This window comes from Kushneria sinocarnis (assembly GCF_003633775.1).
GTDB lineage: Bacteria > Pseudomonadota > Gammaproteobacteria > Pseudomonadales > Halomonadaceae > Kushneria > Kushneria sinocarnis.
Window position 1 is genome coordinate 57487 of record NZ_RBIN01000003.1, and the last position, 113159, is coordinate 170645.

111 protein-coding genes (1 of these 111 running past the window's edge) are annotated in these 113159 nt (G+C 60.8%); 64 read left to right on the forward strand and 47 right to left on the reverse strand.

All coding sequences use genetic code 11. The features are described 5' to 3' along the window. Positions 1 to 124: 124 nt before the first annotated feature. From C7446_RS05055 to flgA, 3 genes are all read right to left on the reverse strand, one after another. Complete coding sequence (locus C7446_RS05055) at positions 125 to 583, reverse strand: flagella synthesis protein FlgN (RefSeq protein ID WP_121171949.1); 459 nt, start codon at positions 581 to 583, stop codon at positions 125 to 127. Between the two features lie 25 nt (positions 584 to 608). After that, positions 609 to 884 carry a flagellar biosynthesis anti-sigma factor FlgM gene (gene flgM, locus C7446_RS05060; protein WP_245977705.1) on the reverse strand — a complete coding sequence of 92 codons (276 nt, stop codon included), beginning with the start codon at positions 882 to 884 and terminating at the stop codon, positions 609 to 611. 173 nt (positions 885 to 1057) lie between these two features. Beyond that, positions 1058 to 1744, reverse strand: coding sequence for a flagellar basal body P-ring formation chaperone FlgA (flgA, locus tag C7446_RS05065; RefSeq protein ID WP_170150008.1), 687 nt, complete (start codon positions 1742 to 1744; stop codon positions 1058 to 1060). 261 nt (positions 1745 to 2005) lie between these two features. Here flgA and flgB point away from each other — a divergent pair, with 261 nt between their 5' ends. The 11 genes from flgB to flgL all read left to right on the forward strand — a co-directional run bounded on the left by flgB (position 2006) and on the right by flgL (position 12667). Then, complete coding sequence (gene flgB / locus C7446_RS05070) at positions 2006 to 2428, forward strand: flagellar basal body rod protein FlgB (RefSeq protein ID WP_121171955.1); 423 nt, start codon at positions 2006 to 2008, stop codon at positions 2426 to 2428. Positions 2429 to 2438: 10 nt separating this feature from the next. After that, the gene (gene flgC / locus C7446_RS05075) at positions 2439 to 2837 is read left to right on the forward strand and encodes a flagellar basal body rod protein FlgC (RefSeq protein WP_121171957.1); all 399 of its coding nucleotides are present in this window, start codon (positions 2439 to 2441) and stop codon (positions 2835 to 2837) included. A gap of 29 nt (positions 2838 to 2866) precedes the next feature. After that, complete coding sequence (locus C7446_RS05080; protein ID WP_121171959.1) at positions 2867 to 3577, forward strand: flagellar hook assembly protein FlgD; 711 nt, start codon at positions 2867 to 2869, stop codon at positions 3575 to 3577. 96 nt (positions 3578 to 3673) lie between these two features. Beyond that, entirely contained in the window at positions 3674 to 5098 is a 1425-nt protein-coding gene (locus tag C7446_RS05085) for a flagellar hook protein FlgE (protein WP_121171961.1), read from the forward strand. A gap of 173 nt (positions 5099 to 5271) precedes the next feature. After that, complete coding sequence (gene flgF, locus C7446_RS05090; RefSeq protein WP_121171963.1) at positions 5272 to 6027, forward strand: flagellar basal-body rod protein FlgF; 756 nt, start codon at positions 5272 to 5274, stop codon at positions 6025 to 6027. 57 nt (positions 6028 to 6084) lie between these two features. Continuing rightward, on the forward strand, positions 6085 to 6867 hold the full coding sequence (gene flgG, locus C7446_RS05095; RefSeq protein ID WP_121171965.1) for a flagellar basal-body rod protein FlgG: 783 nt from the start codon (positions 6085 to 6087) through the stop codon (positions 6865 to 6867). A 2-nt stretch (positions 6868 to 6869) separates the two neighbouring features. Further along, positions 6870 to 7592: a flagellar basal body L-ring protein FlgH gene (locus C7446_RS05100; protein ID WP_425454105.1), complete on the forward strand. Its 723-nt coding sequence runs from the start codon at positions 6870 to 6872 to the stop codon at positions 7590 to 7592. Between the two features lie 10 nt (positions 7593 to 7602). Beyond that, complete coding sequence (locus C7446_RS05105) at positions 7603 to 8736, forward strand: flagellar basal body P-ring protein FlgI (protein WP_342768346.1); 1134 nt, start codon at positions 7603 to 7605, stop codon at positions 8734 to 8736. Then, complete coding sequence (gene flgJ / locus C7446_RS05110; RefSeq protein WP_121171967.1) at positions 8736 to 9935, forward strand: flagellar assembly peptidoglycan hydrolase FlgJ; 1200 nt, start codon at positions 8736 to 8738, stop codon at positions 9933 to 9935. The genes C7446_RS05105 and flgJ overlap by 1 nt, the downstream gene beginning before the upstream one ends. Positions 9936 to 10057: 122 nt before the next feature. Next, positions 10058 to 11710: a flagellar hook-associated protein FlgK gene (flgK, locus tag C7446_RS05115; protein WP_121171969.1), complete on the forward strand. Its 1653-nt coding sequence runs from the start codon at positions 10058 to 10060 to the stop codon at positions 11708 to 11710. Positions 11711 to 11722: 12 nt separating this feature from the next. Continuing rightward, complete coding sequence (gene flgL, locus C7446_RS05120; RefSeq protein WP_121171971.1) at positions 11723 to 12667, forward strand: flagellar hook-associated protein FlgL; 945 nt, start codon at positions 11723 to 11725, stop codon at positions 12665 to 12667. A 103-nt stretch (positions 12668 to 12770) separates the two neighbouring features. On the opposite strand, the gene fliR is transcribed toward flgL, so the two are convergent. From fliR to fliF, 13 genes are all read right to left on the reverse strand, one after another. Further along, positions 12771 to 13565 carry a flagellar biosynthetic protein FliR gene (gene fliR / locus C7446_RS05125; protein WP_121171973.1) on the reverse strand — a complete coding sequence of 265 codons (795 nt, stop codon included), beginning with the start codon at positions 13563 to 13565 and terminating at the stop codon, positions 12771 to 12773. Between the two features lie 19 nt (positions 13566 to 13584). Next, positions 13585 to 13857, reverse strand: a complete 273-nt coding sequence (gene fliQ / locus C7446_RS05130; protein ID WP_121171975.1) for a flagellar biosynthesis protein FliQ — start codon at positions 13855 to 13857, stop codon at positions 13585 to 13587. Between the two features lie 58 nt (positions 13858 to 13915). Further along, a complete protein-coding gene (fliP, locus tag C7446_RS05135) occupies positions 13916 to 14641 on the reverse strand; it encodes a flagellar type III secretion system pore protein FliP (RefSeq protein WP_121172342.1) in 726 nt (241 codons plus the stop codon). Between the two features lie 50 nt (positions 14642 to 14691). Next, positions 14692 to 15180, reverse strand: a complete 489-nt coding sequence (gene fliO / locus C7446_RS05140) for a flagellar biosynthetic protein FliO (RefSeq protein WP_121171977.1) — start codon at positions 15178 to 15180, stop codon at positions 14692 to 14694. After that, complete coding sequence (gene fliN / locus C7446_RS05145) at positions 15177 to 15692, reverse strand: flagellar motor switch protein FliN (RefSeq protein ID WP_121171979.1); 516 nt, start codon at positions 15690 to 15692, stop codon at positions 15177 to 15179. Before fliN ends, fliO begins: the two co-directional genes overlap by 4 nt. After that, positions 15685 to 16692 carry a flagellar motor switch protein FliM gene (gene fliM / locus C7446_RS05150; protein ID WP_211327863.1) on the reverse strand — a complete coding sequence of 336 codons (1008 nt, stop codon included), beginning with the start codon at positions 16690 to 16692 and terminating at the stop codon, positions 15685 to 15687. Before fliM ends, fliN begins: the two co-directional genes overlap by 8 nt. 10 nt (positions 16693 to 16702) lie before the next feature. Further along, positions 16703 to 17191, reverse strand: a complete 489-nt coding sequence (fliL, locus tag C7446_RS05155) for a flagellar basal body-associated protein FliL (RefSeq protein WP_121171981.1) — start codon at positions 17189 to 17191, stop codon at positions 16703 to 16705. A gap of 179 nt (positions 17192 to 17370) precedes the next feature. Beyond that, positions 17371 to 18831: a flagellar hook-length control protein FliK gene (locus tag C7446_RS05160; protein WP_121171983.1), complete on the reverse strand. Its 1461-nt coding sequence runs from the start codon at positions 18829 to 18831 to the stop codon at positions 17371 to 17373. An 18-nt stretch (positions 18832 to 18849) separates the two neighbouring features. Continuing rightward, positions 18850 to 19299: a flagellar export protein FliJ gene (fliJ, locus tag C7446_RS05165; RefSeq protein WP_121171985.1), complete on the reverse strand. Its 450-nt coding sequence runs from the start codon at positions 19297 to 19299 to the stop codon at positions 18850 to 18852. Positions 19300 to 19335: 36 nt separating this feature from the next. Beyond that, a complete protein-coding gene (fliI, locus tag C7446_RS05170; protein ID WP_121171987.1) occupies positions 19336 to 20715 on the reverse strand; it encodes a flagellar protein export ATPase FliI in 1380 nt (459 codons plus the stop codon). Between the two features lie 69 nt (positions 20716 to 20784). Next, positions 20785 to 21501, reverse strand: coding sequence for a flagellar assembly protein FliH (locus tag C7446_RS05175; RefSeq protein WP_121171989.1), 717 nt, complete (start codon positions 21499 to 21501; stop codon positions 20785 to 20787). Next, positions 21494 to 22498 carry a flagellar motor switch protein FliG gene (fliG, locus tag C7446_RS05180; protein WP_121171991.1) on the reverse strand — a complete coding sequence of 335 codons (1005 nt, stop codon included), beginning with the start codon at positions 22496 to 22498 and terminating at the stop codon, positions 21494 to 21496. Before fliG ends, C7446_RS05175 begins: the two co-directional genes overlap by 8 nt. Beyond that, positions 22485 to 24242: a flagellar basal-body MS-ring/collar protein FliF gene (gene fliF / locus C7446_RS05185; protein ID WP_121171993.1), complete on the reverse strand. Its 1758-nt coding sequence runs from the start codon at positions 24240 to 24242 to the stop codon at positions 22485 to 22487. The genes fliG and fliF overlap by 14 nt, the downstream gene beginning before the upstream one ends. Positions 24243 to 24583: 341 nt before the next feature. On the opposite strand from fliF, the gene fliE reads away from it, so the two are divergent. Beyond that, positions 24584 to 24901 carry a flagellar hook-basal body complex protein FliE gene (fliE, locus tag C7446_RS05190; RefSeq protein WP_121172344.1) on the forward strand — a complete coding sequence of 106 codons (318 nt, stop codon included), beginning with the start codon at positions 24584 to 24586 and terminating at the stop codon, positions 24899 to 24901. Between the two features lie 592 nt (positions 24902 to 25493). Here the strand turns inward: fliE and C7446_RS05195 are convergent. After that, on the reverse strand, positions 25494 to 25697 hold the full coding sequence (locus C7446_RS05195) for a cold-shock protein (RefSeq protein ID WP_121171995.1): 204 nt from the start codon (positions 25695 to 25697) through the stop codon (positions 25494 to 25496). Positions 25698 to 26072: 375 nt separating this feature from the next. Further along, on the reverse strand, positions 26073 to 26450 hold the full coding sequence (locus tag C7446_RS05200; protein WP_121171997.1) for a flagellar protein FlaG: 378 nt from the start codon (positions 26448 to 26450) through the stop codon (positions 26073 to 26075). 438 nt (positions 26451 to 26888) lie between these two features. On the opposite strand from C7446_RS05200, the gene C7446_RS05205 reads away from it, so the two are divergent. Further along, positions 26889 to 27374: a phosphate-starvation-inducible protein PsiE gene (locus C7446_RS05205; RefSeq protein ID WP_121171999.1), complete on the forward strand. Its 486-nt coding sequence runs from the start codon at positions 26889 to 26891 to the stop codon at positions 27372 to 27374. A 297-nt stretch (positions 27375 to 27671) separates the two neighbouring features. Here the strand turns inward: C7446_RS05205 and C7446_RS16755 are convergent, their stop codons facing one another. After that, positions 27672 to 29573 carry a flagellin N-terminal helical domain-containing protein gene (locus tag C7446_RS16755; RefSeq protein ID WP_121172001.1) on the reverse strand — a complete coding sequence of 634 codons (1902 nt, stop codon included), beginning with the start codon at positions 29571 to 29573 and terminating at the stop codon, positions 27672 to 27674. A 193-nt stretch (positions 29574 to 29766) separates the two neighbouring features. Between C7446_RS16755 and C7446_RS05215 the strand changes: the two genes are divergently transcribed. Continuing rightward, positions 29767 to 30342 carry an acyltransferase gene (locus tag C7446_RS05215; RefSeq protein WP_121172003.1) on the forward strand — a complete coding sequence of 192 codons (576 nt, stop codon included), beginning with the start codon at positions 29767 to 29769 and terminating at the stop codon, positions 30340 to 30342. After that, positions 30339 to 31151, forward strand: a complete 813-nt coding sequence (locus C7446_RS16265) for a hypothetical protein (RefSeq protein WP_147408725.1) — start codon at positions 30339 to 30341, stop codon at positions 31149 to 31151. The genes C7446_RS05215 and C7446_RS16265 overlap by 4 nt, the downstream gene beginning before the upstream one ends. A 36-nt stretch (positions 31152 to 31187) precedes the next feature. Here C7446_RS16265 and C7446_RS05220 read toward each other — a convergent pair whose 3' ends face one another. After that, positions 31188 to 33272 (reverse strand): O-linked N-acetylglucosamine transferase, SPINDLY family protein, encoded by a 2085-nt coding sequence (locus tag C7446_RS05220; protein WP_121172005.1) that lies wholly within the window; start codon positions 33270 to 33272, stop codon positions 31188 to 31190. Positions 33273 to 33452: 180 nt separating this feature from the next. Beyond that, positions 33453 to 34334 carry a flagellin N-terminal helical domain-containing protein gene (locus C7446_RS05225; RefSeq protein WP_147408726.1) on the reverse strand — a complete coding sequence of 294 codons (882 nt, stop codon included), beginning with the start codon at positions 34332 to 34334 and terminating at the stop codon, positions 33453 to 33455. A gap of 676 nt (positions 34335 to 35010) precedes the next feature. On the opposite strand from C7446_RS05225, the gene C7446_RS05230 reads away from it, so the two are divergent. The 4 genes from C7446_RS05230 to C7446_RS05245 all read left to right on the forward strand — a co-directional run bounded on the left by C7446_RS05230 (position 35011) and on the right by C7446_RS05245 (position 42220). Further along, on the forward strand, positions 35011 to 35730 hold the full coding sequence (locus C7446_RS05230; RefSeq protein WP_121172007.1) for an RNA polymerase sigma factor FliA: 720 nt from the start codon (positions 35011 to 35013) through the stop codon (positions 35728 to 35730). An 867-nt stretch (positions 35731 to 36597) separates the two neighbouring features. Continuing rightward, complete coding sequence (locus C7446_RS05235) at positions 36598 to 37422, forward strand: AraC family transcriptional regulator (RefSeq protein ID WP_170150009.1); 825 nt, start codon at positions 36598 to 36600, stop codon at positions 37420 to 37422. 247 nt (positions 37423 to 37669) lie between these two features. Beyond that, positions 37670 to 39010, forward strand: coding sequence for an efflux RND transporter periplasmic adaptor subunit (locus C7446_RS05240; RefSeq protein ID WP_245977707.1), 1341 nt, complete (start codon positions 37670 to 37672; stop codon positions 39008 to 39010). Between the two features lie 18 nt (positions 39011 to 39028). After that, positions 39029 to 42220, forward strand: coding sequence for an efflux RND transporter permease subunit (locus C7446_RS05245; RefSeq protein WP_121172013.1), 3192 nt, complete (start codon positions 39029 to 39031; stop codon positions 42218 to 42220). Between the two features lie 97 nt (positions 42221 to 42317). On the opposite strand, the gene C7446_RS05250 is transcribed toward C7446_RS05245, so the two are convergent. Then, entirely contained in the window at positions 42318 to 43790 is a 1473-nt protein-coding gene (locus tag C7446_RS05250; RefSeq protein ID WP_121172015.1) for an SLC13 family permease, read from the reverse strand. Between the two features lie 213 nt (positions 43791 to 44003). On the opposite strand from C7446_RS05250, the gene galE reads away from it, so the two are divergent. From galE to C7446_RS05265, 3 genes are all read left to right on the forward strand, one after another. Next, entirely contained in the window at positions 44004 to 45017 is a 1014-nt protein-coding gene (gene galE, locus C7446_RS05255; protein ID WP_121172017.1) for a UDP-glucose 4-epimerase GalE, read from the forward strand. A 116-nt stretch (positions 45018 to 45133) separates the two neighbouring features. Continuing rightward, a complete protein-coding gene (locus C7446_RS05260; RefSeq protein ID WP_121172019.1) occupies positions 45134 to 46495 on the forward strand; it encodes a UDP-glucose dehydrogenase family protein in 1362 nt (453 codons plus the stop codon). A 5-nt stretch (positions 46496 to 46500) separates the two neighbouring features. Next, positions 46501 to 47643 carry a glycosyltransferase family 4 protein gene (locus tag C7446_RS05265; RefSeq protein ID WP_121172346.1) on the forward strand — a complete coding sequence of 381 codons (1143 nt, stop codon included), beginning with the start codon at positions 46501 to 46503 and terminating at the stop codon, positions 47641 to 47643. A gap of 32 nt (positions 47644 to 47675) precedes the next feature. Here C7446_RS05265 and C7446_RS05270 read toward each other — a convergent pair whose 3' ends face one another. After that, entirely contained in the window at positions 47676 to 48788 is a 1113-nt protein-coding gene (locus C7446_RS05270) for an O-antigen ligase family protein (protein ID WP_245977709.1), read from the reverse strand. 323 nt (positions 48789 to 49111) lie between these two features. Between C7446_RS05270 and C7446_RS05275 the strand changes: the two genes are divergently transcribed. From C7446_RS05275 to C7446_RS05330, 12 genes are all read left to right on the forward strand, one after another. Next, positions 49112 to 49732 (forward strand): DUF2489 domain-containing protein, encoded by a 621-nt coding sequence (locus C7446_RS05275; protein WP_147408727.1) that lies wholly within the window; start codon positions 49112 to 49114, stop codon positions 49730 to 49732. Positions 49733 to 49750: 18 nt separating this feature from the next. Next, positions 49751 to 50782: a zinc-binding metallopeptidase family protein gene (locus C7446_RS16270; protein ID WP_147408728.1), complete on the forward strand. Its 1032-nt coding sequence runs from the start codon at positions 49751 to 49753 to the stop codon at positions 50780 to 50782. A gap of 255 nt (positions 50783 to 51037) precedes the next feature. Continuing rightward, a complete protein-coding gene (locus C7446_RS05285) occupies positions 51038 to 51970 on the forward strand; it encodes an OmpA family protein (RefSeq protein WP_121172027.1) in 933 nt (310 codons plus the stop codon). A gap of 292 nt (positions 51971 to 52262) precedes the next feature. After that, the gene (thrS, locus tag C7446_RS05290; protein WP_121172029.1) at positions 52263 to 54161 is read left to right on the forward strand and encodes a threonine--tRNA ligase; all 1899 of its coding nucleotides are present in this window, start codon (positions 52263 to 52265) and stop codon (positions 54159 to 54161) included. Between the two features lie 33 nt (positions 54162 to 54194). Continuing rightward, positions 54195 to 54734 (forward strand): translation initiation factor IF-3, encoded by a 540-nt coding sequence (infC, locus tag C7446_RS05295; protein WP_121172031.1) that lies wholly within the window; start codon positions 54195 to 54197, stop codon positions 54732 to 54734. A gap of 73 nt (positions 54735 to 54807) precedes the next feature. Next, positions 54808 to 55002 (forward strand): 50S ribosomal protein L35, encoded by a 195-nt coding sequence (gene rpmI / locus C7446_RS05300; RefSeq protein ID WP_121172033.1) that lies wholly within the window; start codon positions 54808 to 54810, stop codon positions 55000 to 55002. Positions 55003 to 55037: 35 nt separating this feature from the next. Beyond that, positions 55038 to 55388, forward strand: coding sequence for a 50S ribosomal protein L20 (gene rplT, locus C7446_RS05305; RefSeq protein ID WP_121172035.1), 351 nt, complete (start codon positions 55038 to 55040; stop codon positions 55386 to 55388). A gap of 184 nt (positions 55389 to 55572) precedes the next feature. Then, positions 55573 to 56592, forward strand: coding sequence for a phenylalanine--tRNA ligase subunit alpha (gene pheS / locus C7446_RS05310; RefSeq protein ID WP_121172038.1), 1020 nt, complete (start codon positions 55573 to 55575; stop codon positions 56590 to 56592). Between the two features lie 45 nt (positions 56593 to 56637). Continuing rightward, positions 56638 to 59037 (forward strand): phenylalanine--tRNA ligase subunit beta, encoded by a 2400-nt coding sequence (gene pheT / locus C7446_RS05315; protein ID WP_121172040.1) that lies wholly within the window; start codon positions 56638 to 56640, stop codon positions 59035 to 59037. A 14-nt stretch (positions 59038 to 59051) separates the two neighbouring features. Further along, positions 59052 to 59381, forward strand: coding sequence for an integration host factor subunit alpha (locus C7446_RS05320; RefSeq protein WP_121172042.1), 330 nt, complete (start codon positions 59052 to 59054; stop codon positions 59379 to 59381). Positions 59382 to 59523: 142 nt separating this feature from the next. After that, entirely contained in the window at positions 59524 to 59976 is a 453-nt protein-coding gene (locus C7446_RS05325) for a flavodoxin domain-containing protein (RefSeq protein ID WP_425454106.1), read from the forward strand. Then, on the forward strand, positions 59973 to 60371 hold the full coding sequence (locus tag C7446_RS05330; RefSeq protein WP_121172046.1) for a hypothetical protein: 399 nt from the start codon (positions 59973 to 59975) through the stop codon (positions 60369 to 60371). The genes C7446_RS05325 and C7446_RS05330 overlap by 4 nt, the downstream gene beginning before the upstream one ends. 20 nt (positions 60372 to 60391) lie before the next feature. Here the strand turns inward: C7446_RS05330 and ppnN are convergent, their stop codons facing one another. Together ppnN and C7446_RS05340 are read right to left on the reverse strand one after the other, a co-directional pair. Next, positions 60392 to 61768, reverse strand: coding sequence for a nucleotide 5'-monophosphate nucleosidase PpnN (gene ppnN, locus C7446_RS05335; RefSeq protein ID WP_121172048.1), 1377 nt, complete (start codon positions 61766 to 61768; stop codon positions 60392 to 60394). Between the two features lie 88 nt (positions 61769 to 61856). Next, positions 61857 to 62144: a YfcL family protein gene (locus C7446_RS05340; protein WP_121172050.1), complete on the reverse strand. Its 288-nt coding sequence runs from the start codon at positions 62142 to 62144 to the stop codon at positions 61857 to 61859. A gap of 176 nt (positions 62145 to 62320) precedes the next feature. Between C7446_RS05340 and C7446_RS05345 the strand changes: the two genes are divergently transcribed. Beyond that, positions 62321 to 63241 (forward strand): LysR family transcriptional regulator, encoded by a 921-nt coding sequence (locus C7446_RS05345; protein ID WP_121172052.1) that lies wholly within the window; start codon positions 62321 to 62323, stop codon positions 63239 to 63241. On the opposite strand, the gene thpR is transcribed toward C7446_RS05345, so the two are convergent. The 3 genes from thpR to gcvH form a co-directional block, all read right to left on the reverse strand. Then, positions 63208 to 63807, reverse strand: coding sequence for an RNA 2',3'-cyclic phosphodiesterase (gene thpR / locus C7446_RS05350; protein ID WP_121172054.1), 600 nt, complete (start codon positions 63805 to 63807; stop codon positions 63208 to 63210). The two genes, C7446_RS05345 and thpR, sit on opposite strands and share 34 nt — an antisense overlap. Beyond that, complete coding sequence (gene gcvP / locus C7446_RS05355) at positions 63791 to 66682, reverse strand: aminomethyl-transferring glycine dehydrogenase (protein WP_121172056.1); 2892 nt, start codon at positions 66680 to 66682, stop codon at positions 63791 to 63793. Before gcvP ends, thpR begins: the two co-directional genes overlap by 17 nt. A gap of 137 nt (positions 66683 to 66819) precedes the next feature. Beyond that, complete coding sequence (gene gcvH / locus C7446_RS05360) at positions 66820 to 67215, reverse strand: glycine cleavage system protein GcvH (RefSeq protein WP_121172058.1); 396 nt, start codon at positions 67213 to 67215, stop codon at positions 66820 to 66822. A gap of 378 nt (positions 67216 to 67593) precedes the next feature. On the opposite strand from gcvH, the gene gcvT reads away from it, so the two are divergent. Continuing rightward, a complete protein-coding gene (gene gcvT, locus C7446_RS05365) occupies positions 67594 to 68712 on the forward strand; it encodes a glycine cleavage system aminomethyltransferase GcvT (protein ID WP_121172060.1) in 1119 nt (372 codons plus the stop codon). Between the two features lie 81 nt (positions 68713 to 68793). Here the strand turns inward: gcvT and C7446_RS05370 are convergent, their stop codons facing one another. From C7446_RS05370 to C7446_RS05385, 4 genes are all read right to left on the reverse strand, one after another. Further along, positions 68794 to 69372, reverse strand: a complete 579-nt coding sequence (locus C7446_RS05370; protein WP_121172062.1) for a phosphatase PAP2 family protein — start codon at positions 69370 to 69372, stop codon at positions 68794 to 68796. Then, complete coding sequence (locus C7446_RS05375; protein WP_245977710.1) at positions 69341 to 70600, reverse strand: glycosyltransferase family 4 protein; 1260 nt, start codon at positions 70598 to 70600, stop codon at positions 69341 to 69343. Before C7446_RS05375 ends, C7446_RS05370 begins: the two co-directional genes overlap by 32 nt. A gap of 77 nt (positions 70601 to 70677) precedes the next feature. Further along, positions 70678 to 71574, reverse strand: coding sequence for a murein hydrolase activator EnvC family protein (locus tag C7446_RS05380; RefSeq protein ID WP_121172066.1), 897 nt, complete (start codon positions 71572 to 71574; stop codon positions 70678 to 70680). Next, on the reverse strand, positions 71517 to 72389 hold the full coding sequence (locus C7446_RS05385) for an acyltransferase (RefSeq protein WP_121172068.1): 873 nt from the start codon (positions 72387 to 72389) through the stop codon (positions 71517 to 71519). Before C7446_RS05385 ends, C7446_RS05380 begins: the two co-directional genes overlap by 58 nt. Positions 72390 to 72605: 216 nt before the next feature. Here C7446_RS05385 and C7446_RS05390 point away from each other — a divergent pair, with 216 nt between their 5' ends. Then, the gene (locus tag C7446_RS05390) at positions 72606 to 73877 is read left to right on the forward strand and encodes an MFS transporter (RefSeq protein ID WP_121172070.1); all 1272 of its coding nucleotides are present in this window, start codon (positions 72606 to 72608) and stop codon (positions 73875 to 73877) included. Positions 73878 to 73893: 16 nt separating this feature from the next. Here C7446_RS05390 and C7446_RS05395 read toward each other — a convergent pair whose 3' ends face one another. The 6 genes from C7446_RS05395 to C7446_RS05420 all read right to left on the reverse strand — a co-directional run bounded on the left by C7446_RS05395 (position 73894) and on the right by C7446_RS05420 (position 79791). Next, positions 73894 to 74736 (reverse strand): fructosamine kinase family protein, encoded by an 843-nt coding sequence (locus tag C7446_RS05395; protein ID WP_121172072.1) that lies wholly within the window; start codon positions 74734 to 74736, stop codon positions 73894 to 73896. Between the two features lie 38 nt (positions 74737 to 74774). Continuing rightward, positions 74775 to 76598: a monovalent cation:proton antiporter-2 (CPA2) family protein gene (locus C7446_RS05400; protein ID WP_121172074.1), complete on the reverse strand. Its 1824-nt coding sequence runs from the start codon at positions 76596 to 76598 to the stop codon at positions 74775 to 74777. A 105-nt stretch (positions 76599 to 76703) separates the two neighbouring features. Continuing rightward, positions 76704 to 77522 carry an inositol monophosphatase family protein gene (locus C7446_RS05405; RefSeq protein ID WP_121172076.1) on the reverse strand — a complete coding sequence of 273 codons (819 nt, stop codon included), beginning with the start codon at positions 77520 to 77522 and terminating at the stop codon, positions 76704 to 76706. A 39-nt stretch (positions 77523 to 77561) separates the two neighbouring features. Then, the gene (locus C7446_RS05410) at positions 77562 to 78101 is read right to left on the reverse strand and encodes a response regulator transcription factor (RefSeq protein WP_121172078.1); all 540 of its coding nucleotides are present in this window, start codon (positions 78099 to 78101) and stop codon (positions 77562 to 77564) included. Between the two features lie 22 nt (positions 78102 to 78123). Continuing rightward, on the reverse strand, positions 78124 to 79407 hold the full coding sequence (locus tag C7446_RS05415; protein WP_121172080.1) for an ATP-binding protein: 1284 nt from the start codon (positions 79405 to 79407) through the stop codon (positions 78124 to 78126). Positions 79408 to 79599: 192 nt separating this feature from the next. Next, complete coding sequence (locus C7446_RS05420; RefSeq protein WP_121172082.1) at positions 79600 to 79791, reverse strand: hypothetical protein; 192 nt, start codon at positions 79789 to 79791, stop codon at positions 79600 to 79602. Positions 79792 to 80026: 235 nt separating this feature from the next. Here C7446_RS05420 and C7446_RS05425 point away from each other — a divergent pair, with 235 nt between their 5' ends. The 3 genes from C7446_RS05425 to C7446_RS05435 all read left to right on the forward strand — a co-directional run bounded on the left by C7446_RS05425 (position 80027) and on the right by C7446_RS05435 (position 82974). Then, positions 80027 to 81613, forward strand: coding sequence for a peptide chain release factor 3 (locus tag C7446_RS05425; RefSeq protein ID WP_121172084.1), 1587 nt, complete (start codon positions 80027 to 80029; stop codon positions 81611 to 81613). A gap of 91 nt (positions 81614 to 81704) precedes the next feature. Then, a complete protein-coding gene (gene mscL / locus C7446_RS05430) occupies positions 81705 to 82199 on the forward strand; it encodes a large conductance mechanosensitive channel protein MscL (RefSeq protein WP_121172347.1) in 495 nt (164 codons plus the stop codon). A gap of 10 nt (positions 82200 to 82209) precedes the next feature. Beyond that, positions 82210 to 82974: a TatD family hydrolase gene (locus tag C7446_RS05435; protein ID WP_121172086.1), complete on the forward strand. Its 765-nt coding sequence runs from the start codon at positions 82210 to 82212 to the stop codon at positions 82972 to 82974. A gap of 1 nt (position 82975) precedes the next feature. On the opposite strand, the gene ygfZ is transcribed toward C7446_RS05435, so the two are convergent. Next, entirely contained in the window at positions 82976 to 84019 is a 1044-nt protein-coding gene (ygfZ, locus tag C7446_RS05440; RefSeq protein ID WP_121172087.1) for a CAF17-like 4Fe-4S cluster assembly/insertion protein YgfZ, read from the reverse strand. Between the two features lie 169 nt (positions 84020 to 84188). Here ygfZ and C7446_RS05445 point away from each other — a divergent pair, with 169 nt between their 5' ends. From C7446_RS05445 to yccX, 7 genes are all read left to right on the forward strand, one after another. Continuing rightward, positions 84189 to 84389, forward strand: a complete 201-nt coding sequence (locus C7446_RS05445; protein ID WP_121172088.1) for a cation transporter — start codon at positions 84189 to 84191, stop codon at positions 84387 to 84389. Positions 84390 to 84461: 72 nt separating this feature from the next. Then, positions 84462 to 84869 (forward strand): OsmC family protein, encoded by a 408-nt coding sequence (locus C7446_RS05450; RefSeq protein WP_121172089.1) that lies wholly within the window; start codon positions 84462 to 84464, stop codon positions 84867 to 84869. 135 nt (positions 84870 to 85004) lie between these two features. Beyond that, a complete protein-coding gene (gene uvrB / locus C7446_RS05455) occupies positions 85005 to 87035 on the forward strand; it encodes an excinuclease ABC subunit UvrB (protein WP_121172090.1) in 2031 nt (676 codons plus the stop codon). A gap of 39 nt (positions 87036 to 87074) precedes the next feature. Continuing rightward, positions 87075 to 87902, forward strand: a complete 828-nt coding sequence (gene nei, locus C7446_RS05460; RefSeq protein WP_121172091.1) for an endonuclease VIII — start codon at positions 87075 to 87077, stop codon at positions 87900 to 87902. Between the two features lie 99 nt (positions 87903 to 88001). After that, on the forward strand, positions 88002 to 89423 hold the full coding sequence (cls, locus tag C7446_RS05465; protein ID WP_121172092.1) for a cardiolipin synthase: 1422 nt from the start codon (positions 88002 to 88004) through the stop codon (positions 89421 to 89423). A gap of 37 nt (positions 89424 to 89460) precedes the next feature. Then, complete coding sequence (locus C7446_RS05470; RefSeq protein WP_121172093.1) at positions 89461 to 90378, forward strand: LysR substrate-binding domain-containing protein; 918 nt, start codon at positions 89461 to 89463, stop codon at positions 90376 to 90378. A gap of 38 nt (positions 90379 to 90416) precedes the next feature. After that, entirely contained in the window at positions 90417 to 90692 is a 276-nt protein-coding gene (gene yccX / locus C7446_RS05475) for an acylphosphatase (protein WP_121172094.1), read from the forward strand. 27 nt (positions 90693 to 90719) lie between these two features. On the opposite strand, the gene C7446_RS05480 is transcribed toward yccX, so the two are convergent. The 4 genes from C7446_RS05480 to C7446_RS05495 all read right to left on the reverse strand — a co-directional run bounded on the left by C7446_RS05480 (position 90720) and on the right by C7446_RS05495 (position 95010). Further along, positions 90720 to 92123 (reverse strand): alpha,alpha-trehalose-phosphate synthase (UDP-forming), encoded by a 1404-nt coding sequence (locus C7446_RS05480; RefSeq protein WP_245977711.1) that lies wholly within the window; start codon positions 92121 to 92123, stop codon positions 90720 to 90722. 73 nt (positions 92124 to 92196) lie between these two features. Beyond that, a complete protein-coding gene (gene otsB, locus C7446_RS05485) occupies positions 92197 to 92955 on the reverse strand; it encodes a trehalose-phosphatase (RefSeq protein WP_121172095.1) in 759 nt (252 codons plus the stop codon). Between the two features lie 91 nt (positions 92956 to 93046). Then, positions 93047 to 93997: a nucleoside hydrolase gene (locus tag C7446_RS05490; protein WP_121172096.1), complete on the reverse strand. Its 951-nt coding sequence runs from the start codon at positions 93995 to 93997 to the stop codon at positions 93047 to 93049. 71 nt (positions 93998 to 94068) lie between these two features. Then, positions 94069 to 95010, reverse strand: coding sequence for a D-2-hydroxyacid dehydrogenase (locus tag C7446_RS05495; protein WP_121172097.1), 942 nt, complete (start codon positions 95008 to 95010; stop codon positions 94069 to 94071). A gap of 244 nt (positions 95011 to 95254) precedes the next feature. Between C7446_RS05495 and C7446_RS05500 the strand changes: the two genes are divergently transcribed. The 13 genes from C7446_RS05500 (at position 95255) to ybgF (ending at position 106095) form a co-directional block, all read left to right on the forward strand. Beyond that, the gene (locus C7446_RS05500; protein WP_121172098.1) at positions 95255 to 95506 is read left to right on the forward strand and encodes an FmdB family zinc ribbon protein; all 252 of its coding nucleotides are present in this window, start codon (positions 95255 to 95257) and stop codon (positions 95504 to 95506) included. A 113-nt stretch (positions 95507 to 95619) separates the two neighbouring features. Then, on the forward strand, positions 95620 to 97392 hold the full coding sequence (gene aspS / locus C7446_RS05505; RefSeq protein ID WP_121172099.1) for an aspartate--tRNA ligase: 1773 nt from the start codon (positions 95620 to 95622) through the stop codon (positions 97390 to 97392). Positions 97393 to 97483: 91 nt separating this feature from the next. Continuing rightward, positions 97484 to 98239 carry a YebC/PmpR family DNA-binding transcriptional regulator gene (locus C7446_RS05510; RefSeq protein ID WP_121172100.1) on the forward strand — a complete coding sequence of 252 codons (756 nt, stop codon included), beginning with the start codon at positions 97484 to 97486 and terminating at the stop codon, positions 98237 to 98239. A gap of 34 nt (positions 98240 to 98273) precedes the next feature. Next, positions 98274 to 98810, forward strand: a complete 537-nt coding sequence (gene ruvC, locus C7446_RS05515; RefSeq protein WP_121172101.1) for a crossover junction endodeoxyribonuclease RuvC — start codon at positions 98274 to 98276, stop codon at positions 98808 to 98810. A gap of 120 nt (positions 98811 to 98930) precedes the next feature. Next, positions 98931 to 99557 carry a Holliday junction branch migration protein RuvA gene (ruvA, locus tag C7446_RS05520; RefSeq protein WP_121172102.1) on the forward strand — a complete coding sequence of 209 codons (627 nt, stop codon included), beginning with the start codon at positions 98931 to 98933 and terminating at the stop codon, positions 99555 to 99557. Then, complete coding sequence (gene ruvB / locus C7446_RS05525) at positions 99557 to 100597, forward strand: Holliday junction branch migration DNA helicase RuvB (RefSeq protein ID WP_121172103.1); 1041 nt, start codon at positions 99557 to 99559, stop codon at positions 100595 to 100597. The genes ruvA and ruvB overlap by 1 nt, the downstream gene beginning before the upstream one ends. After that, positions 100594 to 101013: a tol-pal system-associated acyl-CoA thioesterase gene (gene ybgC, locus C7446_RS05530; protein WP_121172104.1), complete on the forward strand. Its 420-nt coding sequence runs from the start codon at positions 100594 to 100596 to the stop codon at positions 101011 to 101013. The genes ruvB and ybgC overlap by 4 nt, the downstream gene beginning before the upstream one ends. 24 nt (positions 101014 to 101037) lie before the next feature. After that, positions 101038 to 101712, forward strand: coding sequence for a protein TolQ (gene tolQ, locus C7446_RS05535; RefSeq protein ID WP_211327865.1), 675 nt, complete (start codon positions 101038 to 101040; stop codon positions 101710 to 101712). Between the two features lie 11 nt (positions 101713 to 101723). Beyond that, positions 101724 to 102167: a protein TolR gene (gene tolR, locus C7446_RS05540; protein WP_121172106.1), complete on the forward strand. Its 444-nt coding sequence runs from the start codon at positions 101724 to 101726 to the stop codon at positions 102165 to 102167. Between the two features lie 3 nt (positions 102168 to 102170). Beyond that, positions 102171 to 103352 carry a cell envelope integrity protein TolA gene (gene tolA / locus C7446_RS05545; RefSeq protein WP_121172107.1) on the forward strand — a complete coding sequence of 394 codons (1182 nt, stop codon included), beginning with the start codon at positions 102171 to 102173 and terminating at the stop codon, positions 103350 to 103352. Beyond that, on the forward strand, positions 103352 to 104647 hold the full coding sequence (tolB, locus tag C7446_RS05550) for a Tol-Pal system beta propeller repeat protein TolB (RefSeq protein ID WP_121172108.1): 1296 nt from the start codon (positions 103352 to 103354) through the stop codon (positions 104645 to 104647). Before tolA ends, tolB begins: the two co-directional genes overlap by 1 nt. 47 nt (positions 104648 to 104694) lie before the next feature. Further along, positions 104695 to 105219, forward strand: a complete 525-nt coding sequence (gene pal / locus C7446_RS05555) for a peptidoglycan-associated lipoprotein Pal (protein ID WP_121172349.1) — start codon at positions 104695 to 104697, stop codon at positions 105217 to 105219. 18 nt (positions 105220 to 105237) lie between these two features. After that, complete coding sequence (ybgF, locus tag C7446_RS05560; RefSeq protein WP_121172109.1) at positions 105238 to 106095, forward strand: tol-pal system protein YbgF; 858 nt, start codon at positions 105238 to 105240, stop codon at positions 106093 to 106095. Positions 106096 to 106100: 5 nt separating this feature from the next. Here the strand turns inward: ybgF and C7446_RS05565 are convergent, their stop codons facing one another. Genes C7446_RS05565 through C7446_RS05575 form a run of 3 tightly spaced genes read right to left on the reverse strand, consistent with a single transcriptional unit; the run spans position 106101 to position 108888 of the window. Beyond that, positions 106101 to 106838, reverse strand: coding sequence for an HAD-IA family hydrolase (locus C7446_RS05565; RefSeq protein ID WP_121172110.1), 738 nt, complete (start codon positions 106836 to 106838; stop codon positions 106101 to 106103). After that, positions 106835 to 107539 (reverse strand): bifunctional 2-polyprenyl-6-hydroxyphenol methylase/3-demethylubiquinol 3-O-methyltransferase UbiG, encoded by a 705-nt coding sequence (ubiG, locus tag C7446_RS05570; protein WP_121172111.1) that lies wholly within the window; start codon positions 107537 to 107539, stop codon positions 106835 to 106837. Before ubiG ends, C7446_RS05565 begins: the two co-directional genes overlap by 4 nt. 11 nt (positions 107540 to 107550) lie before the next feature. Then, positions 107551 to 108888 carry a TRZ/ATZ family hydrolase gene (locus C7446_RS05575; RefSeq protein WP_121172112.1) on the reverse strand — a complete coding sequence of 446 codons (1338 nt, stop codon included), beginning with the start codon at positions 108886 to 108888 and terminating at the stop codon, positions 107551 to 107553. A gap of 244 nt (positions 108889 to 109132) precedes the next feature. On the opposite strand from C7446_RS05575, the gene galU reads away from it, so the two are divergent. Further along, positions 109133 to 110023, forward strand: a complete 891-nt coding sequence (gene galU / locus C7446_RS05580) for a UTP--glucose-1-phosphate uridylyltransferase GalU (protein ID WP_121172113.1) — start codon at positions 109133 to 109135, stop codon at positions 110021 to 110023. 2 nt (positions 110024 to 110025) lie between these two features. After that, positions 110026 to 111330: a nucleotide sugar dehydrogenase gene (locus C7446_RS05585; RefSeq protein WP_121172114.1), complete on the forward strand. Its 1305-nt coding sequence runs from the start codon at positions 110026 to 110028 to the stop codon at positions 111328 to 111330. 75 nt (positions 111331 to 111405) lie between these two features. Here the strand turns inward: C7446_RS05585 and C7446_RS05590 are convergent, their stop codons facing one another. Continuing rightward, positions 111406 to 111987 (reverse strand): superoxide dismutase, encoded by a 582-nt coding sequence (locus C7446_RS05590; protein ID WP_121172115.1) that lies wholly within the window; start codon positions 111985 to 111987, stop codon positions 111406 to 111408. A gap of 256 nt (positions 111988 to 112243) precedes the next feature. On the opposite strand from C7446_RS05590, the gene C7446_RS05595 reads away from it, so the two are divergent. Beyond that, on the forward strand, positions 112244 to 113026 hold the full coding sequence (locus C7446_RS05595) for an SH3 domain-containing protein (protein WP_147408729.1): 783 nt from the start codon (positions 112244 to 112246) through the stop codon (positions 113024 to 113026). 107 nt (positions 113027 to 113133) lie between these two features. Beyond that, positions 113134 to 113159 carry the 5' end (the start) of an autotransporter assembly complex protein TamA gene (gene tamA / locus C7446_RS05600; RefSeq protein WP_245977712.1) on the forward strand. 1873 nt of this gene lie beyond the right edge of the window, so the window shows 26 of its 1899 coding nt (coding positions 1–26); the start codon lies at positions 113134 to 113136; its stop codon lies off the right edge, out of view.

The following is a 113159-nucleotide window of genomic DNA, read 5'->3' on the forward strand; positions in this document are numbered from 1 at the left end:
GGGCCCGCCGGTCGGTAACAGGCGCTGCCGGCATGCAAATACCGTTGGCATGCAAAAGGCCCCGGCGATCGCTCACCGGGGCCCTTCATTGACATGCCGTAACGCCGGAGCCGGAGGCGCGGGGTCAGCACTGGCCGTAGGTATTGCCCTGACTGACCGGACTGGAGCGGCCATTGCGACCATAGAGACTGGTACTGCTGGCGGTTTTGAAGAACCGCAGTGCCCGTTCGTGCATGTCCAGGCGCAGATGGATGGCAAGTCCATTGAGCCGATTGCGGGTGCGTGCCTGCTCGCCCGCCGCGACGATCTGCTGCCAGAGCTCGTCCAGCTCGTGCTGGTGCGCTGCTGCCCGGCTGCCACTGCGATCCACGCTGAAACCCTGTTGCTGCAGCCACTGACAGCGCCTGCCTTCCAGACGCTCGAGCGTGGCCGTGACCACGCTCTTGCGCTCGGTCACGTCGGCCAGGGCGCCAGCTGCCACCGGCGTATCGGCCAGCAGGGCAGACTCCTCGTCGAGCAGCGCATTGAATCGCTCGAGAGCCTCGAGCAGCTGGGTCAGCAGAACCGCTGGATCATGGGACATGCAGTTATCTCACTGGGTCATGAGCTCAGGACTGATCGTCGACCAGCTCCCGGGCGCTCTGGATCAGACCGTCGGCAATCCGGTCGGAACGGATCTCGAAGCTGCCGTCGCGGATGGCCTGACGAATTTCATCGACCTTGGCGGTGTCGATATCCCTTGACGCATCACTGGCGCTGGAAGGTGTCCAGCTGGACGACACGGCGTCTGCGCGGGTGGCGTTCTGAGGACCGCCGGTGCGCTGAGCATCGCGGGTCGCCCCGGGCTGCAGATGCGTGATGTTGGTGCTGGAATCGATTTTCACTTTGACTGTCCTCTCGGGCACTCGACCGGATGCCATTCGGGTGCGGATGGATGCGTGGCTGCACTGTAGACTTTATCGACGCCATGATGGGGATCTTTAGGCGCCGGTGTCCACGGTTTCGTATCCGTATGTGTCAAAGCGTAACGCCAGTGCTGATACCTGTCGGACGCGGACTAACGCAGCTCGACGGTATCGTGGCTGATGGCGGTTCCCGTCAGGATCCTGCCTTCACTGGTGCGGACACGCAGCCTTTCATCCCGTCCCGCCCCGGACAGCGCAGTGCCCTCGGTGCGAATCGCGAACCCCCGGCCCTGCGCCACCACCCTGACCTGCTGACCGCTTTTGATCAGCAGGGGAGCGCGCAGCATGTTGCCCTGCAGGGGCAGCCCCTCGCCGATGCGACGTGTCGCGACCTGACCGGTCGGGTCGTGATCACCCGTCAACAGCTGCTGCGACAGCCGGGTCAGGTCACCATTGCGCAGGTTGACATCGCCCGGACCGATGACGCTGCCCGGGGCAATATCATGGGCCGCCACGTAATAGTCGCCTTTCACCCGCACGTAGGCCTGGAAATAGCGGGTCGAGGGCCGATCGTCGGGACAGCGCACGCCCACCGTGGTCCTGCCCCACAGACGCTGACCATTGCCGGGCAGGAACGGCTCCGGATTGTGGCAGCTGATCCGTTGAACGTTGGGGATATCCAGCTCGACGCTGACATCGCCCGACAGCGAGGTGGACTGATCGAGCAAAAAACCCTGCAGCGTGGTTTCCAGCACGCTGTCGGCTGCCATCACCGGCAGTGCGAAGCAGCCCCCCAGTGCCAGTGTCGCCAGTGTTCGCTTCGGAATCGAAAACTTCATGCCACGCCTCGCTAGCGATAGAACCGGGTCACGCGGGCTGACTGCGCCCCGAGCGTGCCCGATCACCATGTTCGGCGCAGTGTAATCGCAGGCAGGCAATTCCAGCGCAGGAATTGGCACGCAAAAGTCACGCTATTTGTTCGATTGTATGGTTTTGTAAATCCCTATTCTTCACCCTGCATCGAGGGGGCTCGCCAATGGTGAAGATGATCGCCGTTCAACGCGCCTCGTCATTCGTCAACCTGTTCAGGGGATGAGGCAATGATCGATCGCCTCAACGCATCACTGAATTTCCAGCAGCAGGCGCTGAACCTGCGGGCTGAGCGTCAGAAGGTTCTGTCGGCCAATATCGCCAATGCCGATACCCCCGGTTATCAGGCCCGGGATTTCGATTTTCGCGGCGAGCTGGAGCAGGCGGTAAAGCGCGGAAGCGGGGGAGAAGGCAGCGGCGGTCTGGCCATGACCACTACCTCGTCGCGGCACATTCACGGCCAGGCCCCCGGTGGTGGTGGCGTCACCGATCTCATGTACCGGGTGCCGACCCAGCCGGCGCTGGATGGCAATACCGTCGACATGGATCAGGAGCGGGTCAACTTTGCCGATAACTCCGTTCATTATCAGGCAGACCTTCAGTTCATTACCAGCAGGTTGCAGGGGCTGAAACAGGCCATGCAGCCGGAGTAACGGGAAAGCCATGCTCAACGTCTTCAACATTTCCGGTTCGGCGCTTTCTGCCCAGTCGCAGCGCATGAACGTGACGGCCAGCAACATGGCCAATGCCGATAGCGTGGCAGGGCCGGATGGTCAGCCCTATCGTGCCAAACACGTCACGTTCGAGCTGGATGCGGCGCCGGGGCAGTCGGTCGGCGGGGTACGCGTCTCGGATGTGGGCGAAAGCCAGAGTCCCTTTCGTCGCCAGTATGATCCGGGCAATCCGGCCGCGGATGACGAGGGCTATGTCAGTCTGCCCAACGTCGATCCCACCGAAGAGATGGTGAACATGATCTCGGCGGCGCGCTCCTACCAGGCCAACGTCGAAGTACTCAATACCAACAAGTCGCTGATGCTCAAGACGCTTACTCTCGGTGAGTGAGCGGCGAGCGATGCCACAGGAGTGCCGCCATGAGTTTTGACACTTCCATCATGAGCCAGCTCAACGGGACGGTGTCGACCCCGAAGAGCCAGACGACCGGCCAGGGGAATATCAATACCGATCCCACCCAGCTCAGCGATCAGTTCCTGACGCTGCTGGTGGCCCAGATGAAGAATCAGGACCCGCTCAATCCGACCGAGAACTCCGAGTTCACCTCGCAGATCGCGCAGATCAATACCGTCAGCGGCATCAACGATCTCAACGATACGCTGAATTCGATCACCGGTCAGATCAACACCACCCAGCAGCTGCAGGCCAGTGCGCTGGTCGACAAGGGGGTGCTGGTCAATGGTAACCAGGTCGCGGTCGGTAAGGATGGCGAGACCGTAACGCCGTTCGGGGTCGATCTTGCCTCCGATGCGGATAACGTCAGGGTAACCATCACCGATCCCGGTACCGGCAAGGTGATCGATCAGTATGACCTGACCGAAAGCGGGCCCATGCAGGCCGGCATCCAGTCCTTCTACTGGGACGGCACCAACAGTGCCGGCGAGAAGGTCGGCCAGGGGAACTACACCGTTTCCGTTGAAGCCACCAGTAACGGTGAAGAGGTCAGCGCCGCGCCCCTGCGCTATGCGCTGGTGAATGGCGTGGCCCGCTCCGAGGAGGGGGGCGCCATGCTGGATCTCGGTCCGATACTGGGTCAGGCCTCGCTGTCCGATATCAAACAGATCCTGTAATTCGATTATCGTTCAGGGCCCCGGGCCTGGAATCGATCAAATGGCGGCCGTGTGCCGCACCCGGGCAACCTCAACACATGCATCAGAGGACGTCACATGGCTTTTTCGCAGGGTGTCAGCGGTCTTAATGCGGCCGCCAGCCAGCTCGATACCATCGGCAACAACATCGCCAACTCCCAGACGGTCGGCTACAAGAGCAGCCGTACCGAGTTTGCCGACATCTATGCCGGCGCCAAGGCCGGACTGGGCACCAAGGTTGCCGCGGTTACCCAGAACTTCAACAGCGGCTCGCTGGAAACCACCAACCGGGATCTGGATCTGGCGATCGACGGCGGCGGTTTCTTCCGGCTGACCGATGGCAACCAGATCAGCTATTCGCGCAACGGCCAGTTCCAGATGGACAGCGAAGGCTACCTGGTCAGCAATACCGGCCAGCAGCTGACCGGCTACAACGTGCAGAACTTCAACAGCCTGACCACCGACCCCAGCGTGGCCACCGGTGGTACCCCCGAAGCCATCCAGGTGCCCAGCACCTCGATGATCGCCAAGGGCACCTCGGAAGCCCGGGGCAAGGTGGCACTGGATGCCGGCAGCGACATCAAGGATCCGGCCAATTTCAACTCGAGCGATATCAACACCTACAGCTGGAGCACCACCAATACGGTGTACGACTCGCTGGGAAATGCCCAGTCGCTGAACCTCTATTTCGTCAAGGATGGTTCCAACAGCTGGCAGGTCAATGCCGAAATGCCGCTGGGCAGTGAAGCCAACTGGTCCGGTACCGTTTCCGATGGTGGTACATATCCGGGAGAGTTTGACCCTGCGACCAGTGGCAATGGCACGTCCACGTTTACAACGGAAAGTGGACATGAATACCGCGCTGTCGTTACCGGTGCCAGTCAGGATGCCGATGGTGCCTGGAGCGGTGGGGAGATCAGCTATACCGAGATTCAGCCTTCCATCCAGCTCTCGTTCAACGGCAACGGGGTGCTGACCCAGGCCGATCAGACGGACAAGCCCGGCAATCTGAGCACCAACCAGGTGCAGTGGGCGTTCGACTCCCAGAACGGCTCGGCCGAGACCGACTTCAGCTTCGACTTCAGCGGCGCGACCCAGACCGCCAAGTCGTTCTCGATTGCCGATGTCACCCAGAACGGCAATGCCCCGGGGGATCTGACCGGCATCTCGATCGGCGACGATGGCACGATCAGCGGCAGCTACTCCAATGGTCGGACGGTCGGCCTCGGTCGTGTGGCGCTGGCGGATTTTGCCAATGAGCAGGGCCTGAGCCCGATCGGCAACAACCAGTGGGTGGCGACGACCAGCTCCGGTCAGGAGCTGCTCGGCACGGCCGGGACCGGTCAGCTGGGCAGCCTGATTTCCGGCACGCTCGAGCAGTCCAATGTCGATCTCTCCCAGGAACTGGTCAACATGATCGTCTCGCAGCGCAACTACCAGGCCAATGCGCAGACCATCAAGACCCAGGATCAGATTCTGCAGACGGCCGTTTCGCTGCGCTGATCCTTCACGGCGCGCCCGCCCGGGCGCGCCGTTCCTGCAGGGGCCTTTTGGGCAGGAATCCCGGATCGTCTCCCGAATTGGCTCCTTTCGAGCGTGTTTCTCTTTCCTTTATCACCGTGCGCTTCAGTGTTTACTACGCGCATGACGATCACGCTCGCTGACTGGAGAGCCGCATGGATCACATGATTTATACCGCCCTGTCCGGGGCCAAACAGACCCTTGAACGCCAGTCGGTGGTGGCCAACAACATGGCCAATGCGTCGACGCCCGGCTTTCGCGCCGAGCTCTCCGCCTACCGGGCAGTGCCGGTCAACGGGGTGGGGCTTGCCACCCGCGCCATCGTCGCCGACAGCACACCCGGCTCCGATTTCCAGACCGGCACCATTCAGGCCACCGGGCGGGCGCTGGATGTCGCCATAGATGGCCAGGGCTGGCTGGCGGTGCAGTCGCCGGATGGCAGTGAAGGCTATACCCGCGGCGGTGGGCTGCAGGTCGATTCGACCGGCATCCTGCGCTCCAACGGCCACGCCGTGCTCGGTGAGGATGGCCCGATCGTGATGCCGCTGGGAGCCGAGGATGTCTCGGTCGCCGGTGATGGCACCATCTCCGCCGTCGCGGCCGGTGGTCAGCCCAACACGCGCGCCGAAATCGGTCGTCTCAAGCTGGTCAACCCGGCCGAAGACGGACTGATGCGTGGCGAGGACGGGCTCTTCCATATCCGCACCGGGGATGGCCAGCCGGCTGCGGCCCAGCCGCTGGATGAGGGTGTCCGGTTGGTCAGTGGGGCCATTGAATCGAGCAATGTCAATCCGACCGAAGCGATGGTGGCCATGATCGATAACGCGCGGCGTTTCGAAATGCAGATGAAGATGCTGCAGAGCGCCGACGAGAACGCCCAGAGAGCCAATTCGCTGCTCTCGCTGAGCTGACAAACACGCTGATTTGCTGAATGCATGCTCCCCGCGGGAGCACATGGAGAACCCCTGATGATTCGTTCACTCTGGATTGCCAAGACCGGTCTTGACGCCCAGCAGACCAACATGGACGTCATTTCCAACAACCTGGCCAACGTCTCGACCAACGGCTTCAAGAAATCGCGTGCGGTGTTCGAGGATCTGCTCTATCAGAACATGCGCCAGCCGGGTTCGATGTCATCGGTGCAGACCAACCTGCCCTCGGGGTTGCAGGTCGGTACCGGGGTGCGGCCGGTCGCCACCGAGCGGCTGCACACCCAGGGCAACCTCGAGCAGACCGGCAATTCCAAGGATGTGGCGATCAACGGTCGCGGCTTCTTTGCCGTGCAGATGCCGGACGGGACCTCCTCGTATACCCGCGATGGCTCCTTCCAGCTCAATGAAAACGGTCAGCTGGTGACGGCCAACGGCTTCCCGATCGAGCCCGGCATCGTGGTGCCGCAGAATGCGCTGTCACTCTCGATTGCCCAGGACGGTACCGTCTCCGTGACCCAGCCCGGCGTGACCGGCAGCAGCCAGATCGGCCAGCTGCAGCTGTCGACCTTCATCAACCCGACCGGGCTGGAGAGCATCGGGGACAATCTCTATCGCGAGACCAACGCCTCCGGGCCGCGCAATGACAACGTGCCGGGCAACAATGGCGCCGGCCTGCTGCAGCAGAATTTCGTCGAGACCTCCAACGTCAACGTGGTCGAGGAGATGGTCAACATGATCGAGACACAGCGCTCCTACGAGATCAACTCGAAGGCAGTCTCGACCGTTGACCAGATGCTCGGTCGCCTGACCCAGCTGTAATCATGACGGCCCTGATGACTGCCGACGTGCGTCGGCTCGTGCCTGAACGATCGCGTCTGCGTGCGCTGGCGCTGATCGTACTGCTGACCCTGATGGCCGGCCTGGGCGGGTGTGCCCAGATTCCGCGCCAGAATGTCGTGCAGGGGCCGACCACGGCGCCGCCCCAGCCGGTGCCGGTGCCGGATGCCAATGGCTCGCTCTTCCAGGCGCGCTACTCCAAGCCGCTGTTCGAGGACCGCAGGCCGCGAGCCATCGGCGATATCCTGACCATCGTGCTGAACGAGAATGTCAGTGCCACCAAGAGCTCGGCCGCCAATGCCAGTCGCAACGGCTCCGCCAGCCTGGGGCTTGATACCGTACCGCAGGGGATTCGGGGCCTGCTGGATGAGCGGGCGTTCGATCTGGAAGGTGAAAACCAGTTCTCGGGTCAGGGCGGGGCCAATGCCTCCAATACCTTCACCGGTACGATTACCGTGACCGTCATGGATGTGCTGCCCAATGGCAATCTGGCCGTGGCAGGCGAAAAGCGGATCGGCATCAATCAGGGCACCGAATACATCCGCTTTTCGGGGACGGTCAATCCGCGCACGGTCAGCGCCAATTCGAGCGTGGTGTCGAATCAGGTGGCTGATGCTCGCCTGGAATACTACGGCGATGGCTATATCAATGAGGCCCAGACCATGGGCTGGTTGCAGCGCTTTTTCCTGAACATTTCACCGTTCTGAGTATGCCGCGATGATGTCACTGTCTGCTGTCCGTCTGTTGCGTCGCCATCCCTGCAAGGCCCTGATGCTGGTGCTGGGCATGCTGCTGGCGGCACCGGCTCGTGCCGAGCGCCTCGGCGACATCGCGAGCTTCCAGGGGGTGCGCGCCAACCCGGTGGTGGGTTACGGGCTGGTGGTCGGTCTGAACAATACCGGTGACCAGACCATGCAGACGCCGTTTACCGGCCAGTCGGTCACCAACATGCTCTCCGAGCTTGGAGTCACGGTGGATGGCTCGACCAACATGCAGCTCAAGAACGTGGCTGCGGTGATGGTGACAGCGGATCTGCCGCCCTTTACCAGCCCCGGCCAGGAGATCGACGTGACGGTCTCCTCGATCGGCAACGCCAAGAGCCTGCGCGGCGGCACGCTGCTGATGACTCCGCTCAAGGGAGCGGACGGGGAGATCTATGCGCTGGCCCAGGGCAATGTACTGATTCCGGGTATCAGTGCGGAGGCTGCGGGCAGCAGCGTACAGGTCGGTCAGACCTCGGCAGGGCGCATTCCCGACGGGGCGATCGTGGAGCGCAAGGTGCCGGTGGATCTGGCCAAAAACGGCAGCATCGATCTCGAGCTCAAGAATGGCGATTTCAATACGGCGCTGCGGGCCATGAATGCGATCAACCAGGTCTTCGGCAGCGGGGTGGCCACGGCGAAGAACTCACGCACCATCTCTTTGCAGGCGCCGATCGATGATGCTTCCAAGATCTCCTTTCTGGCCCGCGTACAGAACATCGATATCAATCCGGCCGCGCCGAAGCCGAAGGTGGTGATCAACTCGCGTACCGGCTCGGTGGTCATGAATACCAATGTCACGCTGGGGCGGGCTGCGGTCGCGCATGGCAACCTGTCGGTCGTGATCGACAACAATCCCATCGTGAGCCAGCCCAATGCACTGTCCGGTGGTCAGACAGCGGTCGTGCCCAATGCCGATGTCAATGTGCAGGAGGAGAGCGGGGCGCTGCAGGTCGTGCCGAACTCGACGGATCTGGTCGATGTGGTGGATGCGCTCAATCGCATGGGCGCCACGCCGAGCGATCTGATGGCGATCCTCGAAGCGCTCAAGCGTGCCGGCGCCCTGAATGCCGATCTGGAGGTGATCTGATGGCACTCGATTCGGGCAGTCCCCGGTTCGCGCTGGATGTTCAGGGGCTTTCGAAGCTCAGGTACAACGCCCGTCAGGCGCCTGACCAGGGGCTGAAGGAGGTCTCGCAACAGTTCGAATCCGTGCTCTTGACGATGATGCTCAAGAGCATGCGGGCGGCTTCGCCGAAAAGCGAGCTGCTGGATAACTCCAGCATGGATACCTACAAGTCGATGATGGACCGGCAGTGGGCGCAGACGCTCTCCCAGCGGGGGATCGGACTGGCTGACATGCTGGTCAGCCAGCTGGGCGGGCAGAAGGCCGGCAAGCCCGATGCCGTGGAGGGCGCAGCGCCCGGTGAGCGCACCGGGCTGCCTGCCCCCGAGGCTCCCCGCACGCTCTCCCGGGCCATGTCGGTCGGCGAGGAGCAGGTGGCGGCGCTCAATGCCGGGCGGCTGGAGGCACTGCGGGCGATTGATGAGCAGAGCAATCGGCCGGTGGTGGCCGGCGCCGGCAGTGAGCCGGAGCGGGCCAGCGGTTCACTGTTTAATCAGAGCAATACCGGGGCGGGCGTGAACCGTGCCGGTGGCAGTGCCGTGGCGCTCGAGGACCTGCCGGCCCATGTCAGTGCCTTCATTGCCAAGGTGGGGGATGCGGCCCGTGATGTCAGCCGTGCCACGGGCCTTTCCAGCCGGCTGATCATGGCTCAGGCCGCACTGGAAACCGGCTGGGGCAGAAGCGAGATCCGCGATGGCGAGAGTGCCAGCCACAACCTGTTCAACATCAAGGCGACCGGCGGCTGGCAGGGCAGGAGTACCAGCGTGGCGACCACCGAATACGAGCACGGCCGCGCGGTGAATGTTCGTGACGACTTTCGCGTCTACGACTCCTATGATCAGGCGTTTGCCGATTATGCCCGGCTGATTACCGACAACCCGCGCTATGCCGGGGTCGTCCAGGCCGGGTCGCCGGAAGAGGCGGCCCGCCAGCTTCAGCAGGGCGGTTATGCCACCGACCCCAACTATGCCAGCAAGCTGATCGCGATAATGTCGCAGATCCCGGATCAGCTGGGCGAGATGGCCGATCGCATGGGCGATCGGCTGTTCGGTGATGGCGGCCGCTCAGCCGGATGGCTGGCCGATAATGCCCGGGGTGCTACCGATACCCCGGCTGATCGGGATGAGTGGTCACTGGCGCGCCAGCCGACCCGGCTGTTCTGAGTGACCGGCTGCATCCGGATGACAACAGGCGCAAAACCGGGCGTGGGTACTCAATCTTCCGATCTGCCTGCCGTTAAATACACCATGACTTCAACTGCCATACGATACGTCGAGGAACCGACATGAGCAGCTCGCTTTTCGGCATCGGTCTCAGTGGCCTGAGGGCATCCCAGATTGCCCTCAACACCACCAGCAACAACATCAGCAATGTCGATACCGAAGGGTATAACCGTCAGATCACCCAGCTTTCCCAGAATACCGGCAGCTCCAGCGGGGGCGGTTTTTCGGGCAATGGCGTGACGGTGACCGGCGTCGAGCGGCAGTATCAGCAGTATCTGAACAATCAGCTCAACTCGGCGCAGTCCACTCAGAGTGCCCTGAGTACCAGCCTGAGTCAGGCCTCCCAGATCGACAGCCTGCTGGCCGACAGCGATGCCGGCATCAATACGCAGATGCAGCAGTTCTTTGCCGGCCTGCAGACCGTGGCGGACAACCCTTCCGATACGGCGGCACGCCAGTCGCTGCTGGGCAATGCCGAGAGCATGACCGCCCAGTTCAACTCGATCGGCCAGTATTTCGACAATCTGGACAGCAGTACCGAATCGCAGATGAGCACTGCGGTGGACGAGATCAATGGCTATGCCAGTCAGCTGGCCGAGCTCAACAACCAGATCAGTCAGACCACCGCCAAGACCGGCACGCCGCCCAACGGGCTGATGGATCAGCGTGACGCGCTGGTGACCCGGCTGAACAAGCTGACCGATATCACGGTGGTCGATCAGCAGGGTCAGTTCAATGTCTCATTGCCCGGCGGTCAGCCGCTGGTCATCGGCGATTCGGCCAACAGCCTCTCGATGGTGTCGGCGAAGGATGACCCGGATCGCATGACGGTCGGTTTCAATACCGCGACCGGGCAGACCCTGGAACTGAATGAACAGCAGCTCAGTGGCGGCACCCTCGGCGGTCTGATCGGCTTTCGCAATGATGTGCTCGAGCCCGCTTCCCAGCGCCTTGATCAGCTGGCACAGACCCTGAGTTCGCGAATCAATGCCCTCAACAAGCAGGGGGAAACCCTCAACGAGGGAGAGGCCGGCGAGGCACTGTTCTCGACGGCCGAGCCGGTGGTGCGTACCAGTACCGATAATGCGGGCAGCGCCACGCTGACCGCTGAATTTGCCCGCGATGGCCAGGACAACCTCAATGCCGGGGCCATGCGTGCCAGCAATTATCAGGTCGAAGCGGATGGCAGTGGCGGTTTTACCGTCACTCGCCTGAGTGACGGCAAGGCCGTCAGCCCCGATGCCGAGGGGGCCTATGATGGTCTTGCCATCACGCTCTCGGCCGGCGCGGCGGCGGGTGACACCTTCACCGTCAAGCCGCTGGAAGGCGCTGCCAGCAACATGCAGCTGCTGGCCTCCGATCCGGCCGCCATTGCGGCGCGCAGCCCGGGAGAAGGGGTCGGCGGCAACAGCAACGCCCTGAAGATGGCAGCGCTGCAGGATGAGAAGGTGGTCAACGGCAACGCCAGCTTCAACAGTGCCTATGCCCAGATTGTCAGCAGTGTCGGCAACCAGGTGGCAACGCTTTCCAGCAAGAGCGATGCCCAGAATCAGGTGGTGCAGGAGCTGCAGGGCGCCCAGCAGTCGGTATCCGGCGTCAATCTCGACGAGGAGGCGGCCAACCTGGTGCGCTATCAGCAGCTCTATACCGCCAATGCACAGGTCATCAAGACCGCTTCCGGTCTGTTCGATACCCTGCTGGGTATCATGGCATAAGGTCCGATAATCATGCGTATCAGTACTTCCATGATGTTCGAGCTGAGCAGAAACGCGATGCAGGATCGCCAGAGCGACCTCTCCGAAATCGGGCTTCAGCTCTCTACCGGCAAACGAATTGCTACCCCGTCCAGCGACCCGCGGGCGGCGGGCCAGGTGCTGCTGACCCAGCAGGCGAATGCCCAGAACAGTCAGTTCGAAAACTCGCGCATTACCGCCCAGCAGCAGCTGGCCACCCAGGACAGCGTGCTGGACAGCGTGACCAACCTGATTACCCGGGCCAAGTCGCTGATCGTGCAGGCGGGCAACGGCACGATGTCCGATGTTGACCGTCAGTCGAACGCCACCGAGCTGGAAGGTCTCTATCAGGAAGCGCTCGGTCTGGCCAACAGCCAGGATGGCAACGGCAATTATGTCTTTGCCGGCTCGCAGACCGACCAGCCTGCCTTTGTCGAAGAGGCCGGCGGTGTGACGTACAACGGGGACGATGTGGTGCAGTCCATGCGGGTTGATGCTTCGCGCAACATGAAGATCAACCGGATCGGCAGCGAGGTCTTCGACATCGGGGCGAGTGGGGATGATCCGGCCAGCAGCCTGTTCAACAGCCTGAAGTCGGCCATCGATGTCCTGAATCAGCCGCTGGGCGATGGCGCCGATGGTACGGTCACTTCCGAGCAGTACCGCGCCACCATCGACCGCACCAACCGTCAGCTCGATCAGTCACTGGACAACGTCCTGACCGTGCGCTCCAGCATCGGCTCCAATCTCAACGAGATCGATGCGCTCGACGAGATCGGCAACACCCGCTCGCTCAATTACGAGACCCAGATCTCCTCGCTGCAGGATCTGGACTATTCCGAAGCCATTTCACGCTACTCGGTCAGCCAGGTGGGCCTGCAGGCCTCGCAGCAGCTGTTTACCCGGGTACAGGAGCTCTCGCTGTTCAAGATGCTCTGACAGCCGACCCATCCCGTGACGCCACTTCTCATGAAGTGGCGTTTTGCTTTCCGGGGGGCAGCGGATCAAGGCGCCGGCATGCGAGCCCGAGCCGGGGGAGCCACTACGAGGAGCTGTCGGCCAGCGTCATTACCACCTCGACCATCTGCTGCAGGCCCTGCTCGAACATGCGCTGAAAGACTGTCCCCAGTTCCGGGGTCATGAAGGTCAGCAGCACCACGCCGGTCAGCAGCGTAATGGGGAAGCCGACCGAGAATACGGAAAACTGGGGGGAGGCCCGATTGAGGATGCCCATCGACAGGTTGATGATCAGCAGGGCGGTCAGCAGCGGAATGGCCAGCAGCATGCCGGCACTGAAGATGATGCTGCCGTAATGCGCCACATCCCGGAAGCCTTCGGTATTCAGGGTGCCGGTCCCCACGGGCAGGCGCTGGAAGGTTTCGATCAGCAGCTGGAGCATGATCAGATGCCCGTCGAAGGCCAGAAACATCAGCACCGCAAACAGGTTGAGCAGTCGCGCCAGCACCATGGTATTGCCCTGGGATTCGGCCGAATAGAAGGAGGCGAAGGAGAGCCCCATCTGCAGACCGATGAAGTCGCCGGCCGCCATGATGGCGGCAAATACCACGCGCATGACCAGCCCCAGGGCAAGACCGATCAGCAGCTGTTGTGCGATCAGCCAGAAGCCGGCATAGGAAATGGGTGCGATGTCCGGCATCGGTGGCAGGGTAGGGGCAATCAGTACGGTCAGGGTGGCGGCCATGCCGATCTTGGCCAGCCGGGGAATGGCGGTTTCGCCGAAAATGGGGGCGGCAGCCACGAAGGCCAGCAGCCGGAAGAAGGGCCACAGGAAGAGCGTGACCCAGTGCATCAGCTGCGCTTCGGTAACCTCGAGCATGACGGTGGCCGGTGCGGGGTCAGCTGCCGATGATCATCGGCAGGTTGCGAAACAGCTCCCGCGTGAAATCCGTCAGGGTGCCGAGCATCCACTGTCCCGCCAGGATGATGGTAATGAAGACCGCCAGGATCTTGGGAATGAAGGAGAGTGTCATTTCGTTGATCTGGGTGGCCGCCTGAAACAGGCTGACCAGCAGACCCACCACAAGCGCCACCAGCAGCAGGGGCGCGGCGATCATCAGTACCAGCTTCATGCCCTGATAGGCCAGGCTCATTACCATTTCGGGTGACATGCGAACTCCTTGAGCGAGCGTGATGCCGGGAGATGAAGATTCGGACGCCGCGTCCGACTCAGGTCATGAAACTCTGGGCCAGCGAGCCCATCAGCAGCCCCCAGCCATCCACCAGCACGAACAGCATCAGCTTGAACGGCAGCGACACGATCGCCGGCGGCACCATCATCATGCCCAGCGCCATCAGCACGCTGGCCACCACCAGGTCGATGATCAGAAACGGTATGAAGATGGTAAATCCGATCTGAAAGGCGGTTTTCAGCTCGCTGGTCACGTAGGCCGGCAGCAGCAGCCGCATCGGGACATCCTCGGGGCCCTGCAGCGGGCCGATATCGGCAATGTCGGCGAACATCGCGATGTCCCGCTCACGGGTCTGATGCAGCATGAACTCCCGCATCGGCTGGGCACCGCGGGCAATCGCCTGCTGAAAGCTGATCTCGCCGCTGGAGAGCGGCTGGTAGGCGGTGTCGTAGATCCGCTCGAAAACCGGCGACATGATGAAGAACGTCAGAAACAGCGCCAGTCCGATCAGGACCTGGTTGGGCGGAGCGGTCTGGGTACCGAGCGCGCTGCGCAGCAGGCCCAGCACGATGATGATGCGCGTAAAGCTGGTCATCATTAGCAGCACGGCCGGCAGGAAGGCCAGCGACGTCAGCAGCACCAAAAGCTCGATCGACAGCGACCAGGACTCGTTGTCGCCGCTGCCGCTCTGGGTGATCAGACCGGGCAGGGCAGCCGCATGCGCCGGGGAGGACGATAGCAGTGCCAGCAGTACCAGCGGCATCACGGGGCCGAGGCGCAGCAGACAGCGTGACAGCAGCGAACGTGATGACATCATGAATTGCGATCCCGACGATCGAAGCGCTGCGCCAGCACGCGCCTGAAGCTTTCTCCCAGTCCCGGCGCAGCGCTGTCCTCGCCGGGGGTTTCGGCACTGCGTGCCGGCAGCGTGTGCAGGGTGCGCACACTGCCCGGGGCGACGCCCAGCACCAGCCAGGTATCCTCGACCTCGACCATCACCACCCGTTCACGCTGGCCGAGATTCTGGCTGGCGATGACCCGCAGCTGACGCTGGCTGCCCATCAGCCGGCCCCGGCCGAGCCGACGGATCGCCCAGGCACACAGCCCGATGATGGCCAGCACGACCACCAGGCCGATCATCGTCTTGCCCATGCCCGCCGCGGCCATGTCGGCATCGCTGCCCTGCAGGTAGCCGCTGCCGCCCGCCGGCGCCTGCGTGGTCTGCAGGGTGGCGGCGGTGTGCAGCGCCTCTGAGTTCAGCGACGCTTCCGGCAGGAGCGTGTCGGGGTGCTGGGTGCTCATCGATTGAGTTTGTGGATCCGTTCCGAGGGGGTAATGATGTCGGTGACACGAATACCGTACTTGTCATCGACCACCACGACTTCGCCCTGAGCAATCAGATAGCCGTTGATCAGGATGTTCATCGGCTCACCGGCCAGCCCCTCGAGCTCCACGACCGAGCCCTTGGCCAGATCGAGCAGTTCGCGAATGGTCAGCCTGGTGCGGCCCAGCTCGACCGAGAGCGTGACCGGAATCTCCATGATCATGTCGAGATCACGGCGCTCACCGCCAGTCGCTTCCTCGGTCAGCGGTTGAAAGACGCTTTCGCTGGCAGCCTGTTGATCGCTGTCGCTCTCCTCGGCCGCACCCTGTTCGGCCATGGCGGCCGCCCAGGGGTCGTCTTCCGGCGCTGCGCTGTCTTCGGCCTGCTGTTCGGCAAAGGCATCCGCCCAGTCATCCGCGGCGCTCCCGCCTTGTTCGGTGGCGTCGGAGTGGCGGGTGTTCTCGTCTTCGGGCTTGTTGGTATCACTCATCGTGCGAATCCCAGTAGGTATCGGGGGAGCGGTGATCGACCAGCTGTTTGACGCGCAGCGCCTTCTGGCCATTCAGGCTGCCATAGTTGCAGGTCATGACCGGCACGCCATCCACCCGGGCGCTGATCTCGCCGGGCAGATCGATGGGCAGCACATCACCCACCTGCAGGTGCGCCACCTGCGCCATCGTGGTTTCGATCGTGGTGAAGTCCGCGATCAGCTCGACGCTGGAACGCTTGACCTCACCGGCCAGCCGCTGCATGCGGCTCTTGTCCTCATCGGGATCGTTCTTCTGCAGGGGGCCGGTCAGCACCTCGCGGATGGGCTCGATCATCGAGTAGGGCATGCAGATGTGAAAGTCGCTGCCGAACGAGCCGACCTCCACGTGGAAGCTGGTATTCACCACCAGCTCATTGGCGGTGCTGGTAATGTTGGTAAACTTCACCTGCATCTCGCTGCGGTGATACTCCAGCTCGACCGGGTAGACCGTCTGCCAGCCTTCGGCATAGCTCTCCAGCGCGAGATCCAGCAGGCGACGGATGATGCGCTGTTCGGTATGGGTAAACTCGCGGCCTTCCGACTTGGTCAGGAAGCGCCCGTCACCGCCGAACAGGTTATCGACGATCAGAAAGACCAGGTTGGGCGGAAATACCAGCAGCGCATTGCCCCGCAGCGGCTTCATCGAAATCAGGTTGATGTTGGCCGGCACCGGCAGATTGCGCGTGAAATCGCTGTACTTCTGAATCCGTACCGGACCGACGGTGATGTCGGCGCTGCGGCGGATCAGGTTGAACAGCGACATGCGAAAGCGTCGGGCAAAGCGCTCGTTGATGATGTCGAGCGCATGCAGCCGCCCCCGTACCACCCGCTGCTGGGAAGCCGGATCGAAGGGCCGGATCTTCCTGCCATCGGCCGTCTCGCGGGTGCCGGATTCCTCCTGATCACCGCTGACACCCTTGAGCAGGGCGTCGATTTCTTCCTGCGAAAGCATGTCATCCATGGGCGTCACTTCACTGCACAATGAAATCGGTGAACAGGGCCTGGGTCACGTCGGCCCGGGTCTGGCCGTCATCGAACGGCTGATCGAATGCCGCCACGATCTCCTTCGCCAGCGCCTGCTTGCCGGCAGCACTGGTCAGGCTGGCAGCGTCGTGGCTGGTCAGTACCATCAGGATGCGATTGCGGACTTCCGGCATGTGGTCCCTGAGCAGGGCGGCGGCCTCGTCGCTGCCGGTCTGCAGGGTGATGCCGGTATACAGCACCCGACCGTTGTCATCACCGACATTGACGGTGAACGGCTTGAGCTCGACAAAGACAGGTGCTGCCGGCGGCGCGGGTTCGGCCTCCTCGGTGCTGGCAACGGCCTCATCGCTGCTGCCGAGAAAATACCAGCCACCGGCGGCACCCGCGCCGAGGGCCGCGATCAGCAGCAGGGCGATCAGCCACCAGGCAGGGCGTTTACGGACAGGAGTTGCCGAAGCATCGGTCATTGTGGCCATCACCAGGATTCCGAAAAGAGTGAACGGGGCGGTGGGGAGTGCCAGGGGCCCGAGAGGGCCCGCAGCACCGGTTACCGTCGGAGGCCATGTTACGATGCGTAGCCGGCGACGATGGATCAAATAGCGCCATTCAGGTGGGCCAACTCAATGCTTTGGCTGGCCCGGGGTGTGGAAGGCGATCAGGCGAACAGATCGATGCCGCTGAGAGGGCGCGGGCCCGAGCTGTCGATGACAATGGCGTCATCGCTGTCGGGGAACAGGCCATCGCTGCCTGTCATGCCGGCACGGGAGAACTGGCCGGAGCCCGGAGTCGACTGCTGCTGCTGTTGGGCGCCCTGGTCGCTCACCGAGGTCTGGCCGAGTTCGATGCCGCTGGCCGAGAAGGCATCACGCAGCTGGGGCATGGCGGCTTCCACGGCCGCCCGCACGTGGGCGTGGGGCGACATCACGTGCAGCTGTGCCTGCTGGTCGCCCAGCTTGAGACTCAGCTGCAGCTGACCCAGATCCGGGGGGTTGAGATGCAGTTCGGCGCTGCCACCGCCCTGATGGCTGAGCCGCATTACCTGCTGATTGAAGGCCTGATCCCAGCCCTCCGCCTGCAGCTGGGGCGTCAGGGTGGCGGTCATCATCGGCTGCGGGGTGGCACCCGCGCTCGGCATCACGGGGCTCGTGCCCTGGGGCATGAACGCGGCATTCGAACCGTCGGCTGCCTGCAGGCCGGTTGCATGCAGGGTGAGGCGCCCGGAGGCTGAGCTCTCGCTGCCTTCCAGTGCGCTCAACCAGGCCGTACGCTGATCGCTGGCATTCGAGGAAGAGGTGTCGATGGCATTGAGCAGCCGACCATCGGCCTTGAGTTCGCTCTGGGCCCCCTTGCCCTGATCGTCGGCGCCCTGCAGGCTGGCGGTTACCGCCTGGCGGGAGAGTGCATCGTTCCGCCGGGCGCCGCCGCTGCTGTCATGTGTGACACCCGTCGAGTGTCGGGCCGCCGGCTGCTGCTGTGCCCCCAGCAGCGAGGCGAGGGCAGCGGAACCATCGATGGAAGGCTCGTCATCGTGCGTTCGGCGATCCTCACCCTTGTCATTCATTACACGGCCAGCGTGCTGTAGCCGATTCTCGGGTTTGCCCGGCATGTCCGCCGCTGCACGAGCGTCGTCCGGCACGCTTTTGATGTGCTCGACCAGTGCCGCCTTGTCGCTGGCATCCGGGCGGGAATGATCACGGGACTGAGCCTCAGTATCGGCGGCCGCCTCGTTGCGCGCAGGTCCCTTGCCTTCATGCCTGGCGGCCAGCTGCTGCAGCGTGCCGGCCGGGTCATGCGCATGGCTGCTTGCCTCCTTGCCGGGCGAACCGTGCCGCTTCGCCGTGAGGTCAGGCGCCGACGGTTGCGCTGGTTCGCCGCCGCTCTCGTTTTTGCCGGTTGTCTGCCGGTCATGAGAAGCGGTGTGCTCGGAAGCGGAGCGGGATGCGTGCCTGTCGGAAGCCCGGGGCGTTTCGGCCGTTTTCGCGTCGCTCCTGCTGCCGGACTGCTGCTGGGTGAGCATCGCCTTGAAATCGCTTCCGCCTCCCTGCTGACCGGCGACGGTCGGGGAGGAGGCGCTGGTGGTTTGGGTCGGGCTGAGTGAAGAAATCGATGTGGTCACACCGGCATTCCCTTGGATTCAGAAACCACCCATCGCGGCACTGGCGCGACTGGCGAATTCATCGGTTTGGCGCTGCTCACGCCGATTGCTGGCCAGCCGCTCTTCCTCGAGCCGGCGGGTGGCCAGAACGTCATAGGCGTTGACGCGCTGCTGCTGTCGCTGCCAGTCCGTCACGCCCTTCTCGACGCGACCTTCACTGCGGGTCACCTGCTGGTGCTGATGGTCGATCGCCTGATCCAGCGAGCGCATGAACCGCTGATAGTTCTGCAGGGCTGCCATGCTGATGCCGTTGGCCATGGCGGCCTCGAACTGACGGCGATACTCGTCGCGATAGTGCAGCAGCGAATCGAGCTGCTGATGGCTGCGCTGATGCGAGCTGCGCAGCTCGCCCAGCAACTTCGCGGCGCCATCGCGATGTTCGCGGGCCAGTTCGACCAGGGTGTCCAGTGAAGAGTTGCGATTCGACATGTCGGTGGGAACTCATGAAATTGCGCTGCATGACACTCAGCCGGCAAGCGGTATCAGCTGCCTGAGCTGTTCGAGTGACCCGTTGAAATCGGCGCGCTCGGACATGCGTTGCTGCAGAAACCTTTCCAGCTCCGGATAGAGGCGAATCGCCTGATCGAGCAGGGGATCGCTGCCGGCGGCATAGGCCCCGACACTGATCAGGTCCCGGTTGCGCTGATAGCGGGACATCATTTGCTTAAAGTACTTGATGCGTTCGAAATGTGTTTCATCGATAAGCGCGGTCATCGCCCGGCTAATCGAGGCTTCGATATCGATGGCCGGATAGTGGCCGGCCTCCGCCAGTCGCCGCGAGAGCACAAAGTGGCCGTCCAGGATGGCGCGGGCGGCATCGGCAATCGGGTCCTGCTGATCATCGCCTTCGGTCAGTACGGTGTAGAAGGCGGTGATCGAGCCACCGCCGGCCTCGGCATTGCCGGCCCGCTCGACCAGCGTGGGCAGCCGGGCGAATACCGACGGCGGATAGCCCTTGGTGGCCGGCGGCTCACCGATCGCCAGGGCGATTTCACGCTGGGCCATGGCATAGCGGGTCAGCGAATCCATGATCAGCAGGACGTTCTTGCCCTGGTCCCGGAAATTCTCCGCCAGACGCGTGGCATAGGCGGCGCCCTGCAGGCGCAGCAGCGGTGAATTGTCCGCCGGCGCGGCAACCACCACGGAGCGACGCAGCCCTTCCTCGCCGAGAATGTTGTCGATGAAGTCCTTCACCTCGCGACCACGCTCACCGATCAGCCCCACCACGATGACATCGGCCCGGGTGTAACGGGCCATCATGCCCAGCAGCACACTCTTGCCGACTCCGGAGCCGGCAAACAGCCCGAGCCGCTGACCACGTCCCACGGTCAGCAGGGCATTGATGGCACGCACGCCGACATCCAGTACCTCTTCTATCGGCGCCCGCTGCAACGGGTTGAGGATGGGCGCGTTGAGCGAAGCGTGCTCGGGCTCTTCCAGCGGGCCACGGCCATCGAGAATCCGGCCGCGGGCATCCACCACCCGGCCCAGTAGGCTGTCACCGACCGGCAGCCGCTGGCTGGCGGCTGCGTTATCGCCCGGTCGTGGATTGGCCGGCCAGACCCGCGCCCCGGGGACCAGCCCGGCGGTTTCCACCAGCGGCATCAGGAAGAGCTTGTCGCCGGTAAATCCGACCACCTCGGCCTCCGCTTCGCCCTGGCCATCGGCGAGCTCGACGACCACGCTGCTGCCCAGCGGCAGTTTCAGCCCGATGGCCTCGAGCACCAGCCCGGTGGCCCGGGTCAGTCGGCCGCGCTCACGATAGGGGGAAACCCACGCCGCGCGGCCGGCGGCCACGTTGAGCGTGCGTCGCCAGCGATTGAGCAGGATGGCATCGGTGGTCATGTCATCTCCCTTGCCGCCAGGGCGGGGTTGCCGAGCGGATGATGAAAAAAAGGCCGGCGCCGGGTGGCATCAGTGCTTGCCGTGGCCGACGGCATGGCGCAGCCGCTCCCAGCGATCGTTGCGGCTGGCATCGATCTCGCGCTGCTCGGTTTCGACCCGGCAGTCGCCCGGCGTCAGCGACTGGTCGGCGCGCAGCTGCCAGCCGATGTCGTTCAGCATGCCGCCCAGTTCGCGTTGTACCAGCACCAGATCATCGGGGTGCACGCACAGTGTGGGAGAGCCGCTCAGCGTCGGTTCGGCCGCGATCAGCGCCTCGATGTCATCCAGGATATGCTCCGGTGCCAGCTCCAGCTGGCGGCCGGCGAGCTGGCGGCCGGTCTCCAGCGCCAGTTCGACCAGCGCGTAGGCCACATCGTCATCCAGCTGGGAGATGGCCCGCTCGAAGTGATGCACCAGGCGGCTCATCGGCTCGAGGGTGGTCGCCAGCTCGGCGTCAAGCCGTGCCTGGTGATCGGCCAGTGCCTGGTCGAGCCCGGCCTGATAGCCCGCCGCATAGCCCTCGCCGTGGCCGGCTTCGTAGCCGCTGGCACGGCCTTCCTCGAAGCCGCGCTCCGCGCCCTGGCGCCTGAGTTCGTCCTCCTGGCGGCGCTGCTGCTCCTCGCTGGCGGCCACATTCTGACGTCCGGCATCGACATCCCCCTGACGCCGCGACTGCCGCCGCTCCAGCTGGCCCATCTCCCAGCGCTGCCAGTGAGGGTTGCGATCGCCGTGGGCTCGATCAGACATAGGCGTCGTCGCCTCCTCCCAGGGTCACTTCGCCGGCATCGGCCAGACGCTTGACCAGGGTCAGGATGTTCTTCTGCTCGGCCTCGACCTGCGACAGCCGGATCGGACCGCGCATCTGCATGTCCTCGAGCAGCATCTCGGCTGCACGGCCGGACATGTTGGCGGTGAAGCGATCGCGAACCTCTTCCGGGGCGCCCTTGAGGGCGATGACCAGCGAATTGGTGTCGATGTCCTGCAGGATGCGCTTGATGCTGCGATCGTCGACATCGGCCAGATTGTCGAACACGAACATCTCGTCGATGATCTGCTGGGCGATGTTCTCGTCGTAGCTGCGCACGCTGTCGAGCACGCTCTCTTCCTGAGTGGAGTTCATCAGGTTGAGGATCTCCGCTGCAGTACGAATGCCACCCATCTTGGCGCGCTTGAGGTTCTGGCCGTCCAGCAGCCCGCCCAGCACCTCGGTCAGTTCCTGCAGGGCCGCCGGCTGGACGCCGCTGAAGGTGGCGATACGCATGACCACATCGTTGCGCTGTCCGTCATCGAACAGTGCCAGCACATCGGAGGCCTGACTGCGCTCCAGATGGACCATGATGGTGGCGATGATCTGCGGATGTTCATCGCGGATCATTTCGGCCACCACGCTGGGCTCCATCAGGTTGAGGGCATCGATGCCGTTGTCCTGATTGGACTCGAAGATGTCCTCCAGCAGACTGGAGGCGCGCTCTTCGCCCATCGCCTTGACCAGTACGGCACGAATGTGGTCGCTGGAGTGCATGCTGATGGCGTCGTACTGGCTCAGTTCCTCGTTGAACTGCTTGATGACCTCGCTCATGCGCTCCATCGACACCTGACCGAGCCCTGCCATGGCCATGCCGATCTGTTGAACCTCGCGGGGCGAGAGGCTCTTGAAGACTTCGGCCGCGGTATCTTCATCAAGTGCCATCAGCAGCAGGGCACTGTGCTCGACGCCGGCTTCGTTGAGTTTAGTCTTTGCCATTCATCCAGCCTCTGAGAATCATCGCCACCATTCGGGGATCGTCCTTGGCACGCTCCTGTGCCTCTGCCAGCTGGTTGTCATAGACCTTGCGCTGACGCTTGCGGGCCTGTTCCGCCATGTTGCGATTGAATTCGGCCTCTTCCTCTTCCGCGCTCCCCTCGAACTCCTCGTCATCACCGGCCACCGCGGCGAAGCTGCCAGTGCTGCTGGTGCCGGTGGCAGCGGGGGCCGGGGCGGCTTCACGCTGGCGATCCAGCAGCGGCTTGATCAGCTTGCGCCAGAGAATGAAGGCCACCAGAGCGATCAGCAGGTAGCGTCCCACGGTCATGGCCAGCGAGATCAGCTGCGGATTCTGCCACCAGGCCGGGGCCGGCGGTTCGGAGAGCATCTGCTCGCTGAATTCGGCATTGACCACTTCCACCGAGTCGCCACGCTGCTGCGAATACCCCACGGCTTCGCGCACCAGACGCTGGATCTGCGCCATCTGCTCGTCGCTCAGCGGTACCCGGCTGATTTCACCGTCGTCACCCACCTGGTTGCGGTAGTCGACCACCACGCCTACCGAGAGCCGCTGAACCCGGCCGGACTCCTCCTGGACATGGCGAATGGTACGGTCGAGCTCATAATTGATGGTGGAGCTGTGGTTGCTCGAGCGCGGGGTGCCGCGCTGGCCGGCAGTCCCGTTGGCGTCGCCGCCATTGTTATCATTCTGGTTGTTGCCCTGGTCATCATCGCCCTGGTTGTTCCCGTTATCCGGGTTCTGGATCGGGGAAGGCGCCTGCGGGGTGGGCTGATTGCTTAGCGCACCCGGTACGCCCCCGATGCCGCTGCCACCCAGCTGGTTGCTTTCACTGACCTGCTTGCTGCGAATGGCGGCCTGAGCGGGGTCCTGATTCGGGGTGTACTGCTCCCGGGTGTGTTCGGCCCTGGAGAAGTCAAGGCTGGCGGTGACCTGGGCACGCACGTTCTCGCGGCCGACCACCGGCGCCAGAATGGTTTCGATCCGGTTGCGCAGGTTCTGCTCGATCCGGGCGGTATACTCGAGCTGGGTGTCATCCAGGCCGCGTCCGTCGCCGGCACCCGCCCGAGAGAGCAGCCGGCCGTTCTGATCGACCACCGTCACGGCGTCGACCGGCAGGTTGCTGACACTCGAAGAGACCAGATGCGCAATCGCACTGACCTGGCCATCGGCCATGGCCCGGCCCTGGTAGAGGGGCAGGATGACCGAGGCGGTCGGCTGCTTGCGATCGCGAACGAAGACCGACTCCTGGGGCATCGCCAGATGCACCCGGGCGCTGCTGACGGCATCGATCGATTCGATCGAGCGGGCCAGCTCGCCCTCCAGCGCACGCTGATAGTTGACGTGCTCGACGAACTGACTCACCCCGAAGGACTGGTTGTCCATCAGTTCGAAACCGACGCCGCCGCCCTTGGGCAGCCCCTCGCTGGCCAGTGACAGGCGGACCTGATCCACCCGGTCGGCCGGCACCATGATGGCCTGACCCCCCGAGGTGAGCCGGTAGGGGACCTGCATCTGTTCGAGCCGGCTGACAATGGTGCCGCCGTCGGCATTGCTCAGATTGGAGAACAGCACCCGGTAGTCGGGCGAGCGGGCCCACAGCAGCAGGGCCACCAGAATGGCAGCCACCGCCGCGACCGCAATGATCAGCGGCAGGCGCGGATTGGCCTTCAACCGCTCGAGCATGGCCCGGGGCGAGGTGGCTGTGGCATTGGCGTCGCTCATTGGTGGCGACCTTCCCTTGAATCAATAAAGCCACCGGACGCTGAGAAGCGCCGGGGAGCCTGCCTGCAACCAGTCATAAGGGGAGCGATCGGTTTCACGAAATGCCTTCCTTGTAGTACCCGCCCTGTGGCCAGCCGCGCCCGGCGGGGCGCGAAGTGCTGCCGGCGAAATGGCGCCATTATTCCGGGTACAGTTTTTTTTGAAGGATTGAAAAGCCGACCTTTTCCGTACTATTTGGCGGGATCACAGCAACAGCACACGCTATAACATCCGTGACACTTGGTTACATTGGGAATCGTTTGGGCGCTTCCCGTAACAATTTCGTGGAGTGAATCATGGCAGTGACCGGTGGCGGCCTGGAGGCCCTTGTTCAACAGATGCAGCAGGTGGCGCAGCAGGCCGGTGGTCAGCAGGCCGCGCCTGTGCAGTCCGAGGGTGCGAGTTTTGCCGGTGAGCTCAAGAGTGCCATCGACCGGGTGGATGGGCTGAAGAAGAATGCCGCTGAAAAGAGCATGGCCTTTACCCGCGGCGATCCCGGCGTGGAGCTCAACGACGTCATGGTGGACATGCAGAAGGCCAGCGTTTCCTTTCAGATGGGGCTTCAGGTCCGTAACCGGCTGATGACCGCCTACAAGGACATCATGAACATGCAGGTGTGAGGGCAGGGCGTGCGAAGCAGGGCCTGCATGTTGCGATAAAAAGGGCAATCGCGACTGAAGTCGCTCCTACACTCTGGGTCTGCGGGGCGATTACGAACGAAGGCGGAAAGATCACTGACCATGGAGTTTTGCAGGAGCGACTTCAGTCGCGATGAAATGCCGGCTGGCAACGCATCTCCTGCGGACACGACTTCGGCCGCGGCTGGCTTGCCTTCCGTGTTCCGGCTGACCATGGGTTTTGTAGGAGCGAATTCAGTCGCGATGAAGCGCCCGCTGGCAGCGCATCTCCTGCGGACACGACTTCAACCGCGGCTGGCTTGCCTTCCGTGTTCCGGCTGGCCACGGCTTTTGTAGGAGCGACTTCAGTCGCGATGAAGCGCCGGTTGGCAGCGTATCTCCTGCGGACACGACTTCAACCGCGGCTGGCTTGCCTTCCGTATTCCGGCTGACCCCGAGTTTCGTAGGAGCGACTTCAGTCGCGAAGGTGCTGATACTCATGGCCGGCACCCGTCTGCCAGACACAAAAAAACAGGGCCCGCCGTAGCGGACCCTGCATGCCTGCCCAAATATGCCGGACAATCAGTCCAGGCAGTTATTCAGGCTGGATATTGGAGGCCTGCAGCCCCTTTTTGCCCTGAGTAATCTCGAAGGAAACCTTCTGACCTTCCTGCAGAGACTTGAAGCCGTCCTGCTGGACTTCAGAGAAATGGGCAAAAACGTCATCACCGCCGTCGCTGGGAGCGATGAAGCCATAACCCTTGGCGTCGTTGAACCACTTAACCGTGCCAGTTGCCATATTCGATCTTCCTGCGCGCATAAAGCGCTATTCGTACATAGAGTGCCGGTTCTACCCGGTCGTGCGAGGGTAGGGCAAGACTACTATACAGCGGCACATCGATGACTCGATGACAACTGACAATAGGCCTCTTGCGCCCATCCACGTGTACAGTGGCATTTTCACTTCGCGCCGTCAAATACGATCTGCGGGAAGCGACCAATGGATCAGACGCCATTGCGCTCGAAGGCTCCGTACCATTCATGGTCAGTGGCATGAAGCCGGGAATAACCTGTACGCATGTGCCGCCGGGCAAGCTGTATCGCTGGCGCGGTCAGCCCGGCGGCTCGGGCTCGCAGCATCGGCTTCGAAGCGAAAGGCCGGCTGATCGAACGCTCACACCAGTTCGCTGAACAGCAACCCGGCCTCCGCAGCGGCCGGCTGGCCAGCCAGCCGATGCAGAATGCGCACCACCTCTTCTGTGGGAATCTGGCGAATCTGCTCCCCGCTCTGCCGATCGACCACCCGGGTGATCACCCGGTCGATGGCACTGTCGATCTCGAACTCCACGCCGAAACGGCGCAGGGTCTGATTGAGCTCGCTGACCAACTCTTCCAGCTCCAGCGTGGCTTCGCCCGGGGAGCGGGCAAGGGCGGTCTCCCGGGCTTCGGCTGAAGCGGTAACGGGAACAGTGCCGGCTGAGAGATCAGCAGTGGCTGCCAGACCTGGCGAGATGGAAAAGGCAGGCGAGGATGCCTGAGTGACTGTAGTCATTGCCGAACCCCCTGAAGACCCGGGTAACACTTGTAATCATATGAGTACCTGCTTTTTAACAGGGTGGTCAGAAGGGAGCTACTGCCCGAAAGGCTGGTTTGAGGTATGAATTGCATGAATGAGCCAGCATTGGCCATGACATGAGCCGCATGGCAGTGCTGATGAGAGCAGGGTGATCGGTTTCCTGCGAAGCACCGGCATGTATGGGGCGGGCAGGGCGGCAACCGAGGCGGGCCGGTCTGGATGAAGGGATCATGATCAGGCGAGTCTGCCGAGGCGATTTTCAATACAGCATGAGCAGATCCGGGGACATCGCACTCAAGAACTGATCAAAAGAAAAAAGCCACTACGATTGCCATATGTTGTGTGCCAGGGTGGATAGCCTGATAGTCTTCATGATCTTTCAATTTTTTTTATCTTCGTAGAGTTCGGGTCACCATGCCGAAGAAGAATGACTGGAGTCAGCGCCTGCATCAGCGCACCGATCGCATCGGCAAACTGCTGGTAGGAGGCTTTCACTTCATGGCCCTGTTTGCCATAGGTGGCGCCATCGCCTGGGGGGCGCTGTTTACCTTTCTGGACATGCTGGCCGATGGCGTACCGGGGGTCGATGATATTCTGCTGCTGTTCATCTATCTGGAACTGGGCGCGATGGTCGGCATCTACTTTCGCACCAATCACATGCCGGTGCGGTTTCTGATCTATGTGGCCATTACGGCCCTGACACGGATGATGATCGGCGATATTCAGCACAATCACCACGACCCGGACATGGGCATCATCTATATCGCCGTCTCCGTACTGCTGCTTTCCATCTCCATTCTGATCGTACGCTACGGTTCCGCGCGCTTTCCCTCTCAGCCGGAGCGCCCGCCCTACACCACGGACAGCGGTGAAAAGGACGACAAGGTGGATGAACGCTAGGTGCTGGCATGGATGCTGGGGTAGATGATCATGCTGGTGTTGCAGGAAAGAGTTCAGTCGCGATGCTGCAGGTACCTTTTAACCCGGCCTCCGAGCCCTGCCTTTTTACCACGGTCTCTTGCAGGAGCGACTTCAGTCGCGATGCTGTAGAGGCCTTTTATCCCGCTCTCCGAGCCTGCCTCTTTACCACGGTCTCTTGTAGGAGCGACTTCAGTCGCGATTTTCACTTGTTGGCGCGATCCTGAAAATCTGAGTTCCGAACGGACCATGTACCATGTATATGCAACGCTACGGAATTTATTGCAGCAGCGACAACACATTCTGATTGCTCTGGTTGGCCTGGGCCAGCACTGCCGTACCAGCCTGCTGCAGAATCTGTTCACGGGTCATGTTGGAGACTTCAACGGCATAATCGGCATCCATGATGCGTGAGCGCGCCTGGGAGAGCAGGGTAGTATCCCTTGCCTGCTGATCCAGAATTGAACTCATCCGGTTCTGAGTGGCGCCGAGCTGGCTACGTTTGTCGTCGACTCGTGCAATGGCGCGATCAAGCGCTGCAAGCGGGTGATCAGGCGTTTTCAGACGAATTTCTCCCCCCACTTCCCTCAGGCCAACGGTGCTGTGCTCTGCAGGCACATCCGTATTGGCGTTCTGCGCAAATTGATAATAGAGGATGACATCGCCGGTACCGTTACGGGTCTTGAGCAGCGTCCCCATGTTCTCGCTTTCAACCAGCGTTGCAGTCTTGTAGCTGGGAGTATTGGCATCTCCTCCCGCGACGCGCAGATAATACTGCCCCTCTTCATCCGTTCTCAGGGCATCCGCGAAATAATTGCCGTCGCGGTCGGTGTAGTCGACCGTGACATTGGCTGGGTCAAGCGTGATGGTTGAAACCCCTTCCACTGTTTCCGATTCGGTAAATACCGGCGCATCCAGCGCCGTTGCGGTCGTGGCTCGAGCGGTTACCTGGGCAGACCGGGCGGAAGGAGCGGAAACGGCGTAGTAGTTACCGTCGTCTTCAAGATAATAATGGCCGCTATCATCTACTGTAAGCACTGCATCGGCATCGAGTGGGTTACCCTCTGCATCCAGATATCGAAGCTCTGTATCGGCATCCGCGAGCGACTGACCATCGAGTTCCGTCACCGGCTGCAAGCCGGTTAGCATAGCAGGATCCATGGTGGATGAGCTGTCTGCCCGAGCTGTCACAATGGGGTTGTCGGTGGTAACCGCTGCGCTGTAAAACTGGGCAGTACTTCCTGTGCCCTGTTGAATGAAGTACTGGTTGCCGGTGGCTACCAGTCGAGCATTTTCGATGCTGTTACCGCTTTGATCTTCAAACACAACGGTGGCGCTATCAAGCTGTACGCTGTTGACGTCTTCCACGGGGGCGTACAGTTGCTCGCCTACATCGACTGCAATGCTGTTCCGGCCACTGGCAGTCTCATGGCTGGGCTGCGCCGCAAGCGTGGAAACGTAATAAACGGTCTCGCCGTTTTCCTGAGAGCGGGTATAGCGAGCGCCATAGCCCGGGGTGCTGCTTTCCATCAGCACCGGATTACTGGTACTGCTGCCGTTGAAGCTCAGATTGGTGGTCGGATCCACGACCGGAATCTGATGTGCTGCACCTGCCACCATGTTCAGAGGAGTGACATGACCGCTGACACCGGCAATGGTGAAATCCTTCAACCCCAGCTCCTCGACGCTGAAACCGGGCGGATTGAGATCGACGCCGAGCGTCTCCCCATCATTGGCCCCGATCTGCACATCGATTGTGCCGGCGGTTCCATCCAATAGATTGAGCCCATTGAACCGGGATTGTGATGTCAGGCGGTCGATCTCCTTGAGATTGAGATTGATCTCCTGCTGGATTGTATCCTGATCTGTCAGGTTCAGCGCACCGTTGATGCCCTGTACTGTCAGTTCGCGTATTCGCTGTAGCCGCTGATTGATCTGCGAGAGGGCGCCTTCAGCCGTGCCGGAAACGGAAATGCCATCATTGGTATTGGCTGCCGCCTGTTGCTGACCACGGATCTGACTGGTCATCCGATTGCTGATGGCCGATCCGGCAGCATCATCCCTGGCCGAGTTGATTCGCAGCCCGGTGGAAAGCCGTTCGATCGAGCGCTTCAGCGAGCGCTGGGTCTTGTCCAGCTGCTGCTGGGTGTTCAGTGAGCTGAGAAAGGATAGGGTGGACATGAGCTTTCCATGGCTGGTAGCGACCTAACTAAAATCAGTACTCGGCTCGCACTGACAAAACTTTAGAGGAAAATGGAAGAAAGAGGCGAAAAATGAAAGGAATAGGAAAGGTCATTTTTTATCTTTTTTAGAAAGTTGCGGCAGAGCAGCGGAGAGTATGCTGACAGGTACTTGTCAGTGATTGGAGAATGCTATGATTAAAATTTTGGATGAAAAACCTTTGGGTTCGGCAGAATCCAAGAAGATTGATGGTATTAGCGATCAGGTGAAAGATGAAAAGGAAAGTGATTTTTTATCTCTTTTGAGAACTGCTGAAAAAAAAGATTTGGATGTGCTTTCTAGGCTCTTAATGCCGTATATAGCAGAATACGAAATGAGGCAACCTAGAATATGGGGAGATAAAAATCGCGTACATATTGAAAGAGCTACTATTTCTATTAACGATTTAGTTTTAAACACGCGCTCTGGGCATATAACTATCGAAGCGGACTGCTTTTTTGGTCATCGATGCATGCTGCTAACGGGTACTCATGACTATACGAGAGTTGGCATGGAAAGGTTGAAAGCAGTCCCTGATGAAGGTCGCGATATTTGTGTGAAAGAAGGAGTCTGGATGGGCTCTGGAGTTACTGTGCTGGGACCCTCTGTAATAGGAAAAAATGCAGTAATCGCCGCCGGCAGCTTGGTTGTGGGAGATGTACCTGACAATACTGTTGTTGCAGGGAGGCCAGCTAAACCTGTTAAAAATATAAATGGTGATTTCTTATGAAAAACATGATTTTTACTATCACACATGGAAGAACGGGGACAACTTTTTTAACAGAGTTGTTTGGCCTTTTTCATGACACGTTGGCACTACATGAACCAGAGCCAAACTATGCTGACATCTTTCCTTTGGTTAAAGAAGATCCGCGCCATGCGTTGGGCTTCCTTAAAAGGAGAATTGAAAATATTAATAAGATCAAGCAAAAAAATTATATAGAAACTAGTAATGTTTTTGGTAAAAGCTTTTTTATACCCTTGTTGAGACTTGGCGTGCAGCCAAAAATTGTCCTGCTCAATCGAAACTTTAGAGAAGTTGCTAAAAGTCTTTATGTTCGTGGGAGTTACCCCATGCGCACAGAAAGAGGCCGTCAATACTCTTCTGACCCATCGTTCCCCGGTAATTTACCGATATACTTGCCAGAGTCTTTGAGCAACTATCAGCTTTGCTATTGGGGGGTTTTAGATTCATTTTTCCGACAAATTCAGGCAGCAAATATATATGAATCTATGGGTTTGTCATCAAAAATTTTTAATGTTCAAGCTGATGATCTTCATGATTTTAAGTGCTTTGAAAGTATGGGGGAGAGATTTGGTCTTTATTTTTCTGATCGTGACGAGGCATTAAAGCAGCATGGCGTGATTAAGAAGAAAAGGTTTAACCCTAACCTTGGGGTAAAAAAGACCGGTGACATAAATTTTGATAATGAAGAATCCTTGGTTTTAGACCGGATTGCTTATTTTGACCCTATCTTTGTAGAAAAAGTTTTAAGCGAAAAAATGACTGAGAATGGAGTCAAAGAAAATTTCAAATAAAAGATGGGCAGGATGGCAGCATCCTGCCCGCCTTTTTTATTTAATATTTTTCAGTATATGATCGATTTCTAAGCTGATATTTGATTTTTTAGATCTTTCTGTGGAGTCGTAATTTTTCTGCAGCCCATAAAATTTTTCACCTTTTTCTTCAAAGACTCCTCCTTCCTCAGTTATCTTCAGGGCTGTAGCTTTATTTCCTTCACAATATCGCTGCCAGATAGCACGCATGGCCGTTGAAAAATGCTTGCCGAATTTCTCTGCGTCGCAGACCGGCGATTGTATCAGGAACTGACGCAGGCAAGCACGGATCACACTCAGGTTGGGGATGTCGGAGGCCAGTTCAACAACGCGCTGACGGTACTCTTCCCAGCTACTGGTAACCAGCTCAGGCATGCCCGCGTTGATAAGATGTGTTGCCGAGTGGCGGCCGGCAAAGGTTGGGCCTGGCAGGGTAACGACTGGCACCCCCATCATGAAGGCTTCGCAGGTCGTGAGCCCACCTGAATAAGGCCAAGTGTCTAGGGCAATATCAACTCGGTTATAAGAGTCAAGCAATTCACGGTGTTTGGAAGGGCCTTCTAGTATGAGTCGGTCGGCTGAAATACCGTATTCATACATAACATCGCGAATAAAGTCACAATACTCACTGCTGCTGTATTGTATGCTTTTTAACAAAAGCCGACTCTCCGGAAGATCTTGCATTATCTTAGCCCATTCACCTAATAGAACACGATTTATCTTGGCAGGATTGTTAAAGCAACCCAAAGTAATAAAGCTATTATAAAGTGCTGGCAACGCCTTGATAGAAGGTGCGTAATTAGGTGGGGTATAGCAAATGTAGTCGTTGGGCAAGCGAATCAATTTTTCCGTATAAAAGTTATCGCTACTTTCCGGGGTTTCGAATCGATCGCTAAGAAGATAATCGAAAGCTGGCAAACCCATAGTGTTAATAAGCCCACCAACCCACTTGACGATAATAGGGGCTGGTTTGTAAGACATGGTTTTCAGGCGGCTACCGTCACCATAGCCAGACAGATCAAAAAGAATATCAATTTCATCTTTCTGAATTTTTTCAGCCAGTTCTTCCTGATTGAGATGGCGTACTAGATGCCAAGATTTAGTACATTTCTTGAGCCTTTCCGTAATATGATCATTGGTATTGTTAGTGCTGTAGGCATGGAATTCCATGCCACCGAGATGTTGTTCAAGAGCGGCACATATCATCTGACCTACCGGATGTAACCTGAGCCCCGAAGACACTAGGCCAATTCGGATTATTTTGTCGGAAGAATTATTTGCTGGTATGTGTTGAAAGGGTGTTCGGTTAAGTGAGAAGCGACTTTCCCATTGCCGAATAGCGTGATAAATTTCATTTCCTGAACATTCAGGGTTATAGTGCTTGCAAATTAGATAGTTAGAAAATGCAGCCTGATAGTCAGGATCTATTTCACATGCGCGATGGTAGTATTTTTCTGCAAATGAAAATTGCCCGAGGTCTTTGTAAAGATTGGCAATGTCATTCAGGAAGTGAATGTTTTCAGGGATTTCTGAAATCAGCATTTCGTACGTTTGTTTAGCTTCATTATAACGCCCCAGCTTTATAAATAAATGACCTTTTGTCAATAAGCAGGAAGTGCGTTCGTAGCCTAGCTCTTCAGCTTTGCAAGCGTGATCGAATGCGTTTTGATAATTGCCGCTTTCAGTTAAAACCTCTGCGAGTGTGTGATGGCCTTGAGAAAAGCTTGGTTCTAGTGTTAAAGCTTTGTTTGCATAAGCCATTGCTTGAGTGGGATCCCCTAGATCATACCAAGTGCGTGCCATCAGATGCTGTGCCTGTGCATCGTTAGTATTGATTTGCAATGATTGGCTTAGTGCATCCTTGGCTTTCATAATTTGGCCATTTTTGTGCAAACAACTACCCAGTACTTTCCAGCCGAAAGCATCTTTTGGATAGCGCTGGGTCAGCTTTTCTGCATAGTGCTCTGCTTCTATAAAACTTCTGGCATTGTAGAGTTCCAAAAATTTTTTCTGTTCCTGCGGTGGAGCAATAGCTGCACTCTTGGCTGAGGAGCGATGCGGCTTGGCGCGGTCTGAGGATTTCTTTTGCTTGCGAGCGCTCATGGATACACCTGCTGATTCTGAAGATGGGGCCTGAAGCCATTCTAGAGGCACGCAATAGAGCGAAGGACTTGAATAGAAGTCGTTAGCTGGTCCAATCCGGCATTTTGAGACACACCATGCAGGCAATAAAAAAGGCCGGCATAAGCCGGCCTTGAGTAGCTTCAGGTGCAACTGAAGTGCTTACTGGAGCAGCGAGAGCACGCTCTGGGTCGTCTGGTTGGCCTGAGCCAGTACCGAGGTGCCGGCCTGCTGCAGGATCTGCGCCTTGGACATGTTCGAGACTTCGGTAGCGTAATCCGCGTCCTCGATTCGCGAGCGGGCAGAGCTCAGGTTGGTCGAGGTGGTGTTGATGTTCTCGATGGCCGATTCGAAGCGGTTCTGCACGGCACCCAGATCGCTGCGATTGTCGTCGACCGATTTCAGCTTATCGTCCAGATCAGCCAGAGCGGTGGAGCTCATGACGTCAAAACCCTGGGCACCGACGGTACGATCACCACCAGTAAAGTTGACGCCGGTACCGCCACCCAGAGCGCCGGTCGCGCTAGCAGAATAAGCATTCCAGCCCGAAGCTGAACCGATATTGATGGAGATATTTTCACCATCGTTGGCGCCAACCTGAATGCTGAATTCAGTACCGGTGCTCTGTGCGAACAGATCAGTACCATTGAAAGAGGTACTTTCAGTAACGCGATTGATCTCTTCCAGACGCTGATTGACTTCCTTCTGGATGGAGTCGATGTCGCTGGCGGAGTTGGTGCCGTTCTGGGCCTGCACGGTCAGCTCACGGATGCGCTGCAGGTTGTCGTTGACCTGATCCAGCGCGCCTTCGGCGGTCTGGGCCAGCGAGATGCCGTCGTTGGCGTTGCGGCTGGCCTGGTTGAGACCGGTGATCTGCGAGCTCATGCGGTTGGCGATGGCCTGACCGGCGGCATCGTCCTTGGCGCTGTTGATGCGCGAACCGGAGGAGAGGCGCTCGATTGCGGTGTTGAGCGAGCTCTGGGACTTGTTCAGGTTCTGCTGAGCCATCAGCGACAGCGAGTTGGTATTGACGACCATTGCCATGGTTGCGATTCCCTATTGCGTTTCAAAAGGAAGCGGCGTGTTTCGCCGGTATTCGCGGCACTGCCTGCCGCCTGATTCAATTATCGGGTTGTTCCGATTTTTCTTTAGCGCCACCGGGCATTTTTTGTTTCCGGTGTGGAGCTTAGCGCCTGCTCCGCGTTGGCAAGGGGATTAACGTCACCTGTGGGCGCGGCTTTAGGGAAGGCGATGGATTTCCCTGAATCGTCATATGGCAGGAGGGTGATCGAGGTGGGGTGGTCATTGAGGCTATTGTAGGAGCGACTTCAGTCGCGATTGATCTGTCACCCAGGCAACCCCATCGCGACTGAAGTCGTTCCTGCATCAGGCGGGGAGGCTGGGTGGTTGGGTGATCGCGACTGAAGTCGCTCCTACATCAAGCGGGGAAGCCGGGTGGTCGGATAATCGCGCTGAAGTCGCTCCTACCACGATCAGGGAGGTTGGGCGACCGGACGATCGTGGCTGAGGCCGCTCCTGCAAAGAGTGTGATAGCAGGGCGGTGAGGAGTGCCGCGCGGCTATTGGCAAAGAAGGCCGCGCATTCATGGCCTGTTTATTGTTTCGAAGTGTAAGGCGAGGCGCATAATGCTCTCCATCCGCGCTGCGCGCATCAGGCGCATGGGCGCACCACCGTGTAGAGACCAGGGGATGCCACGCGCATGTATACGGCTCAGGGTAGAATCGATCATACGCAGCTGATGGATCAGTATATGCCGATGGTGCGCCGTCAGGCGTTGTCCATGCAGGTCCGGTTGCCGGCCTGTGTGGATCTCGATGATCTGATTCAGGCCGGGCTGGTGGGTCTGCTGGATGCCTTCAACCGCTTTGATGCAGGGCAGGGGGCGACCTTTACCACCTACGCTTCGCAGCGGGTTCGGGGCGCCATGATCGATGAGTTGCGTTCGCGGGACTGGCTGCCGCGCAGTGTGCGGCGGGTGTCGCGTGATATCGATCGGGCCGTCTGGAAACTCGAGCAGCAGAATGGCCGATCGCCCAGCGAGCGCGAAATCGCGGCCGAACTGGATATCTCGCTGGATGACTATCACCAGACGCTGACGGACGTGAACAACGGCTTTCTGATGCCCTATGAGGACGTCAGCACGGATGAATCCGAGGCGTCGCATGTCGATCACAGCGTCCCCCGGCCGGATACGCCGCACGATCAGTGGCTTGCCCACGCACAGCGGGAGCAGCTCGCGGCCGCGATCGATCGCCTGCCCGAGCGGGAGCGTCTGCTGCTGGCGCTCTACTATCAGGAGGAGCTCAATCTCAAGGAGATCGGCGCCGTGATGGGGGTCAGCGAATCCCGGGTCTGCCAGCTGCACGGCCAGGCCGTAGCCCGGCTGCGGGTGGCACTGGCCAATGAAGATGACGAGTAGACCGCCACGCTCGCGGTCCGGCGCCATGGCGTGATACGCCCGGCGCCGCTTCATGCGTGTCATGCCCCCCCTTTGAAGTTTTCCTGCCCATCAGCCCGGTTCTTTCGAACCGGGTTTTTTTGTATCCGCAATAGCAACCCTGTTATCAGGCTGAATTGATGTGAGGTTGTTACGTGGACTTGCCGAAACGTTTCAGCAGGTCGTGAAGCAACAGGTTTAAATGTCGCCGAATGGCGACGCCCGATAAAAAACAGCCCTTCAACGCTGGGCGGGAAGCCGCTGGTGCCCGAAAAAAGAAGGACTGATGTCAGTACACCAGGCTACGGATTGTGACTGAACGTTTTTGTAATGAAACCATGAATTTCCAAATGAAAAGCCTTAGGAAACAGGAAGAAACAGCACAGGAACCAGTTTCCTGGTACTTTTTATAAAAAATATTCTAGTTCTTTAGTCGCCGGAAAAGGCTTGCAGGATTAGTTAGCTCTATTTTCAGGGATTATTGCAGCATGGGTGGGCGATTATCATAAAGGGTCAATTTTGTAGTCTTCGCAATTTTCATACTTTACTTGTTGCTGGCATAAATTAATCTGCAACCTGTTCCGGCGATCATTTCCGCAAGCGCAATAAAAAAGGTTGCCCGGACAGGTGATTCAATCACCACTGGATCAGTCACGGGATGACAGTAGCGGGAATATAAAAAAACTTCCTGCGCTCATGTTTCGTACTGATTCAACCGGCACTCATCAAAGACGGCCTGATGGAACATGGCGTTTGCCCGCCTGATCGGCTGGCAGTGAGTGCGGTTCGCAGAGAGGCGTACAAAAGCGCCAGCAAGTGACTTATATCGCCTATGGGATGGGATACGATATGGATTGCAGAGAATTCGACGTTGCCGCGACAGAAGTCATTCTGCACGAGCACACCAATGAACTGATGCCCATGACCATGGTGGCTCGCCAGGTAGGGCTGTCCACCTCGCATCTGCGGCGCAAGTTCAAGCAGTCCTTTGGCGTTACGCCGACGGACTATCACGCGACCATCCGTCTGGATCGCGCGGCGATGCTGCTGATCTATACGCGCAAGTCGATCATGGAGGTCGCGCTGGAGTGCGGCTATCAGGATCATGCCGCCTTCAGCCGGGTCTTTCGCCGTCACTTCGATCTGTCGCCGCGGGCCTATCGCGAGCAGATGCGCAATACGCTCAGTGCCCTGCCGCGTGTACCGGATGCCACGCCGCACGTGGAGGTCCGCGAGAACGAGGAAGAGTACTACTTGGTGATCCGCGACTTCGGTGATAGCGGCCTCAGTGAAGAGAGCCTGCGTCAGCACCTGCTGACCCTGTGCCCGCAGCGCGCCAAGGAGTCGATTCTGGAATCGGTCTGCTTTCTTTATGACGACCCGCGGGTCACGCCGGCGCATCGGGTACGCAAGGATATCGGCTACCGCATGGCGCGTCGCGAGACCTGGCATCCGCCGCTGCCGCTGCGCTGGGTTACCGTGCCGGCCGGCCGCTGCATGAGCACCCGGTTGAACAGCTGGAAGGATTACGAAGCGGCCTTTCAGCACATGGCCCTGAACTGGGCAATGATGAACGATGAGCAGGTCCGGGTGGATCACAGCCGCGTCCTTTACAGGGAAGGGCGCCGCGATGCCGGCCTGAGCAGCATGGAACTGCTGGTTCCCGTCGAATAGATCAGCCGGATCATCTCCGCTCCGCGCTATCCCGCAGGCTCCCGCGCCCGGTCGTTTCTCGACCGGGCGTTGCCTTTTATCGGCAGCAATTTCGTGTGGCCGATGCCCTTTACGTCGGTCTGAAGGCGTTCGCCCGCGTGATTTTCCGGGATGGGCTATGCTGCTCCTCTCGAGTACTCGGTCAGGGCTCATTTACATACATACAGGAATGCATCTAAAATTCAATGCATCGAAAATCAGGATAATCGTGGATATTCCAATGATCCGGATGCTTGCCAATCGGGCCCCGCAATGGGGGCTCATCGGAGTCGTGACGTTGCTGCTTGCCGCCTGTGGCGGTGGTGATGAAAGTCAGCAGCAGAGTCAGGGAGGAGGCTCCCAGCAGCCACCACGCAAGGTGGCGGTAATGAAGGTGCAGCCGCACGATCTGGAACTCGATATGGAATATCCGGCGATGATCCGCAGTGATCTCTCTGCGGATATCGTTGCGCGGGTTTCCGGCGTGCTCGAGGAGAAGCACTATCAGCCAGGCGAAATGGTCGAGAAGGGGCAGACCCTGTTTACCATCGAGCCGCCGCCCTATCAGGCCACCGTGGATCAGCGCGAAGCCGATCTGCAGAGCGCACGGGCGGATCTGGAGGAGGCACAGCGCAACTGGGCGCGCTACAAGCGGCTCTATTCGCGGGGTGCCATCAGTCAGCAGCAGCGCGATACGGCGCTGAATACCCTGCAGACGGCGCAGGCGTCAGTGGCCCAGGCGAAGGCCTCGCTTGAAAGCGCCCGCATCGATCTGGACTACACCACGGTGAAGGCGCCGGTGGATGGCATGGTCAGCCTCAATGAGGTCAACGTCGGCAACTTCGTGGCGGAAAATACCGAGCTGGCGACCGTGACGCCGCTGAATCCACTCGAGGTGCGCTTCTCGCTGCCGCAGGAAGATGCCTTTGCCCTGCGCCGGCAGCGGCAGATGGAGGATGCCCCGGAGGTGACGGCTCGGCTCCGCTTCCCCTATGCCAACCAGCAGGACACCACCGCCAATACCCTGACCGGGCAGATCGACTTTCTGGGGTCGCGGGTGGATGAATCCACCAGTACCGTCCAGGGTCGGGCGATCTTCCAGAATCCCGATTATCTCTACCTGCCGGGGCAGTTCGTGCGCATCGGCCTTGAGAACCTCAAGCGATTCAATGTGCTGTCGGTGCCCAACGAGGCCGTGACGGAAGGGCTCAAGGGGCCGCAGCTGTATGTGCTCAACGATGACAATGTCATTCAGAGCCGCTTCGTGTCGCTGGGTGAACAGGCCGGTGAGCAGACCATCATTACCGAAGGTCTCAAGGCGGGCGAACGGATCGTGGCCGGCAGCATCGGCAGCGTCAGCGTGGGTGAGAAGATCGATCCGCAACCCTGGCAGGGCGGCTCCCAGCAGCCCACCGATCCTTCCGGTCAGCCGCTGCGCTCCGAAAAGGAGCCGAATCAGGGCACCGGTAATACGGGTGTGACCGAACAGCGCGAGTCGGATCAGTCACAGCAGGCGACACAGCGTGGTAATGGTGCCGAACCCGAGGACAACGACGGTGGCGGTGAATAACCACAACGGGGCAGCCGAATGAATTTTGCAAGCTTCTTTATCCATCGGCCGATATTCGCCACGGTCGTTTCGATCATCATTACCCTGATGGGTTTGATGTCCGTGCGTGCGCTGCCGATCCAGCAGTACCCGAACGTGGTACCGCCCACGGTCAGCGTGAGCGCGAATTTTCCGGGTGCCGATGCCACCACGGTTTCCAATACCGTGGCCTCGCCACTGGCGCAGGAGATCAACGGCACCCAGAACATGATCTATCAGACCTCATCGAGTTCCGACAGCGGTCGGCTGCAGATGCAGGTCTATTTCGATATCGGCACCGATCCGGATCAGGCGACCATCAACGTCAACAACCGGGTCCAGCGGGCGCTCTCCCAGCTGCCCCAGTCCGTGCAGAACCAGGGCGTGACGGTTCAGAAGCAGTCCAGCAGCGTACTGCTGTTCGTGGGGATGTATTCGCCCAACAACCAGTACGACTCGCTCTATCTGAACAACTACGCCAACCTCAATATCATCGATGAGCTCAACATGCTCCCCGGTGTGGGGCAGTCCGAGGTCCTGGGGAACCAGGAGTTCGCCATGCGGGTCTGGCTCAACCCGGACAAGATGTCCCAGTACGACATCACCCCGGCCGAGGTCTCCAGTGCCATTGAGGCTCAGAATACGGTGGTGCCAGCCGGCAAGCTGGGCGGCGCTCCGCAGCGGGATCCGACTTCCTACACCTATACTGTCAGCTCCAAGGGGCGCTTTACCAACGTCGATCAGTTCCGCGATATCGTACTGCGCACCCAGCAGGACGGCGGCTCGCTGCGTCTGAGCGATGTGGCGCGGGTCGAGCTGGGGGCCTCCAGCTATGCCGTTCGCGGGCGGGTCAACAACAGCCCGATGGCGCCGATCGCCATCTATGCCCAGCCTGATGCCAATGCGCTGCAGGTGGCCAGTGAAGTCAAGAACAAGATGGAGGAGCTCAAGGAGCGCTTCCCGGCGGGTATCGATTATTCGATTCCCTACGATACGACCCTGTTCATCAATGCCTCGATCGAATCCGTGGAGCATACCTTCCTCGAGGCGCTGATTCTGGTCGCGGCGATCATCTTCATATTCCTGCAGAACTGGCGCTCGACGCTGGTGGCGATGTCGGTGGTGCCGGTCTCGGTGGTGGGCACCTTCGCCGGGATGTACCTGATGGGCTTCTCGATCAACCTGCTGTCACTGTTCGGCATGATACTGGCCATCGGTATCGTGGTGGATGACGCCATCGTGGTGATCGAGAACGTCGAGCGCATACTCGAGCACGATCCCGAAGCAACGCCCATGTCGGCGTCGCTTGAGGCCATGCGGGAAGTCTCCGGACCGGTCATTGCCACGGCCCTGATCATGGCCTCGGTGTTCGTGCCGGTCGGCTTCCTCTCCGGGCTGACCGGGGAGATGTACCGGCAGTTCGCGATTACCATTGCAGTGTCGGTGGCGATCTCGGCGCTGGTCGCACTCTCGTTCACACCGGCGATGTGCGCGATCTTCATCAAGCACAAGGAAAATCTGAGCGAGTCGAAATTCATCCGCATGATCAGAAAGCCCTTTGACTGGTTCAATCGGGGCTTTTCACGGATTACCCGGGTCTTCCTGAGCTGTGTGGCCTTTCTGCTGCGTCACCTGCTGATCTCGCTGGCCGGGGTGGTGGCCGTCTGCGTGATTTCGGTGATGGTCTACTCCCGCTTGCCGGGCAGCCTGCTGCCCTCGAGTGACCAGGGCGTGGTGCTCGGGATCGCTTCGCTGCCGGCCGGCTCATCGATGGATCGTACCGATGAGTACCTGCAGAAGGTGTCGAAGCAGATGATGGATAATCCGGCCGTGGAGTACGCGACCGCGGTTTCCGGCTATGACTTCCTGTCGAACGGCGCCAACCCGGCCAAGGGGGTCATCTTCGTCTCGCTCAAGCCGTGGGGCGAGCGCCAGGCGTCTGCCGAGGACATGATCAAGAACCTGCAGCAGGTGGGCGGTCAGGTCGATGGCGGCAATATCATGGCGTTCAACCTGCCTCCCATCCAGGGGCTCTCGACCACCGGCGGCTTCACCGGCTATCTGCAGTCCTTCGGAGGGGATTCGCCCACCCAGGTCTATCAGAACGCCATGAAGGTGGTGCAGGCGGCCAACCAGCGGCCCGAGCTGGCCCAGGTCTTTACCACCCTGGATGCCACGGTGCCCAGTTACAGGGCGAACGTGGACGAGCAGAAGGCCCAGAGCTACGGGGTGAATCTGTCGGATCTGAACACGACGCTGTCGAGTACCCTGGGTAATTCATTCGTGAACTACTTCCAGAAGAACAGCCGTAACTTCCAGGTCTATCTGCAGGCCGAGGACACCTTCCGACGCAAGCCGGAGAACCTTTCCAGCATTTATGTACGCGGTGGCGACGGCGAGCGGACCCCGCTCTCCAACTTCGTCACCATGGAGCGCACCCAGGCGCCGCCGATCGTGGATCGTTACAACGTCTATCCGGCGGCACGCTTCCAGGGGGGCGCAGCGCCCGGCTACAGTTCGAGCCAGGCGATCCAGGCCATGCAGGAGGTCATCTCCAAGCAGCTGGGCTCGCAGTACAGCATGGGCTGGACCGGGGTCGCCTATCAGCAGCTCAACCAGGGCAATGCGGCGATGCTGGCGATCATCTTCGGTATCGTCATGGTCTTCCTGATCCTGGCGGCCCAGTACGAGCGCTGGACCCTGCCGCTGGCGGTGATCACGGCAGTACCGTTTGCGTTCATCGGCGCCATCCTGGCGGTCTGGCTGCGCGGCATGGGCACCAGCATCTACCTGCAGATCGGGCTGTTGACCGTAGTCGGGCTGGCGGCCAAGAACGCCATCCTGATCGTGGAGTTCGCCCAGCAGCAGCGCGAGCACGAGGGGCTGTCGATTCATGATGCCGCCATGCGTGCCGCCGAAATGCGTTTCCGGCCGATCGTGATGACCTCGCTGGCCTTCATCGGCGGTACCCTGCCGCTGGCGCTGGCGGAAGGGGCCGGTGCGGCCAACCGCCACCAGATCGGCACGCCGGTGGTCGGCGGCATGATTACCATCACGATCCTGGCGAGCCTGTTCGTGCCGGCTACCTACGTGATGATCATGCAGAGCTCGGAATGGCTCGGACGCAAGCTGCGGCGTGGTTCGAATCAGCAGGGTGATACAGCCGTCGAGAGCAGTCACGACCAGCACTGACGGCTCTGTCATGCCCGCAAACGAAAAGGCCGTGGTCCCTGGACCACGGCCTTTTTTCATGGCGCTTGCAGGCCTGGCATGCGCGAGTTGCGCGCTTTCACCAGAGCCAGCTGACCAGGAAGGTCACCAGGAAGGTGATCAGCAGGGTACTGACCACATTGAGCATCAGCCCGGCGCGAATCATCGACTGGATACGCATTTCGCCGGTGGCGAACACGATGGCATTGGGCGGCGTGGCGACCGGCATCATGAAGGCGTAGCTGGCAGCGATGGCCGCCGGTACCGTGATCAGCAGTGGTGACAGGTTCAGGGACATGGCCAGGGCGCCCATCAGTGGCAGGAAGGCGGCTGCCGTGGCCGTGTTCGAGGTGATTTCGGTCAGCAGGATGATGACCATGACCACCACGGCCACCAGGCCGAGCAGCGGCAGGACACTGAACAGCTCCAGCTGCTGGGCGATCCAGTCCGCCAGACCCGAGCCCTGGATCAGCTTGGCCAGTGCCAGGCCGCCGCCGAACAGCAGCAGCACGCCCCAGGGCAGTTCGGAGGCCTTCTCCCAGGTCATCAGGCGATCCTTGCCGGAGGTGCCGGCGGGTAGCAGAAACAGTGCAATGCCTGCGATCATGGCAATGCCGGTATCCGACAGCCATGCCAGACCCAGATCAGTCAGCAGCGGACGGGTCATCCAGGCCAGCGCGGTCAGCAGAAAGACCACGCCGACCCGCTTTTCGGCCGTGGACATGCGCCCCATGCGCTGAAGCTCTTCCTGCAGCAGCTGCTGCCCCCGGTCCTGCTGGCCGAGCTGAAAGCCCTTGTGGGTCAGCCACCACCAGGTGATCAGCAGCATGATGATGGAGAGCGGCAGGCCGACCATCATCCACTGGGCAAACCCCAGTTCGATCTGGCTGTTGTCTGATACATAGCCGGCCAGCAGGGCATTGGGAGGCGTGCCGATCAGGGTGGCGACGCCGCCGATACTGGCCGAATAGGCAATCGCCAGCAGCAGGGCCGTGGCATAACGCTGCCGTTCGTGATGCTGCTCCTCGGACTCCTCGCTGTCGTTCTGCCATAGCGCCAGTACCGAAGTGCCGATGGGCAGCATCATGATGGCGGTGGCCGTGTTGGAGACCCACATGCTGAGAAAGCCGGTGGCCAGCATGAAGCCGCCGATCTGGCGGCGGGGGTTGGTGCCGACTAGCGTCAGGATGCGCAGTGCGATGCGCCGGTGAAGATCCCAGCGCTGCATGGCCAGTCCAAGCAAGAAGCCGCCCAGAAACAGAAAGATAATGGGATTGGCATAGGCTGCCGTGACATCATCCATGCTGCCGATGCCGGCAGCCGGCCCCAGGATGATGGGAAGCAGGGAGGTGGCCGGAATGGGGATCGCTTCGGTCGACCACCAGCAGGCCATCAGCAGGGCGAGGCCCAGACAGTGCCAGGCCGGTTCGGCAAGACTGCCCGGGGCGGGGAGGATGAGTGTGACGGCCAGCAGCAGCAGACCGAGCCAGAGCCCCACGAGCGGGGCCCGGGCGCTGCTGTGTTGCGTGTTTCCGGTTGAGGTTTCCGACATGAAAGAGCCTGCTTTTCGGTCAGGTGAATGCATCAGGGCCTTGCAGGATCATGGCAGTCTGGCCCCGGCCCATGGGAAGGGACCCTGCTTCAGGCCCCTTTAACGGGAATCAGCCCGGGCGCCGCTGGTCATGGCTGATGACAGGGCTATGCTGTGTGAGCCTGGCGGTGCCCATCGGGCGACTGATTACATATGGATGATAGGAGAAACAACATGATTCTGGTGACTGGGGGGGCCGGTTACATCGGTTCCCACACGGTACTGGCCCTGCTGCAGGCCGGGCATGAAGTCGTGGTGCTGGATAGCCTGACCAATTCCAGTCCCCTGGCCATTGAACGGGTAGCTACCCTGGCCGGTCGGGAAGTACCGCTGGTCGAGGGGGATATTCGCAACGAGGCCCTGCTGGACAGCCTGTTCGAGCGCTACGACATTTCGGCCGTGGTACATTTCGCCGGTCTCAAGGCGGTGGGCGAGAGTGTCGAGAAGCCGATCGCCTATTTCGACAACAACGTCAACGGCACCCTGGTGCTGTGTCGCGCGATGGCGCGTGCCGGCGTCAAGAGCATCGTCTTCAGCTCCTCGGCAACCGTCTATGGTGATCCGGAAACGGTCCCCATCCAGGAGGATTTCCCGACCTCGGCCACCAACCCCTATGGCCGCTCCAAGCTGATGGTGGAAGAGATCCTGCGTGATCTGTGCCAGTCCGATGAAGAGTGGCGGGTGGCCCTGCTGCGCTATTTCAATCCCGTGGGGGCGCACGAGAGCGGCATGATCGGCGAGGATCCGAACGGGATTCCCAACAACCTGGTGCCCTTCATCAGTCAGGTGGCCATCGGCCGGCGCGAGGCGCTGTCCGTATTCGGGGATGATTACGATACGCCCGATGGCACCGGGGTACGTGATTACATTCATGTCGTGGATCTGGCCGATGGCCACCTGAAGGCGCTGGACTTCCTCGAGCAGCACCAGGGTGTGCACACCTTCAATCTGGGGACCGGCAAGGGCTACAGCGTGCTGGAAGTGGCCGATGCCTTTGCCCGGGTCAGTGAACGCGAGATTCCCCGTGCCATCAAGCCGCGCCGCCCCGGCGATATCGCCTGCTGCTACGCTGATCCGGCTCATGCCGAGCGCGTGCTGGGCTGGCGGGCACAGTTCGGCATCGAGCGCATGATGGCGGATACCTGGCGCTGGCAGCAGCAGAATCCCCAGGGGTACGAGCAGCAGTAGATTCAACAGGTTGCAGCTCTCATTGGCATGGCGGGAGCAGGATTCGTTCGCTGTGCAAGGCGTGGTAGGATTCGATGTCCTACCACCCCAATGCGGCAGTCACACAGGGATAAGCAATGAAGATTACGGTTTTCGGCACCGGTTACGTGGGTCTGGTTACCGGGAGTTGTCTTGCCGACGTCGGCCACAATGTCATCTGCATGGATGTGGACGCCGACAGGATTGCTCGTCTGGAAGCCGGCGAGATGCCGATCTTCGAGCCGGGGCTGGCTGCCATGGTGGAGCGCAACGTCGAGGCCGGGCGACTCTCCTTTACCACCGATGCCCGGAGCGCGGTGGCGTTCGGCGTGCTGCAGTTCATCGCCGTGGGGACGCCGCCCGACGAGGATGGCGGTGCCGATCTGCAGTACGTGCTGGCGGTGGCCGACACCATCGGCCGCTACATGAATGACTACCGCGTCATCGTGGACAAGTCCACGGTGCCGGTGGGCACGGCCGATCGGGTCCATCAGCGGGTGGCGGGGGCGCTCGAGTCGCGCGGCGTCGCGCTGGAGTACGATGTCTGCTCCAATCCCGAATTCCTCAAGGAAGGGGCGGCCATCGAGGACTTTACCCGGGGCGCCCGGATCATTGTCGGCACCGACAGCGATCGCGTGCAGGAGCTGATGCGCGACTGCTATGCCCCCTATAACCGCAATCATGACAAGCTGATGTTCATGGACGTGCGGGCGGCCGAACTGACCAAGTATGCCGCCAACGCCATGCTGGCGACCAAGATCAGCTTCATGAACGAGATCGCCAACCTGGCCGAGCGGCTGGGGGCCGATATCGAGGCCGTGCGCCGCGGTATCGGCAGTGATCCGCGCATCGGCTATCACTTCATCTATCCGGGCTGCGGTTACGGTGGTTCCTGTTTTCCCAAGGATGTCCAGGCGCTGGCGCGCACGGCGCATCAGAACGACTATCACGCCGAGCTGCTGGATGCGGTGGAGCATGTCAACGATCGCCAGAAACGCACCCTGTTCCAGAAGCTGTCGCGTGCCTTTGACGGCGAGCTGGCGGGGCGCACGATTGCGCTCTGGGGGCTGGCCTTCAAGCCCAACACCGATGACATGCGCGAGGCGCCCAGCCGTACCCTGATGGAGGCGCTCTGGGCCGCCGGTGCCCGGGTACAGGCCTATGATCCGGAAGCGATGCAGGAGTGTCGTCGCATCTATGGCGAGCGGGACGATCTGACGCTGGTGGCCGATCGGGTGCAGGCCGTGCAGGGCGCGGATGCGCTGGTCATCGTGACCGAGTGGAAGGAGTTCCGGACGCTGGATTTCGAGTGGCTGAAATCCCAGTTGTCGCTGCCGGTGCTGATCGACGGTCGCAACCTCTATGATCCCGAGACGGTACGGGAAGCGGGCCTGATGTATTACGCAGTGGGCCGCGGGAAGTCACTGCAGACGGCGCCCCAGGTCGCCATGACCGACTGATGGCCATGACCGAGCGTCCTCTCGCCGCCATTGCCATTCGTCAGGTGGAGAAAAGAACCGGTGCCAGTCGCAATGCGCTCGAGCAGACAGCGGCGCTGCGTGAACTGGGCTACCGGGTCGTGATTCTGGCCGAGCGTGGCGCGGTCGATATCGTGCAGGCGGCCGGCGCCGAGCTGGTACGGCTCAGGCGCTGGCCCTTCAAGGGGTCGTTCAGACGGTTCTGGTTCAACCGTCGGGTTCAGGCCTGGTGCCGTCGTCACCGGCCCGCGATGCTGGTCAGTCATGGCGATGTCGTCACCGATGACGTGGTCTATATGCACAACTGCGTGCATCTGGCGAGTCAGCGCATTCATGGCCGTGAGCTGCCCGCGGGACATGAGGTCGCGGCCATTCACGATCATGTGCTGGGTGGCGGGCGTTACCGGCGCGTGGCAGTGAACTCGCGGCTCATGGCGGAGGACTTCCAGACCCGCTATGGCATCCCCGCCGAGCGCATCGAGATCAGCTATCCCGGCTATGATCCCGGGCAGTTCTCGCCCTCGACAGCCCGGCAGCGGCGCGACGAGGTGCGCCGATCGCTCGGTATCGACCCGGGCAGGCTGCTGGTCGGACTGGTCACTTCCGGCAACTTCGTCAAGCGCAACGTGCGCGGTTTCATCGACATGGCGGCGTTGCTGGAAGGGCGTGCGCCGGGCCGGTATCGCTTTCTGGTGGTCGGCAAGGATGACATGTCCTCGCTTAAGCGGTACGCCCGGGAGCAGGGGGTCGAAAGCGCCTTTATCTGGCGCAGTACCGTGCCCGAGGTGGAAGAACTCTACGGTGCGCTGGATCTGTTCGTGCTGCCGGCGCACATCGAGGAGTTCGGCCGCGTGGTACTGGAGGCCATGGCCTGCGCAACACCGGTGCTGGTGTCCTGTCATGTCGGCAGTGCCGAGCTGCTCCGGGAGGGCTTTGAAAGGCTGATCATGACAGAGCAGGGGGCTGAGGCCTGGGCGGAGCGCATTGCCGAACTGCTGGACGCTCCCGATCTGCAGCAGACGCTGGGTACCCGGCTGGCCGAGCGGGCGACCGGCTATTCCCATCAGCGCCAGTATGAAAAGCTGCGTGCCTCGTTCGAGGCCCTGACCACGCCGGGCGATGACACATGATGGCCAGCGCCCGGGTGGTCCTGCTCCCGGTCTCAGGCAGTCGGGGCAGCGTCGAGGTGCCTTTCCCGACTGCGCACGCTGGCCCATAGCACGACCAGCCAGAACGAGTACATCATGACCCCGCTGTTATGGGCCATGAACACCTGCGAGAGCCCGAAGTCCATGTAGTTGATGGGCAGCAGTACGCCTGCCAGGGCGAGCGCGCGCAGCTTCAGATCCTCCCTGGCCAGCCGTTTCGTGAACAGTTTCAGGGGCACGAGATACAGCGCCAGCAGCAGCACCAGCCCCGGTATGCCCCGTTTCAGCCAGGCATCCAGATATTCGTTATGCACATGGCTGTAATTGCCGATGACCGGACTGGCTACGCCCTCGTCAATCAGTCGGTCACGCGCCTGCTCGTAGCCGTGCAGGCCGTATCCAGCAAGGGGCTTTTGCGGGATCAGCCGGATGGCGGTCTCCCACATCGCAAAGCGCGCTCCCAGCGAGGTATGCGTATCTCCCTGCTCATGGAAGGCCGTCACGTTGCTGAACGCGGCATTGACGCGGTGCTGAATGCCCAGGGAGGGAACGGCGTAGGCCGTGATCATGGCGGTCAGCAGTGTCACCCCCATGGTGAGGGCCCATCGGCGCGGGATGTGCTGTCGGTAGGTTCGGTAAATGACCCACAGGATGATCGGAAACCCGATCCATCCTCCGCGGCTGCCGGACATGAGCGAGCCGAAGATGCCCATGCAGGCGCCCACGGCGAGAAACGCCATCCAGCAACGCGCGCGGGTTCTGGTGCAGGCCCATCCCAGGCCGGCAAGGCACATGACCCCCATCAGCATGTTGAGATCGCCATACTGGATCACGTGCGTGAACCCTCGGGCGCGCTCATTCTCCTCGACCAGCTTCTGCCAGCCGGCCCAGCTTCCGGAGGCCATGGCCCCCAGCGCCAGCCCTGACCACAGCCAGCCATGGCGGGGCGGGTATTTCATGAGAAACATCAGGGCGGGGATGGCCAGCACGAAGCGAATGGGCAGATCCAGTCCGCTGACCCCCTGGCCGTCCCAGCCGGCTTCGAGGGCATTGATGGCGAAAAAGGCCACGAGTACGCCAATGATCAGCCGGTCTTCCCGGTCGGTTTGCGGCCTGTTGCCGGTCACCAGGATTGCCAGCCCGCCCAGTAACAGCAGCGCAGCGCCAAGTGAATAACCGGAAGAAATGATCAGGGCAACGGCGCCCAGCAGAAAAACCGATAGGCTGGAATAAATACTGGTGGCTTTTTTTCCAATTGATATATCGTGATGCAAAATGGCGTCCTTTGATCCATCGACGGCGTACCCACCGACTGCTTTCGCCCCGGTCAGGAGTACAAAATGGTTTTCGGGTACGAATACGGGCCCGGTGACAGGGTCGGCAAACTTGTTATTGACCGCTTCCATGCCTGTCCCGGGGTGGCAGACGCGCACCTGCATGCGGCCAGAGCGTGTGCAGTCCGGTCGCGATTTTAACCACGGGCAAATCGGATATCCAGACTCTTTTCAATGGCCGAAGGGGCAAGAATGTACCGAATACCGGCCGTATTTTTTCCTTTGAAGCAAGGATTTCCATGATGCCGATGAGCTGGAGTTTATTGCTGCTGATTCTTGCAGTGGTCATCGTGTTTGCCCTGGCAGCTTATGCCTGGTCGCTGCATCGTGAGCTGGCAAGAAGGCGGCAGGCCTGGTTAAGCGAACGTGACAGGGCGCGTGATTATTGTTTCGAAAGCCTGGATGTGATCGGTCGGGCAGTGCTGGCGGATCAGGTCGATCTGGTCGAGGGCTGCATTCGCATCAGTGTCATGCTGGATATTCTGGGGCAGGAGTTTGACCCACAGGGTGAGTTCGCCATCTTTGATCGTATAAGACAGCGTACCGAACATCTGCATACCCATGAGGCGAGGGCGCAGCTGACGCCCGGCGAGCGCCTGCGGGAGGACCGCGATCGCTTGCACATTGCCGCTGACGAGCGCGACGCTGTGCATCGGCAGCTCGGGGAGTTGCTCGCATGGATCAGGCAAGCCGATGAAACCGGCACATCGAGCAGGGACAGGAGAGCCTCTTCATGAGCATCGAAAGGGTCATTCATGCTGACGCTTGAGCAGTTGCGGGCGGTCGCTCCCGGTCGTCGTCTCGACCGGTGTCGGCAGCAGCTTGCGGCACGTGTGGAGCAGGTGCCCGGCCACCCCTGTATCGGCTATCGCGCCGGTCGGAGCGGGCCCTGCGTCAGCTGGGAGATTCTGCTCGATCCCGAGGCCGACGCCCTCGATGAGGGCGAGGCAGGACTGCTGCTGACCTTGTTCGAAGCCCTGCAGCATCTGGGGGAAGAGTTGCAGTGCGGAGCCGTCATGCTGCATTTCGGTCCGCTGAACAGGCCGTTGCATGAACTGCGCGCGGCGCTGGGCTGGACGGATATGCACCCCGGTCAGGCTTATCGGGTCATCGTCGGCGAGCCACGCGAGACAGCTGCTACGCTGCTGCCGGAAGCTGCCGGCCCCGGGGTGGCGAGATGGCTGGGCATTACGCTCAGTGGCGTCCGACCCGCTCGCGAAGGCCGGACTGCCGGACGCAGTCCGATCCCGGCAGCCTGTCGCATGGTTCAGGCTCTGCAGCGGTTGCCACTTCAGCTGCCCGAAGAGGAAGGTGCGGCCGAAATCAGCGTGACCCATCTGCGCGGTGGGGAGAGCGGTCATCTGCAAAGTCCCGACTCGGCCCATCTCGAGCTCGTGCTCAGGGCGCGTGACGAGTCGGCGCTTCAGGCGCTGGCGGAAGCGGCGGTTTCACTGGTCAGGGCCGAGGCAGCGGACGAGCTGCTGGGCGTCAACCTGGACTGGCATGAGCTGCCCGGACGCGATCGTTCCGCGGATTACCGGTTGATCGAACGTCTGACCCGGGCGCATGAGCTTGTCCTGAGCTATGGTGATGCCCCCTTTGAATACCAATCGACGTCGAAAGGCTTCGAAGATGATACAGTACCGGTCGTGCTCGGGTTATGCCCGGGGCGACCCCGGCGATGGCGGGCTGGTAGAAGCCGATCTCCTGCCGTGTCCACGGAGCGAACACCGGCTGAATTGGTGATTTCCCTGACCAGATACTATTGTGAGAAAAACAGTGTTTGACAATCATGCCCACATGCTGCAAAACACTGTTCTATCATTGCATCGTCCTCATGTATGGGGCACGTTGTTAATGCTGTCAGGGCACGGAATTGCCTTGATGAAAGAAGGCGTGCCGACTGGCTGAAAGAGTGCAAATGTGCTTTCTTTTGCCAGGCAGGAAGAGTGATTTCTTCTTGTAACGGCCTGAGCGCCTGAACCAGGAGCCGCTGAGTGATCCATGATCACCCGGCGCTTTATATAAAGAAGGAGTCTTGCATGAATAAATCTGCAACTGGCTTACTGCTGGGATCTGCGCTGGTACTGGGCCTCTCCGGCTGTGCCAGTTCCGGTTCGCAGTCCTCCATGTCGAGCAGCAGTGGCAACGACGCATGGTATTCGTCGCCGTTCGTCTGCGGCCTGGCCGGTGGTCTGATCGGTGGTGGCATCGGTTATGGTGTCAGCGGCGATGATGATGAAGAAACCGGTAGTGCCGTGGGTGGCGTTGCTGGCGCAACAGCAGGCGCCCTGTTGTGCTCCAGCAACGAACCTGAAGTGCTGGATTCCGACAATGATGGCGTCCCGGATGATCGCGATCAGTGTCCGGGTACTCCGGCCGGCGTTGCCGTTGATGCCCAGGGCTGCCCGCTGGACAGCGACGGTGATGGCGTTCCGGACTACCAGGATCAGTGCCCGGGTACCCCGGCCGGCGTTGAAGTGAACGCCCAGGGCTGCCCGCTGGACAGCGACGGTGATGGCGTTCCGGATTATCAGGACCAGTGCCCGGATACTCCTGCCGGCGCCAAGGTCAACGCGCTGGGTTGCGTGGCCAACCTCGTGCTGCAGGATGTCAACTTCAAGTTCGACTCTGCCGAACTGACCTCCAACGCTCAGCAGATCCTGGGTGGCGTGGCCGAGAAGCTGAATGCCAACAGCTCCGTGCGTGTCAAGCTGAAGGGCTATACCGATTCCATCGGTACCGAGGCTTACAACAAGGATCTGTCGCAGCGTCGTGCCGATTCGGTCAAGCAGTACCTGGTCAGCGAGGGCGTCAGCGCCGATCGTATCGAAACCCAGGGTTATGGCGAGTCCAACCCGGTTGCGACCAACAGCACCGCCGAAGGCCGTGCCCAGAACCGTCGCACCGAAGTCGAGCCGCTGGGTGATGCCGGTCAGACCATGAACCGTTCGCAGGACAGCGGTTCCATGTAAGACGGTGGACCGACCGGACGGAGATTTTGTCGTAAAGTCTTCCGTCGATCAGAGAGCGCCTTCGGGCGCTCTCTTTTTTTGTCCGACACCTGCGCCTTGCCAGGGTATCGGTCATCAGGGTCGGGGCAATGGTTCCGCTGGACGCCGCCCCGTGTCGCTGGTAACGTTTTCGGCCACTTATTGTCCGGAGCTTGCATGTTGCCGGGCAGTGCGTCCGCGTTACCAGCCTTTTTGAAAAGTCCTTCAAGTGGCCCTTGGTAGGTGGTCACCACTGAACAGTCGAGGAAGATTCATGCCCGTCATTTCACTGCCGGACGGCAGTCAGCGTCAGTTCGATCATCCCGTCTCCATCATGGAAATCGCCCAGTCCATCGGTACCGGTCTTGCCAAAGCTGCCGTGGCCGGTCGGATCAACGGTGTGCTGGTGGATACCGCTGATACCGTGGATCAGGATGCCTCGGTTGAAATCGTGACCGTCCGCGATAATGACGGGCTGGAGATCGTGCGCCACTCCTGTGCCCACCTGCTGGGCCATGCCGTCAAGCAGTTGTATCCCGATGCCAGAATGGCCATCGGCCCGGTCATCGAAGAGGGGTTCTACTACGACATTGACTTCGGGCGCTCGATTACGCCCGAGGATCTCGAAACGATCGAAGCTCGCATGAAGGAGCTGATCGAGCAGGACTACGAGGTCCGCCGCGAGTATGTCGATCGGGACCAGGCGCTGGCCACCTTCGTGGAGCGTGACGAGCCCTACAAGCAGGAGATCGTGCGCGAAATACCTCCCGGCGAAACCATCCGGCTCTACCATCATCAGGAATATGTCGACATGTGCCGCGGGCCTCACGTGCCCAATACCCGGCACCTCAGGGTATTCCGCCTGATGAAGCTGGCCGGTGCCTACTGGCGGGGGGATGCCGAAAGGCCCATGCTGACGCGCATCTACGGTACCGCCTGGGCCGACAGGAAGCAGCTCAATGCCTATATCCAGCGAATCGAAGAGGCCGAAAAGCGGGATCATCGCAAGCTGGCGCGCAAGCTTGATTTGTTTCATACCCAGGAAGAAGCGCCCGGCATGGTGTTCTGGCATCCGCTGGGCTGGACGCTGTGGCAGGTGATCGAGCAGTACATGCGGGGGGTCTACAGGGCAGGTGGCTACCAGGAAATCCGCTGCCCCCAGGTCATGGATGTCTCGCTCTGGAAGAAATCCGGGCACTGGGACAACTATGCCGACAACATGTTCTTCACCGAGTCGGAAAAGCGTGAGTATGCGCTCAAGCCGATGAACTGCCCGGGGCATGTGCAGGTGTTCAACTCCGGGCTGCGCAGCTACCGCGAGCTGCCGGTCCGCTATGGCGAATTCGGTGGTTGTCACCGCAATGAGCCTTCGGGTGCGCTCCATGGCATCATGCGGGTCAGGGCCTTTACCCAGGATGACGGGCACGTGTTCTGCACCGAGTCCCAGGTCGAATCGGAGGTCACGGCCTTTCATCAGCAGGCCCTGCAGGTCTATCGCGACTTCGGGTTCCAGGATATCGCGGTCAAGATCGCACTGCGCCCCGACAAGCGTCTGGGCGAGGATGCCGAGTGGGATCGTGCCGAACAGGCCCTGAGAGGCGCGCTGAGCAGTCATGATGTACAGTGGGAGGAGCTGCCCGGCGAGGGCGCCTTCTACGGCCCCAAGATCGAATATCACATGAAGGACTGCCTGGGCCGGGAGTGGCAGGTCGGCACCATGCAGGTGGATTTCATGATGCCTTCCCGGCTGGGCGCCCAGTACGTGGCAGAGGATGGCAGCCGGCATACCCCGGTGATGCTGCATCGTGCCATTGTCGGCTCGATGGAGCGCTTCATCGGTATCCTGATCGAGCACTACGCGGGGGCCATGCCCCTGTGGCTGGCGCCCGTCCAGGCCATGGTGATGACCATTACCGATGCCCAGGCACAGTATGCCGCCGGTCTGACCGAGCAGCTGCAACAGGCAGGGCTGCGTGTCAAGTCGGACTTGAGGAACGAGAAGATCGGTTTTAAAATTCGTGAGCATACACTGCAGAAGGTTCCTTATCTGCTGGTGGTCGGTGATAAGGAAATCGAAAACGGCAGCGTTGCCGTCCGGACGCGGTCGGGTGAGGATCTGGGATCGATGCCTGTCCCCGAACTGATCGAGCGGCTGACCGCGGAGACCGGGTGAACGCAGTTTCATCTCAACGACGGAGACCTAACGATCAAGCGTAATAATCAGCGTGGACGGCCCCAGGACAAACGGGCCCCGATCAACGACCGTATTCGCGCCGACGAGGTCCGGCTCATCGACAATGACGGTGAGCAGCAGGGTGTCGTATCCCTTGAAGAGGCCCTGGACCGGGCAGCGGAGGCTGAACTGGATCTCGTTCAGATCTCCAATGCCGATCCTATCGTCTGCAAGATCATGGATTACGGCAAGTATCTCTTCGAGCAGAAGAAGCAGAAGGCTGCTCAGAAGAAGAAGCAGAAACAGATCCAGGTCAAGGAAGTCAAGTTCCGGCCTGGCACCGACGAGGGCGACTATCAGGTCAAGATGAAAAACCTGATTCGCTTTCTCGAGGACGGCGACAAGGGCAAGGTCACGCTGCGTTTCCGCGGGCGTGAAATGGCCCATCAGGAGATCGGTCGCCGGCTCATGGAGCGCATTGAAAATGACCTTCAGGAGCTGGCTACCGTGGAGTCCCGTCCGAAAATGGAAGGCCGGCAGATGATCATGATGCTGGCCCCCAGGAAAAAGTGATCCGCTGGCAGTCAAACGGGTACCCTGAGTACCGGCCTCGGGTTTTCTAAAGAAGATCGTGTGGAGTTATCCCATGCCGAAAATCAAGAGCAACAGCGGGGCGGCCAAGCGCTTCCGGCGTACCGCTCACGGCTTCAAGCACAAGCAGTCGTATCGAAGCCACATCCTGACCAAGAAATCCACCAAGCGTAAGCGCCATCTGCGCGGCATGAAGCAGATTCATGACGCCGATCGGCAGCTGATCAATCGGATGCTTCCCTACATCTGAGTCTTACCGGATTTTCTTTCGTCAGGAGTTGAATTATGCCTCGCGTTAAACGTGGTGTCGTCGCACGCCGTCGTCACAAGAAGGTACTCAAGCAGGCCCGCGGTTACTATGGTGCCCGTTCGCGCACCTTCCGTGTTGCCAAGCAGGCGGTCATCAAGGCCGGTCAGTATGCCTACCGCGATCGTCGCCAGCGCAAGCGTCAGTTCCGGGCGCTCTGGATTGCACGCATCAATGCGGCTGCCCGCGCCAACGGCATGTCCTACAGCCGTTTCGTGGCAGGTCTGAAGAAGGCCGGCATCGAGATCGACCGCAAGGTGCTGGCTGACCTGGCGGTACACGAAAAGGCGGCCTTCACTGCCATCGTCGACAAGGCGAAGGCAGCCTGACAGTCGCCGCAGACGGATCTTCATGATCCGGTGGCCCCGGTAACGGGGTGCAGGGGAAGAGTCGAGGCTCTTCCCTTGTTTTTTATGGATGGTCCGAAGATCGTCGGGCAGGTTGCCGCACGCCGGGATCAGAGCCGGAGCGCAGGCATCCGCCGGACCCGAGCGGAAAACATGGAGCAAAGGGATGGAGCATCTATCCTCACTGGTGGCAGAGGCACGAGCGGCGATCGAATCTGCCGAGGATCTGACGACGCTTGATGACATTCGGGTGCGCTATCTGGGCAAGAAGGGGGAGTTGACGGCACTGCTCAAGGGCCTGGGCCAGCTGCCTGCCGAGGAGCGCCCGCGCGCCGGGGAAGCCATCAATCAGGCCAAGCAGACCCTGTCAGGTGAACTGGAAGCGCGCCGGGAGCGGCTCAATACCGCAGCCATGGAAGCGCGTCTGGAAGCCGAGCGCCTGGATGTAACGCTGCCCGGGCGAGGCAGTGCTCCGGGCGGGTTGCACCCCGTGACCCGTACCCTGCAGCGTATCGAAAGGCTGTTTGCCGAAATCGGTTTCGATGTGGCCGAGGGCCCGGAAATCGAGGATGACTATCACAACTTCGAAGCGCTCAACATCCCGGCGCATCATCCCGCCCGGGCAATGCATGACACCTTCTACTTCGACGCCCGCCATCTGCTGCGTACCCATACCTCTCCCGTGCAGATCCGGACCATGAATGAACAGGCGCCGCCGGTGCGGATCGTCTGTCCGGGTCGGGTCTATCGACACGATTCCGATCTCACGCACAGCCCGATGTTCCATCAGGTAGAGGGGCTGGTGGTCGACGAGGGCATCAGTTTCGGTGATCTCAAGGGCACGATCGAGGCCTTCCTCAAGGCGTTTTTCGAGCGCGATCGTCTGGATGTCCGATTCCGGCCTTCCTACTTTCCCTTTACCGAACCCTCGGCTGAGGTGGATATCCAGTGCGTGATGTGCAGCGGCCACGGATGCCGGGTGTGCTCCCATACCGGCTGGCTGGAGGTCATGGGCTGCGGCATGGTGCATCCCAATGTATTCGGCCACGTGAATATCGATGCTGCCCGCTACAGTGGCTTCGCCTTCGGCATGGGGGTCGAACGGCTGGCGATGCTGCGCTATGCCGTCAATGATCTGCGCCTGTTCTTCGACAATGATCTGCGTTTTCTGCGCCAGTTCGGCTGATTCATGCAGCTGTCAGCGTCATAGTTACCGGTTTAGCGAGGCAAGATGAAAGTTTCACAGCAGTGGCTGCGTCAGTGGGTGCCCCTGACGCTGGATGCCCAGACAATGGCCGATCAGCTCACCATGGCCGGTCTGGAGGTGGACAGTGTCGAACGGGTGGCAGGATCGTTCAGCGGTGTGATCGTGGCGCGTGTGGTGTCGGTCGAACCTCATCCCGATGCCGGTCGGTTGAGCGTCTGCGAAGTGGATATCGGGACTTCGGCCGGCCTGCAGGTGGTCTGTGGTGCGCCCAATGTGGCAGTCGACCAGAAGGTGGCCTTCGCCAGGGTCGGTGCCGTGCTGCCGGGTGATTTCCGCATCAGTCAGACCGAGCTGCGTGGCGTGGCATCGAATGGCATGATCTGTGCCGAATCCGAACTGGGGCTGGTGGAAGAGAAATCCCCCGGTATCTGGGTGCTGCCAGCGGATGCTCCGGTTGGTGAGGACCTGCGCGACTGGCTTCAGCTCGATGATGCCACGCTGGATATCGATCTGACCCCCAACCGGGGTGACTGCCTGAGTGTGGCCGGACTGGCCCGCGAGCTGGGCGTGCTCAACCGCCATCCCGTCAGTGTACCCGAGATAGCGGATGTGCCGGCCGTGACGTCCACGGCCTTTGATGTCAGCGTTTCCGCGTCCCGGGGGTGCCCGCGCTATGCGGCGCGGGTCATCGAAGACATCGATATCTCGGTCGACACGCCGCTGTGGATGGTGGAGCGTCTGCGCCGCAGTGGCATACGCTCGATCGACCCCGTGGTTGATGTGACCAACCATGTGATGCTCGAGCTCGGTCAGCCGATGCATGCCTTCGATCTCGAACAGCTGGATCAGCATATCGATGTACGCATGGCCGAGCCCGGAGAGGAGCTGATCCTGCTCGATGGTCAGACAGTCGAGCTGCGCGAGGACACTCTGCTGATTACCGATGCCAGTGGCCCGATTGCCATTGCCGGGGTCATGGGTGGGCAGCGCTCTGCCGTCGGTCGGCAGACCCGTCATGTGGTGCTGGAATCGGCCTTCTTTGCGCCGCTCGGCGCCGCCGGGCAGGCGCGCTCCTATGGACTTCACACGGATGCCTCGCACCGTTTCGAGCGAGGTGTCGATCCGGCCCTGCAGCTGCAGGCGATCGAGCGTGCCACGCGCCTGCTGATCGATATCTGCGGCGGCCAACCCGGCCCGGTGGTTGAAATTGCCAGTCCCGATCACCTCCCGGCCACCCGACAGGTGACCCTCGACAGCACGCGGGCTTCCCGGCTGCTGGGCAGTGCGCTGGGGCATGATGAAATCGTTGATATCCTGACCCGGCTGGGCATGTCGCTGAACGAGCTGATGAGCGGGCACTGGGAGGTCGAAATCCCCAGCTGGCGTTTCGATATCGGTCTGGATGTGGATCTGATCGAAGAGCTGGCACGCATTCACGGCTACAATCGCTTTCCTTCGCGCGCGCCGCAGGCACGCATGGCCCCGAAGGCCATCCCGGAGCAGCGGCTGTCACTGGACCGGCTGCGCGATCAGCTGGTGGCGGCAGGCTACCAGGAAGCCATCACCTACAGTTTCATCTCCCGTGAACAGCAGGCGCTGCTGACGCCTGAAAGCCAGGCCCCCGAGCTGGCGAATCCGATCTCCTCGGACATGGCCGTGATGCGTTCCAGCCTCTGGCCCGGGCTGATCCGTGCGCTGCAGCACAACCTCAATCGCCAGCAGACCCGCATCAGGCTGTTCGAGATGGGGCAGGTGTTCCAGGGTGATCTCGATTCGCTGCAGCAGTATTCCACGCTTGCCGGCGTCATCTGTGGTCCACGGGAGCCCGAAGGCTGGCTTTCGCACCGTGAGCATGTCGATTTCTTCGATCTCAAGGGGGACGTTGAATCGCTGATCGCACTGGGCGGCGATCCTGCTGCATGGCGTTTCGAGGCGGCCGAACATCCGGTATTGCATCCGGGCCAGTCGGCGCGACTGCTTCACCATGAGCGTCCGGTGGGCTGGCTGGGGGCGCTGCATCCCCGGGTGCGCGAAAGGCTGGATATCCGGGTCGGCGTGCTGGTTTTCGAGATCGAGCTCGAGGCGATTCAACAGGCGGCGCTGCCGGTGTTTACCCCGCTGTCACGCTATCCCGAAGTGCGGCGCGATCTGGCACTGATCGTCAACGAGCAGCTGCCGGTCGATGAGCTGCTGACACTCATACGCCGGCATGGCGGCGAGCATCTCAGGGAGTTGCGTCTGTTTGATGTCTATCAGGGCTCGGGGGTCGAGTCCGGCTACAAGAGTATTGCCCTGGGGTTGACCTGGCAGCATGCTTCGCGCACGCTCACCGATGAAGAAATCAACCACCTGGTTGATGCCATCGTCAACGAGGCATCGAATCGCTTCGGAGCCACCCTGCGCGGTCAGGGGGGAAGCGCCTGACAGGGAAAACGGACATGAGCGCGTTGACCAAGGCGGAACTCGCCGAACATCTGCACGCCGAACTTGGCTTCTCGAAACGGGAAGCCAAGCTGATGGTGGAGCGTTTCTTTGACGAGATTCGCAGTTGCCTGCGCGAAAACGAGCAGGTCAAGCTTTCGGGATTCGGCAATTTTGACCTGCGTGACAAGCGCGAAAGGCCCGGTCGCAATCCCAAGACCGGTGAGGAGATTCCCATCTCCGCTCGCCGGGTGGTGACGTTTCGGCCCGGTCAGAAGCTCAAGAGCCGTATCGAGCATCACGACGATCAGCTCTCCGATTCGGCCACCGATACGGCCTCGAACTGAGCCGGCGACTTCCGAAAGACCGAGACCCCGCCGGGTGCCATGACTTCCCTTCTGCCATGTTCGCCGCTGCAACCCACGCATGCAGCGAGCATGGTAGGATGGGGGCTGGCATTCAATGAGGAGTCGAGCAGTCGTGCCCAGCATGCGTATTTTCGTGGCGACCGTTTACGGTGGCGCACTTGATGTGGCCGAACTGTCGCAACCGCAATGTGAAGAGGCCGGATTCCAGGTCGAAATTCTCGAGGAGCCCGAGCTCGGGCATCTGCTGGATACTCCGCCGGATATTGCACTGTTCTGCATTTCCACTACCGGCTCGGGAGATTTTCCGGGCAACTTCATGCGTTTTGCCGATCATCTCGCGGAGCAGCAGCCGGATCTGACCGGCCAGCGTTATGGACTGATCGCCATGGGCGACAGCAGCTACGATACCTTTTGTGGTGCAGGCCGAAAGCTGGATGGCATTCTGCAGCAGTGTGGAGCACAGCGTGTCGGTAAGCGGCTGGAAGTCGACGCCTCGCGCACCCCGATGGCAGATGACGAAGCCCTGCCATGGATCGAGTCCTGGCTGCCCGCTGCCCGGGAAAGCCTGCAGTGAGCCAGTCGGGAACGCGCGAGCGGCTTTCGGCCGAGCGTGCCTCCGCGCTGATCGGCCTGCTGCTGGTCATGCTTTCGGCGATGCCCGGCTACTGGTTGCTGGGGGATCATCAGCGATTGATGCTGGCTGTCAGTGTCTTCGTGGCTGCAGCCATGCTGACGCTGCTGCTGTTATGGCGCATGAGCGGCAGCCAGCGCCGGCGGTTATGGCGCATGGGATCGCAGCTGCTGCTCTGCTTCGTGATCGGCTGTGCGATCATGAGTATCTGGAGCGAGCTGAGCGCCGACATGCGCCATCTGCCGCGCTGGGCCACCATGCTGCCTGCGGGCACGACCACCGGGCTGCTGCTGCACGTGGTGGTGTGCTGGTGGCGGCTGCCCCGGGATGAATCCTGAGGCAGCCCCGTGGCTCGTTGTCAGTGCGAAGCCAGGGTGTAACAGGGTTCGTACTCGCTGCCCGGCAGCTTCATTCTCTTCTGTGCCACGAAGGATTTCAGCAGCTCGTCCAGATGGTGCATCAGACCGGGTTCGGCATTGAGCTGGAAGGGGCCGTGCTGCTCGATGGAGCGGATGCCGAACTCCTTGACGTTGCCGGCCACGATGCCCGAAAAGGCCCGGCGCAGGTTGGCGGCCAGGTCGTGAATGCCCTGGTCGGGGTGCAGATGCAGGCCGGCCATGCTCTCGTGGGTCGGCGTGAATGGAAGCTGAAAATCCGCAGGTATGGTCAGGCGCCAGTTGAAGTAAAAGGCGTCCTGATGATCCCGCCTGAACTCGGAAACCTCATTCACGCCCTGAAGCATGGCGCGTGCCACTTCGACCGGATCATCAATGATGATCCGGTAGCGATTGCGCGCGTCCTCTCCCAGCGTATAGGCAATGAACTCGTCGATGCGCCGGAAATAATCGGCACTGGAAGCCGGGCCGGTCAGGATGACCGGAAAGGGGATGTCGGCGTTGGCCGGGTGGAGCAGTACCCCCAGCAGATAAAGGATCTCTTCGGCAGTGCCGGCGCCGCCGGGAAAGATGACGATGCCGTGGCCCAGGCGGATGAAGGCCTCGAGCCGTTTTTCAATATCCGGCATGATGACCAGTTCATTGACGATCGGGTTGGGTGATTCGGCGGCAATGATGCCGGGTTCCGAAATGCCCAGATAGCGACTGTCGCGCCGGCGCTGCTTGGCATGTGCCACGTTGGCGCCCTTCATCGGACCCTTCATGGCGCCGGGACCACAGCCGGTGCAGATGTCGAGATCGCGCAACCCCAGGTGATAGCCGACATACTTGCTGTAATCGTACTCCTCGCGGGAGATGGAGTGCCCACCCCAGCAGACCACCAGACTGGGCTCGCGGGAAGGTTTCATGACACCTGCGTTGCGCAGGATATGAAAGACCGCATTGGTGATGCCTTCCTGGGAGTGCAGGTCGAAGCGATGCTGCTGCTCGATCTCATTGGAGACATAGACGATGTCGCGCAGCACCGAGGAGAGCAGCTCACGAATGCCGCGGATCATGCGGCCATCCACGAAGGCCTGAGCGGGCGCATTGGTCAGCTTGAGCCGGACGCCGCGATCCTGCTGAACGATCTCGATATCGAAATCGTGATAGGTCTCCAGCACGCTGCGACTGTCATCGGTACTGCCGCCGTAGTTGAGGATGGCCAGTGCGCACTGGCGCAGGACGTCATGGATGCCCTGTTGCGAGGTGTCACGCAGCCGGTTGACTTCCAGCTGGGAGAGCACTTCAAGACTGCCTTCCGGGGCTATGGTGGTCGATATCTTGTCGGGGTAGCTCATGCTCGGTCTCTATCCTGTGTGCTCGGCCGATGTATCGTCGCAGGCGGGTGCGTGCATGCCATGTCATGGCGTACTCGCTGGCGTGGTCTCATGTTTCGGTACGCTTGAGTGCCTGATGCCAGAGCTCCCTGATGCGATACCGATCGGGATCTTCCATGCCGTCCTGGTCAAAGGCCATTTCCAGCCAATCCTGATAGGTGTGATCAAACTCCTCAGCACTGACTTCGGCAGGGTCGTATTCGGCCATTTCCAGTACCAGCTCGAGCTGGGGAATCATGTAACCGATCGAGAACAGGTCCTCGTCGCCGGCTTCCTGCTCCATGGCCAGCAGTGTGCTTTTCAACTGATAGGCTCGTGCGACGAAGGGATCCTGCATGATCGGGCACCTCACGTGGTTTGATGACCAATGATGCTAACATGTGTCTTGATGGAGCTCATGCGGTGTGGTGCGGACTCTGTTATGATGTGCATTCCAACTCCCTGATCCAGGACGATTCGCATCGTGCGGTTGCCGCCAGGGGACGCAACCTGTCGAGTGATACTTGAGCGCCGATGTTCAACGCCCAGTACTTCCGAACCTTCATTACACTGGTGGAAACCGGCAGCTTTACGCATACCGCGCGTAAGCTGGAAATGACCCAGCCCGGTGTCAGTCAGCATATCCGCAAGCTCGAGCAATATCTGGGGCGGACCCTGCTGCGTCGTCATGGACGGCGTTTTACCCTGACCGAAGCCGGCAGGCGCAGTTACGATTATGCCATTCGGCTGTTCGCCGAGCATGAACAGTTTCGTCATTCGCTTGACGATGAGTCGCTTGATACCGGGGATTGCCGGATCGCCAGTCCGGCCAGTGTCGGGTTGATCTTCTATCCGTTTGCACTGGGGTATCAGCAGATTCATGCCGGGCTGACCATCAGTTACAACTTTGCCTTCAATGACGAGATCGTGCAGGACGTGCTGGCGGGGCGATGTGATGTCGGTATCGTGACATCGCTATCGCGTCATCCGGATCTCTCTTTCGAGCTCTGGCATCACGAACCGCTCTGTCTGGTCGTGCCCGCCGATTTCCGGGGCAATTCGCTCAATGAGCTGATGGCACTGGGTTTCGTCAATTACGCCGATGGCGTACATAATGCCAGTCAGCTGCTGCGGGAAAACTATGCCGGTGAATTCCGGTCGATCAGTCATTTCCCGCAGAAGGGCTACACCAATGATGTCAGTGTGGTATTGGATGCAGTCGCCCGCGGGCTCGGTTTTACCGTGGTTCCCCGCTCGGTGCTGGAAACCTCTCCCTGGCAGCGTCAGGTGAGAGAGCTGTCCCTGACCACATCGGTCTATGAGGCGCTCTATCTGGTGACCCGGCAGGGCAGCGAACTGCCGCGTCGCTACGGGCAGTTGCTGGCCGATTTCCGTCAGGAGCGGCGTAATACGCTTTACGGCTACAGTGAAGCCCCGGCAACCGACAGTGGCTGATAGGTGCTGCCTCCCTCCGGGGCGATGATGCTTTCCAGCAGGGCAATGCGATCGAAGTGGCACTGCATGGAGACGTCGCGCCGGGGCCAGGGTTCGGGATTGCGACTGCGGGCCAGGGTAATATGGGGCCTGAAGTCGTGACGATCGTTCGCCAGTCCGGCAATCTCCGGGAATTCCAGCAGATGCCGGTGCCACGATTGTGGCGTGGCAGCTTCATCGGACGGCATTGCGGTGGTTGTGAATGTCAGCGTCCAGGTGCGTCCGGGGCGATCCGGATCCGGAAAGCCCTGCAGTTCCCGGGCCGTGGCCCGGGCTCCCCTGAAACCTTCGAACATTTGCTGACCGAGCGCACTCAGCTGCTGACGTGTGTCGGGGCTGCATGAACCGAGAAAGGCAAGCGTGACATGCCAGTTCCGGGGAGGCACCCAGCGTATTGCCCGTGAGCTCTCCGGGAAGTCGAAGGCAAGGGCCCGACTGCGGAGACGCAGCATGGCCCGGCGGGTAGCTTCATCGGGCATCAGGGCCAGAAACAGTCGGTGTTGCCCGGTATCAGTCACGGTACTCATCAATGCTCGGACAGCTGCAGATCAGGTTGCGGTCACCGTGAACATTATCCACCCGGCTGACCGATGGCCAGAACTTGGCCTGTTTGACGGCCTCGCTGGGGAAGGCGGCCAGTTCACGACTGTAGGGGTAGGGCCACTCTTCGGCATAGAGATCGCGCTGGGTATGAGGTGCATTCACCAGTGGATTGTTGTCGCCGCTCCATTCCCCGTGTTCGATCCGACGAATCTCGTGGCGAATGGCAATCATGGCATCACAGAAGCGATCCAGCTCGAGCAGTGATTCCGATTCGGTGGGCTCCACCATCAGGGTGCCGGCCACCGGGAAGGACATGGTAGGGGCGTGGAACCCGTAGTCCATCAGACGCTTGGCAATATCTTCCTCATCGATGCCGCAGCCATTCTTGATCGAGCGGATATCGATGATGCACTCGTGCGCCACCGTACCCTTGTCGCCTCGGTAGAGGATCGGGTAGTGACTTTCCAGCCGGCTGGCAATGTAGTTGGCACCGAGGATGGCGATTTCACTGGCTTCACGCAGTCCGCGTGCGCCCATCATGGTGATGTAGGCCCAGGAGATCGGCAGTATCAGTGCGCTGCCGTAGGCGGCAGCCGACACGGCTGTCCCCGGGGTGAACCGTCGGTGTCCGCCGAAAACATGGTCAGGCAGATGGGGGGCCAGATGTGCCTTCACCCCGATCGGGCCCATGCCCGGTCCGCCACCGCCATGGGGAATGCAGAAGGTCTTGTGCAGATTGAGGTGTGAGACATCACCGCCGTAGTCGCCTGGCCGGCAGAGGCCGGTCTGGGCATTCATGTTGGCGCCATCGATGTAGACCTGACCGCCGTGTTCATGAACGATGCGGCAGGCTTCCTGGATATCGGCCTCGAAAACGCCATGCGTGGATGGGTAGGTCAGCATGATCGCCGAGAGCTGGGCGGCGTGCTCGGCAGCCTTCCGGCGCAGGTCATCCATGTCGATGTTACCGCGCACATCGCACTCCACCACGACCACCTTCATCCGCGCCATGGCGGCCGAGGCCGGATTGGTACCATGGGCCGAGCTCGGGATCAGGCAGATATGGCGATGCCCTTCGCCCTGTTCCTGCTGATAGCGACGAATTGCCACCAGGCCGGCATATTCGCCCTGGGCGCCGGAGTTGGGCTGCATGGAAACGGTATCGTAGCCGGTGATATCGGCCAGCTGCCTGATGAGATCCTCGATCAGACGGTGATAGCCCTCGACCTGATCGCGCGGAGCAAAGGGGTGAATGCGAGTGCACTCCGGCCATGACAGCGGTGCCATTTCGGTGGTGGCATTGAGCTTCATGGTACATGAGCCCAGCGGAATCATGGCATGGGTCAGTGACAGATCCCGGTTTTCCAGCCGCTTCAGGTAACGCAGCATTTCCGTTTCACTGCGGTATCGCTGAAAAACCGGATGGGTCAGGTAGGTACTCTGACGCTGACAGCGGTCCGGTATATGTGTTTCGCCGGCTTCGATGACCCGGCGATCCAGAGTCTCGATATCGCTTTCGCTCTCCTTGCCGGAAAGGATGCGAATCAGGGCGAGCACATCCTCGGCAGTGGTGGTCTCATCGAAACTCACGCCGATGCGGCCATCCGCGTGATAGCGCAGGTTGCGATTATCGGCCAGGGCCCGGGTCTCGATGGCTTCACGATCCAGATCGCTGAAGGTCAGGGTATCGAAGAAGCCGTGATTGTCCGGTCGAATGCCCCGTGGCGCCAGGCCCTCGGTGAGCAGGGCGGTCAGACGGTGGATGCGGCTGGCGATGGTATGCAGGCCATCGGCACCGTGATAGACCGCATAAAAGCCGGCCAGATTGGCCAGCAGGGCCTGGGCGGTACAGATGTTCGAGGTCGCCTTTTCCCGGCGAATATGCTGCTCGCGGGTCTGCATCGCCATGCGCAGGGCAACTCCGCCATGGCGATCGCGCGAGACGCCGATGACCCGCCCGGGAATGGAGCGCTTGAGGCGGTTGGTTACCGCAAGATAGGCGGCATGCGGGCCACCGAATCCCATCGGAATGCCGAAGCGCTGGGCGGAACCGAGCACGATATCGGCGCCCATCTCGCCGGGTGGGGTCAGCAGGGTCAGCGCCAGCAGGTCGGCGGCCACGGCCACCATGGCGCCATTGTGCCGGGCAGTATCGATCAAGGGCTGCAGATCAATGACGCGCCCGTCATCGCCGGGATATTGCAGCAGGGCACCGAACACCTGATAGTCGCCCACACGCTCGGCATCATCGACAATCAGCTCGATATCCTGCCACTCGGCGCGGGTGCGCAGTACATCAAGGGTCTGGGGAAACACGTCCCGTGCCACGAAAAAGCACTGGCTACCGGCCTTGCGATTGGCGCGATGGCAGAGCGTCATCGCTTCCGCGGCTGCGGTTGCCTCGTCCAGCAGCGAGGCATTGGCCACCCCCATGCCGGTCAGGTCCATGACCATCTGCTGGAAATTGAGCAGGCCTTCCAGCCGCCCCTGGGCAATCTCGGGCTGGTAGGGGGTATAGGCCGTATACCAGCCGGGGTTCTCCAGCACGTTGCGCGCAATGACAGCCGGCATGATGGTGTCGTAGTAACCGGCACCGATGTGGCTGCGGGCAACCCGGTTGTGGCTCATCAGGCTTCTGAGGTGCTCGAGTGTCTCCTGCTCGCCCCGCGGGCCGGCCAGTGGCAGTTCACCCTTGAGCCGGATATCAGCTGGAATGGTGCGATCGATGAGCGAGGCGATGCTGCCTTCGCCAAGCGTATCCAGCATCGTGGCAATGGCTCGGGTATCGGGGCCGATATGGCGACCGATAAAGGCATCCCGGTGATTCAGATCGGTCAGCGGACGAGCATCAGAAACCATGAAGTATCCTGTCTTCCGAAAGGAAATGGTGCCACGGCACCAGATCGGGTGCCCGGCGTCGAACGGTGCTGTTCGGCACGCCGGGGACATCGGCTACGGGGTAGGAGAGCAGCGCCGTGGGCGGCGCTGCCCGGTGATCAGTCGTCGGCGGCCGCCACCAGTTCACTGTAGGCTTCGCTGCTGAGCAGCTTTTCGAGCTCACTGGCATCGTCAAGGCGCAGCTTGATCAGCCAGGCATTGTCGTAAGGGCTCTCGTTGACGCTTTCGGGAGCGTCCTCGAGGGCCTCGTTGATCTCGATTACCTCTCCGCCGAGGGGCGCATAAAGATCGGAAGCTGCCTTGACGGATTCGACCACACCGAACTCCTCGCCGGCCTTCAGGGTTCGGCCGAGCTCGGGAAGTTCGACGAATACCACATCGCCCAGCGACTGCTGGGCATGATCGGTAATGCCGATGGTGGCAGTACCATCCCCGTTGTCCTGAATCCACTCGTGACTATCGGTGTAGTGAAGATTGTCAGGGATCTGGCTCATGATGAATATCCTGTTATTGGTCGAGCCCGCACCGCCGCGGCCGACAAGACCACCTGCGATCACGGAGGTCGCTGACGATACCGTTGCACCGGGATGCGCCCCGGATGGGCAGGGCCATGACTGCGCTGGCAGGCAGAAGTGACCGGAACTGCTGATACAGCGGCATTGTTGCGTGTAACACGGGAGTTTCCGATCGGAAACTTTTTGCCTATCGTAAGCACCTTCGGCGGTAACGAAAAGGGATCAGACAAAAAAAACGTGCGATCCCCGGCCGGAAGCTGCGGCGAGATGCCGGGAGGCAACAGGCTGCCCTCCGGGTTCTGTGCTGCTTGCAGCCGGATGCTGCCATTTTCCGTCAATTCCAGGAGACTCGATCCCATGTCCGACGATCTGCTGCATACACCGCTTCATGATCTGCATCAGCAATCAGGAGCGAAGTTCGTGTCCTTTGCCGGTTATGCCATGCCCGTTCAGTTTGCACCGGGGGTCAAGCGCGAGCATGAGCATGTCCGCCAGCGGTGCGGTTTGTTCGATGTGTCGCACATGGGGCAAATTCTGCTGCATGGCAGTCAGGTGGCGGCAGCACTCGAACGGGTATCGCCCATCGATGCCTGCGGACTGAAGGAAGGACGTCAGCGCTACGGCCTCTTTACCAACAACAATGGTGGTCTGCACGATGATTTCATGGCCGTCAATGCCGGCGACCACTTCTATCTCGTGGTCAATGCCGCTCGTCGCAGTGCCGATCTGGTGCTGTTGCAGACAGGGCTGGGCGAGGGTGTCGAGATCGAGGTGCTGGAGGACAGGGCGCTGCTGGCCCTGCAGGGGCCTGAAGCACGTGACGTGCTGGGCAGGCTCTGCCCTGAAGTAAAGGACATGGTCTTCATGGATCATCGGCGTGTCGAAATCGAGAGGATTCCGGTATGGGCCAGCTGCTCAGGGTATACGGGCGAGGATGGTTTCGAACTGTCGGTACCCTCCGATCAGGCCGAGGCGCTTGCCCGGCGTCTGCTGGCATTCGAAGCGGTCGAGCCGATCGGCCTTGGGGCAAGGGATTCACTGCGACTGGAAGCCGGGCTGTGCCTCTATGGCCATGATCTTGACGAGACCACGACCCCGGCCGATGCCAGCCTGGGCTGGGCAATCGGCAAGGCCCGACGTCAGGGCGGCGAGCGTGAAGGTGGCTTTCCCGGGGCCGATGTCATCCTGACCCAGCTGGCCAATCGGGACAGTCCGCGTATCCGGGTCGGCCTGCTGGGCAGGACACGTACTCCGGTGCGCGAAGGCACGCGACTCCATGACAGTGAGGGTACGGAAATCGGCCAGGTCACATCCGGGACCTTCGGCCCCAGTGTGGGAGCGCCGATCGCCATGGCCTATCTGGAGCGCGACTGGGCAGAGCGCGAGCAGGTCGTGCATGCCGAGGTGCGCGGCAAGCGTCAGCCGATGCAGGTAAGTGCCATGCCCTTTGTGCCGCCGAGGTATTATCGCGGCTGATTTATACCGTTATCCTTGTTGTATGCAAACCAGCTGCCGATCCTGTAGATAGTGAGCGAGAGCAGGTAACAGGCGGGGAGCTTACCCCGCCTGAAGAGTGGCAGGCAGCAGGGCGGTCAGCCAGGTGATGATGCCGACCCAGGCTTCGGCCAGCAAAAAGCCGATCAGCGCACCGGCCGCAACGTCGGTCAGATAGTGCAGCCCCAGGATTACCCGCGACAGCATGACCAGAATGGCAAACGGCAGCACCACGAGCAGCAGTATCGGCACATAGGTGGCAAACAGGGTGGTGAACATGACGGCATGCAGGGTATGGCCACTGGGAAAGCTGTAGCGATCCAGCGGTGGCATGGTGCAGGGAATCTCGAAGGAGATATAGGGTCGTTCACGGCACAGCCTGTTCTTGACGAAACGGTAGAACAACCCCCCGACGGCTGCGGAAAGCCCGAAACAGACCGCCAGCAGCCAGCCGTACAGCCCCCGGAAGATGGGGACGGTAAAGCATAGCGCGATCCATGCAGGAGCATCGCCCAGCCGGCTGGCCAGCCGCAATACCCGCAGCAGCGGACGATAGGCTCCCAGGCGGGCCAGCCGGTTGCAGGCCTTCCATTCAAGCGTATCCAGCCGCTTAAATACCGGATATACGCGCTCTTCTCGCACCGGTCACCTCCTGTGCCTGGGATAGATATTCGATGAAGGCATCGCCGATGCTTGGCCACGCCAGTGCCCTGACCCGTTCCCGAGCTGCTGCTCCCAGGCTCTTTACGAGTGCCTTGTCGTCGCTGAGTGCCGTCGCTGTCGCGATGAATGCGTTCGGGTCCCGCAGGGGGACCAGTCGTCCATCATGACCATCGCTGATCAGCTCTCCTGCTGCTGCATAGTCGAAGGCGACCACGGCAAGGCCGCTGGCCATCGCCTCGGTCACCACATTGCCGAAGGTTTCCGACAGCGAGGGAAACAGAAACATGTCGGCACTGGCATAGTAGCGTGTCAGGGCTTCTCCGCGCTGGAAACCGGCAAAATTGACCCACGGCAGCCGCTCCTCGAGCTGGGCACGCAGCGGGCCATCGCCTACCAGCACCGCGCATAGTGCGGGATGGCGCTGGCGCAGGGCATTGAGCGTGCGCTCGAGCAGCTCGACATTCTTTTCGGCGGCCAGCCTGCCGACATGCAGTATGACCGGCGTCTCCGCTGGGGCATGCCACTCCCGGCGGAGAGCCGGGCTGCGCTTGTCGGGCGTGAATTGCCGACAGTCCAGTCCGCGACCGAGTACCCGGACGTTGTCGTATCCCTGACTCGTCAGAGTATGGGCCTGCCCGCTGGTTGGCACCAGTGTCATCAGGGTCCGGTTATGGAAGTGTCGCAGAAAGGGTCTGACCAGCGGCCTCAGGATCTGCAGCAGGATGTAGTAACGGCTGTACTGATCGAAGTTGGTATGATAGCCGCTGATGATTGGAAGGTTCAGCCGCCGGGCCACATGCAGGGCAGCCATGCCCAGTGGTCCTTCGGTAGCGATATAGACGACATCGGGAGGGCTGGTTGTCCAGAACTGACGCAGTTGCCTTACCGCCGGCATGCCCATGCTCACGCCGTCATAATCGGGAATCGGGATGGCCCGTACCTGCAGTTCCTCGCTCATCATCGCCGCCGTCGTGTGATCTTTCGGGCGGGGTCGAATCAGCTGAACCCTGAAGTCCCGTTCGATCAGGTGCCGGGCGAGATGATGCAGTGTATGCGTGACGCCATTGATTTCGGGCAGCCAGGTTTCACTGACGAAGGCGATACGTGTCCGGGGGGCGGGCTGTTCGACCGCAACCGAGGATGGCGGCTTGTCCATGACGACGGCACGATGCTCCTGTGACCGTTCGATATTATTGCACGGGCTCATGATATCGCATGTTGCCTGAATATGATGCGGTAGATAATGATGCCTGCTCCCTGATGTCGCAGATACCCGTGACCCCGTTATTTCAGCAGTCGGTCGGGATTGACGGGGCGGCCGGCATGACGAATGTCGAACAGCAGATCGAAACGACCGGTGCTGGCGGAATTGGCGACGCTGCAGATGGGGGTGCCGGTGCTGATCCGCTTGCCTTCCTGAACCTTCAGCTGGTCGCACTGGGCATAAACGGTCTGCAGGTTGTGTTCGTGATGCACGATGATCACGCCACCCAGATGGCGCATGGTACCGGCAAACCTGACCGTTCCAGCGGCGACCGCCCGGGCAGTGCGGTCACGCCCGGCGGCGATGATCATGGGTTGCAGCTGCCCCCGCTGGTCGGGCCCGAAATGTCGCTTGACGCTCCCTCCCTGAAGTGGCCATGGCCAGTTGCCTACTCCCGAGGGCAGGGGCTCGGTGCTCTGCCGCGCTGGCTGTCGAGTCGGGGCAGGCCGGGCGCGTCGACTGCTGCCGCTCGAGGCGGCCTTGCCTACCGGGACGGTGATCATGTGGCCGATGGCCAGATGCTGGTCATCCAGCCTGGCATTGGCGCTGCGAATATCCGCAACGCTGCTGTTGAACCGTCGGGCAATGGCCGAGATGGTGTCGCCCGGACGAATGCGATACCGGTAGCGTCCATTGCCGGGTGCTCGTTCATCCCCACCGGGAAGCAGCAGTTGCTGACCGACCCGCAGTTGCCTGGCGCTGGTGCCCGGGTTGAAGCGCTGCAGTCGCAGCAGCGGAATGCCGGCCTGGCGTGCAATCCCGGATAGCGTGTCGCCGCGCTGTACCGTGATCCAGCCCGGACGATCGGAAGGCCCTGACAGCCCGGCACAACCTGTCAGCAGTAGCAGGGCGAGCAGTATCAGGACTCGCGGGATGATAACTGTTGATCCTTTTCCTGCCAGACTGCATTGACCCATGCCTGAAAGCGTTCCCGATAAGCCGTGTCATTGAAATAGTCTCCCTCCCGCATCCATGACGGAATGTCGAGATGGCGAGCACTCAGATGGATGGTGCCCGAGCGCCCGCACAGAAAGGCGCCGAAGCCGGAGCAGCCGTTACGATAATCCAGGGTGACATCGATGATGCCCGCCAGCCGGTCGCCCAGCAGGTCAATGACCTGAGCACAGCCGCCGGCACGAGGACGCAGCAGATGCTGGTAGGGGCTCTGCTGGTGGCGGTGCTTGTCACGGGTGAAACGTGTCCCCTCGAGGAAGTTGTAGATGGCCATCGGCCGCTGGCGGGCATTGGCACACATGCGCCGGGTCGCCTGGCGATCGCGCTGGGCCAGCCCGGGATTGCGTCTGATCTGCTCGCGCGAGTAACGCCCGACGAAGGGAAATTCGAGCGCCCACCAGGCCAGCCCCATGACAGGCAGCCAGAGCAGCTCGCGCTTGATGAAGAAACGGGGGGTGGGCAGCCGACGGGTCAGGGCGTACTGCAGCACGAAGATGTCGGTCCAGCTGCGATGGTTGGCAATCACCAGCCACCACTGCTCGGAAGAGAGCGAGTCCGTCAGCTCGATTCTGAAATCGGGTTTCAGCCAGTAGCGAATCCAGAGATTGTTGGTGGCAATCCAGCCGTTGGCGAGCCACTCCAGAGCGCTCAGCAGGTGAGGCTTCAGCCATGCCACGGGGAGCAGCTTGATCAGTGCCAGCACGATCAGCGGCGGGCACCACAGCAGTGTATTGAGTGTCAGCAGCACAAGGCTGACAGCACCTTTGATGAGCGACATGGCTGATTCGCTTCAACCCATTGCAGCAGAAATGAGCGTCCGGTGATGATCCCGAACGGTGTTCATCGTAATGGATGAGCCCCTGGCTGCCCAGCACTCGGCGCAATTTGCCCAGTCACCCTGTTCAATGACTCTGCCGCCACTACAATGGGCGGCGCCATGAGGGCCGGGACCCGGCTCCGGAGTTTTCTTCATCATCTGCACGCGAGGTGTCACTTGCGCAGTCTGCCCAGGACGCTGCCCATTCTGTTTCTGTGTGAAATCTTCTTTCTGCTCGGTCACGGCCTGATCATGACCCTGCTGGGAGTGCGGATGTCACTCGAGGGCTTTCCCTCCCAGATGGCCGGGCTGCTGATGTCGAGCTTCTCGCTGGGCTTCGTGCTGGGCAGTTATGCGCTGGAAAAGCGCATCCGCTCGGTAGGTCATATCCGGGTGTTTGCGGCCTGTGCCGCGGTACTGGCCATCACCGCGCTGCTGCACGGCCTGTGGGTCAACCCCTGGGCATGGCTGGTCTGGCGTGTCTTCGGCGGGGCCGCGACCGCCGGCATGCTGATGGTCATGGAGTCCTGGGTATCGGGAGAGTCCAGCAACGAGAATCGCGGTCGGGTGCTGGGCTGGTACATGGTTATTTCGACCACCTCGCTGGCGGGCGGTCAGTGGCTGCTCAACATGGCCGACCCGGCCACCATGATCCTGTTCACCATTACCGGCATCCTCTTTACCCTGTCGCTGGTACCACTGTCGATTCATCGCATTCACGGGCCCTCGCAGAGCAGTCACGACATCGCGCTCAAGCTGCCGCTGAAGACGCTCTATCGACGCGCTCCGGTAGGGCTGGTGGGGGCCTTCATTGCCGGCATGATGGTACAGGCCTTCTTTGCCATGACTCCCTATTACGGGCAGGAAATCGGCCTTTCAACCGGTCAGACGGCCCGTTTCATGTCGATTACCACCCTGGTGGCACTGGTCGCGCAGTGGACGCTGGGCCGGGTTTCGGACCGATTCGATCGCCGCAAGGTCATCCTGTTCATGACCCTGGTAATGACGGTTTCCGGAGCGCTGATTACCGTCGTGGCCCGCTTCGACTACCTGATCCTGCTGATCGCGGCCTGTCTGCATACGGCCATGCTGCATACGCTGTATTCGATGAGTCTGGCCCATACCAATGACTGGCTGGAGCCGGAAGAGACCATTCAGGCCAATGGCAAGCTGCTGATCTGGTATGGCATCGGGTCGGTCATCGGGCCCTATACCGCCTCGCTGGCGATGGAGGTTTTCGGGCCCGCCGGGTTGTGGCTTTTCCTGGGGAGCGCTTCGCTGAGCCTGGCGCTGTTCGTGATGAGCCGGCTGCGTGGCCGCCGCAGCTGGCAGCCCGAGATTGCGCAGGAGCCGTGGGTACCCATGGCGCCGGTGGAGAGTACCCACTATGTCGATCTTGATCCCCGTTATGAGCCCCGCCAGCTGGAGCTCGAACTGGACAGCGCGTAATACGGCAGCGGCAGGCTCAGCCCTGCAGTACCTGATCGATGGCACGCTCGACGGCACCGCGATAGCCGCCGCCAAACATCAGCAGATGGTTGAGCAGCGGATAGAGCTGAAAGAGGGTGCGGCGCAGCGGCCAGTCGTCAGGAGCTGCGCCGTCCCAGTAGGCCTCGAAGGTCTCTTCGGGCGGGGCACCGAAGAGCTCCAGTGCGGCCAGGTCAACATCGGGATAGTGCCGGTAGACGGCCGGATCGATGAGTGCCGGACCGCGTTCGCAGAAATGAACGTTGCCGAGCCAAAGATCACCGTGCAGCAGGCTGGCCGGTACATCGGGCAGCCATGCCTCGAGGCCGTGCGCCAGCCGTTCGAGCCGCTCGAAACCGGCACGGTCCAGTCCGCCCTGATCACGACAGGCGCGTCCCAGGGGGAGCAGGCGGCACTCGCGCTGAAAGACCCGGCCATCGGCATGCCGGGTATTGACCTGCCGGGTGTTGCCGGCGGCATTGTCCACCGACCAGCCGTGTTCGTCGGCCGTATTGGCATGCAGCTGGCGCAGCCCTTCCCCGAGGCGGGTAGCGCTTCGGGCCGTTCCCCGGGCCGGGGCCAGATACTCCATCACCAGCACATCATCGAAGACACCCAGCAGTTCCGGAACGATCAGATCGGTGCCGGCGTCGCGCAGCGCCTGCAGGCCATCGGCCTCAGCCTGGATGGCATAGGCAGTGGCATGCTTGACGACCACGCTTCCCTGGTTGGTATCCACCCGCCACAGCTCGCCGATGTCGCCACCGCTGAGTGGCTGAGGTCGGCCGGTGGGGGTCAGGTCGAGCTGTTCGATGATGGCAATGGGATCAGGTTGGGCCATGCCTGCTTCTCCTGATTGGCGAATGAGAAGACCTGCTTTCAGGTGGATGAGTCCTGCTGCTCATCGTCGAGGGCATCTTCACGCCTGGGGTCGTGCCGGCGCTGTTCCTGGCGCTCCCGTTGGAACAGGGCCTGCAGCTCCGCCATGGCGGCGCGATCACTGCGCAGCAATGCCTGATTGTCGTGTCGGTGCTGATAGGAGTGATGAAACAGCTCGGTATCGAACTCGCGAAATGTCCTGACCGCTTCACCAGCCGTCGAGCCGGGATACCCCATGCCGCGCAGCAGGTCATCACACATCTCCAGGCTGGCGGCAAGCGTTTCGCGTACCACGTGTTCGACACCCAGTTCCATCAGCTGCCAGGCGTGATGCCGATTGCGTGCCCGGGCATAAATCTGCAGTCCGGGAAAATGGGCGCGTGCCAGCCGGGCGATGGTCAGGGCCGCCTCGTCATCATCCACGGCGATCACCAGGATCCGGGCCTCGCCGGCGCCGGCAGCGTGCAACAGTTCCAGACGTGTGGCATCAGCGTAGTAGATGCGTGCGCCGAAGCGACGGATGAATTCGACCTGGGCAATATTGGGATCAAGCGCGGTAAAGGCGATGTTCTGGGTGCTGAGCATGCGCGCCACGATCTGGCCGAAACGGCCCAGCCCGGCGATCAGTACCGGTGGCGTCTGCTCACCGAAGTCGCTGTCCCAGGGGCGGGATTCCCGAAGGCGCTCGCCGAGCCGGCCACCCACCCGGTAGAGCAGCGGGGTAACCGCCATCGAGAGGGTCACGGCGGCGACACAGAGGCTGGCGGTGCGCTGATCGAATACACCGGCGCTGACCGCGGCGGTCAGCAGCACGAAATCGAACTCGCCGCCCTGGGCAATGATGGTCGCCAGCCGGGGAAGGCTCTGACGGGGCAGACGTGCCAGCAGGCCGATCAGGGTCAGCACCACGAACTTGGCCAGCAGCAGTGCCAGGGTCAGGCCGATGATGACAGGCAGATTGTGTGCCACCAGGGGCAGGTCGACCGTCATCCCGACGCCGATGAAGAACAGCCCCAGCAGGATGCCCTTGAAGGGTTCGATATTGGCTTCCAGCTCGTGCCGCCATGGGGTATCGGCCAGCAGCACCCCTGCAAGGAAGGCGCCCAGTGCCATGGATAATCCGGCCTGCTCCATGATCAGGGCGGTACCCAGCACCAGCAGCAGTGCAGCGGCGGTGAAGACCTCGCGCAGCTCGCTGCGAGCGACCAGCCTGAGTACCCGGGGGAACAGCAGCCGGCCGACCAGAATGACCAGTACCACCATGCCGATGCCGCGCCCGACCACCAGCCAGGTCTCGCCCGGCGAGGCCGCGAAATCACCGGCAAAGACCGGCAGCAGGGCCAGCAGCGGGATGACGGCCAGATCCTGGAACAGCAGGATGGCGAAGGCCAGTTGGCCGTGTGGCGTGGCCAGGTGCTGGTGTTCGGCCAGGACCTGCAGGGCAAAGGCGGTCGAGGAGAGCGCCAGAATCAGTCCCAGCAGTATCGCCTTGTCCGTTTCAAGTCCGAGCAGCCAGCCCAGCGGGGTCAGCAGCAGACCGCACAGCGCCAGCTGCAGTCCGCCGAAGCCGAACAGGCGCTTGCGCAGCGCCCAGAGCCGTTTCGGTTCCAGCTCCAGACCGATCACGAACAGCAGCATGACCACGCCGATCTCGGCCAGGTGAAGTACTGCTTCGGGCTCGGCAATCACACCGAGCAGCGAAGGTCCCAGCAGCAGACCCACGAAGAGATAGCCCAGGATGGAGCCCAGCCCCAGGCGCTGAAACAGGGGCACGGCGATGACCGCTGATCCCAGCAGTATGGCGGTTTCCAGCAGAAACGGCATGCTTGCTCCTCGTCTCGGACCCGCCGAAGACCGTTCGGCCCGTCATGCATGACGGGCCGCCATGGATGGCAACGTAGCCGGTCGGGGCGGATCGAGGCCGGCCTGTCAGCCCTCGAGCCGACCGTTGTCGGCACGCTCGATCAGCTGGCACAGCGGATCATGCAGTGCCGGTGAGGCCGCGACCAGGTTTTCGCCGTACAGCTCCGCCGGAATACCGTCGGGGCAGGGGTAGACGTTGCCGAGCCGGGCGCCGGCTTCCGCGGCGATCAGACGACCGGCTGCAAAATCCCAGGGCGACGAGCTTTCATAATAGGCGTCGAGTCGACCGCAGCCGACGTGGCAGAGATCCAGTGCCGCGGCCCCGTTGCGGCGGATATCGCGGCAGTTGAGCAGTACGGCGTGCAGCCGGCGCATCAGTGGCGTGCGGGCATCACGATCATAGGGAAAGCCGGTAGCGACCAGGGCTTCCGGCAGCCGGGTGGTCTCGCTGCAGTGAATCGGGCTGCCATTGAGCCAGGCACCGCGGCCGCGTATTGCCGTGAAGGTTTCGTTCATGAAGGGCGCGTGCACGACACCCAGACGAATGCGGCCATCCTCCACCCAGGCAATGGACACCGCGACATGGACATGACCGTGGGCGAAATTGACCGTGCCGTCGATGGGATCGACGATCCAGAGTGGTCCTTCATCGGTCAGGCTCTGTCGTCCGGGGGAAAGCTCTTCGGTCAGTCTGGGTTCGCCGGGAAACTGCTGCTCCAGCTGTTCGCTGATATAGCGATCCGTGGCGATATCGGCATCGGTCACCAGTTCATTGCCGTGCTTGTAGTCACGGTCGAAACTGGCTTCCTCCCGTGCGCGGCGGACATGCTTGCCGGCTTCACGAGCGATGGTAACGGCCTGTTCGAGTCGGGCCTCGAGGTCCATGTACTTCTCCTGCGGCGAAATTCGGAAAAAGGCAATGGTTCAGCGCTTGACCGGGCGTTTCTGCAGCTTGCGCTGCAGGGTGCGCCGATGCATGCCGAGACTGCGCGCCGTGGCGGAAATGTTGCCGTCGTGCTCGTGCAGTACCTTCTGGATGTGCTCCCAGGTCAGTCGATTGACCGAGGGTGGGTTATCGGGAATCTCGGCATCGGGATTGCCTTCCTCGGCATCCAGGGCATGCAGCACATCCGGCGCGTCTACCGGTTTGCAGAGATAGTTGACGGCACCGAGCTTGATGGCTTCGACCGCCGTGCTGATGCTCGAGTAACCGGTCAGTATGATGGCCCGACAGTCGGGGCTGATTGCCAGCAGTTCCGGCAGCAGCTTCAGCCCCGAGCTTTCACTGAGCTTGAGGTCGATGGTGGCGTACTCCGGTGGTGCCTCGCGGGCCACCTGCAGGGCCTGCTCGGTGGTATAGGCCACCCGGACATCGAATTCCCGCCGGGTCAGGGCGCGCTCGAGCACGCGGCAGAAGAACTCATCGTCATCAACGATCAGGAAGGTGGATTGATGGGCTGTCATCCTGTGGCTCGCCTCCGTGATGTCAGGATTGTGCCGGGGCGCGGCGCTCGGTCCGGGGCAGTCTGACTTCGGTCAGGGTGCCGCCTTTTTCGTGATTGTAGAGCGTAACACTGCCGCCGAAACGATTGACGGTGGCATGGGTCAGGAAAAGTCCGATGCCCATGCCCTTGGAGCCGTTGGAAATGAAGGTATCCCCGAGCTGATCGGCAATCTCGATCGGCACCCCGTCACCATGATCGCGTATATCGATGATCATCGCATCATGTCCGCGCTCCAGCGTGATCTCGATGTCTTCGGGATTGGCATCGGCGGCGTTGTTGAACAGGTTCATGATCGCCTGGTCCAGCGAAACATCCGTCAGCAGCCAGCCTTCACGCTCGCCCGTGAGCGTGATCCGGTAGGTGACATCGGGACGCATGACCAGCCATCGCTCCAGTACCTCCTCGAGCCACTGGCCGGCCTCCCGGGGTTCGGGCGGGTCACTCTGACGACGTTCGGCGCTGGCGGCCAGGCGTCTGAGATGGCCCTTGCAGGTAGCCACCTGCTGGCTGAGCAGATCGATGTCCTCGCGCATGTGGTCGCTTGCCGCTTCCTCGCGCATTTCCGACAGCAGTACCGCCATGGTGGAGAGCGGGGTGCCCAGCTCATGTGCCGTACCGGCGGCCTGGCTGGCGACGGCGAGGATCTGTTCGCTGCGCAGGGCCGACTCACGGGTCCGGGACAGCGCCCGGTCACGCTGACGCACCGATTGCGCCATCTTGTAGGCGAGCCAGGTGATCAGCCCGGCACACAGCGCGAAATTGAGCCACATGCCCAGTACCCGAAGGCTGACATCGGTACCGGGGACGGGCCGGCTGAGCCCAGGGATGGGCTCGAAAAATATCATCAGCAGCGTATAGGCGATCATGGCTGCGGTGGCCGTGATCCAGGTGTGTCGCCAGGGCAGGGTGGCCGCTGCAATGGTCACCGGCAGCAGATAGTAGGTGACGGCCGGATTGGTGGCGCCACCGGTGAAGTAAAAGACGATCGTCAGACCGGTGATGTCGACCAGCAGGTGAATCAGATATTCGATATCGGTAACGGCGCGGGCTCGCCCCAGCCGCCACCAGGTGGCGATATTGAACAGCCCCATGGCCACGATGATGCCGATGATCGGCAGGACATGAAGCTGAAAGCCGAGAAGTTCGATGCCGAAGATGACCGCGCCCAGAAAGCCGGTCCACGTGATCCCCCGGGCGATGGTCAATCGGATCAGGTTGCGACTGGGAGGGGTCAGTGGCAAGGAGGGGGGCAGCGACTGTGGCATGTTAATCCGCTCGGCCGGAATGGTGCTGCCAGTAATGATGCTGGCACTGTGCGCGCCATCTTAGCGCACGCGCCGGCCTCCCTGGAGACTGCAGGAGCAATATATAAACCCTCGCGGGAGGAGCGAGGGTTTGAAGCGTCTTGAAAATGTAATTTTACTTTCAAAAAGGTGCCGGAAGCACCTGTCATGCAGTCAGTGCCGGAGTGGGGCCTGTTCGTCACGCCGGGCCTGCTCACCGCTGCCGGTCACGGGCATCAGCGTCAGCGAGCGCTGCAAGGCCTGCAGGGCATAGGCTTCGGCACGGCGCTCCTGTTTCCGACGATGGCGCATGGCGGCATCCTCGCGCAGCATGACATCGTGACCACCTCGCTGATTGGCACTCATGGCAACCTCCCCGGAATGTTGAAAGGATCAGTCCTGAGCTCTCTTCAGGTCTGCAGGCACAGTATATCTACGACTAAAGGCTAAATGAAGTAATTTTACTACGTAATGACATTTTGCCGCATCCTTGCCCCGGTTCATTCGCCTGCAACCCCGGCAAGCGGTTATGATGCCCGCTATCACAACCCGATCTCCGATCCGCATGGCGTCCCGCGCCATATCCAGACTGACAGGCCGTATGACAGACAACGCCATTGCACACGCTGCCGCCAGCCGCAGAACCTTCGCCATCATCAGCCACCCCGACGCCGGCAAGACCACCATTACCGAGAAGATGCTGCTGTTCGGTAATGCCATCCAGGTCGCCGGTGCCGTCAAGAGCAAGCGTGATGACCGGCACACCACCTCCGACTGGATGAAGATGGAGCAGGAGCGCGGCATCTCCGTGACGACCTCCGTCATGCAGTTTCCCTACAAGGGACGAATGGTCAATCTGCTGGATACCCCCGGCCACGAGGATTTTTCCGAGGATACTTATCGTACCCTGACGGCAGTCGATTCGGCGCTGATGGTGGTGGATGGCTCCAAGGGGGTTGAGGATCGCACCATCAAGCTGATGGAGGTCTGCCGGTTGCGCACCACGCCGATCCTGACCTTCATCAACAAGATGGATCGGGACACCCGGGATCCGGTCGAGGTCATGGACGAGATCGAGACCGTGCTCAACATTGCCTGTGCGCCGATGACCTGGCCGATCGGCATGGGGCGTCACTTCCGGGGGGTCTACCATCTGCTCAATGATACGGTACACCTCTATCAGCAGGGACACGGCAATCGGATTCCCGAGGATGTGCGCATTGACGGGCTCGACAATCCCGAAGTCGATCAGGCACTCGGCGAGAGCCAGGCCAGTGAACTGCGCGAGGAAGTCGAGCTGGTCCGCGGTGCCTCCCACGAATTCGATCTTGATGCCTATCGGCGTGGCGAGCTGACGCCGGTCTATTTCGGCACCGCCATGGGCAACTTCGGGGTGCGCGAGATGCTGGACGGTTTTGTCGAGTATGCGCCGGCGCCCGGTGTCCGGGAGACCAATACCCGCAATGTCTCCTCCGAGGATGAACGCTTTACCGGGTTCGTGTTCAAGATCCAGGCCAACATGGATCCGCGTCATCGCGACCGCATTGCCTTTCTGCGGGTCTGTTCCGGCCGCTACGAACGCAATATGCGCATGCGGCATGTGCGCATCGGCAAGGACGTCAAGGTGGCTGACGCCCTGACCTTCATGGCGGCCGATCGCTCCCATGTCGAGGAGGCCTGGCCGGGGGACATCATCGGTCTGCACAACCACGGAACCATCCAGATCGGGGATACCTTCACCAGTGGCGAGAGCATGCGCTTTACCGGGATTCCCCATTTTGCACCGGAGCTGTTCCGCCGGGTGCGCCTGAAGGATCCGCTCAAGGCCAAGCAGCTGCAGAAGGGGCTGCAACAGCTCTCCGAGGAGGGGGCAACACAGGTCTTCATGCCAGTAAACAACAATGATCTGATCGTGGGTGCCGTGGGGATGCTGCAGTTCGATGTGGTGGCGCATCGGCTGCGCGATGAGTACAAGGTCGACTGCATCTACGAAGCGGTCAATGTGCAGACTGCCCGCTGGATTCATGGCGAAGAGCGCAAGATCGACGAATTCCGCAATCGTGTCAGCGAAAACCTGGCGTTCGATGGCGGTGGTTATCTGACTTATCTGGCGCCGACCCGGGTCAACCTGCAGCTGACCGAGGAGCGCTGGCCCGACCTTGATTTCAGTGCCACGCGAGAGCACTGAGCGTTCGCCCGGCCGATCATGCCCGGCTGATCGGACCGCGCGCTGATGTCCGGGGCGCCGGGAGATGTTTCACTTTCGGGAGGTAACCTCGATGGCTGGGTCCGGTTTTCTGAAGGAATTCCGCGATTTCGCGGTGCGCGGCAATGTGGTCGACATGGCGGTGGGGATCGTGGTGGGGACGGCCTTTACCGCCATCGTCAACAGTCTGGTCAGGGATGTCTTTTCTCCCCTGATCGGTCTGATGACCGGGGGGATGAACTTTGCCAACCTGTTCATGGTAGTCCGGCAAGGCGTTACGCCGGGGCCTTATACCACGCTGGCTGATGCCCAGGCGGCCGGTGCCGTAACCCTCAACTACGGACTGCTGCTCAACGCCGTCATCTCCTTCGTGATCGTCGCCATGATGGCCTTCGTGCTGATACGCAACGTCAATCGGCTGCGGCGCCTTCACCACGCTGACGAGCCGTCGTCGCAGGCGCCCACGACCAAGGGCTGCCCCTACTGTGTGACCAGTATCCCGATTGCTGCCACGCGCTGTCCGGCCTGCACCTCGCAGCTGGATGTCCGGCCTGACGCTGCCTCCTGAGCCGATTTGCATGAGCAGTTTCACGGATGCGCACTGTCATCTGGACTTCGATTCCTTCGCGGCCGATCGGGAGGCCGTGTTCGAGCGTGCCCGGGACGAGGGAATTGGCCGTTTCATCGTGCCGGGGACACGACGCTCGCGCCTTGAGGCGGTACTGGCGCTGAAGCGTTTTGCCGGCGTATCGACCTGCCTGGGGCTGCATCCGTACTTTCTCGACGAGCATGACGATGAGGCCGATCTGGCGGTGCTGGAGCAGGCGCTGACAAGCCGGTCGGTGGTGGGGCTGGGAGAGTGCGGGGTGGATGCCCGCCTTGATGATCTACCCCGTCAGTGGCGATTGTTCGATGCTCAGCTGAAACTGGCCAGGCGGCTGGAACTGCCGGTAGTGGTGCACTGTGTGCAGCTCAATGATGAAGTCGGCAAGCGGCTGAAACAGCTGGCGTTACCGGCACGAGGGCTGATTCATGCCTTCAGTGGCAGCCTGCAGCAGGCGCAACGCTTCATCGAGCTTGGTTACCTGCTGGGCATCGGGGGTGCCGTGACTCATGATCGGGCACGCAAGCTCAAGCGGGTGGTGGCCGAGCTGCCCGCGGACAGTTTCGTGCTGGAGACGGATGCCCCGGACATGGCACCGCAGGGCGTATCCGGGCGTAACGAGCCGGCCTGCATGAGCCGGGTGATCGCAGAGGTCGCCCGGCTGCGCGGTGTCAGCCGGGAGACGCTGGCGGCAACCACCAGCGCCAATGCCGAGTGCCTGTTTCGGCTGGAGAACTGACTCAGCCTGCCAGCGACTCCGGATCGCGCCGTTCGACGGGATAGGGCAGCGACTGCAGGGTGGCGGGCTGTTCATCGATGGTCAGGGGCGGCATCTCCTCGCGCACGTTGAGCACGGCCAGCACCTCACTGCCTTCGCTGGTGGGCACCATGCTGACGACTTCGCCCATGCGCTTGCCGTTGTCATCACGTACCACGGTGCCGATCGCCGGGGGGGGGCCAGACGTGAGGGTCAGGTGCATCAGTCGTTTCTTGACCTGGCCCCGGAAATGCGCCCGTGCCACGACCTCCTGGCCGGTGTAGCACCCCTTCTTGAAACTGATGCCGGCCAGTGCTTCCCAGTTGATCATCTGGGGCAGCCAGCTCTCGCTGGTGGTGTCATTCACCCAGACCAGCCCCGCCTGAATATCGAGCAGCTGCCAGTGCGTCTCCGAGACCGGTGCGGCCCCCTGCCGGCTCAGTGCGTGCCAGTGCTCCAGCATTCTGTCTGCCGTATCCACCAGCACGAAGCGCGGGATGGGATGCGGATGTCGAACGACCAGTGTCGAGTCGGCCAGGGTCATGGCCCATTCGGCCCGGGGCGGCTCGAACTGGCAGGTGGTCAGTACCGATTCGGCGTCCGAGCCGCTGACCCCCAGGGCAACCAGATCGCTGCAATGATCCAGCTCGGTCTTGTAGAAGACCGCAAACTTTGCCAGATGGGCACGCAGTGCTTCAGCGACACCGCTGTTGAGCAGCAGCCAGTAGCGATCGGTATCGATTCGGGCGATCTGGGCGTTGGCGATCATGCGCCCCTTGGGGGTGCAGAAGGCGGTAGGCGGGGCAATTTCACCATTGGCCAGGTCAATCTGGGCGCTGGTCTGTCCCTGCAGAAAGCGGGTGGTATCCGCTCCGGCAATTTCAATGACTCCCAGCGGGGAGAGGGGGGTAAGCTGACAGCCGTGGCCTGTGGCGGCAGTGAACTGCCACTGACCGCTGTCGTCGATTCGGCCACCGGCATCATGCAGATGGGCCTGCCAGCTTTCGGGAAGGTCGGGTGCGCTCATGTCTCTCTCCAGTGCTCGACTCGCTCCGTGAAGGATGGTGAGTGCGAGGCCGATACCGTTTTGCTAACCTGGTATGATTTGGGCAATGGTGGGTCTTTACAACCATCTGCCAGAATTCGTGCATGCGCGCTGCATCACGACAATGATGAAATGACCGGAGAATTGCAGCATGGCGGTATCACGATCACTGACACTCGAGGGGCTTGCAGGCGTCGAGGATGTCAATCGGGTCACCACGGCCCTGATGGAAGTGGATGGCGTCGACAGCGTCGAGGTGGCACGCGAATGGGCGGAAATCGAAGGTCAGGCTCGTATCGGTGACCTGGTGGCTGCCGTGGAGAAGGCCGGCTTTCGGGCGCGTCGTGCCTGAAGGCATCCGCAAGGATGCCTCGCGTGCACGGCCACCATGTACCACGGGCATGTACAACGGGAGAGTACTGGCATGAGCATTCTGATCGAGACCGAACGTGAAGGCGCGCTGCGACAGCGCATTACCCTGGACGAGATCCACGATCTTCACGCCGATGTCGCCGAGAGTGCCGGCGGCGAAGGGTGCGTCCCCGATCCCCACGATTACTTCGACATGTCGCTGGGCAGTTGCAAGGCCCTGACCGTGATGATGTACGCCCGCCGCAAGGAGATTCCGCTGAAAGGGGTGAGTGTCCGTGTGACCCGTGATGCCTCACGGGAGCGGGAAGGACATTACCGGCTGGATGTCTCGATTGGCCTGATCGGCGAACTCAGTGGTCAGGCGCGCGAGCGTCTGCAGGAAATTGCCGATCAGTGCCCCATTCACAAGCTCATGACCGGCGCCAGCATCGAAGTGAATACCGAAACGCATCTGAGTTGAGCGCAGCAGGAGTGACGCAGGTGGTCGAGGGCTTGCAATCGGCGCCTGTGCCCGCATTCAGTCGGCATTGGTACTCGTTACGGTGGTTCCGTCGCTGACGGACATGCGACCGGACGGCGACAGCGGAGGGCCGGTATGGCCAGAGAGTTTCAGATTGCATCGGAGTACAAGCCGGCCGGGGACCAGCCTACGGCCATTGATGGTCTGGTGCGTGGCGTCGAGGCGGGCCTGGCCCATCAGACCCTGCTGGGGGTAACCGGTTCGGGCAAGACCTTTACGATAGCCAACGTGGTGGAGCAGCTGCAACGCCCCACCATTGTCATGGCGCCCAACAAGACCCTGGCGGCTCAGCTTTACGGCGAGTTCAAGGCATTCTTTCCGGAGAATGCCGTCGAATATTTCGTCTCCTATTACGACTATTACCAGCCCGAGGCCTATGTGCCCTCTTCGGATACCTTCATCGAAAAGGATGCCTCGATCAACGATCACATCGAGCAGATGCGCCTGTCGGCGACCAAGGCGCTGCTGGAGCGGCGGGATGCCCTGATCGTGGTGTCGGTGTCGGCCATCTACGGGCTGGGGGACCCCGACCAGTATCTGAAGATGCGTCTGCACTTCAACCGCGGTGAGCTGATCGATCAGCGGGCCTTTCTACGTCGGCTGGCGGAGCTGCAGTACACTCGCAATGACACCGACTTCCGACGCGGTACCTACCGGGTGCGCGGGGATGTCATCGATATCTTCCCGGCTGATGCCGAGGAGGAGGCCGTACGGGTGGAGCTGTTCGACGAGGAGATCGAGTCGATCAGCCTGTTCGATCCGCTGACCGGTGAGATTCGCGGCAGGGTGCCGCGCATGACCATCTATCCCAAGACGCACTATGTGACCCCCCGGGAGACCATTCTCGAGGCCGTGGAGTCGATCAAGGGCGAGCTCAACGAACGGCTCGAATGGCTGCGCAACCATGACAAGCTGGTCGAGGCGCAGCGGCTGGAGCAGCGTACCCTCTACGATATCGAGATGATGCTGGAGCTGGGATACTGCAACGGGATCGAGAACTACTCGCGCTATCTTTCCGGGCGCGACCCCGGTCAGGCGCCGCCGACCTTCTTCGACTATCTGCCCGACGATGCACTGGTCTTCATTGATGAATCGCACGTCAGCGTGCCGCAGGTCGGGGGCATGTACAAGGGTGATCGTTCGCGCAAGGAGACCCTGGTCGAATACGGCTTCCGCCTGCCTTCGGCGCTGGATAACCGACCGATGAAGTTCGAGGAGTGGGAGTCGATCCTGCCCCAGACAGTGTTCGTCTCGGCGACACCGGGCCCCTATGAGGAGAAGCATGCGGGGCAGGTGGTCGAGCAGGTGGTGCGTCCTACCGGGCTGCTGGACCCCGAGGTCGAGGTTCGTCCGGCGACCACCCAGGTGGATGATCTGCTGTCGGAAGTGCAGCAGCGTGTCGGCGTTGGCGAGCGGGTGCTGGTCACCACGCTGACCAAGCGCATGGCCGAGGATCTCACCGAATATCTCGATGAGCACGATATCAGGGTGCGTTATCTGCACTCCGACATCGATACCGTGGAGCGTGTGGAAATCATTCGTGACCTGCGCCTGGGCAAGTTCGATGTGCTGGTGGGCATCAACCTGCTGCGCGAGGGGCTGGATATCCCGGAAGTCTCGCTGGTGGCCATTCTGGATGCCGACAAGGAAGGCTTTCTGCGTGCCGAACGCTCGCTGATCCAGACCATCGGCCGGGCCGCGCGCAACGCCAATGGCAAGGCCATGCTCTACGCCGATCGCATTACCGACTCCATGCGCCGTGCCATGGACGAGACCGAGCGGCGTCGCGCCAAGCAGATGGCCTTCAACGAGGAGCATGGCATCACGCCGCGTACCATCACCAAGAACGTGGCGGATATCATGGAGGCCTCCCAGGCGCCCGGCACCCGGCGTGGCAAGCGCAAGAGCGAGCGTCAGGCGGCTGACGAGGGGCCCCGTTATGATGCCGAGCAGCTGCGCAACATGACCCTTGATGACGTCAATCGCGAGATCAGGCGGCTCGAGGACGAGATGCACAAGGCCGCAAAGAATCTCGAGTTCGAAACGGCGGCCCAGCTGCGCGACGAGATGCAGACACTCAATGCCCGCCTGATCGAACTCAAATGAGGCAGCCTGCGTACTCGCTGGACAGTTGCGAGGGAAGCCATGCCCGAGGGACCTGAAATCCGGCGCACGGCCGATCGGCTGGGCAGGGTATTGCAGGGGCAAGCGCTCGACTCGGTCTGGCTGGCCTTCGAGTCGCTGCGTCATCATGAGTCGCAACTCATCGGCTGCCGGGTGGCTGCGGTGGACAGCTGGGGCAAGGCACTGCTGGTCCGTTTTGCCAACGATCGGGTGCTCTACTCGCACAATCAGCTCTATGGGGTATGGCGCATCATGCGACGGGAACGAACGCCGCAGACCCGTCGCTCTCCCCGGGTGCGACTGAGCACGGCCACCCATTCGGCATGGCTGTTCAGCGCCTCGGATGTGTCGCTCTGGACGGTCGACACGCTAAAGCAGCACCCCTTTCTGGCACGGCTGGGGCCGGACCCCCTGACCCATGGGGTCACGACCGATCAGCTTGTGTCGCGTCTGGGGGAGCGCCGGTTTGCCGGTCGCAGGCTGGGGACGCTGCTGCTGGATCAGGGCTTTCTTGCCGGGATCGGCAATTATCTGAGATCGGAAATACTGTTCTTCGCGGCGCTGGCGCCCGGGGTCCGTCCCCGGGAACTGTCGGACCACCATCTCCGATGGCTGGCGAAGTGCATCCTTGACATCACCCGGCGTGCCTATCGGCTGGCGGGTGTGACCAATGAAGAGCGATGGCGTCAGCCGCTGATCGAACAGGGTTGGCCACGGCGTCGCTGGCGGCATGCCGTATTCAATCGCGAGGCAGAGCCCTGTTTCTTCTGTGGCACCCCGATTGCCAGACGGATGGTTGCTTCCCGGCGGCTGTATTATTGTCCCGGCTGTCAGCCTGGTCCGATCTGAAGTACGCTGGAAGTGGTCGCTGCCTGCCCCGGCACCAGGGTATGCTGCGCGCATTCGTACGGGATGCACCTTGTTGTTCATGAAAGAGGCGGGTGAGCAGTGACAGGGTTACTTGGTGGTATTTTCATTGTCCTGTTGCATCTGCTGGGGGCGCTGTCGGGTCTGATGGCGCTGATGTCCAGTCGCACCTCCCAGGGGGCCGTCGCCTGGATCATTTCGCTGGTGACCTTCCCCTACCTGGCTATCCCGGCCTTCTGGATCTTTGGACGTCCGCGCTTCTACGGGTACGTGTCGGCACGCGAGGAGCGTGATAGCAAGTTGCGCCGGGCACTGATCCCCTATCGTCGTCGGGTTGATCCCTGGGCCACGGTGCCCGAACAGGCGGCTGCCCGGGTCCGTGCGGTCGAACGGCTGGCAATGATGCCGATGACCCGGGGCAACCAGGCACGGCTGCTGATCGATGGGCAGGCGACCTTCGAGAGTATCTTCGCCGGACTCGACGATGCCTGTGATTATGTTCTGATCCAGTTCTTCATCGTACGTGACGATCGACTCGGGAGAGAGTTCAAGCGTCGCATGATGCGCTGTGCCGAGCGGGGGGTACGGGTCTTTTTCCTGTTCGACGAAATCGGCAGCCGCAAGCTGCCCGACCAGTATCTGGATGAGCTGCGCGAAGCCGGTGTCGAGGTACATCACTTCGGTTCTTCACGCGGCTGGCGGCATCGCTTTCAGGTCAATTTCCGCAATCATCGCAAGATCGTGGTGGTGGATGGCCAGGAAGGCTGGATCGGTGGCCTCAACGTGGCGGACGAATATCGTGGTGGCAATAAGCGTTACGGTGAGTGGCGGGATACCCATCTGAAGCTGCTGGGCCCCAGTGTGCTGGGGCTGCAGGAGGCATTCTGGGAAGACTGGTACTGGGCTTCCGGGGATATCCTGTCCCTGCAGTGGCGGCCGGAGCCGGTGGCAGCCGATCAGCATGTGGTCATCGTACCCTCCGGTCCGGCCGACCGTCAGGAGACGGCCAGTCTGCTGATGCAGCATGTCATTCATGGCGCACAGCAGCGCATCTGGATTACCAGCCCCTATTTCGTGCCCGACCAGGGCGTTCAGGATGCGCTCAAGCTGGCGGCACTGCGGGGGGTCGATGTCAGGGTTGTCATCCCCGAGCGGCCCGATCATCTGCTGGTCTTTCTCTCGGCGTTCTCGTTTCTGGGGGACATGATTCGCGCGGGCGTCCACATCTACCGGTATCAACCGGGCTTTTTGCACCAGAAGGTCTTTCTGGCCGATGACCACACGGCAGCGGTAGGCACCGTGAACCTCGACAATCGTTCGTTTCGCCTCAACTTCGAAGTGACGGCCTATGTCGCCGACCAGGGATTTGCCGGCGAGGTAGAAGCCATGCTGCTGGCGGATCTTGAACGTTGCAGACAGGTAACGCTGGAAGAGATCACGCATCGGCCGCTATGGCACAAGCTGGCAGCACGCGCGGCCTATCTGGCGGCCCCGGTGCAGTGATGAACTCCCCATGGCCGGGTGAAAGCGAGGAGCGTTCTTGAATCTGGAAACCAAATGGCTGGAAGACTTCGTGGCGCTCAATGGCACCCGCAGTTTTTCGGCTGCAGCGCGCCAGCGGCATGTCACCCAGCCGGCCTTCAGCCGGCGAATCCGCGCTCTGGAAGAAGCAGTAGGTGCCACCCTGATCGATCGTTCGACCACGCCGGTCAGCCTGACGCCGGAAGGGCAGCTGTTCCTGGTAACTGCCCGTCATCTGGTTGAACAGCTCAATGAGTCACTGGGGCATCTGCGCGGCCTCAACATGGCGAACGAGGCACTCGATATCGCGGCAGCGCACTCACTGGCGCTGGCCTTTTTTCCGCGCTGGATATCTCGCCTGCAGAAGGGGGTCGGAGAGTTGCCTACCCGCCTGCTGGCAATGAATGTCGGTGATGCCATCCATCTGCTGCGTGAAGGCAACTGCGACCTGATGCTGGCCTATCATGATCCTTATGCCACCATGCAACTGGACAGCGATGTCTTTCCTTCCTTCTCCATGGGGGAGATCAAGCTCTTGCCGGTGAGTATCCCTGACGGTGAGGGCCAGCCGCGATACGATCTCGAACAAAAGCGGGATATCCCGCTGCTTGCTTATACTCAGGGGGCACTGCTGGGCCGCAGTGTCCGCATGCTGTTGCGTCATGATCCGTTGCGTCTGAGGCTGCGTACCGTGTATGAAACCGCCATGGCGGAGGGACTCAAGGGCATGGCGCTGCAGGGTGTGGGCGTGGCCTGGATTCCGGATTTCTGCATTCGTGAAGAACTCAGGGATGGTCGTCTGGTACGGGCAGGCGAGTCACGCTGGGATATTCCGCTGGAAATCCGGCTGTATCGCTGCGCCCTGGTTCATAAACCGGGGGTGGAGCGATTGTGGCGTCAGCTGCAGAAGCTGCCGCGGGATTTTCTCGAGGGTTGAAATACAGGATATCGACGCAGGATATCGGGGAGGCCGAGATGACACAGCGCACGATCGAGGTTCGAATCGAGGGCCGGGTTCAGGGAGTCGGTTTTCGTCAGGCCACGGCACAGCAGGCACGGCATTCGGGGCTGACAGGCTATGCGGAAAACCGCACCGATGGCAGCGTACAGGTAGTGCTGCAGGGAGAAGCGCAGGCCGTGAATGAAGTGCTGCAGTGGCTGGAGACGGGTCCCCCCGGTGCCACGGTGGCACGGCTGGAGACCCGTGAAATGCCGGTTGAGCAGCACTGGCACGAGTTTTCGACTCGCTGATCGCCCGGGGCGGGCTACCGCCCCGGCTTACTGTTGCTGGCCATCCCTGCGCCGGCCGGCATTGTGATCCAGCGCGGCGAGAAAGCTCTCGCTCCACTGATGGATGTCATTGTTGCGCAGCACCGTCATCATGCTTTGCCAGCGTGCCCGTCGCTCTTCCAGTGGCATGGAAAGGGCCCGCTCCATCACTTCGGCAACGCCGTCGATATCGAAGGGGTTGCACAGCAGGGCGCCGTCAGCGAGCTCCCTGGAAGCACCCGCCAGGTGGGAAAGAACCAGTACACCGGGATCTTCCGGATCCTGAGCGGCGATGAACTCCTTGGCCACCAGATTCATGCCATCGCGCAGGGGCGTGATCAGGGCGACCCGGCTCTGACGCAGGAATCCCATGATCGAGGCGCGGTCATAGCCACGATTGAGATAGCGCAACGGCATCCAGTCATACTCTGCAAACCGCCCGTTGACGTGCCCGGTGACACGTTCAAGTGTTGTACGCAGTGCCGCATACTCTTCAACGTCGGTACGTGACGAAGGAGAGATCTGGATATAGATCACGTTGCCGCGGCGTTCCTCGAAACGCTCGAGCAGTCGTTCGTAGGCCTGAAAGCGCTTGTAGAGTCCCTTGCTGTAGTCGAGCCGATCGGTGCCGATCATCAGTGGCCGGTTGTTCAGGGAGCGCTTGAGGCGCTGGCCTGTTGGCGAATGCTCGCCCTGTTCGGCCATTTCGCGTGCAGTTTCGATATCGATCGAGATGGGATAGACATCGGCCCTGGAGCGCCGACCATCCACGACCAGCGTGCCATCTTCCTCGACTTCCGCGCCGATGCCGCGCTTCATGCAGTCCCGGAAGTTGTAGAGATCCAGATCGGTCTGAAAGCCGATGGTGTCGTAGGCACTCATATAGTGCAGCAGGTTTTCGTATTCGGGCAGGATGCGCAGCAGATCCCAGGGGGGGAAGGGCGTATGCAGGAAGAACCCGAGCGGCGCTTCGACTCCCGACTGACGCAGCAGGTGACCCACGGCCATGAGCTGATAGTCGTGAATCCAGATACGGCTGTCTTCATTCACTACGGTACGAATGTTGTCCGCAAACAGCTGATTGACGGCCAGGTAACCCCGTTCCTTCTCCCGGTTGTACTCGATCATGTCCGGGCGATAGTGAAACAGCGGCCAGAGCACCTCGTTGGAATAGCCGATATAGAACAGGCGATGTTCCTCGATGGACATCGGAAAAGTGGCAAAGCGCACGCCATCGAAGTCGTAATGATCGATGACGCGCGAGGGCGCCTCTTCGGTGTTGCCATTCCAGCCCAGCCACAGCCCATCCGTGCGGCTCAAGGCGTTCATGACGCCTACAGCCAGACCGCCCTGACTGCCACTGCCCTTGTCGGGTGAGGGCACACGATTGGAAGCCACGATCAATGAGTTCAAGTTTCCTCCCTCGTCCATGATGGAATCGATCATTGTTGCCAATGATAACGCATGACGCAGCTCCTGCGCGCCATTACTGCTTCAGGGTCGCCAGGCACTCTTCCAGCCACTGGCGGGCCTGTTCGGTATCGGCCAGTCGGAAGTCGGCCCGGGTTTCACCATCACCAACCTTGATGCCGAAACCGCCCATTGCCTGGGCACTGGCAAACCCGTTTTCGTCGGTTGCATCGTCGCCCACGAAGATCGGCTGACGACCACTGAAGGGCGTGGTGTTCATGAATGTCTCGACGCTCAGCCCCTTGTGACAGCGAGATGATTTGATCTCGACCACGCACTTGCCCTGGTGAAGCTCGAAATCGCTGCCGAGCTCATCCACCATGGTCTGACCATGGCGCACGACCGTATCAGCGAGTTCCGGGGCGCCGCGATAATGCACGGCAAGACTGGCGCCCTTGTCCTCTACCATCAGCCCGTGATGGGCATCGGCGAATTCGTTCAGCCGCTGTCTGACACTCTCCAGCGGGCCACTGTCCATGGCATGCTGATAGCGGCCTGCGGCATCACGCCGTTCCGCGCCGTGCTGACCGGCACAGGCCAGCTTCAGTGGTGCCAGATGATAATCGAGATCACTGATGCTGCGGCCACTGACAACTGCCAGCGCACCATCCAGTCTTTCCGAAAGTGCCTGCAGCAGGTCACGCAGCGACTGATCGACCATGACGCCGTCGGGATGATCGACCAGCGGGGTCAGGGTGCCATCGAAATCGAGAAACAGCGCCCATTCATGCTGTGAAGGTGGCAGCGGCGGGCGCGCATGAGTTGCATCGGTCATGGATCATTCTTTCCTGTTCTCGGAAGATCATTGTCCCGGGTAGTATGGCTCCGATTTACATTCATGTCGGGCAAATTGCTGGCTTGTCCTGTCAGCTGCGGGTCAGCAGCTGTTCCATCCAGGTCACCACGGCTTCGCCATCCACCCCGAGGCAGACCTCGGCCCGGCTGTCGTTCTGCCAGCGCCGGTCGATATACTGACGATCGCTTCTGGCCAATAGTGTCTGCCCCTCTGCCAGGCCATCGGTGATCACGTTCAGACGACCATGAACGCTCTGAAACAGTTCGGGATGCTTCAGCCAGGCCAGGGCGCAGCTGTCATGCGGGCAGCAGCCTTCGATGCCGCGCGCCTGCTCATAGAACTGACGGTAGAAGGCATAGCTGGCGGCCAGAACCTCACCCAGCCTGCCCTGGGCGCTACAGATCCGCTCCATCCGATCCGGTGCCAGCACCGTTTCGTGCGTGACATCAAGCCCCACCATGGTGAGAGGCCAGCTGGCGCCCAGCACGCGGGCTGCCGCGTGAGGATCGGAAAAGATATTGGCTTCCGCTACCGGCGTGACATTGCCGCCTTCATGGATGCTGCCGCCCATGACCACCACGCGCGCAACCCGCTCGGGCAGCTCGGGGTCGAGCTGCAGTGCAGCAGCGAGATTGCCCAGTGGCCCGACACAGACCAGCGTGATCTCGCCCGGGCGTTCCCGGGTACTGTCCACGATGAAGCGTGCGGCATCGCTGTCGATCGGGGCGCGTTGCGGTTCGGCGAGAACCTGGTTGCCGAGGCCATCCTCGCCATGAATGTGTGCCGGTACCGGATGCGGCTGCTTGACCATGGGAGCCGCAGCACCACGGGCAACCGGAATGTCCTCGCGTCCTGCCAGCTCGGTCAGCAGCAGGGCATTGCGTGTCGCGACATCGATCGGAACATTACCGAAGGTGGTGGTGAGTCCCACGATCTCGATATCCGGATCGGCCATCAGCAGGGCAATGGCCTGGGCATCATCAACCCCGGGATCGGTATCGAAAATGACGGAATATGACATGACTGCTTCAGTGAGACCTCTGATGGAGTTCGATGGTATCTGTTGTTTATACCGTTATCTTCATTTCAGTTTCAACCTTCACCAAGAAAGGCATGAATATTGTCGGCACTAAGTTCAACAATGCGCTGACGGGCCTGAAGTGTCGTCCATGCGCTATGAGGCGTCACGATCAGGTTCAGTACTTCATCATTCAGGGCGGAGAGCAGGGCGTGACCCTGGCGAGGTGGCTCCTCGGGCAGCACATCAACACCCAGTCCGCCCAGTCTTCCGGCCTGCAGTGCCGTCAGGGCTGCCTCTTCATTGATGATGCCGCCCCGGGCGCAGTTGATCAGCAGCGCATGTTCGGGTAACCGGGCTATCATCTCGCTGTCGAGCAGCTGATGAGTCGAGGAGGTCAGTGGACAGTGCAGGCTGAGAATGTCGGCTCGCGGGGCCAACTCCGCAAGCGGGGGACGATCATCGTTTCCTTCATGGCCGGGTCGGGCAGCAAAGGAAACGTGCATTCCGAAAGCCCCGGCCAGTTCGGCGACACGCTTCCCCAGCTCGCCCTGTCCGACCAGCACCAGATGGCTGCCGGCAAGCTGCATGACAGGGTGGTTCATGAGGCAGAAGAAGGGCGCCTGCTGCCACTGTCCTTTTCTGACGTCATGCTGATAGAGCGGCAGTCGCACGGCGAGTGACAGCATCATCATCAACGCATGCTGGGCCACGCTTTCGGTACCGTAGGCTGCCACATTACGCACTGCGACGTTGCATTCGCCGGCGGCTTGCATGTCGATGTTGTTGGTGCCGGTGGCCAGTACGCAGATCAGCTGCAGGCGGGGCAGCGCGCTGATGACGCCGGCTTCGATGACCACCTTGTTGGTCAGTACAATCTCGGCATTCTGCAGTCGTTCGGCGACCTGCCCGGGAGCAGTGGCTGGCCAGACGTCAAGCTGATCAACCTGCGACCGAATGGGCGCGAGATCGATATCTCCACCCAGCGAGTCGGCATCCAGAACAACGGCTTTCATGGGACCTCCACGAGTCATGGTGGCTGGTCGCCGGGAGCAGAACATGTGACAGCTTGCCCCTGACAGGTAGCACCACGCTATAATGGTGCGCCTCGATCATCATGATGCCGCATGTGGCATCATGAATCGAGCCGGCGACCGGCAGCAGTATCTGTCGGCTTCAGGTGGGCTTCGGTCGAATGACCGGCGGGTCGAGTAACGCCTGCAAATGCCCGGATCATCAGCAGAGTGTGATTCAGCAATCATGCCTATTTACGAATATCAGTGCCAGAATTGTGGCGCCCGTCTTGAAAAGATCCAGAAGATAAGCGCTTCACCGCTGACAAACTGTCCTTCCTGCCGCGAGGAGGCACTGGAACGGCTGATTTCACCGGCCGGTTTCCGGCTTTCCGGACAGGGCTGGTATGAAACCGACTTCAAGGCCGGCAATCGTCGCAATCTTGCAGGCGACAGCGGTAGCACGAGTGGTGCTTCCGGCAAGGGCGGCGCGGAGTAGACCACTCACTCACCCCGGCGATGACGGGGTGAGCGCGCCGACGATCTCAACGACAGCTTCAACGCGTCACCTCAAGGCGTGTGATCAGGATACGAAAATTGGTGGGAACCAGGATGCGCAGCCATTATTGCGGCGAGTTGAACGACACCTTCGTGGATCACGAAGTCACCCTGTGCGGATGGGTACATCGACGGCGCGATCACGGCGGTGTCATCTTTCTCGACATGCGCGATCGCGAGGGTATCGCCCAGGTCGTGGTCGACCCGGACACCCCTGATGCCTTCGCCCGCGCGGACAATGCCCGCAGCGAATATGTACTGCGCATTCGGGGCCGTGTGCGTATGCGCCCCGAAGGGACGCGCAATCCCAATATGGCGACCGGCCTGATCGAGGTGCTGGCACTGGAGGTGGAGGTTCTCAATACCTCGGTCACACCGCCGTTCCAGCTCGATGAGCACGGCAAGGTGGGCGAAGACGTCCGGTTGCGCTACCGCTACATTGATCTGCGCCGTCCGGAGATGATCGAGCGCCTGCAGTTGCGCTCCCGGATCACGCACAGCGTGCGAGCCTATCTGGAAGGTCAGGGTTTTCTGGATATCGAAACACCGATCCTGACCCGGGCCACTCCGGAAGGGGCACGTGACTATCTGGTACCCAGCCGGACGCATGCCGGCGAGTTCTTTGCACTGCCGCAGTCGCCACAGCTGTTCAAGCAGCTGCTGATGGTGTCCGGCTTCGACCGCTACTATCAGATTGCCAAGTGCTTCCGTGATGAAGATCTGCGTGCCGACCGGCAGCCGGAATTCACCCAGATTGATATCGAGGCCTCCTTCGTTGAAGAGCAGGACATCATGGAGATTACGGAAACCATGATCCGCCAGCTGTTCCGCGATGTGCTCGACGTGACACTGCCCGAATTTCCGCGCATGCGCTGGGCCGAAGCCATGCAGCGCTACGGCTCGGACAAGCCCGATCTGCGCATTCCGCTGGAGATGGTCGATGTCGATGACCTGATGACATCCGTCGACTTCAAGGTCTTCTCCGCGCCAGCCAATGACAGCGAGGGCCGTGTGGCAGCGCTGCGCGTGCCGGGTGGTGGTCGTCTGACCCGCAAGGAGATCGATGACTATACGCAGTTCGTGAACATCTATGGCGCCCGTGGTCTGGCCTGGATCAAGGTCAATGACCGCAGTGCCGGTCTTGAGGGTCTGCAGTCGCCGATCGTCAAGTTCATGGAAGGCGTGGTGGATGAACTGCTGGATCGGGTCGGGGCCGAGGATGGCGACATCATCTTCTTCGGCGCCGACAAGGCCGGTATCGTCAACGAGGCGCTGGGGGCCCTGCGGGTACGCCTCGGTGAGGATCTGGCTCTGTATACGCGAGAATGGGCGCCGCTCTGGGTGGTGGATTTCCCCATGTTCGAGCGTGACGACAACGGCCGTCTGGCCGCGCTGCACCATCCGTTCACGGCGCCGGCATGCTCCTCCGAAGAGCTCAAGGCCGACCCGGCGGGTGCGCTGTCCCGCGCCTATGACATGGTGCTCAACGGCACCGAGCTGGGCGGTGGTTCGATCCGTATTCACGATCATGCCATGCAGCAGGGGGTCTTCGAGGCGCTGGGCATCGGTGAGGAAGAGGCCCGTGAAAAATTCGGCTTCCTGCTCGAAGCACTGGCCCATGGTGCACCTCCGCATGGCGGGCTGGCCTTCGGGCTGGACCGGCTGGTCATGCTGATGACGGGCGGTCGCACCATCCGGGATGTGATCGCCTTCCCGAAAACCCAGAGTGCCGCCGATCTGATGACCGATGCGCCGGGTGAAGTCAGTGCCGAACAGCTGAGGGAGCTGCATATTCGCCTGCGGTCAAAGGCGAGCGAGCAGTCCTGACCCCGAGTCGTATCGAGCTACAACAGCAGTCAATCGGGCGCCGGCAGATACCTGTATCCGCCGGCGCTCTCATGCCACAGGGGGCTATGCCATGGCTGGCCACAGCAAATGGGCCAATATCAAGCATCGCAAGGCGGCGCAGGACGCCCGGCGAGGCAAGATCTTTACCCGACTGATTCGTGAACTGACGGTGGCGGCGCGCCAGGGCGGGGGCGAACCGAATGACAATCCGCGCCTGCGGGCTGCCATCGACAAGGCCCTGTCCAACAACATGACCAAGGATGCGATCCAGCGGGCCGTGGATCGGGGGGTCGGTAATACCGAAACCGACAACATGGAGGAGCTGACCTACGAGGGGTATGGTCCGGATGGCGTGGCGATGCTGGTCGAATGCATGACGGACAACCGCAATCGCACCGCTTCCGAGGTTCGCCATGCCTTCAGCAAGCAGGGGGGCAACATGGGCACCTCGGGGTCGGTATCCTTCATGTTTCGCCATCGCGGCTATATCAGCTTTCCCGCTGGCAGTAATGAAGAGACGATCATTGAAGCGGCCCTGGAGGCCGGCGCCGAGGACGTGGTCACCAATGAAGACGGGTCAATTGACGTGGTGACGACCCCGGGGCACTTCGGGGCGGTCAAGGATGCGCTGGTCAGTGCCGGGCTGGAGCCGGAGCGCAGTGAAGTAGGCATGTATCCGGATACCTATTCGACCGTTGATGATGTCGAAACGGCTCGGAAGGTCATCAGGCTGTTCGACATGCTCGAGGATCTCGATGATGTGCAGAATGTCTACTCCAATGCCGATTTCGCCGATTCGGTCATGACCGAGCTGGAAGGGTCCTGATGCAGCGCCGGAGAATCTCTGCCGGGGTGGTCGCTTGATCCTGCTGGGTATCGATCCCGGCTCTCGGCTGACCGGTTTCGGCGTGATCGATACGACGGCGGCCAGTCCGCGTTATATCGCCTGTGGCTGCATCCGCATCGATGGCGATCAGCTGTCTCAGAAACTGGCCCAGGTCTACGCCGGCATTGCCGAGGTGATCGCCGAATATCGTCCGGCTGAAGTGGCCATTGAACAGGTCTTTCTGTCGCGCAATGCCGATTCGGCACTCAAGCTGGGTCAGGCGCGCGGCAGTGCCATTGTCTGTGCTGCCAATCACGGACTCGAAGTGTTCGAATATGCAGCGCGCGCGGTCAAGCAGGCGGTGGCCGGCAATGGGGGAGCTGACAAGCAGCAGATCCAGCAGATGGTGACCGCCACGCTGGGGCTTTCCGCTGCTCCGCGCAGTGACGCCGCTGATGCCCTCGCCATTGCCCTGACGCACTGCTATACCCGGCGCGGTCTGACGGCACGGGGCATGGGCGGTGGTCGAGGCGGACGCCGCTCGAGCTGGCGTCAGTTCAGGCCGCAATGAACCGGTGGTCGGTCGGGCAGGCGCGCCATGTAAGCGAAGGTGTCGCGTCTGTTCACCGCACCGGTCGATCAGTATAGTGACGAGCATTGTTATAAAGCATCTTTTGGGGAATTCCGGAGCATGATCGGAAGGCTCTCTGGCACGCTGCTGGAAAAGCAGCCGCCGCTGGCAGTCATCGATGTACACGGCGTGGGCTATGAAATCGAAGCATCGATGAATACGCTGCTGGCTCTTCCGTCACCGGGAGAGGCCGTGCATCTCTATACCCATCTCAGCGTGCGCGAGGATGCGCATCTGCTTTATGGCTTCATTGATGAAGCCGAGCGTCACCTGTTCCGGGAACTGATCAAGATTTCGGGCGTGGGACCGCGTCTGGCGCTGGCGATCCTGTCGGGAATGGAGCGCGAGCAGTTCATGCGCTGTGTGACCGAGGAAGACAGCAAGGCGCTGACCCGGTTGCCGGGCGTGGGCCGCAAGACGGCCGATCGGCTGATCGTCGAAATGCGGGATCGTTTTCGGCACTGGCCGGAATTCGAGCAGGCGAGTGGTTCAACCTCAGCCACGGAACAGGCCCTGCCACTGGAAGCCGACAATTATGCCGATGCCGAAGCCGCGCTGGTGGCGCTGGGCTACAAGCCTACTGACGCGGCGCGCATGCTGACCGGGCTGGATACCACTCAGCCTACCGAAGCGCTGATCAAGTCGGCGCTGTCACAGCAGCTGACAGGGCGGGGGAGCAGGCACTGATGATTGAGACCGAGCGTCTGATCGGTGGCGCTGCCCAGAGTGATGATACCCGGCATGATTCCGCCATCCGTCCCGACCGGCTCAATGAGTATATCGGTCAGCGCGGTGCTCGCGAACAGCTGGAAATCTTCATTACCGCGGCGCGCCAGCGCCAGGACAGCCTTGATCACACGCTGATATTCGGACCGCCGGGATTGGGCAAGACCACGCTGGCCAACATCATCGCCGGCGAGATGGGGGTGGATATCAAGTCGACCTCGGGTCCGGTGCTTGAAAAGGCCGGAGATCTGGCGGCCATGCTGACCAATCTGCAACCCGGCGACGTTCTGTTCATCGACGAGATTCATCGGCTCTCTTCGGCGGTTGAAGAAGTGCTTTATCCGGCAATGGAAGACTTTCAGCTCGATATCATGATCGGAGAGGGTCCGGCCGCCCGTTCGATCAAGCTGGATCTGCCGCGCTTCACGCTGGTCGGCGCTACCACTCGAGCCGGATTGCTGACCTCTCCGCTCCGCGATCGCTTCGGTATCGTGCAGCGCCTCGAGTTCTACGGAGTCGATGAGCTGACCGAGATCGTGACCCGCAGTTCTCGTCTGCTGTCACTGGAGGCTGACGAGGCGGGCGCGCGCGAGATCGCCCGCCGTTCCCGGGGGACACCGCGGATTGCCAATCGACTGTTGCGCCGGGTCAGGGATTTCGCCCAGGTACGGGGCGATGGTCGACTGGATCGGGAGATCGCCGATCAGGCACTCAACATGCTCAATGTCGACCGCTGTGGCATGGATCACATGGATCGCCGGTTGCTGACGACCATGATCGAGAAGTTCGATGGGGGGCCGGTGGGTGTTGAAAGCCTGGCTGCGGCCATCAGCGAGGAGCGTGACACCATCGAGGATGTGCTGGAGCCTTACCTGATTCAGCAGGGTTTCATGATGCGTACCGCTCGCGGGCGTATTGTCACCCGCTCGGCCTACCTGCATTTCGGACTCTCGCCCGGTGATGATGTTCCCGAATCCGAAAGCGACAGAGCGGTACCATGACATTTGCGCTCCCGGTGATGGTCTATATCGAGGATACCGATGCCGGCGGTATCGTCTACCATGCCCGTTACCTGCATTTCATGGAACGGGCGCGTACCGAATGGCTGCGTTCACATGGGTTCGGCCAGCAGGCACTCATGGATCGGAATATTCAGCTTGTGGTCAGTGGTCTGAGTTGTCGTTACCGACAGGCAGCCCGACTTGACGAGCAACTGTCCGTTACTGCTGCAGTAACGACATTTTCGCACTGCAGTGCCACCTTCGAGCAGCAGGTCAGGCGCTCGGATGAGCTGCTGGTCAGCGCTCGGGTCGATATTGCCTGTATCGATGCCGGTCGTTCCCGCCCCGTTCGCTGGCCCGAATCCCTGCGTGCAGCGCTGGATGAAACGGCCGCTGCCTACAACCGGATGTCATGATGAGGTTCCCCAGTGAGTGATTCGATGTCGATTATTTCCCTGTTCTGGCAATCCAGCGTTGTCGTGAAGATTGTCATGCTGATCCTGCTGGCAGCCTCCATTGTTTCCTGGGTGGTGATCTTTCAGCGTGGCATGTCGCTGCGGCGCGATCGTCGCGAGCTCGAGGATTTCGAGGATCACTTCTGGTCCGGGGTCGATCTCAATGAACTCTATCGTGAACTGCCTTCCACCCAGCCGACCGGTGCCGCACATGTCTTTCGCTCGGGGTTTCGGGAGTTCAACCGGCTGCTGCCCAAGGCGCGCAGCAATGATGCCGTGCTGGATGGTGTTCAGCGCGCCATGCGGGTAGCGCTTTCGCGGGAGGAGTCCCGTCTGGGGCGCCACCTGGCCATTCTGGCTACCATCAGCTCTTCCGCGGTTTATGTCGGCCTGTTCGGCACCGTCTGGGGCATCATGGGCACCTTTCAGAGTCTGGGCAGCGTTCAGCAGGTGACGCTGGGGGTCATCGCACCCTCGATCGCCGAAGCACTGGTCGCTACCGCCATGGGATTGTTTGCCGCCATTCCGGCCGTCATTGCCTATAACCGTCTGGTCAGTCGCGTGGATGAGCTGATGGGGCGTCTGGAGAACTTTGCCGAGGAGTTTCACTCCATCCTGCATCGCAATCTCCAGGGGCGAGCCTCGGAAGAAGCAGCCTGAGGAGCTTACCCATGTCATCGCCATATCGCCGCAAGGGGCGCCGCAAGCTGGCCAGTGAGCTGAATGTGGTCCCCTTTATCGACGTCATGCTGGTACTGCTGGTGATCTTCATGATCACCGCTCCCATGATCAATCAGGGAGTGGAAGTGGACCTGCCGCAGGCGACTTCCGAGCCGATTCAGGATGATAACAAGCCCCTGATCGTCACCGTGGATCAGGACGGCAACTATTACATCAGCCTCGGTGATCGCGAACAAACCGTGGATCTGGACAATATCGCCAGTCAGGTCAAGACCGTGCTGAGCCGTAACCCCGATACTCCGGTCATGGTGAGGGGGGATCGGAATGTCTCCTATGGACAGGTGATCTCGTTGATGGGAACGCTGCAGGGGGCCGGAGTACCGAATGTCGGGCTGATTTCGGATCCGCCGTCGGGCGGTCAGAATCAGGGCTAGCGCATGAAACGCTACAGTCGCGTCGGTTATACACTGCCCGTTATCCTCGCTGTACTGGTGCATGCCGGTGCACTGGTCCTGACCATGCTGAATCTTTCCTTCAGCTCTTCGGAGAAGACTTCCAGCGCGGTTGTACATGCCAGGCTGGTAAAGCTGGAAACGACTACCGACCAGGCGCAACAGCCTCAGGAGTCGGCGCCATCGGCTTCGAGCACGCCCGAGCCTGAAGAAGAAAGCACTCCGGCAGCCGAAGAGACTGCCTCATCCCGGGAGAGCGAGGAGCAGTCAGACGAACAGGCTCGGCAGTCGCAACAGGAGGCGCGGGCGCGTGCCGAGCAGGCGCAACAGCTGGCCCGGCAGCAGCAGCAGGAAGCCCGTCAGCGACAGCAGGCCGAAGCCCAGCGTGAGCAGGAGCAGGCTGCTCGTGAGAAGGCGGCACAACAGGCGCGTGAAAAGGCTCAGGCGGAACAGAAGGCTGCCGCCGAGGCGAAGCGCCAGGCCGAGCAGGAAGCGAAGGAGAAGGCCGCCGCCAAAGCGAAACGCCAGGCCGAGCAGGAGGCGAAGGAGAAGGCCGCTGCCGAAGCGAAACGCCAGGCCGAGCAGGAAGCGAAGGAGAAGGCCGCTGCCGAGGCGAAACGCCAGGCTGAGCAGGAGGCGAAGGAGAAGGCCGCCGCCGAGGCGAAACGCCAGGCCGAGCAGGAAGCGAAGGAGAAGGCCGCTGCCGAGGCGAAGCGCCAGGCCGAGCAGGAAGCGAAGGAGAAGGCCGCTGCCGAGGCGAAACGCCAAGCCGAGCAGAAGCGCATGGCTCAGGCTGCGGCCGAGGCCAGCGGTGACCTGGGCAGTGAAATTTCCAGTGAACAGCAATCCATCGCCAATGCACGTCAGGCCAGGGAAGCGGCCAATGGCTTCATGAATCTGGTCAGGCGTTATGTGGAACAGAACTGGTCTCAGCCCCCCAATATCTCTTCGGGGGTTCAGGCGACGATACGTATCCGCCTGCTGCCTACCGGTGAGTTGGTTGATGCCAGAGTCCTCGAAGGCAGCGGTAATGCCAGCTTCGACCGTTCAGCGCTTCAGGCGGTACGCAAGGCGGCTCCCTTTACCGAATTGAGCAAGTTGCCTTCGGCACAGCAACGACAGTTTCGTGAATTCAATCTCCGCTTCAACCCCGAGGATGTGCGCTGATGAAACGTATGGTGGCCCTGACGGGCATGATCATGATGTTGCTGGTCAGCATGACGGCGCGAGCCGAAGGTGATCTGACCATCGAAATCACCAAGGGTAACGACCAGGCCATGCCGATCGCTGTGGTGCCCTTTCAGGCGGATGGCAACAATCCTCCCCAGGATATTGCACGTATCATCAGCAATGACCTGCAGCACAGCGGTCAGTTTTCGCCTCTCGAGCGCAGCGAGATGCTGTCGACCCCGGCCAGTGGTGAACAGATTCACTATGCGGACTGGCAGCAGCTCAAGGCCAATTATCTCGTGGTGGGCAGCATCGAGCAGTCCGGTAATGGCTACAGGATCAGCTGGGAGCTGCACGACGTCTACGGCAACAAGCGCATGATCGGTGAAAGTGTTACCTCCAGCGCGGATCAGCTGCGCTCGCGGGCGCACTACATCGCCGATCGCATCTTCAAGGCCATTACCGGAATTCGAGGCGCCTTTCAGACCAGAATTGCCTATGTTTCCGCTACCGGCGTGGACGACAATATGCAGTTCGCGCTCTATGTTGCCGATCAGGATGGACACAATACCCAGCAGGTGCTGTCCTCTGATCAGCCCATCCTGTCGCCCGCCTGGTCCCCTGATGGTCAGAAACTGGCCTATGTCTCCTTCGAGTCCGGCCGTCCCGCCATATATGTGCAACAGCTCTCGACAGGCAAGCGTGTCAAGCTGAGTTCCTTCGAGGGCATCAATGGGGCGCCGTCATGGTCACCGGATGGCCGCAAGCTTGCCATGTCACTATCCCGTGATGGTCAGCCGGAAATTTATGTGATGAACGTGGCATCGCGTTCGCTGACCCGGATGACCCGCTCGGAGGCCATCGAAACGGAGCCGGACTGGAGCCCTGATGGTTCGACACTGCTGTTCACTTCCGATCGCAGTGGACAACCTCAGCTTTATACGATGTCCTCCAATGGTGGCAGTGCTTCCCGGCTGACTTTTACGGGCAACTACAATGCCGGTGGTCAGTACGGGCCCGATGGCGAGGCAGTTTTCATGAGCACAAGAACCGATCGGGGATTTCAGGTTGCCAAGCAGAATCTGGAAACCGATCGTGTGACCGTTCTGACCTCAACGGCCCAGGATGAAGCACCTGCCGTTGCACCCAACGGCACTATGGTGGTATATGCCACTCAGCAGGGGAGCCAGGGTGTTCTCGGTGCTGTATCAGCGGACGGCCGCGCCGAATTTGTCATACCTTCCCCCAGCGGGAATGTACGCGAACCGGCCTGGTCGCCGTTTTTGAATTAAACCACTAGAATGAAGTCGTCATTCGTTAAACGAGCAAGGAGATGATCATGCAATTCACCAATTACGCCAGGACTCTGACTGCCGCACTTTCGCTGGCTGTCATTGCCGGTTGCTCCAGCGGCGGTGGTACTCAGGACGGCGAAATGGGTGGCATGAGCAGCGGTACCAGTACCGGTGCAAGCACTCAGGGAATGAGCAGCAGCCAGGGCGCACAGGGCGCCGGCATGGATCAGCGCGATCAGATGCCCAGTGAAACCACGGTCTACTTCGAGTTCGACAGCTCGAGTATCCCGTCGCAGTACGAGTCGGTGCTCAATCGCAACGCCAGCTATCTGCAGTCTCATCCGGATACCAGTGTCGTGCTGGAAGGCCATACCGATCCGCGTGGCACGCGTGAATACAACATGGCGCTGGGTGAGCGTCGTGCCAACTCCGTCAAGCAGTACCTGACCATTCAGGGTGTTTCTGCTTCCCAGATCGAAGTCGTCAGCTACGGTGAAGAGCGTCCGGCAATGCAGGGTAACTCCGAGCAGGCCTATGCCAAGGACCGTCGCGTCGTCATCGATTACTGATAGCTTCGGAGACGACTGATGAAACACAGTCTTGTCAGACTGTGCGGCGCGGGAGCCCTGGTGCTCCCGCTGTCCGTTATGGCCGAGTCCGGTACGGATCTTCCCGCACAGGGCAGTTCGATCTACGATCAGACCTCGACCGGCAGCGGTAACATGATGCTGTTCAACCGCCTGCAGGATCAGCAACAGTCCATAAACGAGCTGCGTGGCCGAATCGAAAAGCTCGAACATGAGCTCGAGCAGCAGACCCGGCTTTCCAAGCAGCGTTATCTCGATCTGGAAGAACGGCTTTCCGGTAACAGCGGAAGTGGCGCAGGCAGCTCGGCCGGTGCTCCTGCCAGCTCCGGCAGCGGCGATGACTCCAGCGACCCCATTACCCGCGCCGCACGCTCCGGGGCAGGAGACGTATCCGGCTCGTCGGGAAGTAGTGATAATGCTGCCGCCGGCAGTGCGTCTTCCTCGGGTAGCGCTTCCTCGTCAGCGTCAGCTAACGGGGCAGGCGATGCCCAACAGGCTTACCAGGAGGCGTTTGCTCTGGTGCAGCAGCGTCAGTTCGATCAGGCCATCGACGCCTTTGAACAGTTCAACCAGCAGTACAGCGATACCCCTCTGAAAGGCAATGCCTACTACTGGCTTGGTGAGCTCTATTCAGCCAGGTCGCGGCTTGACCAGGCAGCCGGGGCCTTCCAGACGGTCATTGACGACTATTCCGGGAGCAGCAAGGTATCGGATGCCATTTACAAGCTGGGTCTTGTCAGGGCTCGCCAGGGAGAAAGTGACCAGGCCCAGCAACTGCTGCAGCGCGTTATCCGGGACTATCCCGACAGCAATGCGGCCGGTCTGGCGCAGGATTTTCTCGACAAGACCGGCGGCTGATGGCGTCAGGAGTCACTCGTTGCGCCCCGACCTCCCGGGGAGGGCTGGGCGCGATCGGCGGTATCATGGCAGTGCGTGAGCAGCATTTCCGCCAGTTCCGATGACGTTTCAAAACGGTGATGGGCAGGCCAGAGCAGTGGATCATCACCTTCTCTCAGGTAACCGTAGTGCACCGCCACGGCTGTCATCCCGGCAGCCATCGCGGCTTCCATGTCACGTTCATGATCACCGATGTACCAGCACTCCCGGGGAGAAACCTGCAGACGCCGTGCGGCTTCGAGCAGAGGCGCGGGGTCGGGTTTCTTGACGGGTAGATCATCGGCGCAGAGCAGTACATCAGGTACCAGCCCCAGTGCTTCAAGCAGCGGCTCGGCATAACGCCGAGGCTTGTTGGTAATGATCCCCCATGGCTGCTGCTGTTCGACGTAGCGATTCAACACCCGTTCCAGCCCTTCAAATAGATGGCTTTCCTCGGCCACGTTGTGCCCGTAGGCTTCAAGCAGCCGGTGGCGTGCCGTTGCATGCTCGGGATGGTCGGTGGTGTAGCCGAGAGCCAGCGTGACAAGGGCATTGCCCCCATGAGAGACCTCGGCGCGGATGATCTCATAGGGAAGGGGGGCCAGAGAGTGAGCCCGGCGCAGCGCATTGGTGGCACGTGCCAGATCAGGCGCGGTATCCACCAGCGTACCGTCGAGATCGAACAGCACCGCCCGTGGCACGGGTATACCCTGTTCTGCGGTCATGGGGTTTCCAGCCGGGTATGCATCAGGTAGTTCACGTCGGTGTCGTTGGCCGAAAGACGGTACTGTCGCGTGACCGGGTTGTAGGTCAGACCGGTAATATCGTTGACCTGAAGATCGCTGGTACGAGCCCAGCGGGCCAGCTCGGAAGGGCGGATGAATCGCTTGTACTCATGAGTTCCGCGGGGGAGCAGCTGCAGGACATATTCAGCGCCGAAGATGGCCAGCAGCCAGGATTTCGGGCAGCGGTTGATGGTTGAAAAGAAGACATGGCCACCGGGTTTGACGAGTCGTGCGCAGGCGGCCACCACGCTCTCGGGACGTGGTACATGCTCCAGCATCTCCAGGCAGGTAACGATGTCGAATTCACCGGGATGGGCTTGTGCCATTTCTTCGGCACTGATGCACTGATAATCGACCTCGACACCGCTTTCCTGCTGATGAAGGCGTGCCACGGAAAGCGGTGTTTCTCCCAGATCAATGCCGGTTACCCGAGCGCCACGATGTGCCATGGCCTCGCTCAGGATGCCGCCACCACAACCGATATCGATAACCCTTTTGCCCACCAGTCCGGCGCGTTCATCGATATAATCCAGCCGTAACGGGTTGATGTCATGCAGCGGTTTGAATTCGCCCTCCCGATCCCACCAGCGACTGGCCAGGGAGTCGAACTTGGCGATTTCGCCCTGATCCACATTGGGCATTGATAACTCCTTCATGATGCAGGATGGGGCGCGTTGTCGGCCATCTGCTGCTGCCGATGCCGCGCCATTTGAATCAGTTCGCGCTCGTCTTCATTGACCAGCTCCCCTTCATCGAGCAGCAGCTGACCGGCCACCCAGACGTGTGACACCTGCCGACTGTTTACAGCATAGACAAGTGCCGATTCAGGATGATGAACGGGCTGGCTTTCCAGACTGTCAAGATTTACGGCAATCAGATCGGCTGCCATGCCCGGCTGGATGCTGCCGACCCGGTCAGCCATGTCCAGGGCACGGGCACCCTCGATGGTGGCCATGGCCAGCGCTGCCATGGCCGGAAGCGAGGCCGCGTCGCCACTGACTCCCTTGGCCAGCAGGGCGGCATGACGCATCTCGTCGAACATGTCGAGATCGTTGTTGCTGCAGGCGCCATCGGTCCCCAGTGCCACATTGATGCCCGCTTCAAGCAGGCGAGTAACCGGGCAGAAGCCACTGGCAAGCTTGAGATTCGACTGGGGGCAGTGGATAACAGAGGCGCCACTGTCGGCAACCTGCCGGATCTCGGCTTCCGTCAGCTGGGTCATGTGAACCGCCTGAAAGCCGTTATCAAGCAACCCGGCATCATGCAGCCGTTGCAGCGGACGTATCTCGGCCGAGTCCACTTCGTCCCGGGTTTCATGAACATGCATCTGTATCGGCAGCCCCAGTCGGTCACGTGCCTGACGCAACTGGCGCAGGCTCTCGTCGCTCACCGTATAGGGCGCATGGGGCCCGAGGGTAATGGAAATGCGCTCGTGATGGCGATAGCGTTCCAGCAGCGCCGCACTCTTGTCGAGTCCCGCTTTAAAACCCTCCGACCAGGGGGTGGGGAAATCAATCAGGGGAGTACAGAGCTGGGCCCTGATGCCCGATCGGTTGACCACCTCGGCAGCGGCTTCCGGCGCCAGATACATGTCGGAAAAAAGGGTGGTACCCGAGCGCAGCATTTCGGCGATGGCCAGCCGAGTGCCGTCAGCAACGAATTCGGGCTGCATGAAAGCAGCTTCGGCGGGCCAGATGTGTTCCTTCAGCCAGGTCATGAGGGGAAGATCATCCGCATACCCCCGCATCATGCTCATGCCGGCATGATTGTGGGCATTGACCAGCCCCGGCAGCAGCGCATGCTGTTCCAGCCGAAGGGTCCGACCGGCTTGTACCCGGGTCCTGGCTTCATCAATGGGCCACACGCCCTGAATGATACCATCGGATATGGCAATGGCCTGCCACTCTTTCACCGGCCATCCTGCGGTCATGGGCAGCAGCCAGCGACACTCTATAAGCAGATCGGCAGAGACGGACTGAGTAGCAGGCATGTAAAACTCCCTGGAAATTCGGCTATCCTAACTTGGTAACCGCATGTCGTCAGTGAATGACGTATCCGGGCGGTACCCTTTTTATACCGTTATCTTCTTTCAAGAAAAACAAATAACACAGGTATAAACGGAAACTGGATACAAAACACCACAAATTGCCGGACTGAAACTGCTTTTCAAGCAGTAACCATCGACGTTTCAATACCACGATAGACGTACACCACGCTGAAAAAGGACTCAGGGAATGATTCGTAAGGCCGTATTGCCTGTTGCAGGTTTTGGAACACGCTGTCTGCCAGCTTCCAAGGCCATTCCCAAGGAAATGATCACGATCGTTGACAAGCCGGTCATCCAGTACGTTGTTCAGGAAGCGGTAGCTGCCGGCATCAAGGAGATCGTACTGGTCACCCATTCATCCAAGTCGGCGATCGAGAACCACTTCGACAAGCATTACGAACTTGAATCCCAGCTGGAAGCCAAGGGCAAGGACGAGCTGCTGAGTGAAATCCGGGACATCATCCCCGAAGACGTTTCAATCATCAGTGTACGTCAGCATGAAGCACTGGGTCTGGGGCATGCCGTGATGTGTGCTCGCCCCGTGCTGGGCGACAACGAGCCCTTCGCGGTACTGCTGCCTGATGTGCTCGTCGATGCCGACGGTCTGGAGCAGAATGACCTGGCAGGCATGATCAAGGCCTATGACGACACCGGTCATGCCCAGATCATGGTCGAGGATGTGCCGCGTGAAGTTGCCTACAAGTACGGTATCGTGGCACTCGAGGGAGAAACGCCCGAAGCAGGCAAGAGTGCTCGTATCACCGGCATGGTCGAGAAGCCGGGCAAGGGCGAGGAGCCTTCTACCCTGGCCGTGATCGGACGCTACCTGCTGCCCGGTCGGATCTTCCCGCTGCTGGCCGAGACCACCCCGGGTGCCGGTAACGAAATCCAGCTCACCGATGCCATCGACAAGCTGCGTGAAGAGCAGGATGTGGCCGCCTATCGCATGAAGGGCGATACCTACGACTGCGGGCACCAGCTCGGTTACCTGGAAGCCACGATCTCGTTCGCCAAGCGTCATCCCAAGTTCGGTGAAGGGTTCCGTGAGCTGCTGCAACGCTACAGTGGCGAGGCCTGAGCATGCAGGTTGTCGTTCATGGTAGTGAACTGAGTGCGGCCACGGCAGCGGCCGCTCTTTCAACCGTGGGCCACCAGGTTTACTGGTGGCCTCATCCTGCCCAGCCCTGGTCGCAGCTGCGTGAATCGGACTGGCTCAGAAGTGAACCGGGGCTGGCCGATCAGCTCCAGCAGAACATTGCCGCAGAATCCCTGCAGCTCTGTGATTCCCAGCGTTCACTGCCTGCTGCCGATATCTACTGGCTCGGGCTCTCGGCCGATCAGCGCCATGATGCCGATCAGTGGGTCGAAAGCACGCTGGGCAAGGAATCGCACGATTTCGTGCTGGTGAATAACAGCACCTTCCCCATCGGGCATACCGAAAAGCTTGAAGAGCTGATGCGACGCGAGCGTCAGGTGGCCGTGGCACTGCCCGACATGCTCGAGGAGGGCAGGGCGCTGGGCATGTTCATGCGCCCCGAGCGCTGGATGCTGGGCAGCGAGAACGAGTGGGCGGAGCGTCAGATCCGTGAACTGCTGCGCGCCTTCAATCGCCGCGAGGATGTTTTCCAGCTGATGCCCCGGCGGGCTGCCGAGCTGACCAAGCTGGCCATTATCGGCATGCTGGCCACTCGGGTGAGCTACATGAACGAGCTGGCCGATATGGCGGATCACCTGGGTGTTGATGTCGAAATGGTGCGTCAGGGCATGGGGGCCGATCGGCGCATCGGGCATGAGTATCTCTATCCCGGCAGCGGCTTTGGTGGCCCGAGCTTTGCGCGCAACCTTTACCGGCTCTCCCGGATCGGGGAACAGAGCGACCGTGATTCGGCACTGCTCAAGCAGGTCATCGAGGTCAACACGCAGAAGCAGGAGACCCTGTTTCGCAAGCTCTGGCAGCATCATGACGGTCGGATCGGGAATCTGACGGTGGCCATCTGGGGCGCTGCGTTCAAACCCAATACCGCAAGAATCGATCAGGCTCCCGTACTGCGGCTGATCGAAGCACTGTGGGCTCAGAATGTGCATGTCCGGGTCCATGATCCAGCGGCACTGCCATCACTGGCACGCTATTACGGCGAGCACCCGCTGCTGACTCTGGTCGATGATGCCTACAAGGCCTGCGAGGGTGCAGATGCCCTGATGCTGGCCACCGAATGGAAGTGTTACTGGAACCCCGATTGGCGCCGTCTGGCGACGCTGCTGAACAATCCGCTGATTCTGGATGGCCGCAATATCTATGATCCCGCGTTCGTGGCCGGTCACGGACTGACCTATCGGGGCGTTGGCCGACAGGCCGACCCCGGCTCCGGCATCGATACCGAATAGGCAGTCCTTGCTTCATGTGAAGGGTGGTGAAGGTCAAAGAGGATCGATACGATAAATCGGTCCTCTTTTTTTGATTCACGAGGCGTGATTCTGTTCTGCAAAATCCCAGTTGGCCAGCTGCCAGAACCCCTGCACGTACTTGTAGCGATCCATGCGGTAGTCGAGATAATAGGCATGCTCCCACATGTCGATCACCAGCAGGGGGATCAGACCGCGCATCAGGGGAGAGCTGGCATCGCTGATATTGACGATATCCAGCTGGGTGTCGGGCCGCCGGACCAGCCACGTCCAGCCTGACTGGAAATGGGCCAGCGCACTGCGCTCGAAGATCTCCTGAAAGTTGTCGAAACTTCCCCATTGTCGGTCGATCGTTTCGGCCAGCCGCCCGCCGGGTGTTCCGCCTCCCCAGGGGGAAAGGCACTGCCACAGGAAGGCATGGTTCCAGGCCTGAGCGGCACAGGCCTGCACCTCGCCCTTGCCGGTCTGCATCAGTGCTTCGAGGGACTGGTGTTCCGTCGGCTTCCCTGCAGTCAGTTGATTGAGTCGTCGCAGCAGCTGGCGATGATAGAGTTCATGATGACTGTGCAGGTTTTCCTTTGAAATGCAGGGCTGCAATGCATCGTAAGCGTAGGGCAGTGGGGGAAGCTCGAACGCCACTGAGATCTCCGGCAGATGATAAACAAGGGAGTCGAAACGACCAGGTAGTAGCCGAGCCCAGCATATCAGGCTGCCGGGTCGAATGAACGCGCCCCGGCGTGCAGGCTGTATGCCATGTTGTCACGGGTTGTATCCCGGCACATGAGCGAACCGGGCTGGTCTCGAAGGTGGATTGCATCGTAGCATCTGGCCTGTAAGTGCCGATGGTCACTGCTCATGAGGCGCATTGCAGCGCGAATCCGGATCCGGAAATCCCATGTCTGATGACAGCTATCGTAACCCGCGGGCCATTGTCCCCGATCAGGAAGACCAATTGACAAGCCATCACTCCGAATCGGCGCGATACGGTCGACAGCGCATGTCTGCATCACGGCGACGGCCGCTCTGGCCCCTGTATCTGCTGATCCTGCTGCTGGCGCTGGCATTATGCGGCAGTATCTATATGGACTGGCAGGCACGTCAGCAGCTGCAGGACAGGCTGCATCACCAGGCCGGTACTCGCGCTGACCTTGATCAGCAGTTGAATCAGCTGACGCAGCAGGTCAAACAGCAGCGCCAGCAGCTGTCCAATCTCTCAGCGGCACTGCAGTCACGGCCCGAAGTAGCCCCCGAGGAGCTGCAACGCCTGCAGCAGGCCGGCACCCGGCGCGACGACACGCTTCAATCCCTGCAGCAATCCCAGCAGGCGCTGGACAAGAGCATTGCACAGCTGCGCCAGATCATGACGGGAAGACAGGAGGGCGTTCAGAAGCGTTTCAACGACCTGCAGGAGGGCATTTCGCAACTCTCCGAGGCGGCTTCCAGCCGCGATCAGCGACTGGATACCCTGAACGAGCGCCTGGGGCAGCAGCAATCGGCTCTCGAGCAGCTTGATCAGGAGTCATCACAACTGTCGACACTATCGGATCAGGTCAGCCAGCTTTCAGAGCGTAACCGAGAATTGAATCGGCAGATTGAGGGTCTGAAGCAGCGTCAGACTTCGCTTGAGGCGACTCAGGCCTCCATTCAGGATCTGATCAACAGCAGCGAAGTGGAATAGAAGCGGGAGAATGACATGAATGTGTGCTTGCCGACAGGAATGTCCCTGTGATTTTGCCGGTTACCGCTCGCAGAATTCCATTGATTCGCTCATGCAACAGCATCCGTTTGAAACAGAGGCCATTCTCGCAGCA

Excerpts from the sequence above, each read along its gene's own strand:
- flgK (WP_121171969.1), top strand. The coding sequence starts at position 10,058 with ATGAGCAGCTCGCTTTTCGGCATCGGTCTCAGTGGCCTGAGGGCATCC.
- tolB (WP_121172108.1), top strand. The coding sequence starts at position 103,352 with ATGAAACGTATGGTGGCCCTGACGGGCATGATCATGATGTTGCTGGTC.
- pheS (WP_121172038.1), top strand. The coding sequence starts at position 55,573 with ATGGAGCATCTATCCTCACTGGTGGCAGAGGCACGAGCGGCGATCGAA.
- fliQ (WP_121171975.1), bottom strand. The coding sequence starts at position 13,857 with ATGTCACCCGAAATGGTAATGAGCCTGGCCTATCAGGGCATGAAGCTG.
- uvrB (WP_121172090.1), top strand. The coding sequence starts at position 85,005 with ATGGCCAGAGAGTTTCAGATTGCATCGGAGTACAAGCCGGCCGGGGAC.
- fliP (WP_121172342.1), bottom strand. The coding sequence starts at position 14,641 with ATGCCGCTGGTACTGCTGGCACTGCTATCGTCCTCCCCGGCGCATGCG.
- mscL (WP_121172347.1), top strand. The coding sequence starts at position 81,705 with ATGGCTGGGTCCGGTTTTCTGAAGGAATTCCGCGATTTCGCGGTGCGC.
- C7446_RS05175 (WP_121171989.1), bottom strand. The coding sequence starts at position 21,501 with ATGTCTGATCGAGCCCACGGCGATCGCAACCCTCACTGGCAGCGCTGG.
- aspS (WP_121172099.1), top strand. The coding sequence starts at position 95,620 with ATGCGCAGCCATTATTGCGGCGAGTTGAACGACACCTTCGTGGATCAC.
- C7446_RS05435 (WP_121172086.1), top strand. The coding sequence starts at position 82,210 with ATGAGCAGTTTCACGGATGCGCACTGTCATCTGGACTTCGATTCCTTC.
- ruvA (WP_121172102.1), top strand. The coding sequence starts at position 98,931 with ATGATCGGAAGGCTCTCTGGCACGCTGCTGGAAAAGCAGCCGCCGCTG.
- fliO (WP_121171977.1), bottom strand. The coding sequence starts at position 15,180 with ATGAGCACCCAGCACCCCGACACGCTCCTGCCGGAAGCGTCGCTGAAC.
- C7446_RS05495 (WP_121172097.1), bottom strand. The coding sequence starts at position 95,010 with ATGAAAGCCGTTGTTCTGGATGCCGACTCGCTGGGTGGAGATATCGAT.
- C7446_RS05405 (WP_121172076.1), bottom strand. The coding sequence starts at position 77,522 with ATGGACCTCGAGGCCCGACTCGAACAGGCCGTTACCATCGCTCGTGAA.
- C7446_RS05380 (WP_121172066.1), bottom strand. The coding sequence starts at position 71,574 with ATGGGTCAATGCAGTCTGGCAGGAAAAGGATCAACAGTTATCATCCCG.
- flgB (WP_121171955.1), top strand. The coding sequence starts at position 2,006 with ATGATCGATCGCCTCAACGCATCACTGAATTTCCAGCAGCAGGCGCTG.
- C7446_RS05450 (WP_121172089.1), top strand. The coding sequence starts at position 84,462 with ATGAGCATTCTGATCGAGACCGAACGTGAAGGCGCGCTGCGACAGCGC.
- C7446_RS05565 (WP_121172110.1), bottom strand. The coding sequence starts at position 106,838 with ATGACCGCAGAACAGGGTATACCCGTGCCACGGGCGGTGCTGTTCGAT.
- C7446_RS05340 (WP_121172050.1), bottom strand. The coding sequence starts at position 62,144 with ATGCAGGATCCCTTCGTCGCACGAGCCTATCAGTTGAAAAGCACACTG.
- fliM (WP_211327863.1), bottom strand. The coding sequence starts at position 16,692 with ATGGATGACATGCTTTCGCAGGAAGAAATCGACGCCCTGCTCAAGGGT.
- C7446_RS05425 (WP_121172084.1), top strand. The coding sequence starts at position 80,027 with ATGACAGACAACGCCATTGCACACGCTGCCGCCAGCCGCAGAACCTTC.
- fliI (WP_121171987.1), bottom strand. The coding sequence starts at position 20,715 with ATGACCACCGATGCCATCCTGCTCAATCGCTGGCGACGCACGCTCAAC.
- C7446_RS05225 (WP_147408726.1), bottom strand. The coding sequence starts at position 34,334 with ATGGCAATGGTCGTCAATACCAACTCGCTGTCGCTGATGGCTCAGCAG.
- tolR (WP_121172106.1), top strand. The coding sequence starts at position 101,724 with ATGTCATCGCCATATCGCCGCAAGGGGCGCCGCAAGCTGGCCAGTGAG.
- C7446_RS05055 (WP_121171949.1), bottom strand. The coding sequence starts at position 583 with ATGTCCCATGATCCAGCGGTTCTGCTGACCCAGCTGCTCGAGGCTCTC.
- C7446_RS05260 (WP_121172019.1), top strand. The coding sequence starts at position 45,134 with ATGAAGATTACGGTTTTCGGCACCGGTTACGTGGGTCTGGTTACCGGG.
- fliN (WP_121171979.1), bottom strand. The coding sequence starts at position 15,692 with ATGAGTGATACCAACAAGCCCGAAGACGAGAACACCCGCCACTCCGAC.
- nei (WP_121172091.1), top strand. The coding sequence starts at position 87,075 with ATGCCCGAGGGACCTGAAATCCGGCGCACGGCCGATCGGCTGGGCAGG.
- thrS (WP_121172029.1), top strand. The coding sequence starts at position 52,263 with ATGCCCGTCATTTCACTGCCGGACGGCAGTCAGCGTCAGTTCGATCAT.
- thpR (WP_121172054.1), bottom strand. The coding sequence starts at position 63,807 with ATGAGTACCGTGACTGATACCGGGCAACACCGACTGTTTCTGGCCCTG.
- ruvB (WP_121172103.1), top strand. The coding sequence starts at position 99,557 with ATGATTGAGACCGAGCGTCTGATCGGTGGCGCTGCCCAGAGTGATGAT.
- flgC (WP_121171957.1), top strand. The coding sequence starts at position 2,439 with ATGCTCAACGTCTTCAACATTTCCGGTTCGGCGCTTTCTGCCCAGTCG.
- C7446_RS05080 (WP_121171959.1), top strand. The coding sequence starts at position 2,867 with ATGAGTTTTGACACTTCCATCATGAGCCAGCTCAACGGGACGGTGTCG.
- C7446_RS05200 (WP_121171997.1), bottom strand. The coding sequence starts at position 26,450 with ATGACTACAGTCACTCAGGCATCCTCGCCTGCCTTTTCCATCTCGCCA.
- flgF (WP_121171963.1), top strand. The coding sequence starts at position 5,272 with ATGGATCACATGATTTATACCGCCCTGTCCGGGGCCAAACAGACCCTT.
- C7446_RS05230 (WP_121172007.1), top strand. The coding sequence starts at position 35,011 with ATGTATACGGCTCAGGGTAGAATCGATCATACGCAGCTGATGGATCAG.
- C7446_RS05100 (WP_425454105.1), top strand. The coding sequence starts at position 6,870 with ATGACGGCCCTGATGACTGCCGACGTGCGTCGGCTCGTGCCTGAACGA.
- C7446_RS05250 (WP_121172015.1), bottom strand. The coding sequence starts at position 43,790 with ATGTCGGAAACCTCAACCGGAAACACGCAACACAGCAGCGCCCGGGCC.
- fliG (WP_121171991.1), bottom strand. The coding sequence starts at position 22,498 with ATGGCAAAGACTAAACTCAACGAAGCCGGCGTCGAGCACAGTGCCCTG.
- C7446_RS05575 (WP_121172112.1), bottom strand. The coding sequence starts at position 108,888 with ATGCCTGCTACTCAGTCCGTCTCTGCCGATCTGCTTATAGAGTGTCGC.
- C7446_RS05490 (WP_121172096.1), bottom strand. The coding sequence starts at position 93,997 with ATGTCATATTCCGTCATTTTCGATACCGATCCCGGGGTTGATGATGCC.
- tolA (WP_121172107.1), top strand. The coding sequence starts at position 102,171 with ATGAAACGCTACAGTCGCGTCGGTTATACACTGCCCGTTATCCTCGCT.
- C7446_RS05220 (WP_121172005.1), bottom strand. The coding sequence starts at position 33,272 with ATGAGCGCTCGCAAGCAAAAGAAATCCTCAGACCGCGCCAAGCCGCAT.
- gcvH (WP_121172058.1), bottom strand. The coding sequence starts at position 67,215 with ATGAGCCAGATCCCTGACAATCTTCACTACACCGATAGTCACGAGTGG.
- C7446_RS05420 (WP_121172082.1), bottom strand. The coding sequence starts at position 79,791 with ATGAGTGCCAATCAGCGAGGTGGTCACGATGTCATGCTGCGCGAGGAT.
- C7446_RS05195 (WP_121171995.1), bottom strand. The coding sequence starts at position 25,697 with ATGGCAACTGGCACGGTTAAGTGGTTCAACGACGCCAAGGGTTATGGC.
- C7446_RS05215 (WP_121172003.1), top strand. The coding sequence starts at position 29,767 with ATGATTAAAATTTTGGATGAAAAACCTTTGGGTTCGGCAGAATCCAAG.
- C7446_RS05395 (WP_121172072.1), bottom strand. The coding sequence starts at position 74,736 with ATGGCCCAACCTGATCCCATTGCCATCATCGAACAGCTCGACCTGACC.
- fliR (WP_121171973.1), bottom strand. The coding sequence starts at position 13,565 with ATGCTCGAGGTTACCGAAGCGCAGCTGATGCACTGGGTCACGCTCTTC.
- C7446_RS16755 (WP_121172001.1), bottom strand. The coding sequence starts at position 29,573 with ATGTCCACCCTATCCTTTCTCAGCTCACTGAACACCCAGCAGCAGCTG.
- C7446_RS05265 (WP_121172346.1), top strand. The coding sequence starts at position 46,501 with ATGACCGAGCGTCCTCTCGCCGCCATTGCCATTCGTCAGGTGGAGAAA.
- flgA (WP_170150008.1), bottom strand. The coding sequence starts at position 1,744 with ATGAAGTTTTCGATTCCGAAGCGAACACTGGCGACACTGGCACTGGGG.
- gcvP (WP_121172056.1), bottom strand. The coding sequence starts at position 66,682 with ATGGTTTCTGATGCTCGTCCGCTGACCGATCTGAATCACCGGGATGCC.
- flgJ (WP_121171967.1), top strand. The coding sequence starts at position 8,736 with ATGGCACTCGATTCGGGCAGTCCCCGGTTCGCGCTGGATGTTCAGGGG.
- C7446_RS05325 (WP_425454106.1), top strand. The coding sequence starts at position 59,524 with ATGCGTATTTTCGTGGCGACCGTTTACGGTGGCGCACTTGATGTGGCC.
- galU (WP_121172113.1), top strand. The coding sequence starts at position 109,133 with ATGATTCGTAAGGCCGTATTGCCTGTTGCAGGTTTTGGAACACGCTGT.
- C7446_RS05400 (WP_121172074.1), bottom strand. The coding sequence starts at position 76,598 with ATGCCGTTTCTGCTGGAAACCGCCATACTGCTGGGATCAGCGGTCATC.
- ybgF (WP_121172109.1), top strand. The coding sequence starts at position 105,238 with ATGAAACACAGTCTTGTCAGACTGTGCGGCGCGGGAGCCCTGGTGCTC.
- C7446_RS05345 (WP_121172052.1), top strand. The coding sequence starts at position 62,321 with ATGTTCAACGCCCAGTACTTCCGAACCTTCATTACACTGGTGGAAACC.
- C7446_RS05085 (WP_121171961.1), top strand. The coding sequence starts at position 3,674 with ATGGCTTTTTCGCAGGGTGTCAGCGGTCTTAATGCGGCCGCCAGCCAG.
- C7446_RS05105 (WP_342768346.1), top strand. The coding sequence starts at position 7,603 with ATGATGTCACTGTCTGCTGTCCGTCTGTTGCGTCGCCATCCCTGCAAG.
- ppnN (WP_121172048.1), bottom strand. The coding sequence starts at position 61,768 with ATGAGCTACCCCGACAAGATATCGACCACCATAGCCCCGGAAGGCAGT.
- ubiG (WP_121172111.1), bottom strand. The coding sequence starts at position 107,539 with ATGCCCAATGTGGATCAGGGCGAAATCGCCAAGTTCGACTCCCTGGCC.
- C7446_RS05410 (WP_121172078.1), bottom strand. The coding sequence starts at position 78,101 with ATGACAGCCCATCAATCCACCTTCCTGATCGTTGATGACGATGAGTTC.
- gcvT (WP_121172060.1), top strand. The coding sequence starts at position 67,594 with ATGTCCGACGATCTGCTGCATACACCGCTTCATGATCTGCATCAGCAA.
- C7446_RS05510 (WP_121172100.1), top strand. The coding sequence starts at position 97,484 with ATGGCTGGCCACAGCAAATGGGCCAATATCAAGCATCGCAAGGCGGCG.
- rplT (WP_121172035.1), top strand. The coding sequence starts at position 55,038 with ATGCCTCGCGTTAAACGTGGTGTCGTCGCACGCCGTCGTCACAAGAAG.
- yccX (WP_121172094.1), top strand. The coding sequence starts at position 90,417 with ATGACACAGCGCACGATCGAGGTTCGAATCGAGGGCCGGGTTCAGGGA.
- rpmI (WP_121172033.1), top strand. The coding sequence starts at position 54,808 with ATGCCGAAAATCAAGAGCAACAGCGGGGCGGCCAAGCGCTTCCGGCGT.
- C7446_RS16270 (WP_147408728.1), top strand. The coding sequence starts at position 49,751 with ATGCTGACGCTTGAGCAGTTGCGGGCGGTCGCTCCCGGTCGTCGTCTC.
- ybgC (WP_121172104.1), top strand. The coding sequence starts at position 100,594 with ATGACATTTGCGCTCCCGGTGATGGTCTATATCGAGGATACCGATGCC.
- C7446_RS16265 (WP_147408725.1), top strand. The coding sequence starts at position 30,339 with ATGAAAAACATGATTTTTACTATCACACATGGAAGAACGGGGACAACT.
- galE (WP_121172017.1), top strand. The coding sequence starts at position 44,004 with ATGATTCTGGTGACTGGGGGGGCCGGTTACATCGGTTCCCACACGGTA.
- C7446_RS05595 (WP_147408729.1), top strand. The coding sequence starts at position 112,244 with ATGTCTGATGACAGCTATCGTAACCCGCGGGCCATTGTCCCCGATCAG.
- ygfZ (WP_121172087.1), bottom strand. The coding sequence starts at position 84,019 with ATGAGCGCACCCGACCTTCCCGAAAGCTGGCAGGCCCATCTGCATGAT.
- pheT (WP_121172040.1), top strand. The coding sequence starts at position 56,638 with ATGAAAGTTTCACAGCAGTGGCTGCGTCAGTGGGTGCCCCTGACGCTG.
- flgG (WP_121171965.1), top strand. The coding sequence starts at position 6,085 with ATGATTCGTTCACTCTGGATTGCCAAGACCGGTCTTGACGCCCAGCAG.
- fliL (WP_121171981.1), bottom strand. The coding sequence starts at position 17,191 with ATGGCCACAATGACCGATGCTTCGGCAACTCCTGTCCGTAAACGCCCT.
- C7446_RS05500 (WP_121172098.1), top strand. The coding sequence starts at position 95,255 with ATGCCTATTTACGAATATCAGTGCCAGAATTGTGGCGCCCGTCTTGAA.
- C7446_RS05415 (WP_121172080.1), bottom strand. The coding sequence starts at position 79,407 with ATGCCACAGTCGCTGCCCCCCTCCTTGCCACTGACCCCTCCCAGTCGC.
- C7446_RS05205 (WP_121171999.1), top strand. The coding sequence starts at position 26,889 with ATGCCGAAGAAGAATGACTGGAGTCAGCGCCTGCATCAGCGCACCGAT.
- tolQ (WP_211327865.1), top strand. The coding sequence starts at position 101,038 with ATGTCGATTATTTCCCTGTTCTGGCAATCCAGCGTTGTCGTGAAGATT.
- pal (WP_121172349.1), top strand. The coding sequence starts at position 104,695 with ATGCAATTCACCAATTACGCCAGGACTCTGACTGCCGCACTTTCGCTG.
- fliF (WP_121171993.1), bottom strand. The coding sequence starts at position 24,242 with ATGAGCGACGCCAATGCCACAGCCACCTCGCCCCGGGCCATGCTCGAG.
- C7446_RS05285 (WP_121172027.1), top strand. The coding sequence starts at position 51,038 with ATGAATAAATCTGCAACTGGCTTACTGCTGGGATCTGCGCTGGTACTG.
- C7446_RS05235 (WP_170150009.1), top strand. The coding sequence starts at position 36,598 with ATGGATTGCAGAGAATTCGACGTTGCCGCGACAGAAGTCATTCTGCAC.
- C7446_RS05245 (WP_121172013.1), top strand. The coding sequence starts at position 39,029 with ATGAATTTTGCAAGCTTCTTTATCCATCGGCCGATATTCGCCACGGTC.
- C7446_RS05585 (WP_121172114.1), top strand. The coding sequence starts at position 110,026 with ATGCAGGTTGTCGTTCATGGTAGTGAACTGAGTGCGGCCACGGCAGCG.
- C7446_RS05385 (WP_121172068.1), bottom strand. The coding sequence starts at position 72,389 with ATGTCGCTCATCAAAGGTGCTGTCAGCCTTGTGCTGCTGACACTCAAT.
- fliJ (WP_121171985.1), bottom strand. The coding sequence starts at position 19,299 with ATGTCGAATCGCAACTCTTCACTGGACACCCTGGTCGAACTGGCCCGC.
- C7446_RS05320 (WP_121172042.1), top strand. The coding sequence starts at position 59,052 with ATGAGCGCGTTGACCAAGGCGGAACTCGCCGAACATCTGCACGCCGAA.
- C7446_RS05445 (WP_121172088.1), top strand. The coding sequence starts at position 84,189 with ATGGCGGTATCACGATCACTGACACTCGAGGGGCTTGCAGGCGTCGAG.
- C7446_RS05375 (WP_245977710.1), bottom strand. The coding sequence starts at position 70,600 with ATGAGCCCGTGCAATAATATCGAACGGTCACAGGAGCATCGTGCCGTC.
- flgL (WP_121171971.1), top strand. The coding sequence starts at position 11,723 with ATGCGTATCAGTACTTCCATGATGTTCGAGCTGAGCAGAAACGCGATG.
- otsB (WP_121172095.1), bottom strand. The coding sequence starts at position 92,955 with ATGACCGATGCAACTCATGCGCGCCCGCCGCTGCCACCTTCACAGCAT.